We start from the raw sequence: 99,470 nt of genomic DNA, 5'->3' as shown, positions 1-99,470 counted from the left end.
CGCAGGGCAGTAAACGCGCTTTTTGGTTACTTTTTGTCGCTCGGACAAAAAGTGACCCGCCCAGCAGGGCGGAACCAGGCGGTTCAAAAGCCGACAGCATGTCACCAACACCACCCCTCCCAAAAAACCCTAACACTCGTCTGCGACACCGCCAAATCAGCCTCGCCCACCAATCCCAACAAACCATCAACACACCTTCGCACCCTGCGGCAACCCCTCCCCCACCGCCTCCATCGCAGCCAATGTCCCCACCACATGCCTGACCACCTGGTCACAAAAAATCTGCCTCGCCTCCGTCAGAAACAACGCATGATCCATACACCCATGCCGATGCACAGTGATATGCGTGAACGCCGCCAGCGCTTCCAGATCTCTGCCAAAACGGAGCTGAGCCTCATCGAGCCCCACGTCCTCCGCCCCATACAGCATGTCCGTCCGCACCCCACGCTCATTCAGGCTGCGCATCGCCGCCCGCGCGTAAGCCGTGGCTGACGCCAAATCTTCGCCACCGCGCAGCCGCGTCAAGCGGAACGCGACGCGCTCGGTGGCGTGCCGGTACGCATGGCGCGCCATGGCCGCGGCAAGCGCGCCGATCCGCACCTGCCCCTGCAACACCCGTTGCCAGTTGCCGCCACGGCGCGCGGCCGAGAGCCAGCCTTGCCACGATCTCGCCCCCTTGCCCGCGCTGCGGGCATCAGCGCGGTCCCAGCGGAATTTCACCAGGTTGGCCAGCACCAGGCCGTCCACGCCGGGGTTGGCCAATGCGGCGTGCAGGCTCAGGAAAGCGCCGGAGCACACGCCGGCCAGCACGATGCCGCGGAAACCGCGCGCGCGCATCCAGTCGACCGCGGCGCTCACGTCCGCGCGCGGCGCGGGGGAGTAGATTTCGGGAATGCTCATGCTGCGTGGCGCGCGCGGGCTGTCGCCCAGCGCCGCCACGTCCAGCCGCAGCGCGGCCACGCCCAGCCTTGCCAGCCGGCGCGACAGCGTGACGAACATGCGGCCATCGCCGACATGGTGATTGCCGCCGGTATTCGGGAAGATCACCGCGACCGGCGCTGGTGCCGCATCGCTCGGCATGCACAGGACGCCGAACTGGCGCCGTGCGTCGAGCCAGACCGACTCTTCGACCACGCCGTCGACGGCCACGCGCAGGGACGCCGCACGCGACGCGCCAGGCATGGTCCAACGTGCCGCCGGTAGCGCGGCCGGCATCCGCGCCAGCCACTGCACCAGTTGCCGCCAGGCCTGTGCCGGCACCCCGGCAAACTCGGCCGATTGCATCATCTCGGCGTATTCGGGGAATGCGGCCGCCTCGACCTGCACGCCGCCTTCCGTGTAGCGCTGCGCCAGCGCGCCGGTCGCGGAAGGGGTACCGGGCCACGGGTCAAGCAGCAGCACGCGCGGCGCGGGACAGGAGGTGCCGCGGTCCAGGCGCAGCGCCTCGAGTTCGCGCACGGTGTCGGCAGTGAAGCGGTAGGCCAGCACATCGAGCGCGCCGGCCGGCGCCGGTTGCGGGGTTTCGGTCGGCCCGACGCTGTTGAGCCAGTTCAGATGCAGCGCACGCAGTTCGCGCAGGTAGGCGCGGCCATTGACCACCGGCGCGATCAGCACCAGCCCGGCCACGCCACCCTCCCATGCCGGGTGTGAGCGCATCGCCTCGGCGGCCTGCACCGCGAGGCTTGCGCCGGCGCGCAGCCCGCACAGTACGATGCGCTCCACCCCGGTCAGGGCGCGCAGCTGCGCGGCCGCGGCGACAATGCTCGAGGCGGCGCGCCCGAGGAAGTGTGCCGCCTCGCAGGCACCGGCCGAGTCGCCGGTGCACGGATAGTCGAAACGCAGCACCGGCATGCCGGCCGCGGCGAGATCGTCGGCCAGATGCCGCCATGCCCGGTGCGACCACATCGCCTCGTGGCCCAGCGGCGCGCACAGGACCACCCCCGTTGTGCCTGGTGCCTCGTGCAGCCAGCCGGCACAGCCTTCGAACATCAGGCGCCTCATGTCGCCTCCTGGCAAGTGGATGGTCTGCCGCCGAGCCGGTGGAACAGACCCACCCATCCACGCAGAAACGGGTACGCTCCCCGCTTCTGCGCCTCTTATTCTTTCTTCTCTTCGCGGTGCAGCGCCTGCCCGATCCGGCGCGAGATCGGCGCGGTCGCCGGCATGCCGAGGTAAGGGTTGACGCTGTCGAACTCGGCGCGGTTGCTGCGCTTGGCGATCACACAGTTGAGAATGCCGCCCAGCAGGCGCGCATCGGCCCGCTGCAGGCGCTTGAGTGTTTCATCGACCTGGCCGGGCAGGGTAGCGTCCGCACGCAGCACCACCAGGGTCGAACCCGCCAGGTTCGCGACCAGGCTGGCATCGGCCACCGCCAGCACCGGCGGGGTGTCGATCAGCACCAGGTCGAAGCGGGCAGCGCACTGCCGCAGCGCTTCGGCCATGCCCGGGCGCATCAGCAGTTCCGATGGGTTCGGCGGCGGCAAGCCCGCCGGCAGGATCGACAGCCCGTTCACGACCGTGGGCCGCACCGCGGCGGACAGCGGCACCTGCCCGCTCAGCAGCTCGGCCAGGCCGGATTCGGCGGGCTGGTCGAACCAGCTGGCCACCCGGCCGCGGCGCAGGTCGGCGTCGATCAGCAGCACGCGCTGCCCGGCTTCGGCGAACAGCACGGCCAGGTTCACCGACGCAAAGGTCTTGCCCGCCCCGGGCGCGGGGCTGGTGACGGCGATGACATGGTCTGGCGCGCTGCGCAGGGCAAAATGCACCGCGGCGCGGATATTGCGCAGCCCTTCGACCGCCAGCGAATGCGGCGCGTTGCGCGCCAGCAGGAACTGGTCGTGCAAGCCCAGCCGCAGCAACCGGTCGGCACTGTCATGCTCCAGCGCCGACACATCGATCACCGCGCTCGACGGCTGCGGCCGTTCCAGGCGCGCCGACGGCGGCACGGCATAGCCCGCGGCCACGCCCAGCAGGGCCTTGGCCGACACCATGCGCTCGAGCGTGGCCTGCTCGCGGCTGAAGGCAATGTCGCCCAGCATGGTGATGCCAAGCTTGTCCTCGGCGTCATTGGCGCTGGCCACGGTGGGCCGCACGCGCTGGCGCAGCGTCAGTGCCCCGGCTGCCAGCAACATGCCCAGCATGCCGCCGCCCGCGGCCGGCGTCCACGGCCCCATGCCGACCGGCACGGTGGGCGTGAGCGCGTTGTCGACGATGCGCACCTGTCCGGTGCGGTCGAGCTGCGCCAGCGACAGCTGCTCGACCTTGTTGCGCAGGGTCATGTACATGTCTTCGGCCACCTTGACGTCGCGCGTCAGTGCCACCGACTCGCGTTCGGACGCCGACAGGTTCTGCATGCGCGCGTCCATCTCCTGGCGCTCGCGCGTGAGCTGCTGGATCTGGCTGTCGACCGTGCGGACCTCGTTGGCTTCGGTGGTAAAGCGCTGCAGCAGCTTGGTCCGCTCCAGGCGCAGCAGTGCGATCTGGCGCTGGTATTCCATGCTGCCGTTCAGGTAGGACTGCACGTCCTGGCTCGGCGCCAGCGAGCCCGAGCGCGAGCGGTAGCGCGTCAGCGCGCTCTCGGCGCGCTCCAGCTCGGCCTTCACGCGCGGCAGTTCGCCGGACAGGAAAGCCAGCGTCGCGGCGGTGTCGTCCTGGCGCTGCTCGGCCTGGCCCTTGATATAGGAATCGGCAATGCCGTTGACCAGCGCGGCCGCGGTGGCGGGGTCGCGGTTCTGCCAGCTGATGCGCAGCGTGGTGGCGTCGCTCGATTCGCCCTCCACGCGCAACTCGCGCGTGACGGCATCGACGGTCAGCGTCAGGTCGCGCCGCGTCACAAGGAAGCGCGTACCCGGCCGGGCCTCGATCCGCCCCACCAGCATCGAGATGCCACCGGCCTCGGCCAGCTGGCCCGCGCGGCCCTCGACCTGCGCCTGCGGTCCGCTCAGCCGGAAGCCGTTGTCGGGCAGGATCTCCAGCGTCAACGGCACGTTGAGCAGGCGCGCCGGCACGTTGAGGCGCTCCACCGCCACCCGCTCGCCGCCCCACGCATAGCCTAGCTCGGCCGGCCACGGGCCGCGCAGCTTGCCGGGCTCGGCGAAGTGGTTGGCCAGGCTGCCCAGCAGCGGCGCGCGCAGCGGCTGGACTTCGATATCCAGGTGCAGGCGCTCGACCACCGGCCCGACCACGGCGCGGCTCTTCAGCATGCCCAGGTCCAGCTGCGGCGTGGCCGCGCGGCCGGCCCCGTCGCGCGTCTGCAGCTGCACCAGCGACTTGGCGCGATACAGGTCAGGCGTGGATAGCCACCCCAGCCAGGCAATGGCGGCGCCGGTCAGCCCGGCGGCAAGGATCCAGCCGGCGTGGTCCAGCAACAAGCGCGCGTTCGCGCCGCTGCGCGGCGACACCTGGTCGGGTACCGGTACGGCTCCGGCAAATGACATTCTGCTCACGACATCTCTCCCGCCAAACGCTGCCTCTCGCTGATCACGCGGCAACCGGTGCGTGCCCGCCGCGCCTGCCGGCGCGCACGGCGCAACACACTGGCCGCCGACCCCTTATTTGCGCCCGTAGTTGTCTTCGAACCTCACGATGTCGTCTTCGCCCAGGTAAGCGCCCGACTGCACCTCGATGATCTCCAGCGGCGTCTTGCCCGGGTTCTCCAGCCGGTGCAGGGTGCCGATGGGGATATAGGTCGACTGGTTTTCCGAAAGAATGCTGATGTTGTCGCCGCAGGTCACGCGCGCGGTACCGCGCACCACCACCCAGTGCTCGGCGCGGTGGTAGTGCATCTGCAGCGACAGGCTGGCGCCGGGCTCGACCACGATGCGCTTGACCTGGAAGCGGTCGCCGCGATCGATCGAGTCATAGCAGCCCCAGGGCCGGCGCACCTTGCGATGGTTCACCACTTCATTGCCATGCTCGGAGCGGATCCGCTGCACGATGTTCTTCACGTCCTGCACGTGGGCCTTGTCCACCACCAGCACCGCATCGGCGGTTTCCACCACCACGACGTCCTGCACCCCGACGCACGCGATCAGGCGGCCTTCGGAATGCGCCAGGCACGAGCTGGCACCGTCGAACAGCACCCGTCCGCGCCCGGCGTTGCCGCTGGCGTCCTTCGGCGCGATATCCCAGATCGCCGCCCATGAGCCCACGTCGGACCAGCCCGCATCCAGCGGCACCAGCATGCCGGCGATATCCGGCAAGGTCTCGAGCTTCTCCATCACCGCGTAGTCGATCGAGTCGGACGGGCAGGCGTGGAACGCCTCCTTGCCCAGGCACAGCACTTCGCCGGCGCAGGCGGCTGGTTCGCTGGCCGCATAGGCGGCGCGGCATTGCCGAGCCATCTCGGGCTGCAACTCGGCCACCGCGCGCAGCCACACCGAGGCCCGCACCACGAAGATGCCGCTGTTCCACCAGAACTCGCCGGACTCGACATAGTGCTTGGCCAGCTCCAGATGCGGCTTCTCGACGAAGCGGTCCAGCATGAAGGCGCCATGGTCCGCACCGCCCGCCGCGCGGATGTAGCCGAAGCCAGTTTCCGGCGCCACCGGCTTCACGCCCAGCGTGACGATGGCACCGAGGTCCGCATGCTGGATCGCCGTGGCGATGGCCTCCCGGAAGGACGCGACATCGGCCACGCTGTGGTCGGCCGGCGTCACCACCAGCACCGCATCGCCGCCCTCGCCCGCAGCGGCCAGCGCATGCAGCGCGGCCACCGTCAGCGCCGGCGCGGTATTGCGCCCGCACGGCTCGGACAGCACGCGCGCCGGCTTGCCGGCGCGCTTCATCATGTCGGTGATCATGAAGCGGTGCTCTTCACCGCAGACCACGATCTGCGCCGCCTCCATGCCGTCCGGCCGGCCCGCCAGCGCGGCCACGCCGGCGAGGCGGTTGGCCGTGGCTTCCAGCAGCGTGTCTTCGGCAATCAGGTTCAGCAGCTGCTTGGGGAACTGCTCGCGCGACAGCGGCCACAGGCGCGTACCGGCGCCGCCGGCAAGGATCACGGGTTGCACCACCGGCACCGCGGCGCAATGCGCCGCCCGGTCGCCCAGGCCCTGCAGGGCAGCATGGATTTCGCCGTTGACCGGCGGCGGCGTCTGGTTCTCTTCCCGGGTCCGAATTCGCATCATGCCTCCTGGCGTGTCGGCTGTTCAAAGCGTCCCGCGCGTTGCGCCCGGCCCTGCGCAGCCACTGCGGCAGCATCGCAGAAACGGGTACGCCCGGCAGCGGTCCCTGACCGCCATGACGGGGATGCCAGCCAGTCTAGGCAGGCGCCCTGGCGCAATCTGTTCGATTCCGCACACGCCACTTGGGCCGCCGGGGCAGGTCGCGAACATGCGCGCCGCGGCGGCGTGCGATCGCGCGCGCTCTGTTGGAGAACGCACCGATAGCGGCGGCCGCCGGCGTTGCAATACAGTGGGCCGTGCAGGGGCGCCGCTTGCCATCGCGGCCCGGCGGCATGCGCGTACGGCGGAGAAACGACATGGAGCAGGCGGTGGCAACTACGGCAGCAACCACGGCAACCACGGCCCCCGACCGCGGCGGCTACCACTACACGCGCCAGTCGCCGTGCCGCGTGGCCCGGCCGGTGCAGCGCTGGCTGCACGATGAAGCCTCGATCTGGCAGGAGACCAACTGCTACATGGACCTGTGGATCGAGCTGCTGTATGGCTGGGAGCTCGACCCGCGCGCGGCGCTGGCCTTCACCGTGGCGCAGGACTACGAGGGCGACCATTTCACCTTCTTCAAGTATCCGCAGGCGGACATCGAGCTGCTGTACGGCACGGTGGTGCAGGAGATGGCGGTCTACGACACGCTGCAGGCCCACCTGGTCGAACAGGTCGGGCGCGGCCATACCGTGCTGGTCGAGATGGATAGCTACTACCTGCCCGACACTCGCACCACCGCCTACCGCCAGGCGCATGTGAAGACCACCGTCGCAATCGACCGGATCGACCCCGCTGCGCAGCGGCTGTCCTACTATCACAGCCTGGGCTACCACACCGCCGAGGGCGAGGACTACCGCGGCCTGCTGCGCCTGACGCCCGAGCTGCGCGACGGCAACATCCTGTTTCCGTACGCCGAATGCGCCAAGCGCGTGCGTGCGCCGCTGCACGGCGCGGCTGCGGCCGATGCCGCCGCGGCGCTGATGCGCCACCACCTGGGCCGCCGCCCCGCGCTGAACCCGGTCACGCGCTGGCGCGCCGACTTCGACGAACACGTCGCGGTGATCCTGGCGCGCGGCGATGCCTACTTCCATCACTACGGCTTCAACCTGCCGCGCCAGCTGGGGGCGAACTTCGAGATGCTGCATCACTGCCTCGCTTGGTTCGGCGAGCATGGTTACGATGTGCCCGCGCACGTCGCGCAGGCGGCCAACCGCATGGCCTCGGAAAGCAAGGTGCTGCAGTTCCGCCTGGCCCGGGCCATGGCGCGCGGCCGTCCGGACCGCTGCGCCGAGTGCCTGGACACAATGGAGTGCGCTTATGAAACCGTCGTCGCCGGCCTGCTGTCGGCGTTTGGCGCGGCCGAGCCTGCGTAGCGGGCAGACGCCTGACGCCAACGGCAAGCGCCGCCAGCTCCGCGGGCGCACGGTCCCTGCCGTGCCGCGCGCCCGTGGCGCTTCAGGCGTGGGCCAGTGCGGGCAACAGGCGGTCGTACTCGCGCTTGACCAGCTTGTAGCATTCGCAGGAGTGCTTCTCGAGCCCGCAATGATCGAGGATGGTGATATGGCCGCGGCTGTGGTGGATCAGCCCGAGGTTTTCCAGCTTGCCGGCCGCTTCGGTAACGCCTTCGCGGCGCACGCCCAGCATGTTGGCGATGACCTGCTGGGTGATCACCAGTTCGTTGGAGTTCATGCGGTCGCGCGCCAGCAGCAGCCAGCGGCACAGTTGCTTGTTCAGCGAATGGTGGCGGTTGCATGCCGCGGTCTGCGCGATCTGCGTCAGCACCGCCTGCACATACAGCAGCGTGACCCGCTGCAGGGTCGGCAGGTAGGACAGCTCGGCACGCAGGGCGCGCGCGGGAATGCGATAGGCGAAGCCCGGGCTGCGCACTTCGACGCGGCTGGGCATGGTATCGCCACCCGTCACGACCGGAATGCCGACCAGGCCTTCATTGCCGACCGCGGCAAACTCGACCGTGGCGCCGTCTTCGAGCAGCGACAGCAGCGACACCACCGAGGTGGTCGGGAAGTACACATGCACGATGCGCTGGCTGGTGTCGGTCAGCAGTTCGCCGGCACGTAGCCGGACCAGTTCAAAGTGGCGCGACAGCGTCTCCCATTCCTGCCGCGGCAAGGCATTGAGCAGATGATTGACATGCAGGTCCGACCGTTGCGTGATCATGCTGATTCTCCCCGTTGACCCGGGACCGGCACTGGGCCGCCGCTCGCGCACTGGCTGCGTGGTGCAAAGCCCGGCTGTACCGCTCCACCCGTGACTGATGCTTACCGACTTGTTGACACCGCACATGACTGACTGATGACGGGCCGCAAGCCGCTTTCCGTCCCGACGCGCAAGCCCTGCGGTGTGCGATGTGCCTGCCTCGTCTGTTGACTGTATTAAGTGCCATGGCGCACAGAAGCGACAGTAGGCAGACGGCTGGTACTCGTTCATCCTTTGGTTGGTTGGTAGCAGGCCGGCGCGGCGTCCAGGCGTGGCGGCGAATGCAAGTAACCGGCCGGCAGCGGGCCGGTGGCGAGCGCGCATGACGCGCTGCCAGGCCAGGCATGGCAAGGAGGAGCCCGGCTGCCGGCGTCGGACTGGCGCGTCCTGCAGGCCTGGTATGCCCTATAGGCCCTGCGCGTCGTAGCTGGCAGGCCGGGCGGCGTTGATGGCGTAGATCTCCCCCGAAGGGATGGCGCCGGACGCCGCACCAGGTCCGCCCTCATGCATCAGGCGGATGCGCCGCGTTTCCCCTGGTCCCAGGTGGAACCAGTCGTGGTCCGGCACGAACACGTGATCTTCGATATGCACCCAGCGCGCAAAGCGGCGCGTGCCCACGTGCAGCCACCACTGGCCCTCCACGCATTCGACGCTGCCATGCAGCTCGGGCGGCGCCAGCGCCCCGGCGCTGCGGTCAGGCAGATAGACCGCCTGGCTCAGCGGCGCACCGCCACTGTCGTCATCAGCATGCAGCGTGGCCAGCACCACGTCGTGGGCGGGCGGCCCGAAGCGGTAGGCGTAGGTGAAGTCGAAGAAGTGGTCGAGCATCGCCGCCGCGGCGATCCGGCAGCACTCGCGCGGCCGCAGCGCCAGCACCTGCCGCGCCTGCGCCGCCACCACCTCGCCGTCGCGCAGGCAGCGCAGCGTCAGCTGCACCGTGCGCGCCTGCGCGGTTTCATTGATGACATGCACATGCAGGCCATTCAGGCCCTCGTCGGTCAGCAGCACCTGCAGCGGCTGCCACACCGCGCGCAGCGCATGCCACGGCGACTTGGGGCGCCCGCACGCATCGACGATGCCCCAGCCGGCGCCGGGCAACAGGTCCTGCAACTGCCACACCAGCCCGCCCGCGCAGGTGGAACCCACGCGGCGCCATTCGCTGAAGACCTCGGTCATGATCTCGGCCACCACCGCGCGCGACAGCGCCAGGTAGCGCGCCGGGCGTTCGTAGCGCAGCTGCGGCGGATCGACCTGGTACAGCTTGCGCAAGTAGAAGTCGCGGATATCCTCGAAGTCCCACGTCGCGCCGGCATCGCGCGGCACCCGCGCCTTCCAGCGCGGATCGTGCAGCGGCTGGGTCAGGCCATGCTGGTTCAGCGTGCGCGCGCAGGGCACGTTGGCAAAGGCCAGGCACTCGGAAGTAAAGCGCACGTTGGCCAGCCGCGCGTCCGTCAGCGGACGCTGGTAGGCGCCCACGCCGTAGTAATGGGTGATGCCGGTATCGGGCTGGAACGGCCACGCGCCTTCGCTGGGCGAGTTGCGCACATAGACCACGTCGGCACGGTGCCTGGCCACCAGGCCGGGGATCAGCGCGTCGAACAGCGGCTGGCGCCAGTCGCCACGCGGCGCGCCCAGCATGGCCGCCTGCTGCTCGGCTTCGCTGCCGCCGCACAGCACGGCGATGGCCGGATGCGCGCCCGTGGACAGCAGCCACTGCCCGACTTCGCGCGCGGCATCGTCCATCAGGCCACACGCGGCTTGCGGGTCTGCGCCATAGTCAAAATTGGCGAACATGAAGTCCTGCCACACCATCAGGCCCAATGCGTCGCAGCAGCGATAGAAGGCCTCGCCGGGGTAGCAGGTGACGCCGCTGACCCGCACCATGTTCATGCCTGCGTCGCGCGCCAGCTGCAGCCAGCGGGCCACGGCCTCGTCGCTGTCGGCCAGCCCGGGCAGGTCATGGCTGGACACGCAGGCACCGCGGCAGAAGATGCGCTCGCCGTTGATGCGCAGCGCAAAGGCGCCGGGCTCCCCCTCGCGGTCTTCTTCCACGGTGCGAAAGCCCACCCGCGCGCAATGCAGCGCCTGCGCGCCGAGGCGGGCCTCGACGCGGTACAGCACGGGGTCGCCATGCGTATGCGGCCACCAGCGGCGCGCTTGCGGCACGCGCAGCGTACCGGCCAGCACCTGCGCGGAAACGCGCGCCAGCTGGCCCCAGATTTCGCTGTCGCCATCCGCTGCCAGCCAGCGCGCCTGCGCCGGCGCCGGTCCGGGGAAGTGCAGGGTCAGCGCGATGATGCCGTCGGTGCCGTCCAGCTGCGTGCTGACCTCGGCGCGCACGCCGTGCAGCGGATCGGCGCTGGCCGGATCGAGCAACTCGATGCTGCGCCAGGGCCCGACCGCATGGACCGGCGGACACCAGCCCGGCATGTGGCCCAGCAGCGTGGTGCGGACCGCGCGCAGCGTGGGCGGCACGATCATGCGCGGCTTCCAGCGGACCGGGCCGCGCTGCCTGCGCAACCACGGATGCAATGCGCGGAAGCACAGGTGCAGCGTGTTGTCGCCCGCCAGCTGCACCGCGACCTGGTGGGCGGCAAACATATGGCGCGTGGTCAGCACCAGCACGCCGTTGAGCCACACCTCGGCCAGCGTCGCCAGGCCATTGCAGCGCAGCGTGCGCGCCCCGCTGCCGACAAAGCGCACGCGGTACCAGTGGTCATGCCGGTGCAGCGGCGGCGGCGCGCTGTCGTCCCAGCGGCCCGCCGCGCGCATGGCCGCCGCCACCGTGCCGGGCACGGGCGCGGGCAGCCACGCCGCATCGGGCGCAAGATCAGCCGGCGCCTGCGCCGCGTCCGGCAGCGTTTCCAGCCAGCGCCATTCGCCGGCTAGCGCGCCGGGGCCGACCGCCACGCCGGGCGCGATCGCCAGCGCAGTGGGGTCCGACGTGACAGGGGTCGTGGCCGTGGTCATGGCGGAGGTCGTGGGCGCGCCCTGGCCTTGCGCCAGTGGCGCCACGTCGCGCGCCCTCATGCGACGCTCGCGCCCAGGTGCGTGGCCAGGGCGGGTACCGTGCCCTGGTAGGCCTGCTCGAGCTGGTCCAGGCAGTCGTGGCATGGATCGGACTTGCGGCTGATCACCGCGCGCATCAACCGGAACTGCATCACCATGGCTTCGGAGGCCATGGTGTAGCAGGCCTCGCCGATGCAATCGGGCATCGCGTGCCCGTGCAGCACCAGCCAGCGCAGATAGCGTCCGAGCAGTTCGAAGTTGACACCCAGCTGGCGCAGCACGCTGGCCGCATAGACCTGGAAGTTGGGCTCGCCACGCACCATCAGTTGCTCGAGATGGCCCGGGAACGCCATGCGGAACACGCTGATCGGGTTGTGCTGCGGACGGCGCGACAGGTGATGACGCAGCAGCTCCAGCGACGTCCGCATCAGCGCGGCATCGGTCTGCGCGGCAAAGCGCCGCCGCGCCACCGACGCATGCGGAAACGCCGCCACCTCGCCGTAACCCACGGTTGCTGGGCGGAAGATGGCGGCATAGTCGTCACCGCTGGCGGTGTGGTAGCCGTCGCCGTGGAAGTAGCCCACGGCGGCCGCCTCGGGCACCAGCACGTCAATGCCGATGCACGAGCGCATATGCTGGCGGCGATACGTGCCGGCCGGCTGCGGCAGTTGATAGCTGTCGACTTCCAGCAGCACCACGTTGCCGCGCGCGGTTTGGGTGGCAACATGCGCCTCGAGCCGGTCGTACATCGACAGCTCGTGCGTGACGATGCCATACAGGCGTTCAAGGTCGTTGGCCGGGAACGCCGAGAGCGTGAACTGGTCGCCCTCGAAGTCCTGCGCCACGGTGAACGGCAGTGCGGCGATGGGCTCGAGATCCCACCCTTGCAGCAGCTCGACCCACAGGTCGATCTGCTGGTTCGCATGGGACCAGACCGGATTGCCGCCATGCCAGGTGGAGCGACCTGCGCGAACCCTGGCTCTGCCGTCGCCGTACATTTACCCCCCCCACAGCGTGTCGCGCACGGTTTGGGGCCAGCGTGCCGGATCCAGTCCGTGGTGGCGCAGCAGCGCCAGCGCCATGCGCTCGACGCCGATGCCGACGCAGCCCGTGTGCGCGACGGCGCCGTCCGCGCCGCGCAGCTGCCACATGTTGCCGAAGTGGTCCATGTGGTAGTTGAAGCTCATGCACGCCGTGGGCGGCGCGCCGTCGTTGATCGGAATCAGCAGCTCGAACTTGAGCCTGAGCTCGCGCTGGCTTTCGGCCACGAGCTTGCCGCCGCGCCCGAAGAACGGATCGTTGGCGACGTCGATTTCCACCGGCAGCTGCAGCGCCTCGCCCAGGTCCGGCACGCGCGCAAGCCACTGCTCGCGGAACGCCGCGATGCGCTGCTGGGTTCCCAGGCAGACATACTCGCGCTGGCGAAACAGCTGCAGGCGGGTCGGCTCCAGCGAAGACTCGTGGCGGAAGCAGTACGACAGCACGTCGACCACCTTGCCGCCCTCGGGCAGCGGGCCGCGCCGCGCGATCACGGGGTAGACCGGATAGCACGCGGCCGGAGTCAGCACCACGCCGGTCGGCTGCTGCTGGTCAGTCCAGTCTTCCTTGTCCTGCAGGCGTGCCAGCAGGCGGCGATGGCCTTTGTCGTCGCCGCAGAAGCTGTGGATGGTGCCGGCCAGTTGCGGAAAACTCTTCAGGTAGCCGCTGGTCTCGAAGTCGGCCTGCCCCATGGCCGGCGGGAAATGCAGCGTTTCGGCGCCCAGGTCGTGCCCCAGTCGCGTCATGAAGGCGTTCATGCCTTCGCAGATCGATTCGAAGGTGGTATTGCGGCCATAGAGGCCGGGCACGCCGGTCGGAATCATCAGGCCCTCGGCCACCAGCTGCTCGAGGAACGTGGGGCCGGATGCGCCCGGCGCCGGCTTGCCGCGCAGCGCTGCGGCGTCGGTCTCGGCCGGGGCGCCGCCCAGGGCGCCGGCGTCGGTCAGGGGATGGACGTCCATGCGATCTCCCTCAGGAACGGTCGGCCAGCAACAGATTGGCCGTGTTGGTCAGGATGCGATCGTTGTTGATCATCAGCGGCGCCGACCACAGATCGCGCAAGTGGCGGCCCAGGCTGAACGGCGTGCCGTGCTTGTAGCCCGCCATGCCGCACACCAGCATGGCCTGTTGCACCGCCTCAAGCGCCAGCGAGGACACCGCGGTCTTGAGCCCGTTCATGCCCGCGGCCAATGCGAATGCGGTGGACACCGAGGGCTCGGCATGGCGCTGGCGCTGCTGTTCCAGCGCCAGTTCCAGCCGCCCTTCGATCAGTTGCAGCAGGCTGACCGCTTCGGCCACGCGCGCCGCCGACGGCGGCAGCGAGCCGGGACGCGCCCGTGCCTGGCCCTGGAAGAAAGTCTTGGCGCGCGCCACCGCATCGCTGCAGATGCCGAGCCACAGGGCACTCCACAGGATGTGCGATACCGGCGTCATGGTGGCGTCGGCAATTTCGCCGAACGACACCGGCAGCACCTGCGCCAGCTCGCCCGCGGCTTCGAGGCGGAAGCCATTGCTGCAGGTGCCGCGCATGCCCAGCGTGTCCCACGTGTTCAGGCTTTGCAGCGTGTAGTCCGGCTTCAGCGCGCACACCAGGACCTGGTCCGATGGCGCGGCGTCGGCATGGCGGCGCGCCGTGATCAGGATGCCGTCAGCATGCGCGCCGTAGGAAATGGTCGGCGCCATCTTGAGCAGGTGAAAGCGCTCGCCCTCGACGTTGAGCGCACAGCCGCTGCTGCGCAGCGCGCCGCCAATGGCCTCCTCTGAGGTAGCCGAAGCCAGCAGCAGCTGCTCGGCGGCAATGCGTGCCAGCAGGTCCTGGTGCCAGGGGCTGCCGGTGCCGTGTTCGATTACGCAGGCCACCTGGATCTGGTGCATGGCGTAGATCATGCCGGTTGACGCGCACGCCGCGCCGAGCACCCGACAGATTGCCGCCACCGTGGCCAGCGAGGCGCCGGCGCCGCCCTGCGCGGCGGGCACCATGGCGCCGATCAGGCCATGCTGGCGCAGGCTGTCGCAGGCTTCCTGCGGGAAGCGCGCGTCGCGGTCGACCGCGTCGGCGTGCGCCTGCGCGACCGCGGCAGCGGCCTGGGCGGCGGCGAGCAGCGCTTCGCCGCTCGCCCGCACGACGTCCGGTTCCGCGCTGGAATGGGCCAGTGCCACCCTGGCTACGGGGGTCATGCTGCCTCCTGTTGCTGCCGGATCTGCTCGACCGCGGCGGCCAGGGAATCGACGCTGCGGAACAGCTGGCGCGTCAGCATCTGGTCCGGGATCTCGATATCGAAAGCGTTCTCGAGCGCGAGCATCACGTGCACGGTGGCCAGCGACGACAAGCCGGCGGCATACAGGTCATCGCTGTCTGCCAGGTCGGCGAGCGGTACATCGAGCCGGGCCACTTCGCTCAGGATGCCGCGGATGGTTGCTTTCATGGAACACCTCCCGTTTTTATGTGTGCGGCCTATTGCACGCTTAACAAGCTGCGGCTTCGGTACGTTTGCGCACTAACCCATGCGCTCCCCGGGCCCGCCGCGGCCGGCTCAATACGCACTGGCGCCGGTCCAGCCGTGCAGCGCGGTGCGCAGGATGATCTGCAGGTCGAGCTGGAACGACCAGTGCTGGATGTAGTAGATGTCGAACTCGATACGCCGGCGCATTTTTTCGACGGTGTCGGTTTGGCCGCGCAGGCCATTGATCTGGGCCCAGCCGGTGATGCCCGGCTTGACCCGGTGCCGCAGCATGTAGCGGTCGATCAGCTCCTTGTAGAGCTCGTTGTGCTCCATCGCATGGGGGCGCGGGCCCACCACCGACATCTCGCCGCGCAGCACGTTGAAGAACTGGGGCAACTCGTCCAGGCTGGTGCGGCGCAGGAAGGCGCCGACCCGGGTCACGCGCGCATCGCCGCGTACCGCCTGTGTCACGCCCACATCGGCATGCAGGCGCATGGTGCGGAACTTGAAGACCTCGAACGGGTGCCCGTCCATGCCCAGCCGGCGCTGGCGGAACAGCACCGGCCCCGGCGACGACAGCTTCACCAGTGCCGCCACCACCAGCAGCAGTGGAGCCATCCCGATCAGCGCCGCCAGCGCGAAGGCGCGGTCGAAGCTGGCCTTGAGCAACCCGGTGATGCCCGACACCGGCGGGCTGTTCAGGTCGATCACGGGCAGGCCCAGGAACTCGCTGAAGCGGTGGCCCAGCAGTTCCACCGACATCACGTCGGGGATCCAGCGAATGTCGATCAGCTCATTGCGGAACTGCCGCACCACGTCGTACAGGTCGCGGCAAGCCACCATCGGCAGGGTCAGCCAGATTTCCCTGACGGCCTGGCTGCGCACGAACAGGTTGACCTCGTCCATGGTGCGCAGCGAGACCACGCCATGCGGCACCGCGATCGGCTCCTCATGGTAGATGCCGACCACGCGGTAGCCCGCGGCGCGGATCTGGTCCACGCGCAGGTACATCTCGCGGCCCAGCGGCCCGTAGCCAAAGATCACCACGCGCTTGGCGTTGATGCCCTGTTCGCGCACGTTGCCCAGCATGCGGAACATGACGGCGCGCACACCCCCCAGCGCAAGCAGGCTGGAACCGAACCAGGCCAGCGACCAGACCCGCGACACCGCGGCAATCTGGTGCATCAGGAACGCCGTCATCAGCCCGACGATAAACACCGTGGCCCACGCCGCGAGCAGGCGCAGCACCAGCGCCGCGCGGCTGCGGCCGCGCCACGATTCGTAGATGCCGAAAGCGGGAAACACCGCCAGCACGCCCACCGAACACAGCGCGGCAAGGAAGCCGTGGACCGGCGCGGCGCCGCGGATGCCCTCCGGAAAGTACAGCGCACCGATCATCACCGCGCAGGTGCCGACCAGCACCGCGTCGGCCAGCCGGTACAACAGGTGCAGCGCCGTGTGGCGCTCTGCCGCAAAGGTCGAACTGGATGCCATGGCTGCCCACCGCGAGTGCAATGCTCGATGGAGCGATGGTTGCCGAGGCGCCCGCCAGTGTCTGTTGGCGGGCGCACACAGCCCGTGGCGGGAAAATCAGTCCGGCGCGCCCGCGCTCAGCATGACCCGGGGCGCACGAAGGCGTGGAGGTTGGCGTGCCCCGCCGCGCGCCCGCGCATGGCCCATTCGCCGCGCTGGAAGGTGCGGTCGCGGCCGGACAGCAGCATGGCAAGCTGCTGGATCAGCTCGTGCGAGGCGCCCACGGTGCCGGTCATCGGCATCACCAGGGCCGTGGCCAGCACCAGGCTGGCCAGCACCATCGCCAGCGGCCCGTGCGGCGTGGTACGCCGCAGGATGAACGGCAGGCTCACGCACAGCCCTACCGCCAGGCCGCCCCCCACTTCCGACACCGAGTGCGCGTGCAGCGCCAGCCGCGACACCCCCACCAGCAATGCCAGGCCTACGCCCGCGCTCGCCGCGATCCAGCCCACGCGCCGCCACGCCGCCGGCACCGCCAGGTAAAGCAGCACCGGCAGCACTGACGCCGCCATCATCGCGTGGCCGGAGAAGCCGGTGAAGTTCAGCGCCGCGCTGCCAATGCCCCAGCCCAGGAACGCGAGCTTGGACGCCAGCACCAGCAGCGCTGCCGCGGCGAACGCCAGCACCCAGTGGCGCGCGCTGCCAGGCGCGCCGCGCCAGTACAGCCACAGTGACAGGAACACGGCGCAAGGCAGCAGGTACGCGGATTCGCCGAACAGGGAAATGAGATGCCAGTGGCTCATGGGCGTGCGCAAGGGGTAGGCGTCAGGGTCTGGTGGCGCAGCGTACCACCACGCCGCGCGCGGCGGCATCGCCCGCTTGGGCGGATCGTCCGGCGCGGCACGCGCGCGCATCGCGGGCCCTACCCGCGCCGGTCAGGGTGCAGACAGGTTGAGAGTGCATGACGGCATTGGCCTTCTGGTGGATAGAGAGTCTTTGCGCAATTCGATATGTTCAATCGGGATCGCTGCCCATGCATCACCGGGCAGCGTTTTCAAAGCCCGCATGGTCCCCCGGTCGGCGGGCTTCTTTTTTTGCCGGCGCGCATGCGGCGCCGAAACGGCGGCCAGGGGGTGCCACCATGCGACCCGCGCGGTACGGCCTGCACGGCATCGCCCACGCGGTGCGGTCCACACAAACGCACAGCGGCACCGGGCGCTCGCGCCGGGTGCCGCTGCTGCACAACCGCTGCGCGTGCCTGCAGGTTCAGGTCACCAGTGAGGGCGGCACACGGTGCCGATGCTGCGCGATGATCAGCGCCTTGATGCTCTCCACGCGCAGCAAGGCTTCGCGCTCGCCGGCGGCCTGCGCGGCATCGGCGGCGGCCAGCTCGCAATCGAACTGGCGCCCATGCAGTTCTCCCCGGTACAGCAGCGGCTCATCGCTGCCGGTGGCGCCACCCGCGCCGCAACCTTCCTCACGATGGGCGGCGAGCCTGATCTCGAAGCAGCACGCCCACTTTCCCCGGCCCTCGCGCACCGCAAAGCCGCGCACGACGAGGAACTCCAGTCCTGCCTCCATACGACCCCCTTCTCCCCGGGACGGCCAGCCTGCGAATGAGGGCCAGCTTCTGCCTCCGGGCGAATCAAGCATAGGCCACCAGCAACGTTGCGCCCTCATCCGGTGGTTGTAGGACGGGTCGCACAAAGGAGGGAGGGAGGAGACGCCCGAGCCCCGCCCAAGGACAGCGCCATGCGCGGAAAACACTGGCCGCCGGCCCACACCAGCGCGGTGGCCGCGCACACCAGGTCCACCGCCGCGGGCAACGCCAGGCAACCGCTCGCGCCGAGCAAGGCGGCATGCAAGACCAGCGCGGGATCGAGACGATCCGACAACACCAGCCAGCGCCGCGGCGCCAGGCACGCGTGCAGTTGGTCCAGCCATGCGCGGGGGTCGCCGTCCAGGCCGCTGCAATCGATCACGGCAAGATCCGCGGGATCCGGCGCCTGCGGCGCGCCGGCGTGCGCAGCCGTCTGGCCCGGGGCGCGCTGAGGGTCCTGGGTAGCGGTCCGCGCCGGCGCAGCGCTTGCCGGGGCATGCGCTGATGCCTGCAGCCATTGCAGCGTGCGGCAGGTGATCGGCTTCGGCAAGTCCAGCGCGTGCAGGCGCCGTGCGAGGACACGGCACATCATTTCATTGCTGGCGATCAGGTAGGTCGGCATTGACTCGGTCCGGCGGCAACCCGGGCGGCCATGGCGGTGGCCGTGCGGTCGGGTCCGGGCTGCGGTGCGGCCCGGCGGGGAAGGCATCGCGCCAGCGCCGACCCGCCGGCGTCGGTCTGTGCAGGTGCCTTCCCTGAGAAGGTAGCAAGCCGCTGCCACCCTTGCCTCATGCTTTTGGCGGAGCGCCGGGCGGCAGAAGGATGAGGCGCCGCCCGCCATGGTGCCGGCGCCCGTCCGGTTGCCAAGGCAGCCAGCTCAGGCCGCCTGGCCCACCGGCGCGGGCGCTCGCGTCGACGGCGCAGCCGGATCCGGTCCCGCCCAGTTGAGCGTGGCGCCCTTTTGCAGGGCCACGTAGACCGCTTCGCCCTTGTTGCGCACATGCAGGCGCTGATACAGCGTACAGGCATGCGTCTTGGCCGTGGCGATCGAGATGTTCAGCATGCGGCTGACGGTCTTGATCGGATAGCCCCGCGCCAGCAATGCCAGCACTTCATACTGGCGCTCGGTGATGTTCAGCAGGTGCGCGCCGGCCGATGGCGTTTCGTACGCCGTGGCGTGCGCGGCGAACTGGCGTTGCGCCACCGGCGTCGCGCGGTCGTGTCCGGCATCGTCCACCGCAGGGCGCAGCGCCACCACCCGGGCATCGCCCGGGACCGCCGCCGGACGCGGCGCGTCGGCGTCCGTGCCGGCGTGCCGGCCTGGCATCGGCTGGCTCCACGCCGGGAAGCACTCGCCGCCGGCCAGCACCAGCCGCACCGCCGCATCCAGCGCGTCCGCGCTGCAGTGTTTCGGCACGCAGCCGCGCACCGGCTCGGGCAATCCGCCCTCGGGGAGCGCCGGCATCGCCTGCTCGCTGAGGACCAGTACCCGTTGCGGTCGTAGCTGCTGACACACCTGCTTGAGCATGGACCAGCCGCTGGCCTGGTCGGCCGGCAGTCCGTAGACCATCAGGTCGGCATTATTGAGCCAAAGGTCGGAATCGATGGGCGCCAGCGGATCGATGTCCAGCAGGTCGCCTTCGAGGTGTGCTTGGGCCAGCAGATGGCGCAGACCCAGGCGCAGGAGGGGGTGAGGCTCGATCAAGAGGATGGTGGCCATGGCCGCTCTCTTATTATTGCGGCAAGCACGGACCCCGCGACAATCCGTACTTGCTTGTCGGACGTGCCCCGCTATCCTGCGGTTGCACCTCCATACGATCCGCCAGTGCTCCGGGGGCGCCGTGCAGCCTTCCCGTCTGGCTGCAGGTCGTCCTCATCCTGGAGATACCGGATCGCCCCGGTTTGCGTGTGAAACGCTTGTGTTGCAAGAGCCTTAGATTCGGCTGAAGTCTGATCTAAGTATTTATAACTCCTGAGCTGCAGCATATGAAACACGCCCGGCGAATGCAAGGTCATGGTGCGCTGCAGCGGGTAATCCCCAACCGGCGCGCTGCGGCGCCGCTCGCCCGGTCTTATGCCGATTGGTTCGAGCATATGGCTGGAATCACGGCTGAGGGACTGTGCATGCCGCGCCATGTCGCATAAAATTATCGGCATTGCATTTTGCTATGCATTTCGGGTCGGATGATTTCTGCCTTGGGCTGGGTGCCTTATAAATCAATAAGTTAGCGATACTGCGCAATGATTCCTGCCATCCCCGCAGTCAGCCTTACCCGCAGCGAGTTCGCCGCCGTACGCGCCTATGTCCAAGGCATGCCTGCCACCATGGTGGTCCCCCGCTATCTGGCGGATGACGCCGATGACGACGACGCAGGGGCGGAGTCGGCGCTGCGGATCCTGCTGGGCTTGCGTGATCGCATGGTTCAACTGGCGCATCTGCACGGGCGCGCCGACCTGGCCGACCTGCTGCTGGCCGGCCCCGGGCGCTCGAACCGGGGGATGGATCGCCGGGTGGATGCGCTCGGTGAACTGGAACGGCTTGGCACGGCGGCTCCCCAGGCCCAGCACAGCGTGGAACTGTGGTTTGCCCCCGCACTGGCGCGGCGCCTGCGCAATGCCGGAATTGTGAGTCTTGAGGCTCTTTTAGGCCTGGCCAACCTGCGTGGTACGGCGTGGTGGCGAGCGGTGCCGCGCATTGGTGCCCTCGCCGGCGCCGCCATCAACCGCTGGCTCGGCGAGCATCGCGCGGTCTTCAAGGGCGTGGATGGCGCACCGCTGCTGCACGCGCACGTCGGCAACCGTGCGCCGCTGCAACCGATGGCGCTGAGTCCGGCGCTGCGCCAGCCATTGCCGCTCGAGTGGCTGAGAGAGGCGCCGGCCACCAGTGCAGGCGACGCCTGCCCGTACAGCCAGGGCGTGACGGTGGTCAAGGCATGGTTGCGCGACGCTGCAGGCCATGCCAGCACTTTTGCCGCGTATCGCAAGGAGGCCGAGCGGTTGTTGCTGTGGGCCGCGCTTGAGCGCGGCAAGGGGCTGTTGCAACTGGGCCTGGACGATCACCAGGCCTACCTGGCTTTCCTGGCCAGCCCCGAACCCGCCAGCCGCTGGTGCGGGCCGCGCGCGCCGCGGCACCAGGCCGCGTGGCGGCCACTGACCGGCCCGCTGAGCCCGGCCAGCCAGCGTCACAGCCAGCGCGTGCTGGCTGCCTTGTTCCGGTGGCTGCACGATAACGGCTATGTTTGTGCGGCACGCTGGCCCGCGCAGACCGGGACGGAACTGGCAGCGAACCCCGAAGCGGTGGCGGCTGCGCTGCCCGCCCGCGCTCCGCTGCCGGACGACAGTGTTGTCGCCTTGCTGTCATGGCTGGCGGCGCGGGCCGAAGCCAGCCATGGACAGCGCTACCGCGCCGCGCACGCCGCCATCCTGCTGTTGCGCGAGCAACGGCTCAGCCTGGATCAGCTGGCATCGGCGACGTTGCGATCGCTGTCCCCAGTTGGGCCCGCAGACGCCAAGGCTGTCGAACCCGGCAACGTGGGCCATGATGTAGACGCGTCCCGCCCATCAAGAAGACTTGCGCCAGCGACACGGGTTGCGCTGGCGCGCCACTGGCAGGACCGCCAGCTGCAATGGGATGGGCCCGGCATGGAGGACGCCTGCCTGATCGGTCCGGCGGCGGCGCCGCCCACAGGGCGCGCCTGCCGCAAGCGCGCGGCACAGCCTTTGGGGGGCTATTCGGTGCGCGGCCTGCACGCCTTGCTTGCCAGTACGCTGGCGCGCTACCGCAAGTGCTGTGATCCGGCATTCCCGGCGCGTTCGCCGCGCGATCTGATGGCCTGAAAACAAGGAGGGCAGTGTCGCCACTGCCCCCGCATAGTCGCGCGCCCCGCCTGTCAGTTCGGCGTCCGCGTCACCGCGGAGCCAGGCGGGCGCCCGTTTCAGAGCAAGGTCTTGTCGAGTCCAAAGCGCGACTTCAGCGCTTCAACCAGCGCCTCGCGCGCGCTGCGGTCGGTCAGTTGCACGTCCAGCATCACGCGTCCGGAATCCCATTCCTTGATGGTGCCCAGCAACTGGCCGCTGTCGGTCCGGATCTTGTATTGCCGGCTGATCTCCTTGACCTTGCGCGCCTTGCCTTCCTGCGCCTGCTTGCGAATCGCCTCGACTTCGCGGCTGGACAGCCCGTCGTGGATGATCCGCGCCGCCAGTTCGCGGGTCCGCTCTTCGCCCACCAGCTTGAAGTACAGCGTCAGTTCGTAGCCGGCGGCAATCCCGATCGCGCTCGGGCGTTCGAGCATCACGCCCAGCACCGACTCCGGCAGGCGCAGCAACGCCAGGGTCTTGTTCACCGTGCCGGCGGAGATGCCGGTCAGTTCGCAGATTTCCTCTTCCTTCTGGACCTTGCCTTCGTCAAGCAGCTGGCGCCAGGCAATGGCATTGTCGAGGGCGGACTGGTCCGAGCGCTGCTCGTTCAGCATGAACGACAAGCGGTAGAAATCCAGGTCGCTCAGGTCGTCCTCGACAAAACATTCCATTTCAAGCTTGCCGGCGGATGCCAGGGCTCGCTTGCGGTAATGGCCGTCGATCAGGATGTAATGGCCCGGGCGCGCCGGGTCAGCCGCGGCCAGGCCAGGCGTCTTCTGGCCGTGCGTGGCGATCGAAGCGGCGCGTTCCTGCACCACCGCGGGGTCGTAGATGCGGCGTGCATTCAGCGGGTTGTCATGTAGCTGCGCCAGCGGAATCCGGATCAGTTGCCGGCCCGCGGCAACGTCGTCGAGACTTTCAGCGCTGAAACCGGGGGACGATTCGACCGCCCCCCTGCCCTGCAGCAGGCCGTTCGGATGCTGGGAAATGGCGGCTTCCGCCCGCGCGAAGCGGTCCATCGTATCGTTGCGGCTCTTCTCGGCCGCCATGCCGGCGAGCATGCCAGCCTTCAGGCTTTTCAATTTGGTAGCCATGCCTATTGCTCAATCAAAGACAACACTTCATCGACCATCATGTCGACTTCCTGCACCGCCTCGCGCGCGCCGGCCACGCCATGCACGGTGCAGCCAATCGCCTGGCATTCGCGGAACGCCGAACGCGACCCGATCATTGAATTCAACAGCGGGACCTCGCCATCGTCGCCAAGGATCTCAATCGCCTGGCGCGCAATCGACACGCGACGCTGGACCATATTGGCCATGACCCGGATCAGCAGCGATTCGTTCTGGACCTGGGCGTGCTGGGCAAGCGTTTTGGCGGCCACTGCCGCCCACAGGTCCGGGGGCGAAGGCACCACGGGAATGATGGCGAGGTCGGAGATCAGCAACGCACTGGATGGCGCCGCCGAATGAACTGCCGGCGGGCAATCCACCACGATGTAGTCATAATCCTGGACAAATTTGCGGACCTCGCGATGCATGGCGCCGCCGGATGGGGCGAGGCCGATCACCGAGGCTGGGAACGGCCGCTCATCGCTGGCCTGGGCCGCCCAACGGGTAGCGGTGCCTTGTTCGTCCATGTCGACCAGCATCGATCGCGCACCCCGCAGGCCCAGCGTGCCGGCAAGGTGCATGCTCACCGTGGTCTTGCCGCAACCCCCTTTCTGGTTAAAGACCGTAATGATTTTGGCTGCCACACGACCTCTCTTTCAGCGCTGAAAGCGCAGTTTGATTCTTAAGGCGCAACTGTAGCCAAAACCAGGTGACGCATCAACCGTTTTCCAATTTAACAAAATTTGTGTTTCAACCGCCAGGAGGCCGAACTGGTGGTTCGACGCCCGAAAACACACAAGAAGGAAAAATTGCTTGAAAAGGAGGCCGGAATGTGCCTAAAGTATCTGTAGTGCGCATTACGCCGCACATGACACCGTAATCCAAAGTGGTTATGATGCGCGCTACAGTCGAGTCAAGTCGTGTCACCTCGTCGGCTTCCGTTCGGTATCTACGAGAACTCAACGTGCTTGAACGGTTGTTTGCGTTGTGTACAAGAACTTGCTTCGAAAAGGAAATTCCTATGGCAACCGGTACGGTCAAGTGGTTCAACGAGACCAAGGGCTTTGGCTTTATTACCCCGGACGACGGTGGTGCAGACCTGTTCGCGCACTTCTCGGAAATCCAGGGCTCGGGCTTCAAGACCCTGAAGGACGGGCAGCGCGTGACGTTTGAAGTCAAGCAAGGCCCGAAGGGCCTGCAGGCTTCGGCCATCAAGCCCGCCTGATCCAGCCTCGGCTGACCCCTCGCCCGCCGCGATGCATGCGCGACGGGCAACAAAAAAGGCAAGCGTTTCACGCTTGCCTTTTTTGCATCCAGGCCTGTCCGCCCGCGGCGCGGTTCAGCCCAGCTTGCGCACGCTGGTGCGCGACGGCTGCAGGATCAGCGCCTTGGACGAATCCGCGTCCACCTTGGCGCCGGGGTAGACCACCAGCACGTCCTTCAGGGCCTTGCGGAACAGCGCGCGGAACTTGCGCTCACTTTCGGTTTCCGTGCCGAACTGCATCTGCAGCGCTTCCCAGGGGATCTCGGTACGGCGCTGAATCGTGAAGAACCGGTAAGTCAACCACGAGTACACGTCAAGCGCGAACGGCGACTGCTTCAAGGCCTTCAGCGCGCGCATGTCCACCGGCACCGGCCGATTGACCAGCTCGTTGAAGAAAGGCTCGGACAGTACCACGAAGCTCTCGAACATCGAGCCCTGGCCCGGCTGCATCGGATCCCACCACGTCGACAGCTGATCGGCCAGCAGGTAGCCCACGCGATCGATCGACAGCGGCTCGTGGTTCGGATTCTGGTTCTGGCTTGGCGTCGACTTGTTCTGCACGATCGCGATGGTCGCCGAGAACAGGCGGATCATCTGCTGGCGTACCAGCGTCATGGTGCCGCGCTTGCCCCCGGTGGCCATCGGGATGCCGAGGTTGTACATGAACTCGGACAGCGAGTTGCCGAGCGAGATACGTCGGTCTTCCACCGTGCCGGTGAACTCGCCGCGCTTTTTCTTCGCCATGATCTCCTTGCCGATCCAGGCCAGCATCAGGCGCGGATAGGAGCCGTACGGGTACCCCAGCGACACCGTCTCCGAAACCAGCTTCTGGCGGCCGTTGGTGGCGCGTTCGGAGCGTTGCTGCGTGAAATAGCCAGGCTGGATCATCAGCGAAATATTGCCGCTGGTGCGGGTCCAGACGGGCGGAGCGCCCTTGGGCGCGCGATATGGCAGCGTGACCTGGACGCTGGCGCGGCTGAGGAAGCCGACCTCGCCGCTTTGCCAGGCGTCTTCGCGCTCCATGGCCTGCGCTTCGTCGAACAGGCGCTGGAATTTCTCGGACGGGACCAGGTTGTTCTCGTTGCCGGGAACAATGATGCGGGAGGGTTCGGCGTCCAGGTCGAGGACGCTTCCCCCCGTGGTGGCCGGGGAGCGTTTGATGGGCATAGTGGCTGGCTTCGGATTACCCGCCTTTGTACTCGAAGCCGCAAAGCTTGTCACGCAGAAACAGGTACATATGCGACGGCATTGCTCGCGGGGTTCTTGCTAGCCGGGAGGATCCAATGGCTGGTCGCATGGTGGCGGACGGTGGGCAACCCGGCAGGGTTGTCCACGGTTCGCCAGCCATCAGCTACCAGTAAACGATACCGATACGGGTTAACTACTTGTAAACCGTATACGTGAAGTCGAGCCCGTTGATTCATAAGGGAAAATGAGCGCCCGGCGAACCCGATTCTGCGGCGATCCGTACCCGATTCAGCGAAGGGGCGAACCCGTATCTGCGACCAACCGAACCTGTATCTGCGGCCGCTGCGAACCGGATTCTGCGGGGATAAGTCGCGTGGCCCACAGGCTTCTCCACAGGCGGGAGCCCGCAAAGCGTACCCGATTCTGCGAGATAGTCGCCTGCCTGGCGGATTGAGCCGCCACTGTCGCCCAAAACCGGTGGATAACTGCGCCGCCGCGGGCTTATCCACGCAGAAACAAGTTCGCGCTCCAGTGCCCGGCTGGTCCCCTAAGGCGCGCTGCGTACCCGTTTCTGCGAAAACGCCCGCCGAAGCGTACCCGATTCTGCGTTGGCCTCAGATCTGCCGCGCCTGGCCGCTTTCGCGTACCTGTTTCTGCGGCGTACCCATTTCTGCGAACGAGCCATGCCAGCGTGGATCGCCCGAGCCGTACCCATTTCTGCGGGCTCGGCCGGCGATGCTGCGACGCCGCCCGTACCCGTTTCTGCGTCAGGAATTTCCTAAACCACTACGGTACTTTGACCAAGTTTCCATTATACAGGCGCTTTACAAAAAAAGCTAGTACTTACACCCAACGTATACGTGAGCGAATAAGGCGATGGGCGGCCCGTACCCATTTCTGCGACGCCTTACGGTGAGACTTGGCTCCCCTAGCTAGCCGTATGGCGAGACTTCACCGATGCGTACCCGATTCTGCGAACGCGCCTGTCCGGCAACTGGAGCAAACGCCGTACCCGAATCTGCGAGGCACAGCACGGCGCGGCCCCGCAGCCCGGTTCTGCGCCGCAGCATGCGGCGTACCCGTTTCTGCGTTAGCCGGCCAGGGTCGGGGATGTGGATAAGTCCGGGCCTCGGCGACGTTCCGGAGGGTCAACGGGGACACTAAAAGAATTCGCTGCGTACCCGTTTCTGCGTGCCTGGCGGAGGCACTGGGCGCGATCGGAGGCCAACGCGTACCCGTTTCTGCGTCGCGATACGCTGTAAGCAGGAAGCTCACGGTGTCGGGGCGTACCCGTTTCTGCGGGGAGGGACGAAGGCCCGCCGCTCCCGCGGTGCAACATGGCGTACCCGTTTCTGCGAGGTAGGTAGAAGGGGGCGCGGCGCCGACGAGCGCTTGCCAATCAGGCCGAGGGAGGGGAAGGGCCGAGAAACGGAGGCGGAGACAGCGCAGCAGGCGAGGCCGCGCCGTGATGCTGCGCCAGAAAACAAAAAACCCCGCCTTGGGGCGGGGTTTTACGCTGCGCGGCGCACACCAGGTGCGCCAGGGCGGTCAACGCTTACAGCGGGGTGATGTTCGCGGCCTGCAGGCCCTTCGGGCCATTCTTGACTTCGAACTGCACGCGCTGGTTTTCCTGCAGCGACTTGAAGCCGTCAGCACGGATTTCCGAGAAATGGGCGAAGAGGTCGTCACCACCCGCGTCCGGCTTGATGAAGCCGAAGCCCTTGGCGTCGTTGAACCACTTGACGATACCGGTTTGCATGATTTGCTTTCCAGAAAAAGGACAGAAAAGATCGCATGACGAAAACGTCATCCGACACGGGGAACTCAAGGAAAGGACACCATGGACAACCGAAGTACCAGACGGTGGCTAACGAATGAACTGTTGCCTCGTCGCTTGAATCTAGGCGGGTTTATACGGGGGATTGCGGCCACCGTCAAGATGGGGGCAGCCCCATGCCGCGTGGCGCCCGGGGCTCGCCGGCCGCGTGCGCGCCATGGGATCATCACGCCTTTTGCATGTTGCTGATTCGTGCCCGCCGTGACGGCGCCGGGGCCGGCCGGTACAGAGTACGCTTGCCGATCGGGGCATGCGCCGCGGGCGGACCGGAGCGCGTGGCACCTGTACTGATCGACGGGCCCTGGCCCCGGTCGCGGCGGACACGATAAGACACCAGGAGATCATTCATGTCGATGCCGGATCCCGTTTCCAAGCCGGACACATCCACTCCCGCCGCGCCCCAGGCCGCGCCGTCACTGATCGAGCGGGTATTCAGGCTGCGCGAGCACCATACCGATGTCCGTACCGAGATCCTGGCCGGCATCACCACGTTCCTGACGATGGCGTACATCATCTTCGTCAACCCCTCCATCCTCGGCGATGCGGGCATGCCCAAGGACGCTGTGTTCGTCGCCACCTGCGTGGCCGCGGCGATCGGCACGCTGATCATGGGCTTCTACGCCAACTATCCGATCGCAATGGCGCCTGGCATGGGCCTGAATGCGTATTTCGCGTACACCGTGGTCAAGGGCATGGGCTTCCCGTGGGAAGCGGCGCTGGGCGCGGTCTTCATCTCCGGCTGCCTGTTCCTGCTGGTGACGCTGTTCCGCGTGCGCGAGATGATCGTCAAGGGCATCCCGCATTCGATTCGCGTGGCGATCACCGCGGGCATCGGCTTGTTCCTGGCCATCGTTGCGCTGAAAAACGCTGGCGTCGTCACCGCGAGCCCGGCCACGCTCGTGACCATCGGTGACCTGCACCAGCCTTCGGCGGTGCTGGCGATCATCGGTTTCTTCGTGATCGTGGCGCTGGACCACCTGCGCGTGAAGGGCGCCATTCTGATCGGCATCCTGCTGACCACGCTGCTGAGTTTCGCCTTTGCCGGCAACACCTTCCACGGTGTCTTTTCGGCGCCGCCGTCGCTCAGCCCGACGTTGTTCAAGCTCGATATCTCCGCGGCACTGTCGATCGGCATCATCAACGTGGTGCTGGTGTTCTTCCTGGTGGAGCTGTTCGACGCGACCGGCACGCTGATGGGCGTGGCCAACCGCGCGGGCCTGCTCAAAGCCGGCAAGATGGACCGGCTCAACAAGGCCCTGATGGCCGACAGCACTGCGATCATGGCGGGCTCGTTCCTGGGCACGTCGTCCACCACCGCGTACATCGAAAGCGCCTCGGGCGTGCAGGCGGGCGGACGCACCGGCCTGACCGCGGTGACGGTGGCGGTGCTGTTTCTCGCGGCGCTGTTTATCGCGCCGCTGGCGGGAACGGTGCCAGCCTATGCGACCGCGCCGGCGCTGCTGTATGTGTCGTGCCTGATGTTGCGCGAACTGCTGGAAATCGACTGGAACGACGTGACCGAGGTGGTGCCCGCGGTGATGACGGCGCTCGGCATGCCCTTTACCTATTCCGTCGCCAACGGCGTGGCGTTCGGCTTTATCAGCTATGCGGCGCTCAAGCTGCTGACCGGGCGCGCACGCAGCGTGCCGGTGATGGTGTGGGTCATTGCCGCCGTGTTCATCTTCAAGTTCTATTACCTACCAGGGCACTGACCGCCGCGCTGGATCACGGCAAGTCTCGCTAGCAGGGCGGCCCAGGGGCCGCCCTTTTTATTGCCGTGACGACAGGCAGCGCCGTCCGCGCAACGCTGCCGCGTACCCGTTTCTGCGCGCGGTTGATCCGGCGCGGCCAGGGGGGCGTACCCGATTCTGCGTGCAGGCCGAGGCAGCAGATCCAGGCTTGCTGCGCGCTGATGTCCCTGCCGCGGTGGGGTGTCGGAGCGTACCCGTTTCTGCGTAGTATGGTTGCGCCGCATTGACGTCATGGGCCTGCTGCGGGGTGTCGCTGCCAGCGCTCGAGGGTGTGTGCGCGAGGGCTCATACCAAAGGATGAGATTGGCTGTAAGTCACCCACTCGGGGCTGGACAAACCGCCGCAAATGCACTGAACTATAGGCGTGGCAAAGAGGGGCGCGGCAAGCGCCCCTTCTTGACTCCGGTGTATGCGGCAGAGTGCCGGAGCCACGCCGAAAGCGCGTCGGCGCAATGCGCCAGGGCGGCAGCGCTTGCGGGACAGAGACCGTCAATAGCAATGACGGCGCCGTCCACAATCCGGGAGCGTGCGGACAACATGCGCGCCACGCAGACAAGAAAATTCCAAGCCTGAAAAAGTGGTAAACGTAGACGTGCAGTGCCGGGGGATGTTGTTCAACGGGGATAATCATGACCGCAGGAGAGATCCGGCGACCCGCCATCGGGCCTGTCAGGGAGTCCAGTAACCGATCCATCCGATCAATGCGTCCGGCCTGGGCTGCCGTGGGGGAGGCCGCAGGCGAAGCGCCCGCCAAACGGGTCGTGCGCGACGCGGTCAGCGCGGAGGTCGACGCCCTGCTTGCCGAAGACAGCGAACTCAGTGACAGCGCCCGTGCGACAGTGTCCAACCTGCTGCGTCGCCATCGGCTGCTCGAGGGGGAACTGGCGCGCCAGCGTACGCTGCTGCAGGAATGGATCCTCAGCCAGCTGACCTACAAGACACTCTACTATCAATACTCCGGCCAGTCGCCGCAGGCACCTCGCCTGGAGTTGATGCGCGAGAAGGAGGCCATGCGGCGGCGCATCCGCGAGCAGCTCCAGCCGGGCGCGGATTACCTTGCCGCCCCTGATGAGTGCACCCGCAGTCTGTCCAGCTCGTGACACCGACGTCGACCGCGGGCCCTTGCCCGCAGCCAGTTCAGCCCCACCGTCCGCCACGGGCGCGCGCCGCTGCGGCGGCCACGGGTGCCGGCACCAAGAACAAGCCTAACGTCCGGGAGATCGTGATGGACCGACTGTGCAAGGCGTCACGCACTGCACAGCTCGTGGTCGTGTCGCGTCATGAAGATTTTGGTTTTGATCCGTCCGCGATCGGCACGGAATGGGAAGTCCGCCGCGTGGCCCAGGTTCGCGACGCCGAGCGTGCGGTGCGCGCCTGCGCGCCCACGGCCGGTGTGATCGACCTGCAGTCTGACTACAGCGAGGCCGAGTTCGCGCAGTTGGAGCAGGCGCTGCAGTACCTGCATATCACCTGGGTCGCGATTACCTCCGATGCGATGCTGGCCAACGAGCGCGTACGGCGGATGATCCGCGACTATTGTGTCGACTATGTGCGCCTGCCGTTCTCGATGCCGGAATTGCTGTACACGTTGCGGCATGCGCGGGGCATGGCGTCGTTGCACGGCACGCGCCCGCAGGAAAGCGCGTCGCGCGGCACCATGATCGGCGAATGCGCCGCCATGCGGGCGATGTTGCGCTCGCTCGCCAAGGTCGCGCACAACGAAGCGCCGGTGTTCATCTCGGGCGAGTCCGGCACCGGCAAGGAGCTGGCCGCGCAGGCGATCCACGATGCCTCGAGCCGGCGCAAGGGCCCGTTCATTGCCATCAACTGCGGCGCCATTCCCTCGCACCTGGTGCAGTCAGAGCTGTTCGGCTATGAAAAGGGTGCATTTACCGGTGCCAACCAGCGCAAGATCGGATGGATCGAGCAGGCGCAGGGCGGCACGCTGTTTCTCGATGAAATCGGCGACCTGCCGCTGGAAAGCCAGGTAGCGCTGCTGCGCTTCCTGCAGCAGGGCACGATCACGCGGCTCGGCGGCCACCAGTCGATCCCGCTGAACCTGCGCATCATCTCGGCCACGCACGTGGACCTGGTTGCGGCGCAGGCCGACGGGCGCTTCCGTTCAGACCTGTTCCACCGCCTGTGCGTGCTGACGCTGACCATCCCGGCGCTGCGCGAGCGCGGCGAGGACATCCTGCTGCTGGCCAATGCCGTGCTGGCCGAGCACGGCCATGAGGCGCACCGGCGTATCCGCGGGTTCTCCGCCTGCGCGACGCAGGCGATGATGCAGTACGCCTGGCCGGGCAACGTGCGCGAGCTGATCAACCGCGTGCGTCGCGCCATCGTGATGACCGACAACCGCAAGATCACCGCCGAGGACCTGCAACTGCACGGCGGCGCCGAACTGCCGCGCAAGACCCTCGATGCGATCCGCGAAGAGGCCGAGCGCGAGGCGATCCGCACCGTGATGGCCAGCCACGGCTTTCACGTGGTGCCGGCCGCGCGCGAGCTCAATGTGTCGCGCGTGACCCTGTACCGGCTCATGCACAAGCACAACATTCGTGTGGAGAGCCACGCCTCGGCGGGGGAATAGGGAACAGGGGGAATCAGGCGCGCGGCCCGCTTGCCGCATGGCCGGGCCCGGCGCCAGCGGGAAAGGGGAACCGGCGACGTCCGCTCGCCGGTTCCGCCTTTCCCCGTGCCGGCCGGCACGTCAGCGCACCACCCGCGGGGGCCCCGGGGCCCCCGTCCCGCCCGCGAACCCACCGCCGGCCGCCTGCGCGGGCGCGGTGGCGAGGTTCATGCTGATCTTGCCGCGGGTCCGCCGCGGCGGCTCACGCGCGTCCTGCCGATGCCACGGCTCCACGTCCCGGCGGCGCTGGCTGTCGCCTGCGTGCCGCACGGGCGGCGCCAGCGCTTCGCTGTCCGCCGCGGCCGGCTCCAGCCGCAGTTCGCTCCAGGCCCAGCCGAAGCCGCGCACATAGACATCATGGCTGACCGCGGCGTGGCTGTTCGCGTCGGCCGCGTCGGAGCGGTCGAACCACGCGTAGCTGGCCGCCGCTGCGCTGCCCGAGCAGGCCACTAGCGCCGTGGCAAGCACTACCGCTTTCATGGTGGGCATCTCCCTGTAAAAAAAGTGCCCGCCGGGGGACGGAACACGAATCCGCGCGGTCCCGCTGGCTCGCGTGCCCGCTTGTTGTGTCGGCCCGTCAGGCGCGCCGCTTGCCCACATGGCGGCGGCACGCCGGACTGGCCTGCGCCGGTCTGCGGGTGGCCACGCAAGCCATGCCGTGCGCGCTAGGCGCGACTTGTATCCGCGCGCGCGGATAGGGCAGCAGCGGCGCCGACACCAGATCCACCTCTGACGGCGGCGGGCCGGCCAGCCGGTATGCGCGCCGGCGCGCCGTCATGCGGGAAGGCGGGTGACGCATATGGTGTTCTCCAGCGCGCGACGACGGGTTTGACGGAACTGGCGCAGGCATGCACGCGTGCGCCCCAGCAAAGGCAGAGCGACAAGTGTGCCAAGGGCCGCAAAGGCTTGTGCCACGCGGCTTGGCGGGACGTTTCGTGCCCTCCGGCCGCCGCCGTGCCGCGGCGCTGGACGAATCGGTTTCGCCGCTGCAACGCGGTGCGCAAACACCGCGGCGGTGCCGGCATGGCGCTGACGTCCGCTTGCGCGCACTGGGCGGCGGTTTGCCGCACCCGCGGCGCGTGGCGCAGCGGCCGCCCGGGTCGTTGCACGATTGAAACTGCCCTTATATCAGTCCTGCACGAAAGTAACGACGGTGCATCGTGCCAGCAAGACGGCGCGGTGTGGCCACGCAGAAATGGGTACGCGCGGAGCGCCGCAGCGCGGGCACGGTCAGCGGGGCTGCCCCGCGGTTCCCGAGGGACTGGCGGGGCTGGACGGCGTGGCAGCAGGCGCTGCCGAGGGCAAGACGCCCGATGCGGTGCCGGAGATAGGCTTGGGGCCGGGCTGGCTGCGCTCGCAGCCGGCGCAGCCGAGCATGGCGACGATTGCCAGCACGGCCGCCGGGCGTGCACGGAGGTTGCAGGTCACGGGTGCCTCCTTGCGCCGGCGCGCGGGCAACGGATGCGCCGGCAGGTATGCCTGGTCTTACTGTAGCAGGTCGCCCGCGGCGCGCCGCGCAAGGCCTGCCTTGGGTAAGCCGCGCGATGCGCAGTATGATGAACGCAGCGCCCGCCGCGCGGGCAGGCGCAAGCCACCGCGGTCCACGCGCCGGATCGCCCCCGCAACAGGCCGTGACTGACAAGACCGAACCCTCCTCCTCGTCCGCCGCCGACGGTGTGCCGCCGCCGCGCCGGCACCGCCCGCACTGGCTGCCCGACCGCCACACCGGCGCCCGCACGCTGCGCGTCGTGGGCGCTGCCATCACCTCGTGGTTCGCGCACCGTGCCGCCAGCAAGGGCGCGGCGCTGTCCTTCTACATGCTGTTCTCGCTGGCGCCGATTCTGGTATTGGTGATCTCGATCGCCGGCTTGTTCTTCGGCGCCGAGGCGGCCCGCGGCGAGATCTTCGCGCAGCTCGAAGGGCTGGTCGGCGACCAGGGCGCCGCCGCCATCCAGGGCATCCTCGCCGCCACGCACCGCGCCGGCGGCAGCCGCATGGCGGCGCTGATTGCGACCGGCATCCTGTTTGTCGGCGCCACCAGCGCCTTTGCCGAACTGAAAGGCAGCCTCGATGACATCTGGCACGTGCCGGTTCCCGACACCGCCGGCTGGCGCCAGTTGCTGCGCACGCGCTTGCTGTCGTTCAGCCTGGTGCTGGTGCTGGCCTTCATGTTGTTGGTGTCGCTGATCGTCAATGCGGCGCTGGCGGTGGTCGAGCGGATCTGGGGCCAGTTGTGGACACAGTCCTGGTTTGCGCCAGTGGCCGACGTCATTTCCACGCTGTTTTCGTTCGCGGTGGTGACCGCGCTGTTCGCGGTGATCTTCAAGATGCTGCCCAATGCACGCATCGCCTGGCGCGATGTCACCATGGGCGCGGTCATCACCGCGCTGCTGTTCTCGATCGGCAAGCGGCTGATCGGACTTTACCTGGGCAACAGCGCCGTGGCGTCATCCTACGGCGCCGCCGGGTCGGTGGTGGCCTTGATGCTGTGGGTATATTATTCGGCACAAATATTCTTCTTTGGCGCCGAGCTGACGCGCCAGTATGCGCTGCAGTTCGGCAGCCTGCGCGGCAAGCCGGCGGACAAGCTGGCCGAATAAGCAGCGCGGCGACAGCGAAAGGGCAGGGACAGCACAAATCCCGTGGTGGCGCCCAAACCGGTAAAATACCGCCCCATTCCCCTTTGCGTGCCTGCGGGGCCCGGCCCAGTTGCCGCCCGCGGCGCTGCCGGTCCCGCTCCGGCTACCGCCGGGCCATCCCATTATTTCCAGTCAAACTCCGCTGCCGTGAGCTCGCTCGTTCCTGAAATTGCGCGTCGACGCACCTTCGCCATCATCTCCCACCCCGATGCGGGCAAGACCACCCTGACCGAAAAGCTGCTGTGGTTCGGCGGCGCGATCCAGGTCGCGGGCGAAGTGCGCGCGCGCAAGGCCGACCGCCACGCCACCTCGGACTGGATGGAGCTGGAAAAGCAGCGCGGCATTTCGGTGACGTCGTCGGTGATGCAGTTCCCCTACCGCCGCGAGAGCGCGAATGGCAAGGCGCAGGAAAACATCGTCAATCTGCTCGATACCCCGGGCCACGAGGACTTCTCCGAAGACACCTACCGCACGTTGACCGCGGTGGACTCGGCCGTGATGGTGATCGACTCGGTCAACGGCGTGGAAGCGCAGACCATCAAGCTGCTGAACGTCTGCCGGCTGCGCGATACCCCCATCCTCACCTTTATCAACAAGCTCGACCGGGAAGGCCGCTCGCCGATCGAGCTGCTCGATGAAATCGAGGACGTGCTGCAGATCCAGTGCGCGCCGATGACGTGGCCGATCGGCATGGGCAAGGCCTTCCGCGGCGTGTATCACCTGATCGACGACAAGGTGCAGCTGTTCGACCCGCACGGCGACAAGGGCACGGCGGCGATTCTCGACGGCCTGGACAATCCGGAGCTGGACCGCATCCTGGGCAGCCAGGCCGAAGAGCTGCGCATCGAGATCGAGCTGGTGCGCGGGGCCTCGCACACCTTCGACAAGCAGGCCTTCCTCAGCGGCAAGCAGACTCCGGTGTACTTTGGCTCGGCCATCAACAACTTCGGCGTGCAGTCGCTGCTGGATGCGCTGTGCGAACTGTCGCCGCCGCCGCTGGCGCGCAACACGGATTCGCGCGTGGTCGAGCCGGAGGAGCCGAAGTTCACCGGCTTCGTGTTCAAGATCCAGGCCAACATGGATCCGCGCCACCGCGACCGCATTGCCTTCGTGCGCGTGTGCTCGGGCCGCTTCGAGCGCGGCATGAAGCTGCTGCACGTCTCGGCGGGCAAGACCGTGGCGATCAACAACGCCATCACCTTCATGGCGCAGGACCGCAACACCACCGAAGAGGCCTACGCCGGCGACATCATTGGCGTGCCCAACCACGGCACCATCCGCCTGGGCGATGTCTTCACCGAGGGCGAGCCGCTCAAGTTCACCGGCATCCCTTCGTTTGCGCCGGAATTCTTCCGCCGCGCGCGCCTGAACAACCCGCTCAAGGTCAAGCAGCTGCAGAAGGGTTTGCAGCAACTGGCGGAAGAGGGCGCCACCCAGATGTTCCGCCCGCTCGCGTCCAACGACCTGGTGCTGGGGGCGGTGGGGATCCTGCAGTTCGACGTGGTGGCGCACCGGCTCGAGCACGAGTACGGTGTCGACGCCATCTTCGAATCGCATGAATGCGCCACCGCGCGCTGGCTCAAGGGCACTCCGGCGGAGATCGAGAAGTTGATCGCCAAGGCCGGGCATAACGTGGCGCTGGACGGCGCCGGCGACCATGTCTACCTGGCGCCGAGCATGGTCAACCTGCGCCTGACGCAGGAGCGCTTCCCGGAGCTGCAGTTCCTCGAGACGCGCGAGATCGTCTGAGCGCGCGCGGCGCCGGCAAAGCAAAACGGCTCGCCTTGGCGAGCCGTTTTGCTTGCGGGGGCTGGCCGGTCAATAGGCCAGCGACGCCTGGATGTAGAACGTTCGCGGCATCCCCACGTACTTGCCGGCGTTGTTGTCGGTGGAGCGCGTGAAGTAGCGGCGGTCGAACACGTTCTTCACGCCGACCGCCAGCTTCAGGTTCTGCGCGGCCTTGCCGAAGTCATAGCCCACGCGCAGGTTCATCAGCGCATAGCCCGGGATATCGCCGAGCGCGCCATTGGCGCTTTCGGCGGTCTGGTAGGTGGTCGAAGTGCTCGGGTCGCCCGGCGAATGCTGCTTCGACTGCGCAAAGCCGTCGACATTGAGCGACCAGCGGTTGCGTGCGTAGCGCATGCCCACCGTGGCCACATGGCGCGAATAGAACGGCAGGTCGCGCCCGGCGAAGTTGCCCTGGTTGTAGGTGGCTTCGGTGTAGGTGTAGGTGGCGTAGGCCGACAGGCCCATCAGCGCCTTGTCGAGCGCGCCGAAGTCATAGCGCAGCGACGATTCCACGCCGCGGTGGGTGGTGGCGCCCAGGTTGGTCCACGCATCCGGCGCGCCGCCGGTGCCGCCACGCAGCTGCAGTTCGTCATCGAAGTCGATGTTGAACAGGGTCAGCTCGCCGCCCCAGCCATTGGCATTGAAGTGCGTGCCGACCTCGTAGGTCTTGGCCTTTTCCGGGGTCAGGCCGTTGGTGGTCTGCGCGATCTGGAAATACTGCAGCGGGCCGAACGATACGCCGGCGTTGGCAAACAGCTTCCACTGGTCGCTGACGTGGTACATCACCGCCAGCGACGGCAGCGGTTCGTCGGACGACACGTCGCGGCGCACGTTGGTAAAGCGGTCGGTCACGTTCGAGCGGATGAACTCGTAGCGCAGGCCCGGCGTGATGGTCCAGTTGCCGACGTTGATGGTGTCGTCGATATAGACCGCGTTGGCCGTGGTGCCGCCGGTGCGCCACTGGTAGACCGGCGACGCCAGCGTGGTGGCATCGACCGAGCCGGGCACGTAGTAGGCCGTGCGCGCGGCCTGCTCGTCGCTGGCTTCGCGCAGGAAGCGGTAGCCGACGCTGACCTCGTGGCTCATGCTGTCGCCGCGGAACAGCTGCGAGTAGCGCGGCTCGACCGCGAACGTATGGTAGTTGCGCGGTGCCGCGGTCAGGCGGCGGCGCCCCGCCTGCGCGCCGGTGCCTTCCTGCTCGATATTGCTGCCACGGAAGCTGTCGGTGTAGTACGTCAGCACCTCGAACTTGCGGTCGGCGTCGTTGTGGCTGTACTTCAGGCTGAAGTCGTGGCGTCGTCCGCTGAAGTTGTCGAAGGGCCGCACCGACTGGAACGGGTCGGCGGCGTACTGCGCCGGCGTCAGGCCGCCGGGCATGCCGGCGGTGCCTTCGTAGTAGTGGAACGCGGCACTCAGCGAGTCGGTCTTCGAGATCCGGTAGGCGCCCTTGAGCAGCAGGTCGTCGATATTGACGTGGTCGTTGCTGGCGCGATAGCCGTTGCCGTGGATGCCCGAGTACAGCAGCGCGCCGCCCAGCCCCTGCTCGTTGGTGCCGCCGATGAACGCCGTCGGGTTGGTCTTGACGTTGCCACCGTGGCTGTAGATATCGGTCTCGATCGAGGCATCGGCGGCGAAGGTCTGCGGGATCGGCCGCGTCACGAAGTTGATGATGCCGCCCACGTTCTGCGGGCCGTATCGTACGGAGCCCGCGCCGCGCACCACGTCGATGGTCTCGAGGTTGCCCAGCGACAGCGGCGCCATCGACAGTTGCGGCTGGCCGTAGGGCGCCACCGCCAGCGGGATGCCGTCCATCAGGATGGTCGAGCGCGGCGACAGCCGCGAGGCCAGCCCGCGCACGCCCACGTTCAGCGAGACATCGCTGCCGCCGGTGCCGTTGTTCTCCTGCACCTGCACGCCCGGAATGCGGCGCAGCACTTCGCGCACATTGTTGGCGCCGGCCTCGGCGAAGGTTTCGCGGTCGACGATGGTACGCGCGCCGGGGTGCTCCAGCACCTTGGCCTCGTTGGCGTTTTCGAGCCAGTTGCCAACCACGGTGACGGTGTTCAGCGTGGCTTCGGCATTGGCTGCGGGAGCGGCGGCAGGCGCGGCGGAAACCGGTTCCGCGGCGTGGGCCGGCATGGCGGCGAGCTGGGCAAACAGCAGGGCGGCGCCGATGGCACCCCCGGTCAGGCGGAAAGCGGGCTGCAAGGTGAGTTCCTGGAGAGCGGCGCGCCGGGTTGAGCCGGGATCCGTGGTTCCGGTCGGTCGCGCCAATGGGCGGGGATTATAAATGCGAGTGATTCTCAAAGGCGAGAGCGCGTACGTCCGGCCGCGTGCGCTTGTCGCGTCTATGCATCGTTGTCCCAACAAAGAAGCAAAATTAGAGACTCATTCTGCACATTACGATGCCGGCGTGTGCATCAGTGGCCATCTGCATGCAGTGATTAAGCGCACGCTTTAGAATCTGCCCTTTGCGCATGGCAAACCGTGTGCAAGCCTCCGCTTCCCGTTCCCGCCGCACCCATGTCTTCCCCTGCCATCGTCCCGGCCCCCGAGCCGGACAGCGTCTTTCGTGATGCCGTATTTCGCCGCTATTGGTTCGCCCGTCTGTGCACCACCATCGGCTACCAGATCTTCACCGTGGCGGTGGGCTGGCAAATGTACGACCTGACGCGCGATCCGCTGATGCTTGGCATGGTCGGGCTGGTGCAGTTCCTGCCCTCGGTGGTGCTGATCCTGATGTCGGGCCATGTGGCGGACCGCTTCGACCGGCGTCGCATCGTGCGCACCTGCCAGTCGATCGAGGCCCTGCTGGCCGCCGGCATGGCCGCGGCCAGCCTGAGCGGCTGGATCGACAGCCGCCATATTTTTATCTTCGTCGCGCTGATCGGCGCCACGCGGGCGTTCGAGAACCCCACGCTGCAGGCGTTGCTGCCCAGCGTGGTCACGCCGCGCCAGTTGCCGCGCGCGGTGGCCCTGGCCAGTTCGGCGGGGCAGACCGCCATCATCATCGGCCCGGCCATCGGCGGCTTCGCCTATGTGGCCGGACCCGGGGTGGTGTACACGCTAAGCGCAAGCCTGTTTGCCATCGCCGCGGTGCTGGTGGGCGGCATCACGCTGCGCCAGGCGGCGCAGCGGCTGACCGCGCCGGTCAGCGTGCGCACCGTCTTTGCCGGTTTTGCCTATATCCGCGGCCGCCCGGTGCTGCTCGGCGCGATTTCGCTCGACATGGTCGCGGTGCTGCTCGGCGGCGCCGCCGCGCTGCTGCCGATCTACGCGCGCGACATCCTGCATACCGGGCCATGGGGACTGGGCCTGCTGCGCTCGTCCCCGGCCATCGGCGCGCTGGCGATGGCGCTGTGGCTGGCGCGCCATCCGCTGAACCGGCGCGCCGGACGCATCATGTTCGCCGCCGTGGCGGTGTTCGGCGTGGCCACGGTGGTGTTCGGGGTGTCGACCTGGCTGCCGCTGTCGATGGCGGCGCTGGTGGTGCTGGGCGCATCGGACATGATCAGCGTGGTGGTGCGCTCCACGCTGGTCCAGCTGGATACACCCGACGACATGCGCGGGCGCGTCGGCGCCGTCAATTCGGTGTTCATCGGTGCTTCCAACCAGTTGGGCGAGTTTGAATCCGGGGTCACCGCCGCGCTGTTTGGCCCGGTGGGCGCGGTGATCCTGGGCGGGGTCGGCACATTGCTGGTGGTTGCGGTGTGGATGCGGTTATTCCCCGCCCTCGCGGCGCGCGACAAGCTGCATGAACATCCGGCCTGAAATGAACGCAGGCCTTACGCAGCGCCGGACGCGAAGCGCGCGGCCGGAACGTACCCGTTTCTGCGTGTACCTGAGGTGACGCCCGAGGCGGTGTCGTAATACTTCGCGCGCCAACTTTCGTCGCTGAAAGTGGCGCCATTCCCGCTTCGCCACCGGCCCGAATCCCGCCACGCCTGCGTCCATGATCCCGCCGGCCGATCCGCCAGGCCGCCTTCGGGCGTGCCATCTGCGCGGAGCCCTGGCGCCTCTAGCTGGTGCGTTCCGGCGCCAGCCGTTGCGGGGCAAGGACTGGCACCGATGCGTGCCCGTCCCGAAGCAAAGTCGCGGGAACCCCTTCCCGCTGCGCTTGTCCCCTTCTATGTGCCGCGTTTCAGGCTTTGTCGGTGATCGTCTGACATCGTGCATCCAATATTCATCAATTCTGCAAAGGCGATCCCGGCTCAAGGGCGCGGGCAAGGCGGTCCGAGGCCCGCTGGTGCCCGCAGAAACGGGTACGCATCGCCAGGCCAGCACCGTCCAGAACCCTGACAACAACCACAAACGGAGCCGCTCCCATGGATCTCAACTTCATCGACGCCAACCAGCTCGAGGCGGGCTGGACCTACCTGGTCCGGTTCGCCATCAACCAGGGCATGAACTGCCTGGCGGCTATCCTGATCCTGATGATCGGCTGGTGGCTGTCGGGACGCATCGGCACCGCCACGCGGGCCGCGCTGGGCCGCACCCATGTCGATGCCACCATGCGCCCGCTGCTGGCCAATGCCCTGCAGTGGATGGTGCGCGTGCTGACCATCGTGCTGGTGCTGTCGCAGTTCGGCGTGCAGACCGCCAGCATCATCGCCATGCTGGGCGCTGCCGGCCTGGCCATCGGGCTGGCGCTGCAGGGGACGCTGCAGAACATTGCCGCCGGCATCATGCTGGTGCTGCTGCGCCCGTTCCGCGTGGGCCAGTACATCGACGCGCAGGGCGTGGCCGGCACCGTGCGCGAGACCGGGCTGTTCATGACCGAGTTGACCACCTTTGACGGCGTCTGCCTGCGCGTGCCCAACGGCAAGCTGTGGGGCAGCGCCATCACCAACTACAGCGAGAACGCCACGCGGCGCGCTGACATCGAGGCCACGGTCACCTTCGACAGCGATGTGCCGCGCAGCCTGGAAGCGCTGCGCGCGATGCTGGAGCGCGAACCGCGGCTGCTGGCCGAGCCCGCGCCCGAAACCATGGTGGTCAACTACACCCAGCAGGGCATCACGCTGAACGTGCGTTACTGGACCTCGAACGACGACTACTGGAACGTGCGCTTCGCGTTCTATGAGCGCATCAAGCAGGTGCTGGAGCAGGCCGGCAGCAAGCTGGCGGTGCCGATCCAGGAACTGCACGTGCCGGGCGCGTCGTCCGTGCAGGGCGGGGTGAAGGTGGCCGAGAGCGCGCCGTCGGCCGCACCGCGGCCGGCGGGCTTGTCGGCGCAGCCGCCGCGCCAGCCGGCGCGGCAACCGGGCTAGCCCCCTGCTGGCGCGGTGGAGGCGGCGCGGCGGCTGGGCTCTGCCTCGGCCTCGCCTTCCTCCGAGAAGAGCGTGCAGGCACCGTTTTCGGCCGTGCTGACATGGCAGCGGAAGGTCGCGAAGAGGTCGCGGCCGACGCCGTGTCGATTGGCGCTCAAGTCCGGACGGGCCGGCGCGCGCGCTTGCCATTCGTCTTCGGGCACCAGCACGTCGAGGATGCCCGCGGGCGCGTCCACGCGCATCATGTCGCCGGTGCGCACGCGCGCGATCGCGCCGCCGCGCAGCGCTTCCGGGCAAACGTGGATGGCGGCCGGAACCTTGCCCGATGCACCCGACATGCGGCCATCGGTCACCAGCGCCACGTTGAAGCCGCGGTCCTGCAGCACCGTCAGCGTGGGCGTGAGCTTGTGCAGCTCCGGCATACCGCACGACGCCGGGCCCTGCCACGGCAGCACCGCGACGAAGTCGCGCTCCAGCTCGCCGCGCTTGAAGGCGTGCAGCACATCGTCCTGATGCTCGAACACAATCGCCGGCGCCTGCACCACCTGATGCTCCGGCTTTACCGCGGAGGTCTTGATCACCGCGCGGCCGATCCTGCCATCCAGCAGCTTGATGCCGCCGTCGGGGGCAAAGGGCGCGTCGGCGCCGCGCACGATGCTGTCATCGAGCGGCGCGGCCGGGCCATCGATCCAGGTCAGCTTGCCATCGCGCAGCACGGGCTCGCGCGTGTAGTCCTGCAATCCGCGGCCGACGATGGTGGTCACGTCGTCGTGCACCAGCCCGAGCGCCAGCAGCCCGCGGATCACCACCGCCAGCCCGCCGGCGGCCTGGAACTGGTTCACGTCGGCCTTGCCGTTGGGATACACGCGCGCCAGCAGCGGCACCACTGCCGAGAGCTCGTCGAAGTCGTCCCAGGTGAGCACGATGCCGGCCACGCGCGCCATCGCGATCAGGTGCAGGGTATGGTTGGTGGAGCCGCCGGTTGCCAGCAGCCCGACGATGCCGTTGACGAAGGCGCGTTCGTCCAGCACCTCGGCCACCGGCGTATAGCGCTCGCCCCCATGCACCAGCTTCAGCGCCTGGCGCGCGGCCTCGCGCGTCAGCGCTTCGCGCAGCGGCGTGTTGGGATTGACAAAGGCCGTGCCCGGCAGGTGCAGGCCCATCATTTCCATCAGCATCTGGTTGGAATTGGCGGTGCCGTAGAAGGTGCAGGTGCCCGGCCCGTGGTAGGAGCGGGTCTCGGCCTCGAGCAGCTCCTTGCGGCCGATCTTGCCTTGGGCGTAGAGCTGCCGCGTGTGCGCCTTCTCGTCGTTGCTGATGCCAGTGGTCATCGGCCCGCCGGGCACGAATATCGCGGGCAGGTGGCCGAAGGACAGCGCGCCCATCACCAGGCCCGGCACGATCTTGTCGCACACGCCCAGATACAGCGCGGCATCGAACATCTGGTGCGACAGCGCTACCGCAGCGGCCAGCGCGATCACGTCGCGCGAGAACAGCGACAGGTCCATGCCGTCCTGGCCCTGCGTGACGCCGTCGCACATCGCCGGCGTGCCGCCGGCAAACTGCGCAGTGCCGCCGGCCTCGAGCGCGGCTTCCTTGAGCCATTGCGGGAACGCCGCCAGCGGCTGGTGCGCGGACAGCATGTCGTTGTAGGCGGAGACGATCGCCAGGTTGGGCCGCTCGTCGGCCTTCAGCCGGATCTTGGCGGCGTCCGGCATGGCGGCCACTGCGTGCGCCAGGTTGGTACAGGAAAGCTGCGCGCGTTCGACCTTGTGCCCGGCCATGGCGCGGGTGCGGTCAAGATACGCCTGGCGCGAGGCGGTGCTGCGGGAGACGATGCGGGCGGTGACCCGCTCGAGCACTGGATGACGTGGCATGGGGTTCTCCTGCGGGGGAGCTTTCAGCCTAGCGCACTTTGCCGGGTGCTGCACGCCACGCGCGCCGGCACGCAGAAATGGGTACGCTTCTGGGCGCGCATTCTCGCCAACGCTGGATGAGTCACGTAAACTGGCCCCAACATGGCCATCGATGGCCCAATGCTGCCCCCCGCAGCAACAATCGACAAGGAGCCCCAGGGTGAGCATGCCTGATTTCGACATGGTGCTGTTCGGTGGCACCGGCGACCTGGCGCGGCGCAAGCTGCTGCCGTCCCTGTTCGATGCGCACCACGCGGGCCTGCTGCATCCGGCCGCCCGCATCCTCGCCACTGGCAGCCAGCCGCTGTCGACCGCGGACTACGTCGCCTCGCTGGAGCAGACGGTGCGGCCGGCGCTGGCCCATGCGCCGCCCGAGTCATGGGACAAATTCTGTGCACGCATCGTCTACGTGCAGGCCGACGCACGCGTTCCCGCGCATTTCGATGCGCTGGCGGAGCAGGTGCTGTCGCGCCAGCCCGAGGTGGTGGTGTGCTATCTCGCCACCGCGCCGCACCTGTTCGTGGCGATCTGCGAGCAGTTGGCGCGCACCGGCCTGAACACGCGCCACGCGCCCAACGTGCGCATCGTGCTGGAAAAGCCGCTGGGGCATGACCTGGAATCGAACGAGGCCATCAATTCGGCGGTGGCGAAGTTCTTCGCCGAAGAGCAGATCTACCGCATCGACCATTACCTCGGCAAGGAGTCGGTGCAGAACCTGATGGCGATCCGCTTCGGCAACGCGCTGTTCGAGCCGCTGTGGCGGCGCGAGTGGGTGCAGGACGTGCAGATCACCATCGCCGAAGAACTGGGCGTGGAGACGCGCGGTGACTTCTACGACCGCACCGGCGCGCTGCGCGACATGGTGCAGAACCACTTGCTGCAGTTGCTGTGCATGGTGGCGATGGAGCCGCCGGCCAGCCTCAGCGAAGACGCCATCCGCGACGAGAAGATCAAGATCCTGAAAGCGCTCAAGCCGATCACGCCGCAGGACGTGGCCGAAAAGACCGTGCGCGGCCAGTACCGCTCCGGCGCGATCGGCGGCAAGCCCGTGCCCAGCTACCTTGAGGAAGAGGGCATCGCGGCGGACAGCCGCACCGAGACCTTCGTAGCGATCAAGGCCGAGATCGCCAACTGGCGCTGGGAAGGCGTGCCGTTCTACCTGCGCACCGGCAAGCGCATGCAGGCGCGCGTGGCCGAAATCGTGATCCACTTCCGCGACGTGCCGCACGCGATCTTCCCGCGGCCGCTGACGCTGTCGCCGCAGAACCGGCTGGTGATCCAGTTGCAGCCCGAGGAAAGCATCCGCCTGTACTGCCTGGTCAAGCAGCCCGGCGATACGCTGGAGCTCACGCCCACTTCGCTCGACCTGGATTTCGCCAACTCGTTCAAGGTGCGCCGCGCCGGCGCCTATGAACGGCTGCTGCTCGATGTGATCCGCGGCCGGCTGGGCCTGTTCGTGCGCCGCGACGAGCAGGTGCAGGCGTGGCGCTGGGTGGAGCCCATCATCGACACCTGGGAAGCGAGCACGGTCCCGCCCAAGCCCTATACCGCCGGCACCTGGGGCCCGGCGGCGTCGTCGGCGCTGATGTCGCGCGACGGCGGCCTGTGGCACGAGGAAGCCTGAGCCGATGGGCTCGCACCCTAGCAAAGGAAGCTGCCATGCGCCTGTTTGAACATCCCACGCCGATGGACCAGGCCGAAGCCCTGGCCATTTCGATCGGCAATGCGCTGGACCTCGCCGTGCGCGTCAAGGGCTGGGCGGTGCTGGCGGTTTCGGGCGGACGCTCGCCGGTGGCGATGTTCGAGCGGCTGCGCCACCGCCACGTGCGCTGGGAAGCCGTGACCATCACGCTGGTCGACGAGCGCGTGGTGCCGCCCGACCACGCCGACAGCAACGCCGCGCTGGTGCGCGCCCACCTGCTGCGCGAGGCCGCGGCCAGCGCCGCCTTCGTGCCGCTGGTTGCCGACGCGCAGGACGCCGCCGCGCCGGCGCAGGCGGTGGCGCGCGCCAACGCCGCGTTCCGCCAGCCCGACGTGGTGGTGCTGGGCATGGGCGAGGACGGCCATACCGCCTCGCTGTTCCCGGATGCGCCCGAATTGCAGGACGTGCTGGGCGAGCCGCAGCCGGGCTATGCCATCACGCATCCGAGGGCGGCGCCGCATGCCCGCATCACGCTGAACCTGGCCGCGCTGCTGGCCGCCGAGCGCGTGTTCCTGTCCGTGTCCGGCGCGGCCAAGGCCGCGGTGCTGGAGCGCGCACTGCAGGGCCCCACGCCGTCATTGCCGGTAAGCCTGGTGCTGTCGCGGCACCGGCACGGGTTTGACGTGTTCAAGACCTGACCGCCCCAACTTCAAGCGGATCGAACCCCAACGCCATGGCCACTACCGCATCCTTCTCCGCTGACTTTCCGCGCCTGCTTGGCGATGTCGGCGGCACCAACGTGCGCTTCGCACTGGAAACCGCGCCAGGTCGGATCGGGCCGGTGACGGCCTTGAAGGTGACCGATTTCCCGTCGCTCGAGGCCGCGCTGCGCCAGTACCTCGACGGCCTGGCCGGCTCCGGCCAGCCCGCGCCGCACCATGCGGCAATCGGCCTGGCCAATCCGGTAACCGGCGACCAGGTCCGGCTGACCAACCACAACTGGACCTTCTCGATCGACGGCATGCGGCGCGCGCTGGGGCTGCAGACGCTGGTGGCCATCAACGACTTCACCGCGCTGGCGCTGGCCCTGCCGCACCTGCCCGCCAACGGCCTGGCGCAGGTGCGCGCCGGCACCGCCGTACGCACGGCGCCGCTGGCGCTGGTCGGGCCCGGCACCGGCCTGGGCGTCTCGGGGCTGGTGCCGGCGCCGGGCGGGCAGGCCGTGGCGCTGGCCGGCGAAGGCGGCCATATCGAGCTGATGCCGGAGACTGACGACGAATGGATCGCCTGGCGCGCGGCCCATCGCAACGTGGGCCGGGTCTCGGCCGAGCGGCTCCTGAGCGGCAGCGGCCTGTCGCATATCCATGCCGCGCTGGCCGCAGAAACAGGTACGCTTTTGCTCGCGCCGCTGCAGCCGGCGCAGGTCACCGCCGGCGCCTTCGAACACCACGACCCGCTGTGCCAGCGCGCCATGGCCGTGTTCTTCGGCCTGCTCGGCTCGGTGGCGGCCGATGTCGCGCTGGTCATCGGCGCGCGTGGCGGCGTCTATCTGGGCGGCGGCATCCTGCCGCGCTTCGTGCCGGCGCTGCAGGCCTCGGTGTTCGCCGAGCGCTTTGTCGCCAAGGGCCGCATGCGCGGCTGGCTCGAGGCGGTGCCGGTCCATGTCATCACCGCCAGCCATCCGGCGCTGCCCGGGCTGGCGCAAGCGCTGGCCGAGCGCCTCGGCGGCACGGGCGGGAACGGCTAGCCATGCGCGTGCTGCTGGTCGAAGACGACGCCATGATCGGCGAGAGCGTCAAGCTGGCGCTGCGCCAGGAAGGCTTTGCCGTCGATTGGGTGCGTGACGGCGATGCGGGCCTGGCCGCGGCCACCACGGTGCAGGACCACCAGGCTTGCTACGACCTGATCCTGCTCGACCTGGGGCTGCCGCGCCGCCCCGGCCTGGAGGTGCTGCGCGCGCTGCGTGCGCGCGGCGTGCCCACCCCGGTGCTGATCCTGACCGCGCGCGACGCCGTCGCCGACCGTGTCGCCGGGCTCAATGCCGGCGCCGATGATTACCTGGTCAAGCCGTTCGACCTGCAGGAACTGGCCGCGCGCATGCACGCGCTGGTACGCCGCGCCGCCGGGCGCGCCGAACCGCTGGTCAGCTACGGCGACATCGTGCTCAATCCCGCCACGCGCGAAGCGACCTGCCGCGGCGAACCGGTGCGGCTGTCGGCGCGCGAGTTTGCGCTGCTGTCCGCGCTGATGGCGCGCCCCGGCAAGGTGTGGTCGGTGGCGCAGTTGCAGGAGCGGCTGTACGGCTGGGACGACGAAGTCGGCAGCAATACGGTCGAGGTCTATATTCACGCGCTGCGCAAGAAGTTCGGCGCGGCGCTGATTCGCAATATCCGCGGCGTAGGCTATGTGGTGCCGCGCCTCGACAGCGAAACGGCCGCGGCTGGCGACGGGGAGGACGCCTGATGCGCTCGATCCAGCGAACGCTGCTGTGGTGGCTGGCGGCTGGCCTGCTGGCCGGCATCGCCATCGCCACCGGCCTCATTTACGGGCAGGCGCGGCAGGAGGCCAATGCGCTGTTCGACTACCAGATGAAGCAGATGGCCGCGGCGCTGCCGAGCCAGTTCGCCGACCCGGTGGCGCCGCCCTTCATCGGCGCGCCCGGCGATCTCGCGCATGCCGACGAGGACGTGGTCATCCATATCTGGGACGGCTCCGGGCGCAGCCTGTACTTGTCGCACTCGCACCCCGCGCTGCCCGCGCGCGCCGAGCTCGGTTTCTCCAATGTGACCACGCAGCAGGGCGAATGGCGGCTGTACAGCATGCAGCTGGGGCCCACCGTGGTGCAGATCGCGCAGCCGATGAGCGCGCGCCGCACACTGGCCGCGCGCATGGCGCTGCGCACCGTGGCGCCGCTGCTGCTGTTGCTGCCGCTGCTGGGCTGGCTGGTGTGGATGGCGGTGGGCCGCGGCCTGCGCCCGCTGCGCGAGATTGCCACCGAGGTGCGCGCGCGCGACGCCAACACGCTGGCGCCGCTGGCCGTGCGCCCGATGCCCGACGAGATCGCGCCGCTGAGCGCTGCACTGAACCAGCTGCTGGAGCGGCTCTCGCACGCCATCGACACCCAGCGCGCCTTCGTCGCCGACGCTGCGCACGCGCTGCGCACGCCGCTGACGGCACTGCAGCTGCAGGCACAGCTGGTCGAGCGCGCCGACGACGGCGCCGCGCGCGACCAAGCGATCGGCAAGCTGCGCCAGGGACTGGAGCGACTGACCCACCTGGTCACCCAGCTGCTGACGCTGGCCCGCCAGGAACCGGGCGCAGCCGTGCCGCCGCACGAACCGGTGGAACTGCATCAACTGGCCGCAAGCGTGGTTGCCGACCTGGCGCAGGCCGCGCTCGATCGCGATATCGATCTGGGGCTGGACGGCAGCGCCGTCGCCGCACCCGCCGTAGTGCGCGGCGATGCGGATGCGTTGCGCATCCTGCTGACCAACCTGCTGGATAACGCGCTCGCTTACATCCCCGCCGGCGGGCGCATCGACGTGGCGGTGCGGCGCAGCGCCGACGGGCGCGGCGTGGAGCTGGTGGTCAGCGACAACGGCCCCGGGATCCCCGCGGAAGAACGCGCGCGCGTGTTCGACCGGTTCTATCGCGTGGCCGATGCCCCGACCGGGGGCAGCGGGCTGGGCCTCGCCATCGTCGCCGAGATCGCGCAGTCGCATGGCGCGCGGGTGCTGCTCGAGGATGCGGCGCCGGGGCTGCGGGTCAGGGTGGTGTTTCCGGGTTAACCGAAGCCTGCGAACATTGCGGCGTGCTCTTGCCGCGGCTGACCGAGGGCGGAGCGCCAATGGAGCTCGTCTCCCGCCTTGCGCAATGCCGGCGCCGCCATGAATGAAAGCAGCCGCTGATGCAAGCTGCAGATTTGGCGCGGCCCAGACTTGCCGAAGGCGACAGCGTACGCCGTGGCAGCGCGTGCAGTGGGCACGCAGAAACGGGTACGCTTTGCCTGCGCCAGCCGATGGCGCGGTGAGCCCGCCGGCGCGTGATGTGCCATGAAATAGGGCGTTATCGCGTTTCCTTAAGGCCCCGCCGCGTGGTTCCGCAGCTTCCGCCGAAGCACGCAGAAACGGGTACGCTTTGCCGCCGCGCCCGCTCGCCGCCATGCCGGCACAGCGCCATTGCGTATCATGGGTGTTCTCATCCTCACTCCCGACACAACGGCATGCGCGCAATCGGCAACTTCCTCTGGTTCATCCTGGGTGGCGTGGTGATGGGCCTGGCCTGGTGGCTGGCAGGGCTGCTGGCCTTTATCTCGATTATCGGGATTCCCTGGGGCAAGGCCTGCTTCGTGATCGGCAGCTTCACCTTCTTCCCGTTCGGCAAGCAGGCCATCAGCCGGCGCGAACTGACGGGGCGCGACGATGTCGGCACCGGTGCGCTGGGGCTGGTGGGCAATGTGCTGTGGTTTGTCTTTGCTGGCGTATGGCTGGCCATCGGCCACGTGATGGCGGCGATCGCCAACTTCGTGACCATCATCGGCATCCCGTTTGCGATCCAGCACCTGAAGCTGGCCGGCATCGCCCTGGCGCCGATCGGCCAGGCCGTGGTCAGCAACGAGATGGCCCACGCCGCGCGCCGCGATGGCGCCCGCGCGCAGGTGGACAACCTGCGCAGCTGAGGAACTCAGTCGTCCGTGTCGTCGGCGCCGTCGCCGTCCTGCTGGCTGGCGTGCGCAACCAGCCGGTCAAGCAGGCTGCCTAACAACGCCTGTTCGGCTTCGCTCAGGCAGCCAAAGATCTCGTCATTGCGCCTGGCGATCATGGCGATCGCCTGCCGGTACAGCGGCTTGCCCGGCGCGGTCAGCGACAGCACCACGCCGCGGCCATCGGCCGCGCTGGCTTCCTTGCTGACCAGCCCGCGTGCCACCAGCGCCTGCGCCGAGCGGCTGGCCTGACCCTTGGTCAGGTTGGCCCGCTGCGCCAGGGCGTTGACCGACAGCGGCTCGAACGCGCCGATCGCCGCCAGGCAGCGGCCCTCGCTAAGCGGCAGCCCGCACCGCTCCAGGTAGGCGGCGGCGCTGTCCTTGTCGCTGAGCTTGTTGACCTGGTGCAGGCGGTAGGTCAGGAACTGTTCGAGGCGTGGCAGTGGCTTCATGGCGTGTCCGTATCAGGCGTCGGCATTGTAGAGCCCCCGGGGTTGTCCTATTGGCGGCTACGGGCCTCGGCCTCGTCGATCAGCGTCAGCACTGGCGCCAGCGTCTGCTGCCGGCTTATCAGCCCGAGGCATACCATCGCCAGCAGCAGCGGCGAGCGGGACTCGCCGGTGCGTCCCATGGCTTGGCACAGGTGGGTGTAGGCGAGGTCGAGGTCTTCAGCTTGCATGGGGGGCTCCGGTTTGCAGCAGGGGGGCGAGGGCGGCGCGGACGGCGTCCCAGGATGGTTCGCGCCAGCGTGCCATGACATAGCCATCGGGCCGGATGAGGTAGAGCGTGCCGGGCCGCGCGCCATAGCGCTCGAGGGCCTGGCCGTCGACGTCGGCCAGCGCGCTGGCGCCGGCCGCGCCGCCGGTGACCACCGCGTGCACCTGCAGGGCGTGCGGCTGCGCGTGCGCGAGCGCTGCGAGCGGCTCGGGCAGTGCGGGTCCATCGGCGGCCCGGAACCACAACAGTGTGAACCGTTGCCCGAAGCACTGCGTCAGGTGGCCGATGCCATCCGGTCCGGCCACGCGCATCTCCGGCGCGGGCGCGCCCGGGGCCGCGCCTGGGCAATCCGCGCCGAAGTCGCTGGGACCATTCAGTGCCGAACCGGCATAGGCGATCGGAGCCGACTGCCGGGGGTTGATCAGCGAGCGCACCGCCGGCTCCGTCAGCGCCAGCCGCAGCGTGGCCTCGCGCATCAGCCGGAAGGCGAAGTCGGGCGGGGCCATGAACTCGGTGCTCTTGGCGCCGTAGGCCAGGTTCTGGCGCGTGGCGTGCAGGCGCTCGGCCGAGTAGGAATCGAGCAGGCTGTCGGCGGCCTCGCCGCGCAGCACCCAGGCCAGCTTCCAGGCCAGGTTGCCGGCATCGTCCAGCCCCGAATTGAGGCCGCGCACGCCAAAGATCGGCACCAGGTGCGCGGCATCGCCGGCGAACAGCACGCGGCCATGGCGGTACTCCTGCAAGGTCAGGCACTTGGCGTTGTACATCGAGATCCACAGCGGCCGCCACGGTTCGGTCTCGCCGATCATGTCGAGATGGCTCTGCACGCGCGGCAGCACGTGCTCGGGCCGCACTGCCTCGTCGGGGTCTTCGTCGTCGCGGATCTGGTAATCGATGCGCCAGACATTGTCGGGCTGGCGGTGCATCAGGATGGTAGACCCCGGGTTGGACGGCGGGTCGAACCAGGCCAGCCGCTCCACGTCGCGCCGCGTTTTCTGCACGATATCCACGATCACATAGCGGCCTTCGTACTGCGTACCCTCCATGCGCAGGCCAAGCTGCTCGCGCACGGTGCTGCGCCCGCCGTCGCAGGCGACCAGCCATTGCGCATCGACCTCCACCACGCGGTCGCCGGCCTGGATCTCGGCCACGACGCCGCCGGCATGCTGGCGCAAGGCCTGCAGCCGCGCGCCGAAACGCACATCGGCAGGCGCCGCGCCGCGCAGCGCGGCGTCGTGGGCGAAGGCCTCCAGGTAGTACTGCTGGATATTGACCATCGGCGCGAATCGTTCGCCCGGCTCGCTCGGCATGCGAAAGTGCAGCACCTGCGCATCGCGGTAGTAGCTACGCCCCCCGACCCATGGCAGGCCGGTTTCTACCGTGGGCCGGTCCGCGCCCACCCAGCCAAGAACCTCCAGCGAGCGCCGTGCCATGCAGATCGCGCGGCTGCCGGCGCAGTAGCCGTCGTCAGCTTCCACGACCAGCGCGGCAAGGCCCTGCCGCGCCAGCAGCGCGGCCAGGGTCAGGCCGACCGGGCCGCCGCCAGCGATCAGCACCGGTACGCGCTGTGGCCACGGGCGGGGTGAAGCGGGGGGCGGCGCCGGCGGCACGGCCGGATGGGGTGCGTTGAGGTCTGGCATGGCGAGCCTATGGGCCTGTGAAATTGTAGTTGTGGGCGCAACTATATCGTCGAGATGGTTGCGCACGAAACTAGCGTAAACCCGCCCAGGCAAAGACAGGACGACAGCCGTTGCAGACAAGTCTCACGCCTCCCCGGGGGGCCCTGGCCTATGCTTCGCAGCAGGCACACTGATCCGTCCGCTCCGTCTCGCCATGCCGATGGTACCCACCGAAGCCGCGCCCCGCACCGCCTGGCTGCCGCCTCCGGGCAGCTGGCAATACCACGTTTTGCTGGGCGCGGCCGGCATGCTGGTGCTCGGGCCGCTGGGCGGCGTTGCCGCGGCGTACATGAATTTTTCCCTGGGCTTTTTTGTCGGTGGCCAGGTGCTGGCAGGCATCCTCGGCTCGGTGGTGACCGCCGGCTACGGCGCGTCAGGCCGCCATGGCGCCAATTACATCCAGACCGCGGCGGCGTCGGTGGCGGGCATGGGCGGCATGGCCGTGGTGCTGCAGGCGATGGCGTGGCTGGGCATGGCGCAGCCGCCGCTGTGGCAACTGCTGCTGTACCTGCTGTGTATCGGCATGTTCGGGGTGGGCGTGGGCATGCTGTACACGCCATTGCTGGTAGACCGCATGCAGCTGACCTTTCCGTCGGGACTGGCGGTGGCCAACATCCTGCGCGCGCTGACCGATGCGGCGCTGCTGCGCCGATCGGTGGCGCGGCTCGGCGGCGGCATGGCGCTGGGCCTGGCCAGCGGGCTGGGCGCGCCGCGCTTGCCCTGGCTGGCGGCATTGGACCTGTCGGCGGCGACCTTCGGCGCGGGCATGATCGTCGGCGCGCGCGTGGGCGTTGCGGCGCTGGTGGGCGGGCTGGCCGGCTGGGCCATGACGCCATGGTTTGTCGCCGCCGGCTGGCTGGCGCCGGGCGAGCCGTACCGCAAGGCCACGTTCCTGGTGGCGCTGGGCATGATCATGGGGGCGGCCGCGGTCGATCTGGCGCAATTGCTGGCGCAGGCTTGCCGGCAGTGGCGAGCAGGACGCGAACAGCGGGGCCCGGCGCCGCGGCGCGGGCCCGCCATGGGGTGGGTGGCGGCCTGGGCGCTGCTATGGGGCGCGGCCACGGTCGCGGCGGGCGTGGCGTGGTTCGGTCAGCCGCTCGGCTACCAGCTGATGGCGGTGCTGCTGGCGCTGGTGTTTGCGCTGGTCAACGGCATCTCGGTCGGCATGGTTGACCAGAACCCGATTTCGTCGGCGTTCGTGCTGTCGGTGATCCTGATGGCGGCCGCCGGCCTGCGCGCGCCGCAGGTCGGCCTGATCGCCGCCACGGTGCTGCTGGTGGCCACGGCCGAGGCCAGCGACATGCAGCAGGACCGCTCCACCGGCTGGCGCCTGGGCAGCGACCGCATGGTGCAGTTCGGCTACCAGGTGGCGGGTATCGTGGTGGGCGCGCTGGTCGCCGTGGCGATGGCCAGGCTGTTCCTGCAGGCCTACCCGGTGCTGGGGCTGGACCAGACCAGCTTGCCGGCCGAGCAGCAGCCGGCGCGCTGGACCTCGGCCATGACCTACAAGATCGTGGGCGTGCTGCATGGCCTGTCGCAAAACCGTGCCGATCAGCACATGGCGGTGGCGGTGGGGCTCGCGATCGGGCTGGTCACGGCGGTGTTGCGTCGCGTCGTCCTCGGCCGGCCCGCGTGGCAACGCTTTGCGCGATCCAGCCGGGGCGGGCAGGCCGCTGACTTCGTGCTCGATGCGGTGGTCCTGCCCTCGCCCTACGCGTCGTCGTTTGGCGGGTTCGTCAACCTGGCGGCGGCCGGATGGATGGCCGCGGGTGGCGTGGTGGCCAGCGTGGGCGCCGCCGTCGGGGGAGCGGGCGGGCACCGGCCGGGTTTGCCGCAGGACATGAGCACCGCGTCGCTGCTGGGCGGAGGCCTGATCGCTGGCGATGCACTGGCGGCACTAGCCATCGGCGTGACGGGCCTGTTGGCCATCACATAGAGGCGGCACGGCTTGTATTGTCAAGTTTTATTGACGCTTCTGTCCAAGATCCAGTGGATTGTCAAATCGTGCGACCGGCGTACCATAGGCGGCCAGACTGACGTACTGGCTTGACCCGGAGAATCCCCATGGCCCTAGACCAAGAATCCTTTGCCCTGCTGCGCGCCTCGGTGCAGCGCTTCATCGACGAACGCTTGAAGCCCGCCGAAGACACGCTGGAGGAAACCGACGACGTGCCTGCAGACATCGTCGCCGACATGAAGGAGATGGGGCTGTTCGGCATTTCCATCCCCGAGAACTACGGCGGCATCGGCCTGTCGATGTCGCAGGAATGCGATGTGGTCTACGACCTGGGCCATACCGCGTTTGCGTTCCGTTCGGTATTCGGCACCAACGTCGGCATCGGCTCGCAGGGCATCCTGATGGATGGCACCGAGGAACAGAAACAGCAGTACCTGCCGCGCATCGCCAGCGGCGAGATGATCATCTCGTTCGCGCTGACCGAGCCGAACGCCGGTTCCGATGCAGCATCGCTGCAGACCAAAGCCGAGCTGGACGGCGACCACTACGTCATCAACGGCACCAAGCGCTTCATCACCAACGCGCCGCGCGCGGGCGCCTTTACGCTGATGGCGCGCACCGGCGGCCCGGGCGCCTCGGGCATCTCGTCGTTCATCGTGCCGGCCGACACCCCCGGCATCTCGCTGGGCAAGCCTGACAAGAAGATGGGCCAGCGCGGCACCAAGACCTGCGACGTGGTGCTGGAGAACGTGCGCGTGCCGGCGGCCAATATCATTGGCGGCGTGCCGGGCGTGGGCTTCAAGACCGCCATGAAGGTGCTCGACCGCGGCCGCCTGCACCTGTCGGCGCTGGCGTGCGGCATGGCGCACCGGCTGATCACCGACGCCGTGGCCTATGCGAAGGAACGCAAGCAGTTCGGACGCCCGATCGGCGACTTCCAGCTGATCCAGGCAATGCTGGCCGACAGCCAGGCCGAACTCTACGCGGGCCTGTCGATGGTGCGCGACTGCGCCCAGCGCTACGACGCCAAGCCCGCTGGCAAGAGCGATCCGGAAGTCAGCATGCTGGCGTCGTGCACCAAGATGTTCTGTACCGAGATGGTGGGCCGCGTCGCCGACCGCGCGGTGCAGATCCACGGCGGCGCCGGCTATATCGCCGAGTACAAGGCCGAACGCTTCTACCGCGATGTGCGCCTGCTGCGCCTGTACGAAGGCACCACGCAGATCCAGCAGATGATCATCGCCAAGCAGCTGCTGCGCGACTGAGCCCAACCGCCCGGCGAGGCAGGAGTCGAGATGGACACGATGCAGTTCCGCGCGCCCGACGGTGCGCCGCACGCAGGACATGATGACCGCGCGCCGCACCGGCTGCGCGCGGTGGTGGCGACTTATCGCCCCGCGCTGCAGGCGTACACGCTGGCGGTGTCGCCTGCCGAGCTGATGGTGCTCAGTGCGCTGCCCGGGCAGGTGGCGGCCAGCGTCGCCGCGGCCCCGGACCCCCGCGTGCAGGCGCACCTGGCGCGCCTGCGGGCCGAGGTGCAGGGCAGCGGCATCGCGTTGCCCGGCGCCATCGTGGTGGCGGTCAGCGGTGGCCGCATGCAGTGCGAGTGCGACCACCTGTTTACGCTCAGCCTGCAGCCGCGCCATGGCGACCGGCTGATCGTGATCGACGGCTACGACCGCCTGCTGGCGCTGGCGCATGGCGAGCGACGCCAATGCAAGACGCTGGTGTCGGCGGTGTTGTGGCGCACCGCGCTGGAGGCCGCCTCGGCGGAGCCGGCTGATGCCGGCAACGAGATCATCGACGCGGCGGTGGCGCAGTCATGCGCGGCGCGCTGGCCCCACGCGAGCCGGGTCTGGCATTGATCGCCACGCGGGCAAGCGCTGCATGGGTGCAGCGATCCGTGTGAGCGTGGACCGGCGCAACGTGACGGAAGCCGCCTGCAGGGCGGCTTTTTCTTTTTCGAGTAACGCAGGCGTGCGCAGGCCGCTTATTGCGGCCACACCCCGTCGACGTCGCGCAGCAGGTGGCCGGCGAGAATATAGTCGCCGAGCCGCGTGGCCTTGGCTTCGAGGTCGAGCAGTTCATGGTCCGCCAGCGTGCCGAGATCGAACTGGCAATAAAGATTGCGTTGACGGAAGGTCGCCTTGGGTTTGGCCAGCCCTTCGATCAGGGCTTCGCGGGAACGGACGGCGATGCTCTCTTGTCCGCGATACTGCACCTTGATACCGCGCTTTTCTCCGAGCCTGCCGAGTTCGACGGCGTCCTGCCATCCGGTCTCGTAGTCCAGCTCAAGCGCCAGCACGCCTTCCGAGGCCAGAAGCCTGAGCGCTTCTGCCTTGCTGCCAGCTCGCACGATTGACATCCACACCTCTTATATCGACTTATACTGTACGAATATACAGTCAACCCGGGGTCGGGGCAAGGCCCTTGCGCCGCGCAACGCCAGACGCGGCGTTGTCCGCGCTTGCGGCTGGCGCCACCGCCGGGAAGTATGGTCGCCGGGGTATGACAGGGACATGTCAGGGGCGCGCGGGTGGCGCGTCGCTGGCTTCGTTGCCGCCGCCCGTGGAACCGGTCGCAGTGCTGGCGGGAGCGCCTGCCTGGCCAGTTGTACCGCCCTGCGCCGCGGCGCCGGCGAAGTCGCCGGCATAGGCGCGCGACAGTGTGCCGGGCTGCATATAGCGGCGGATGGCCGCGTTGACGGTTTCAGGGGTGGCGTCGCGCAGGCGTTGTTCCAGTTCCGCGGTAAAGGCCATGGTGCGGCCGAGGTAGAGCTGGCTGGCCAGCGCGCCGGCCAGCGCCGCGTCGTTGCTGCGGCTGACCATGCCCTGCTGCAGCAGGCCGCTGACGGCCTCGGCAAGTTCTTGTGCGGTAATGCCGTCGCGCACCAGCCGCTCCAGTTCTTCGTTGACGGCACGCTGCACGCGCGGCAGGCTCTGCGGCGCATACTGCGCGCGCACGCCGAAGCGGCCGGCGCGGTCCAGCGCGCCGACCTGCACCCAGCTGCCCGCGCCGTAGCTCACGCCTTCCCGCTGGCGCAACCGGTCCGCCAGCCGGCTACGCAGGCTGGCGCCCCCCAGCACCCGGTTGGCAATCATCATCAGCGCATAGTCGGGCGCATCATTGGTCAGGTTGATCGGGGCGGTGGCCAGGTACACGGCGTTAGCCTTGCCCGGCGTGGGCAGCGTGAACTCGGCGGCCGGGATCGGCACGAATGGCCGGTCGACGCGCGCATACGGCTGCGGCGCGGTCCAGTCGCCAAACAACTCAGCCGCCTGCGCGGCGGCAGCCGCGCTATCGAAATCTCCGACGAGGCTCAGCTGCGCATGGCCGGTGCCGTAGAAACGGGCATGGAAGTCACGCACCTGCGCCAGCGTGGCCGCACGCAGGTCGGTGACATTCTCGGCGATGGTGCGCGCATGGCGCGGGTCACCGGCGGGGTAGGGGTCGCCGTGCCGGCTGAGCGCATTGGAGGCCAGCACGCCGGGTTCGCGCTGCACGCTTTCGAGTTCGGCGATGCTGGTCTGGCGCAGGGTCTCGAATTCTGCTTCAGGAAATGTCGGCGCGCGCAGCAGGCCGCGCAACAGCGCCAGTACCTCCGGCAGATGCGCGCGGCGCGTCTCGAAACTGACCGTCACCTGCTCGGAGCCGCCCGCGATGCCGACGCGCGCGCGCAGGGCCTCGATGCGGTCGGCGATCTGCTGGCGGTCCATGCCGGCGCTGCCGCGGCGGAGCATCGCGGCGGTGAGCGCGCCTACCGTGCTCAGCCCCTGCAGGCTTTGCGCATCGCCCATGCGCAGCACCAGCACGCCGTGCACCACTTCACCGCGCGCGGGCTTGGGCAGCAGTGCCAGCTGCATGCCGTTGGCAAGCGTCTGGCGCGTGGTGTGGGCTTCGATATTGGCGGGGCTGGGATCGAATGCCGCCACCGTGGCCAGCGCCGGCCGGCCCTGGTAGCCGCTGACCATCGCCGCGATGTCCGGCGCCGCCGGCACTTGCGCGCGCGGCGGCTGGTCGGCCGGCAGGAATATACCCACAGTGCGGTTAGAGGCCTGGAAGTAGTTCTGCGCCACGCGCTGCACGTCGGCCAGGGTGGTGGTCTCGATGCGGTCGCGTGCCAGGAAGAACAGGCGCCAGTCGCCCTTGGCGATGGCCTCGGACAGCGCAATCCCGAGCGCACCGGGATCGTTCATGTACTGCTCGTAGGCGTTGCGCATGCGCACGCGCGCGCGCTCCAGCTCGGCCTCGGTCACGGGCGCTTCGGCAAAGCCCTCGATCTGCGTGATCAGGCCGGCGCGGGCGGCGGCGAGCGGCTGGTCTTGCGAGGCCTGCGCCATGAACAGCAGCGCCCCCGGATCCTTCATCGCGTAGAACGCGCTGCTGATCGACGCGGCCTGGCCGCGCTCCACCAGCGCCTTGTACAGCCGGCCCCCGGGGGTGTCGGCAAGGATGATGGTCAGCAGCGACAGGGCGGTGGTGTCAGGGTGCGCGCCGGGGCTGACATGGTATTGCGCGGCCACCAGGCGGGTGTCGCCCGGGCGCATGATCACCAGTTCGCGCGCGCCTTCCTGCGCGGGCTCGACCGTAGGTTCGGGCGGCAGCACGCGCTGCGGGCGCGCAATCGGTCCGAAATAGCGCTCGATGCGCGCCAGCGTGGCGGCAGGATCGAACTTGCCGGCCACCACCAGCACCGCGTTGTCGGGCTGGTAATAGCGGCGGTAGAAGGCGCGCAGGTTGTCAATGCTGACGTGCTCCACATCGCTGCGTGCGCCGATCGGGGCCTTGCCGTAGTTGTGCCAGCGATAGGCGGCGGCCATGGTCTGCTGCATCAGCATGCGCCCGGGGCTGTTCTCGCCCATCTCCATCTCGTTGCGCACCACCGTCATCTCGCTGTCGAGGTCGGCGCGCGCGATCACGCTGTTGACCATGCGGTCGGCTTCCATGCGCAGCGCCCAGTCCAGGTGGTCGTCGCTGGCGGTGAAGGTCTCGAAGTAGTTGGTGCGGTCCTGCGCGGTGGTGCCGTTAGCGCTCATGCCGCGCCGCGCGAATTCGCCCGCGATGGCCTTGCCCGGCAGCGACGGCGTGCCCTTGAACAGCAGGTGCTCGAGCAGGTGGGCCATGCCGGTCTCGCCATAGTTTTCATGGCGGCTGCCGACCAGGTAGGTGAGGTTGACGGTGGTGGTGGCCTTGGCGGCATCGGGTGCCAGCACGATGCGCAGGCCGTTGGGCAGGCGGTGTTCGGTGATGCCTTCGACGGACGCCACCTGCGTCGCCTGCACAGGCGCTGCCGAAGGCTGCGCCTGCGCCAGGGGACAGGCCAGCGCGGCAAGCAGTGACAGTTGCAGGGCAGTACGGCGCATGGATTCTCCGATGGCAAAGGACAAGGGCAAGGGCAATGGTGCGGGCGCGGGGCCAGGCCAGCGCCCGCACCATGCCGACCCTGTCCCATGTCGGCAACTGTGCCGCAAGCGAACCCCGCGCGCCAGAGGGAAAGGTCCGAAACCAGCGGATGCGCGGCGCCATCTGGCGGTAGCATGCGGTCATGAACCTGGATCCCGACACTTGCTACAAGGCCGTGGCATCGCACGACCGCCGCTTCGACGGACGCTTCTTCGTGGGCGTCTCGTCGACCGGCGTGTACTGCCGGCCGGTGTGCGCGGTACGTACCCCCAAGCGCGAAAATTGCACGTTCTATGAAAGCGCCGCCGCGGCCGAAAAGCATGGCTTCCGCCCGTGCCTGCGCTGCCGCCCGGAACTGGCGCCAGGGCACGGCCTGGCCGATATTTCCGGGCGGCTGGCGCAGGCCGCCGCCACGCTGATCGACGAAGGCTTTATGGCCGAAGGCAGCGTGGCCGCGCTGGCGGCGCGCATCGGCGTGACCGAGCGGCACCTGCGGCGGCTGTTCGATGCGCAGTTCGGCGTGTCGGTGCTGGAGTATGCGCAGACCCAGCGGCTGCTGCTGGCCAAGCGGCTGCTGGCCGATACCGCGCTGCCGGTGACGGACGTGGCGCTGGCGGCGGGCTTCGGCAGCGTGCGCCGCTTCAACGATGTGCTGAAGACCCGCTACGGCCTGACGCCGCTGGCGCTGCGCCGGCGTGCCGCCGACGGCGTGGCTGACCGGCTGGTGTTCGAGCTCGGCTACCGCCCCCCGTTTGCGTGGGAGGCGTGGCTGGGCTTCCTGGCCACGCGCGCGGTCGACGGCATCGAGGCCATCCGCGACGGCGCCTACCTGCGCACGTTGCGGGTCGAAGCCGGCGGCAGCGCCTACCTGGGCTGGGTGCGTATCGAGCATGTGCCGCGCCGGCTGGTATTGCGCGTGACGCTGTCCGCGTCGCTCGCGCGCGTGATCCCGCAAGCGCTGGGAAAGGTGCGCCGGCTGTGCGACCTGGGTTGCCGTCCCGACGTGGTGGACCGGCATCTTGGAGCGCTGGCCGAGGCGATGCCTGGCATGCGCCTGCCGGGCTGCGTCGATGGCTTCGAGATCGCGGTGCGCGCGGTGGTGGGGCAGGTGATTTCGGTGCTGCAGGCGCGGCGCATCCTGGCCGCGCTGGCGCAGCGCGCGGGGCAGGCGCTGGACGGCGCGCCGCCGGACGGCCTGCGCTACACATTTCCCAGTGCGGCCGCACTGGCTGCGCTGCCGGAGCCATCGCTGCGCGAGGCCGGGGTGTCGCCGGGCAAGGCTCGCACACTGCAGGCCCTGTCCCGCCGTGTGGCCGACGGCACGCTGGTGCTCGACACGCATGCGGCCCCGGAGCAGGCCGTGGCCGCGCTGCGCGACATCGACGGCATCGGCGACTGGACCGCGCAGTATGTCGCCATGCGCGCGCTGGGTTGGCCCGATGCCTTCCCGGGCACCGACTACGCCTTGCGCAAGGTGCTGGGCGTCAGCACCGTGCGCGCGATGCACGAACGCACGGCGCAATGGGCGCCGTGGCGGGCCTACGCCGCGATCCACCTGTGGCACCGCTACGAAGCGATGAAGGACACGCCGCCGGCAGCGGCGCAACCGGAGACCATCCCATGACCAGCTATCGCCATCTCGACAGCCCGCTGGGCACCGTGCTGCTGCGCGCGTGCGACGGGCACCTGACCGGCCTCTTCTTCGCGGGGCAGAAGTATCATCCCGTCGGCATTGCCGACAGCCGCGACGCGCCCCCTGCCGATGCCGCGGTGCTGGACCGCGCCGCCGCCGAGCTCGCGGAGTATTTCGCCGGCCGCCGCGACAGCTTTACCGTGCCGGTGCGCTTTGCCGGCAGCCCGTTCCAGCAGCGCGTGTGGCAAGCGCTGCTGGAAATCCCGTGCGGCGCCACCGCATCCTACGGCGAACTGGCGCGCACGCTGGGCCTGCCGCCCACGCATGCGCGCGCGGTGGGCGGCGCGGTCGGCCGCAACCCGCTGTCGGTGATCGTGCCTTGCCATCGCGTGCTCGGCAGCGCCGGCGCGCTCACCGGCTATGCCGGCGGCATCGAGCGCAAGCGTGCCCTGCTGCGCCGCGAGGGCATCGCCGCCACGGCGGACTGAGGCCGGCCGCGCTGGCATGGCACGCCTGTTCATCGCGGTGGAAGTGCCGCCCGCACAGGCGGCGGGACTGCTGTCCACGCTTCCTGCCGCGCACGGCGTGCGGGCCGCGACGCCCGCGCAGGTGCACCTGACCCTGCATTTCCTCGGCGATGGCCTGGGCGAGGCCGCGCTCGACCAGCTTGACACCGCGCTTGAGGCATTGCGCACGCCGGCGTTCTTGCTGCAGGCATATGGCACCGGGCGCTTCCGCAGCGGCCCGGGGTCGGTGCTGTGGGCGGGCCTGGCGCCCGGTCCGGGCCTTGACACGCTGCGCGCCTTGCACGCCGAGGTGGGACAGGCACTGGCGGACGCGGCCGGCTTCCTGCCGGAGCGGCGCCGCTTCCATCCTCACGTGACCCTGGCTCGCTGCAAGCCGACCGTGCCCGAGAGCGCGCTGCGCGCCTGGCTCGATGCGCACCGCACGCTGGCCAGCGCGCCGTGGCGCGTGGCGCGGCTGGTGCTGTTCGAAAGCCAGCTGGGTCCGCAGGGCCCGCAACACCTGCTGCGCCTGGCCTGGCCGCTGGCGGCGCCGGACCCGGACCCGGATCCGGACCCTAAGACAGGTTGCTGAACCCCAGCGCCACGCCCAGTGCGCACAAGGCCGAGCCGATGGCGCGGTCCAGCAGCCGCTGGCGCCGCAGCATGGCCGCGCGCAGCGCCGGCGCAGTGAACACCCAGGCCACCACGCTGAACCACGCCAGGTGTGCCACCGACATGAACCCGCCATAGGCCCACTGCACCGGTACCGGCGTGCGGGCATCCACCACCTGGGTGTAAGTGCTGATGACGAACAGCGTGGTCTTCGGGTTCAACGCATTGGTCAGGAAGCCCATGCGCAGCGCCGCCAGCGGGCCCAGAGCGCGTTCGCCGTGCAGGTCCACCGTCAGCGCGTCACGGTTGCGCAGCGTCTGCAGGCCAATCCACACGAGGTAGGCGGCGCCCAGCGCCTTCACCACCGTCAGCACGCCATGCGCGTGGGCCATCAGCAGTGACACCCCGAACATCGTATAGAGCACATGCACCTGCACCCCCAGTGCGATGCCCAGCGCACTGAGCAGGCCGGCGCGACGGCCATGCAGATAGCTGTTGCGGGTGACCATGGCGAAGTCCGGGCCGGGACTGACCACGGCCAGCACGGTCACTGCGGCAACTGCCAGGGATTCGGCGAGAAGGAGCATATTGCGTCAGGTTATGTTGTGTTTCGGGGCTGATCGCGCGGTCTGGCGATCCAAGCGTACCCAATTCTGCGTGGCGGAAGGACCCGCCACAACCGATATATACTGGCCCGTTTCCGTGAAAAAAACTGACCCATGCACTGGCTGGGATGGATCCGATTCTTCGAGGCCGCGGCGCGCCACGAAAGCTTTGCCCGCGCGGCGGAGGAACTGCACCTGACCCATGGCGCGGTCAGCCGGCAGATCCGGCAGCTCGAGGACACGCTCGGCGTGGCGCTGTTCGAGCGGCGCAACCGCGGCGTCTTCCTGACCGAGGCGGGGCGGGCGCTGTTTGCGGCGGCGACGCAATCGATGGAGGGGCTGGCCGCCGCAGCCGCGCGCATCCGCACCCAGCCGCCGGGTCGGGCCCTGGTGCTGTCGTGCGAACCGACCATCGCCATGCGCTGGCTGATCCCGCGGCTGCCGCGCTTTGCCGCGCGCCATCCCGACATTCCGCTGCACCTGATGGCGGCGGGCGGGTCAATCGACTTTGCGCGCAGCGGTGCGGACCTGGCGCTGCGGCGCAACGACTTCGCCTTCGATGCGCGCTGGCATGCGCGCGAGGTGGTGCAGGAGCAGGTGGGTCCGGTGTGCCGGCCCCAGCCGGCGCAGGGCGTCGCGGTGGCGCCGGTGCGGTTGCATACGCATACGCGGCCCGAGGCCTGGCAGCGCTGGCAGGCGGTGTGCGCCGATGCCGCGGCACGCTTGCGCTTTGACGGCGACGCCTGGTATGAGCATTTCTATCTGAGCCTGCAGGCCGCGGCGGCGGGACTGGGCTGGGCCATGGCGTCGCAGCTGATGGCTGCCGATGAGATCGCCGACGGCCGGCTGGCCGCGCCGTTCGGTTTTGCCGCCGACGGGTCGGCCTACCACCTGCTGTCGCCCGCGCCGTTCGAACACGATCCGCGCCGGCAAGCCTTGCTCGCATGGCTGCGCGAATGCGCGCAGGCCACGCTGGCGCCGGCGCAGGCCTGAAAAAGCCACGTAAGCGCTACCCCCCGTAAGTCTGCTCTCAAGTTCTGCGACAGATTTGCCGAAGTGAGATCATCGGTCTTGCCGGCCAATGGTGCAGGCGCTTAACATGCGGCGCGCCGGCAGGCGGTGCCGCCGATGGCCCCGGCTGGTGCGTGCCTGCCCCTGCGGCTGCCCCGTAGCCGGCGCTCCCCGCCTCTCCAGATGTTGCGTGAATCTATGAACCAGCACGACGCCCCCGGGCCAGCCGATACCGGCGCCGAATCCGAACCCGAAGCCAAGCCGACGGACGACCGCTATCGGCTGACCCACAACTCGCAGATCGGCACGGTGCTGCGCGACCTGGCGTGGCAGAAGTGCATGCTGAGCGTGCGCACCCGCACCGCGCACCAGTTGGTCACCTCGATCCTGCATGTCGATCCGGTCAACCGCACCTTCGTGTTCGACTGGTGCAACGCCGAGCCCGAGCGGATGTCGCTGCTGACTTCCACAGAGAATGCGTTCTCCGGGCTCTTGCGCGGCGTGCCGGTCAATTTCATGGTGGGCCAGCCGGCGGCCACGCGTTATGACGATGGCCCAGCCTTTGTGGTCGAGTTTCCGGAAAAGCTCTATCACTTCCAGCGGCGCCGCCATTTCCGCGCGCGCACGCTGGTGACCAAGGGCTACCGCTGCGAGATGCCGCGGCCGGACAAGATCGTGCTGGGGCTCGATATCGCCGACCTGTCGCTGTCCGGCGTGGGACTGCGCTCAAAAACCGTGACCGCGGATCACCTGCCGATCGGCACCACGATGGCCAAGTGCCGGCTTGACTTCCGCGAGCTGGGCAAGCTGGAGGTGGACTTGCAGGTGGTGGGGCACTGGCTGGTGGGCCACGACGACAGCGCGATCCACCACTTCGGCTGCGCGTTCGTCAATCCGGACGGGCGCATGGAAAACTTCCTGCAGCGGCTGGTATTCGCGCTGGAACTGGCGCACCGCGGCTGAGACGACGCGTCGATGCCGGCGCGGTTCCCGCTGCGGCTGATACCTACCGTGCAGGCAGGCTCAGGATCCGACCATCCGGCCGATCGCGGCGGCGGCTTCGCGCATCGGCGCCAGCAGCCGCGTGATCATGTCCGCCTCGGAGACGCGCGCGGCGCGCACGCTCACGCTCAGCCCCGCCAGCACGATGCCGGAGGCCGAGCGCACCGGCACGGCCATGGCGCGCAGGCCAGGCTCCAGCTCTTCATCGACGATGACATAATCCACTTCGCGGGCGCGCTCGAAGCACGCTTCCAGTTCCTGCCGCGAGACCTTGGTCTGCAGCGTGCGCGGGCGCAGTTCGGCATGCTCGAAGAAGCCGTCCAGCACCGTGGCGGGCTGGTGCGCCAGCAGCAGCCGGCCGTTGGAGGTGCAGTAGGCCGGCAGGCGGCTGCCCATGCCCAGCGAGTAGTTCAGCACGCGCTGCACCTCGGAGCGCACCAGGTAGAGGATGTCGGTGCCGTCCAGGATCGCCAGGGTGCAGGTCTCGTGGATGCGCGCGCTCAGGTTGTCCAGGATCGGCTGCGCCAACGACACCAGCGAGGTCGACGAGAAATACGCGTGACCCAGGTGCAGCACACGCGGGCGCAGCGCGAATTGCCCGTCCTGCTGGCTGACATAGCCCAGTTGTTCGAGCGTATACAGGCACCGCCGCACCGAGGCGCGCGACAGCTGGGTACGCTGCGCCACTTGCGAAATCGTCAGAGGCCGCTTGCGTTCGGAAAAGGCTTCCAGCACGGTCAGCCCGCGCGCCAGCGAGAGCATGAAATTGGGGTCGCCGGCGAAACTGGCCAGCAGGTCGGCCTGGGGCCGGGCAACGCGGACGGTGTCAGCCTGGGCATGGCCAAGACCGATGGGGCGGAGAACATCCATGGGGGGCGGGGTGGGTCTCGGTTGTTCGATAATCGCGCAATGTTAAACCGGTCGGCCGCCGGGGGCCAGCACTGGTTGCATGCTGCAGTGCATCAACGCCGCCGCGCGGTCAGTGCTTCGGCCACTTCGAACAGCGCCATGCCAGCCAGCATCGCCGCAACGAAGCCCCAGGCCTTGGCGTAACCGGCGCCCAGCGCGACCAGCGCGGGACCCGGGCAAAAGCCAGCCAGGCCCCAGCCCACCCCGAACGCGGCACTACCCAGCACCAGCCGCGGCGTGACGGCGGCCAGCGCCGGCCATTGCATCGGCAGCCCCAGCCAGGAGCGCTGGCGTCGCCGCGCCAGCGCGAAGGCGGCCACGCCGACCAGGATCGCGCCGGCCATGACAAAGGCAAGCGATGGGTCCCACGCGCCCGCGAGGTCAAGAAAGCCCAGCACCTTGGCCGGATTGGCCATGCCGGAGAGAATCAGCCCGATGCCGAACACCAGTCCGGCCAGCAATGCCAGCAGCGTGCCCATGGTTCAGCCCCCCAGTCCGTGGCGCTGCACCAGCACCGTCAGGAAGCCGGCCGCCATGAAGGTTACGGTGGCCGCGAGCGAACGCACCGAGCCGCGCGAAAGCCCGCATACGCCGTGGCCGCTGGTGCAGCCGCCGGCGTAGCGCGTGCCGACGCCGACCAGCAGCCCGGCCATCAGCACCTCGGTCCAGGCCGCGTCGATACGAGCTGCAGGCATGACGTCGAACGCGTTGGCCAGCCACGGCGACAGCAACAGCCCGACGACAAAGGCCACGCGCCATGCGATGTCGCCCTGCGGCAGCCGCAGCAGGCCGCCGACGATGCCGGAGATGCCGGCGATACGGCCAAGCCCGAGCATCATCAGTGCCGCCGCGAGTCCGATAACAAGCCCCCCGGCCAGCGACAGCCACGGCGTGAAATGGAGGAAGTCGATCTGCATGAAGGGTGCGCGCAAACACCGGCGCCAAGGCGGCCGCAAGTGCAGCCCGAGGCAGGAATTATAGGCGCGCCGTCGCCCTTGCACGCGCCCATAAAAAAGTCGCCGCTGGGGAAGCGGCGACCGGGGAAGGTGTCATTCAAGAGGGGGTCTTGGTGACAGCAAAAGTATAGACATTTGAATTAAGACATTACATACAACTTTGGTGGGGTACGGCAGGCGCACATGGAGCCTGCATCAGAACGGTTTGCCCAGGTACAGATAGAAGCTGAAGACCCCGGCCGCCGCGCGGCCATACGCCAGGTACAGCGGCCCGAGCGGGCTGTCGAGCGCCAGGAACACCGACCCGGACTTGAGCAGCCCGGTGGGGCTGCCCGGCACCAGCGGGTCGCCCACGCGGCCAGCTTCCAGCGAAAAGCCGGCGTAGACGCCTTGGAGCAGGGTCTGCCGCGCCAGCTTGTTGTAGTACACCAGCCGCGCAAACTGCAGGTTGCCGCCCATCAGCTGGCCGGTGGCGTAGCCGGATTGCTGCAGGAAACCGCCCCACTGGAACAGGTCGTAGTGCGGCAGGGGATTGCCGCCGGGATTGCCGCCAACCTTGAAGCCGAACGACAGGGTGTGGTCGCCGAACGAGTGGACATAGGTGCCGTCGGCCTGTGCCTTGACATACTCGCGGTCCGCCCCGAGCCCCGGTTGCGAGGCATAGATCCGCACGCCGCCGGCATAGCCGAAGCGCGGGAAGTCGACGCTGTCGAGCTGGTCGAAGAAGAGCCGGCCCGTGATGGCCCCGCGCCGGATATTGCCTGGCCCCGGTTCCAGCGAGGCCGGACCGGTGCTCAGGGTGGCATGCTCCGAGCCGGTCTGCACCCCGACGCGCAACTCGCCGTACTTGGTGAACTGGCTGCCGACGTCGAGCGCGAGGTCGAAGCGGCGCACGTCGTAGGTGGCGATGCGCGTGCTGCCCCGGAACACATTGACCGGGCGCCGCTCAAGCTCGATGCGCGGCGCGATGAAGAAGAACTGGCGCGTATCCAGCGGCTGGTAGAACTCGCTGCTCAGCGCCGAGGTCTGGCCCACCTGCGCGTCGGTGCGCCATTCCGCCCCCAACGCGTTGAGCCAGGTGCGCCGGTAGCTGCCGACCAGGTTGAAGTACGCATCGCCGCGGAAGTCCGAGCTCAGTCCCAGCCCGAAGCGCAGGTAGTCGGGGCCGTACGATTTCTCGACCGCATTGACTGTCAGCACGCGCCTGCCGGGCTCTTCCAGGAAGCTGTAGTTGACGTGCTCGAAGTCGCCAGTGCCGAACAGGCGGCGCATGTCCTGGTCCAGCGCAGCCTGGTCGATCGGCTCGCCCGGCCGGGTCTGCATCACCGCGGTCGCATAGTCCGGATTGACGCGATGCAGCGGGGCCAGCCGGATCTCGTCGACGGGGCGGGTGTCGGGCGGCTGCACCGCCTGCTGGGCCGCGCGCAACGCGGCATACTGCGCCGGCGGCAGCGCCAGCGGCGCGAGGCGGTCGGCAACCTGGCGCGCCGCCGCCTCGCCGATCGGGATGGTGGTGGGCAGGTGGTCGAAATCGGTCGCGGAGAAGTCGCCCAGTGCGGGTTCGATCAGCACGTCGGTGGGCCGCAGCGAGGCCAGCGACGCGCGCACGTTCTGCTCGGTCAGGATATTGAGCATCTGGCCGGTGACGCCGATCACCGAGGTCAACTCCTCGCGCTTCATCAGCGGCGTGCCCAGGTTCACCGCGATGACGATATCGGCGCCCATGGCGCGCGCCACGCCGACCGGCAGGTTGTCGGTGAGCCCGCCGTCGACCAGCAGCCGACCCTCGTATTCCGCCGGCGCCACCGCGCCCGGCACCGACATGCTGGCGCGCATCACGTTGGCCAGTTCGCCCTGGCTGAATACTACCGGCGTGCCCGCCACCAGGTCCGTCGCCACGGCGCGGTAGGGGATCGGCAAGTGGTCGAAGTCGCGGAAGCCCGGCGTCCGGGCCAGCTGGCGCAGCACCGTCTCCAGCTGCACGCCGGAAACCGCGCCCTTGGGCAGCAGCAGGCCGCTTGCCTGCACGCCGATCTCGGGCGTGATCAGGTTGGTGTAGTCGTCCTGCTTGCGGCGGATGGTCAGGTCCTGGCGCGGCGGCCGTTCCTTGAAGAGCTTGTCGGTGCTCAGTCCGGCGACCAGCCGTTCCATCTCCGCAGGCGCCATTCCGGTGGCGTAGGCGCCGCCGACCAGCGACCCCATGCTGGTGCCGGCGATGCAGTCGACCGGGATGCGCATTGCCTCCAGCACCTTGAGCACGCCGATATGGGCGGCGCCGCGCGCGCCGCCGCCCGACAGCACCAGGCAAATGCGCGGACGCCCCGGCGCGGCAGCGTGCGCCTCAGCGGGGGCAGCAGGGCTCGCGGCAGCGCCGGCGTCATGAATTGGCGCCGGACGGTCTGCGGCCGTCGCGGCGCCGGCAGTCAGCGCGATGGCGGCAAGCAGGCTCATCGTGCCGGCGTGGCGCAGGCGATGGTGTGGGGCTGCCTTCATGGCTCGATCGGGGTCGCAATCCGCTGCGCGGCCGGTTGCCGTGGGGGGAGTCCGGCTATCTTCCGGCAAAACGTGGCGTGCAGGCCCTGTGCCGCGCCGCCTGCCAAAACAATTCAACACGCGCCTCGGAAGCGTGCAGATCGGCTTTCGGCGCTGCCCCAGGGCCCCGGCGCACCGGCGGGCGCGCCGGAATATACTGGGGGCTGGTCTGCCATGGCGCCGTGCGCGCAATCCGCAAGTGTCTCAAGTGTCCCCCGTCGTCCCTGTCGCCGGTTCCACGATTTCCCCTGACGATCCCCGCCCCCAGCCCCCGGAGCGACCCGCCGACGGCGAGTGCTGCGGCTCCGGCTGCGATCCCTGCATCTTCGATTACTACTACCAGGAACTCGACCACTACCGCGAGGCGCTGCGGGCATGGGAGGCGCGCCAGGCCGCGCGCCATGCCGAGGATCCGGCCCGTTGAGCGCGCTGATGACGGAGCCCTCGCAAGCCGCGACGGAAGCCGTGGCGGCGCTGTTCGATTTCGTGCAGCGCCACCCGCGCCTGTTCGTGCTGAGCGGTGCCGGCATCAGCACCGATTCCGGCATTCCCGGCTACCGTGACGCGCGCGGCCAGTGGCAGCGCTCGCCGCCGATCACCCTGCAGGCCTTTCTCGGCTCGCACGCCGGTCGCCAGCGTTATTGGGCGCGCAGCATGCTCGGCTGGCCGCTGGCGTGGCAGGCGCGGCCCAACGCTGCCCATCACGCGCTGGCACGGCTCGGTATGCAGGGCCGGCTCACGGCGCTGGTGACGCAGAATGTCGACGGCCTGCACCAGCGAGCCGGCAGCCAGGGCGTGATCGAACTGCACGGCAGCCTGGCCAGCGCCATCTGCCTGGACTGCGGCGCCAGCCACGACCGCGCCGGCCTGCAGGACTGGCTGCTCGCCCGCAACGCCGCGCTGCGCGACGTGATTGCCGCACCGGCCGCCGATGGCGACGTGCATTTCGAATCGCCGCTGTTCGCCCAGTTCCAGGTTCCCAGCTGCGGCCATTGCGGCGGCATCCTCAAGCCTGACGTGGTGTTCTTCGGCGAATCCGTGCCGCGCGCGCGCGTTGACGCGGCGCGCGCCGCGCTGGCCGACGCGGATGCGATGCTGGTGGTGGGATCGTCGCTGATGGTGTATTCCGGCTACCGCTTCTGCGTCCGGGCCGGCCAGATGGGCAAGCCGGTGGCCGCGCTCAACCTTGGCACCACGCGTGCCGATGCCATGCTGGCACTGAAGATCGAGGCAGGGTGCGCGCCGGCGCTGCAGGCACTGGTGTCGCGTCTGGAGCAGGAAGACGCCCGATCCCGTTGACGCCAGCGCCGGCCAGGCATAGCATCGCCCCACCGATTGATCGAAGCCGATTCGATATCTTTTCGAGATTCCCTGTTTCCACCATGACCGCAGACCGCCAACGCACCGTCAATGCCGCGCCCCTGGGCCGCGCGCTGCCGTGCTCGCGTCGCCGGCCTGCGTTCACATCTGTCGCGCCGCCGCCCTTCTCTGGCGGTGCACATCCGCCGCCGCCGCGCGGCTGACGGGCACGCGCCCCAGCCCTTCTCGTCTCCGGTAGTCCCGCATACGTGTGCCTGCGCGCACGGCAGCCGCACGCCCGTGCGCGCTGCCGCCGCGCCGTGGCCACATGCCGATGCGCGTTGCCGGAGCCTGCCAAGCTGACGACAGATGACATGCCATGACGACCGACAAAGACTGCACGGCGCAATTCGACGCCGCGCGCGACACGCGTACCCTTTCCTCCGCCCTCTGGGCCACACCGCTGTTCGTGCTGCTATGGAGCAGCGGCGCCATCGCCGCCCGGCTGGCGCTCGACCACGCCACCCCGTTCGCCCTGCTGACGTTGCGCTTTGCGCTGGTCTGCGCCGTGCTGGGCGCGCTCGGCCTGACGCGCAAGCGCCTGCTGCCGCCGCGCGGCGAGCGGCTGCACACGGCCTGCGCGGGCCTGCTGCTGATCGGCGGCTACGCCGTCTTTTATTTTCTGGCCCTGGACCACGGCATGACGCCCGGCGTGCTGGCCACGGTGCTCGGCGCGCAGCCGATGCTGACGCTGTTGCTGACCGAGCGGCGCGCCAGTGCCGCGCGCCTTGGCGGCCTGGCGCTGGCGTTCGCGGGGTTGGCCATGGTGGTGGCGGACAGCCTGCTGCTGGCCAGGCTGTCGCCGGCGGGGGTGCTGTGCGCGCTGGCCTCGCTGGCCAGCATGACCGTCGGCGCCATCCTGCAGAAGCGCAGCACGCGCGCACCCGTCGAAGTGCTGCCCCTGCAGTACGGCGCCAGCCTGGCGGCCTGCCTGCTGTGCCTGCCGTTCCAGCCCTTCGCCTTCGAGGCGTCGCTGGCGTTTGCCGCGCCGCTGCTGTGGCTCGCGCTGGGGATATCGATCGGCGCGACGCTGCTGTTCTACCGCCTGATCCACGCCGGCAACCTGGTCAACGTCACCAGCCTGTTCTACCTGGTGCCGGCGGGCACGGCGCTGCTTGACTACCTGCTGCTGGGCAACCGCATGGCGCCGCTGGCGCTGGCGGGAATGGGGGCGGTGCTGGGGGGGTTGGGGCTGGTGTTTCGGGGCAGCAAGGGCTGATGCACCGGCGGGCTGGACCAGGACGTGGAGGGCGGGTGCAGCCCGAAGGTGCGCCTATCGCTGCTTCACCTCTACCCTTACCTCATCCTTGCCCACCGTGATCGCCCCCGGTTCCACGTCCTTGCCACCGACGCGCAGTTCCTCCGGCTTGAAGGTATAGACCGGATAGTCCTTCAGCAGCTGCTGCGCAACCACGGCACCAATGGCGTTGAGCTGTTCGCGGTAGATCGCCATGCCGGTGACTTCGACCTGCTGCACGGTGGGATTGTCGAGCAGCACCGCGCGTTTGGCCGGGTCATAGCGCACGCCGCTGTTGAGCGCCAGCTTGCCGTCGACGGGTGGCGCAGGCAGCAGGGCGTTGGTCAGGCGTGCGTCGACATGGGTGGTGATGCGGTTGCTGGCTTCATCCAGCACCAGCCGCGGGTGGCTGAGCTGCACGCTGACGACGTCGGCGTAACGCAGCGTGGCGGGAAAGCGCTTGTCGAGTTCGGTCTGCAGTTCCTGGCGGCTCAGGGAATATTCGCCGGTCCAGAGGTTGTAGCCGGCAAGGGCCGGGGCCGAGCCCGCGATGCAGGTTGCCGCGAGCAGCAGGAACGGTTTCAGGCGCATGTGGCGGATCGGGCGCGCCATGGGACAGCGCGGCAAATGGAATCAGCCTGTCAGACCGCAGCGGCAGGCATGGCGTTCCGTCATATCGGCAATGGCATGCCCACGGCCGGGCCGTTCACCTTAGTAATGCGGCGGGATTTCCTGCTGGGGGTCGGCCTCGGCCGCGGTGGTGGCGGCGCTGCGCACCTGCTGGTACAGCGCGCGCATCTGCTCCTGCAGCAGGTCGATCTGCTGCTGCTGGCGCGCCACGGTGCTGTTCAGGGTATCGAGCAGGTCTTCCTGGAAGGCGAGCTTGATTTCGAGTTCGTTGATGCGATCATCCATGGCGAGGTTTCTCCGGCGGGCGGCGCGCATTGTAAACCCTGACCGGGGCCATCGCCCCGGAGCGCGCACTGCCGGCCGGGAAACCCCGCGCCACTGGCTTACTTGGGTGCGGTCAGCAGCATCCACATGATGCCGAAACGATCGGCCACCATGCCGAACTGCTCGGCAAAGAAGGTCTTGTCCAGCGGCATCAGGACCTGTCCACCTTCCTTCAGCCCGTTGAAGGCCTTCTCGACGCCGGCCTTGTCGGGGAACGTGATTGCCAGGCCAAAACCCTGGAAGGCGGGCTGGTTCGAGCACTGCCCGTCGGAGGCCAGGATGATGCTGTCGCCGACCTGGAACTCCAGGTGCATGACCTTGTCCTGCGCGGCGGCGCCGGGCTGGCAGCCTTCGCCACCGGCCTTGCCGGCGTCGGGGTTGTCTCCGAATGTCATCCGGTTGTTGACCTTGGCGCCAAGGGTCTTCTTGTAGAACTCGACCGCTTCATCGCAACGGCCTTCGAAAAACAGGTAGGGCTTGACTTGCATGGCAACTCCTGTGAAGGGCGCCCCGTGGGGCAACCGGATATCGGCATGGCGTGCCGCGATCAAAGCGCGGAGAGGCACCGCGGACCGGCACGCCGGCAATGGCGCGCAAGCTTTTGTGTACGCCGTCCACATACCTTAGCAAAGAAAATGGACGACGTCCACATCATTCGCTGGCACCGCGGCCAGCGCGGCACTGCAGGCCGGAGGGCCACCGTGCTGCACTAGAATGGCCGCGAGATCGCCGCGGCCCATTGCCAACCGGTTCGACCGCCGCGGCCAGACCGGAGTTGCCTTGCGTTACGAACTGACCGACCTGCGCCTGTTCCAGGCCATTGCCGATGCGCAAAGCCTGTCGGGCGGCGCATTGGCCACCCATATCACCGCCTCGGCGGCGAGCTACCGGTTGAAGAACCTCGAGCACGCCATGGGCACGCCACTATTCGTGCGCAGCGCGCGCGGCATGGAACTGACGCCGGCCGGCGAAACCCTGCTGGTCCATGTGCGCGAACTGCTGTTGGGCGTCGAGCGCATGCATGGCGAGGTCGGGCGCTTTTCCGCCGGGCTGAAGGGCAATATCCGGCTGCTGGCCAACAGCAGCTCGCTCAACGGCTTCATCATCCCCAGCGTCAGCCGCTTCCTGCTGGCCAATCCCGATGTGAACATCGACCTGGAGGAGCGTGCCAGCCAGTCGATCCTGGCCGCGGTGGCGGCGCACGAGGCCGATGTCGGCATCCTGGCCGGAGATTTCCACACCGGCGGCGATGCGGCCGGGGTGCGCTCGGTGCGCTACGCGCGCGACGAGCTGATCCTGGTGATGGCGGCGGACCATCCGCTGGCGCGCGAGCCCGAGGTGCGTTTCGGCGCGGCGCTGGCGTTCGACTTTATCTGCATGAGCCGCACCAGCAGCAACTTCCTGTTCCTGCGCGAGATGGCGCAGCGCGCCGGCAAGGGGCCCAATGTGCGGCTGCATGCGCACAGCTTCGATGCGGTGCTGTCGCTGGCTGAGGCGGGCGTGGGGGTGGCGCTGGTGCCGCGCAGCGTGGCGGCGCAGGCGCTGCGCGAGGCGCGCGTGGCCGGTGTGCGGCTGGCCGAGCCGTGGGCGCTGCGCGAGCTGAACCTGATGGTGCGCGCCGACGGCAAGCTGCCGGCGTTTGCCGAGGCCTTCGCGCAGTTCCTGCTCAACGATCCGCGCGTGGTGGCCACGCGCGCAGGCGGCGCCGTGGCGGCAACGGCGTCGTAGGGACTGGCAGCGCTTCAGCGCTTGCGGTTCAGGAAGGTGGCCATGTGCTGTTGCGGCTCGCCGGTGTCGAAGGCGCTGCCGAATTCGGTCACGCTGTTGTTGATCGAGACTTCCAGCGGCGCGTCTTCCCACTCGCGCAGCAGGCGCTTCTGCTGGCGTACCGCGGCCGGGCCAAAGCCGGCCAGCAGCGCGGCAACGCGTTCGACTTCCAGGTCCAGCTCAGCCAGCGGTACCACGCGACTGACCAGGCCCCACTGCAGCGCTTCGGCGGCGTCGGCGATCTCGCCCGTCAGCAGCAACCATGCGGTGCGCGCATTGCCGATCAGGCGCGGCATCAGCGCGGCGTGGATCACGGACGGAATGCCGACCTTCACCTCGGGCATGCCGAGCTGGGCGTTGTCGGCGGCGATGCGGATGTCGCAGGCCAGCGCCAGTTCCAGGCCACCGCCCAGGCACCAGCCCGGCATGCGCGCGATCACCGGCACCGGCAGGTGGCGCACGGCGTCGCACAGGCGCCGCAGGCCGCTGATGAAGGCCTCGGCGCTGGCGCGGTCCAGCGCGGCCATTTCCTTGATGTCGGCACCGCCGACAAAGCCTTTTTCGCCGGCGCCGCGCAGCACCAGTACGCGCACGGCGTCATTGGCGGCCAGCGCTTCGATCGCGCGCGTGAGCGAGGCGATCACCGGTGTGCTCAGGATATTGAGCGAGCCTGCCTCGCGGATGGTGACGGTGGCAATGCCGCGTGCGTCGATCTCGACGCCCGCGTGCGGTTCCTGCTGAAGTGCGCTCATGTCGGTCCTCGTGGCTTACTGGAGCTTGGTGAAGTGAATGTCCTCGACGACCTGCTTCCAGTGCGCGTTCTGCCCACGGATCAGCTCGCCAAATGCCTTGCGCGAGGTGGGGGCCGGGATGGCGCCCTGCTTCTCGATGGCGGCGACCACCTCCGGTTCGGCCAGCACCCGGCGCACGGCGTCGTTGAGCTGGTCGAGGATGGCGGCGGGCGTGCCGGCCGGCGCGCCCAGGCCGAACCACGACGGGTTGTTCATTGCCGGCAGCCCGGCTTCGGCATAGGTCGGCACATTGGGCAGCACCTTCAGGCGCTGCTTCGCGGCCACGGCCAGCGGCTTCAGGCGCCCGCCCTGGATCAGCGCGGACGACGACGGGATATTGTCGAACACCACCTGGATCTGGCCCGCCACCGCATCGTTGAGCGCCGGGCCCAGGCCCTTGTACGGCACGTGCAGCATGCGCGTGCCGGTGGCGTTCATGAACAGCTCGCCGTTCATGTGGCTCAGGCCGCCGTTGCCGGACGAGCCGAACGAGTACTTGCCCGGATTGGCCTTGAGCAGCTTGATGAACGACGGCAGGTCCGCGGCCGGGAAGGCCGGATTGACCACCAGCACGTTGGGCACGTCGGCGAGGTTGCTGACCGGGGCGAAATCCTTGACCGGGTCGTACGCGGTCTTCAGGTAGACGTTGGGGTTGACCGCGTGCGAGCTTTCCACCTCCATCACCAGCGTGTAGCCGTCGGCCGGCTGCTTGGCGGCGTAGGCGCTGCCGACCGCGCCGCCGGCGCCGGGGCGGTTCTCGACCACCACCGGCTGGCCCAGCACGGGGCCCAGGCGCGTGCCGACGATGCGGGCAATGATGTCGGTGGTGCCGCCGGCGGCGTAGGGCACGATCAGCTTGATCGGCCGCTCGGGATAGGCGGCGTGCGCGGCGCTGGCCATGCCGAGCAGGGCCATGGCGACGAGGGTTGGCTTCATCGGGTGTCTCCGGGTCAGGGTTATCGGTATTGGCTGCGGTCTCAGCGCGGCGGGCTGTGTTCGCCCAGCAGCGGCGGCGGCGCCAGCGGGCCATCGTGCCCGGCCAGCATCGGGTTGCGCACCATCGGCACGCGGCCCATCACCGGGTGCTCGGCCACCTGCATCAGCCCGCGGTGCTGCACCTGCGGATGGGCGAAGACTTCGTCCATGGTGTGGATCGGCCCCCATGGCACGCCGGCGGCATCGAAGGCCTCGGTCCAGGCGGCACGGGTGCGGGTGGGGAACAGCTCGGCCAGCCGTGCGCGCAGTGCCTCCAGGTGTTCGATGCGGGCGGAATTGGTAGCGTAGCGCGCGTCCTGAGCGAGCTCGGGCATGCCGGCCACGGCGCAGAAGCGCGCGAACTGGCCGTCGTTGCCGATCGCCAGGATCAGGTGGCCGTCGGCGCAGCGGAACACTTCATAGGGTGCGCAGTTGGGATGGGCGTTGCCGCTGCGCTGCGGATTCTGGCCCGATACCAGGTAGTTGGCGGCCTGGTTGGCGTTCATCGCCACCGCGACATCGAGCAGCGCGATATCGAGGTGCGCGCCCACGCCGGTCGCGTGGCGCTGGTACAGCGCGGCCAGCACCGCCGAGGTGGCATACATGCCGGTGCTCAGGTCGACCACGGCCACCCCGGTGCGCAGCGGACCGGCGCCGGGCGTGCCGTCGGGCTGGCCGGTGTAGCTCATCAGCCCGCCCATGCCCTGGAACACATAGTCGTAGCCGGGTTTGTCGGCCATCGGCCCGCTCTGGCCGAAGCCGGTGATCGACAGGTAGACCAGGCGCGGGTTGATGGCCTTGAGCGTGTCGTAGTCGAGCCCGTAGCGGCGCAGTGTGCCGACCTTGTAGTTCTCGACCAGCACGTCGGCATCGCGCACCAGTTGGCGCACCTGCGCCGCGCCTGCGGGCGTGCCATAGTCGATTGCAACCGAGCGCTTGCCGCGGTTGCAGCAGATGAAGTAGCCGGACAGGCGCGTGTCCGCAGGGGCCGCGGGCGCTTCGAGATACGGCGGGCCCCAGCCGCGGGTATCGTCGCCGCGCTCGGGGTGCTCGACCTTGGTTACCTCGGCGCCCAGGTCGGCCAGGTTCTGGGTACACCAGGGACCGGCCAGGATGCGCGACAAATCCAGGACCCGGACACCTTCCAGGGCGCGATGCAGCATGACGACTCCGCTTTCCGACAACAGTGCGGCGCAGTATAGGGAGGGGTATGAAGGCGAACCAGTCGAGAGTTTTGAAAGGCGCGTTCGCCGGATTTGAACGGTCTGGTGGCAGCGCGGAAGGCAGGCGCACAGGTGGCGGGTGCGCCCCCGGCGGCCCCGGGGTTTGGCGCGTGGGCGCCGCCGTGTCACAATTCGCGTTTGGCACTGACTCGGCACGTGACTCGGCCGGCCGCGTCGCCGTGCTTCCCGCCGCCCCCGGCCGCTTGCGGCCGACGCAGTGGAAGCCCGCCCAAGAGCCGACAAATTCACATTGATTTCTGGCGATGACTACCATCCTGCAGCACATTCCTACCGGCCAGCGCGTCGGTATCGCCTTCTCCGGCGGCCTTGACACCAGCGCGGCTCTCCTCTGGATGCGCCAGAAGGGCGCCATTCCCTACGCCTACACCGCCAACCTGGGCCAGCCCGACGAGCCCGACTATGACGACATCCCGCGCCGCGCCAAGGCCTATGGCGCCGAGGAAGCCCGCCTGGTCGACTGCCGCGCGCAACTGGTCGCCGAGGGAATCGCCGCGCTGCAGTGCGGTGCGTTCCATATCTCCACCGCCGGCATCACCTACTTCAACACCACCCCGATCGGCCGCGCCGTCACCGGCACCATGCTGGTCGCCGCGATGAAGGAAGACGGCGTCAACATCTGGGGCGACGGCAGCACCTTCAAGGGCAACGACATCGAGCGCTTCTACCGCTACGGCCTGCTGACCAACCCGGGCCTGCAGATCTACAAGCCGTGGCTGGACCAACAGTTCATCGACGAGCTGGGCGGCCGCGCCGAGATGTCCGAGTTCATGCGCCAGAACGGCTTCGACTACAAGATGTCGGCCGAGAAGGCGTATTCCACCGACTCGAACATGCTGGGCGCGACCCACGAAGCCAAGGACCTCGAGCACCTGGATTCGGGCATCCGCATCGTGCAGCCGATCATGGGCGTGCAGTTCTGGCGCGACGACGTCGAGGTCAAGCGCGAGGAAGTCACCGTGCGCTTCGAGGAAGGCCAGCCGGTGGCGCTGAACGGCCAGACCTTCGCCAATGCCGTCGACCTGTTCATGGAAGCCAACCGCATCGGCGGCCGCCATGGCCTGGGCATGAGCGACCAGATCGAGAATCGCATCATCGAAGCCAAGAGCCGCGGTATCTATGAAGCCCCTGGCCTGGCGCTGCTGTTCATCGCCTATGAGCGCCTGATCACCGGCATCCACAACGAAGACACCATCGAGCAGTACCGCGACAACGGCCGCCGCCTGGGCCGCCTGCTGTACCAGGGCCGCTGGTTCGACCCGCAGGCCATCATGCTGCGCGAAACCGCGCAGCGCTGGGTGGCGGGCGCCATCACCGGCGAAGTCACCATCGAACTGCGCCGCGGCAACGACTACTCGATCCTGAACACCACCTCGGCCAACCTGACCTACAAGCCGGAGCGGCTGACCATGGAGAAGGGCGAGTCGATGTTCACGCCGCTGGACCGGATCGGGCAGCTGACCATGCGCACGCTGGATATCGTCGACACGCGCGAGAAGCTGCAGACGTACGCCAAGACCGGCCTGCTGTCGTCCAAGGTCAGCGCCTCGCTGCCGAAGCTGGAAGACTGAAGCGCGCTTGCCCTTGCCTGAGGGCGGGACAGCCAGAAACCGGCACCTTCGGGTGCCGGTTTTTTTGTCTCGGCGTTTTCCCCAGCTGTCACCGAATGTCAAATGTACGTCCCGGAATATCAAACCGCGAGGATCCGATCGCCAGATACTGGCCGGGTTCGCCGCCGCTTCGGCGGCGGGCAGTGAACGCACGGCGGCGCGAAGACCGCCGGCCGGCTTTCGGAGACGCCCATGTCCAGATCCCGCCTTGCCCTTGCCGCACCATCCGCCATGCCGGCCACGCCGGCTGCTGCCGGACCGCGCTATGCGTGGCTGGTCTTTGCATTGACCTTTGCCCTGCTGCTGTCGGACTACATGTCGCGCCAAGTGCTCAATGCCGTGTTTCCGCTGCTGAAGGCCGAATGGCAGCTCGGTGATACCGAGCTGGGGGCACTTGGCGGCGTGGTGGCGCTGATGGTGGGCGTGCTCGCCATCCCGCTGTCGCTGCTGGCCGACCGCTGGGGACGCGTGCGCAGCCTGGTGCTGATGGCGGCGCTGTGGAGCCTGGCCACGCTGGGCTGCGCGGTGGCGGGCAGCTTTGGGCAGATGTTCGTGGCGCGGCTGTGCGTGGGCATCGGCGAGGCCGCGTATGGCAGCGTCGGCATCGCGGTGGTGGTGTCGGTGTTCCCGCGCCACCTGCGCGCCAGCCTGAGCGCCGCATTTATCGCCGGCGGAGCCTTCGGCTCGGTGCTGGGCATGGGGCTGGGCGGCATCCTGTCCGACCACTTTGGCTGGCGCGTCGCCTTTGCCGGCATCGCCGGCTTTGGCCTGGTGCTGGTAGGCTGCTACGCCCTGACGATCAGCGAGCCACGCCTGCGTGGCCTGCAGCAACGCGTGGGCGCCGCCAACGGCGATGCGGCCCCTGCGCGGCAACTGGAACCGGGCCGGATCGTGCGCGAGTTGCTGACGGTGCCTTCGCTGCTCTGCGCCTGCGCCGGCAGTGCGCTGCAGCTGCTGGTGATGGCCGCGCTGCTGGCGTGGCTGCCCAGCTTCCTGTCGCGCGACTACGGCATGGCAACGGGGCGCGCCGGCGTGGCCGCGGCCCTGCTGGTGCTGATGGCTGGCGCGGGCATGGTGGCCTGCGGTGCCATCACCGACCGCGTGGCGCGGCGCGCGCCCGGCCGCAAATGGCGCATGGCCATCGCCTACAGCGTGGTCTGTTGCGCCTTGCTGATGACAGCGTTCCGGCTGCCCGCGGGCACCGCGCAGCTGGTGCTGATCGGCGCGGGCATGCTGGTGGTGGGCGGCACCGCCGGCCCCGCCAGCGCGATGGTCGCCAACCTCACGCGGCCCGCCATCCATGCGACCGCGTTTGCCACGCTGACTTTGGTCAACAACCTGCTGGGGCTGGCGCCGGGGCCATTCCTCACCGGCGTGCTGGCCGACCGCATCGGCCTGACCGGCGCGCTGCAATGGATTCCGCTGGCCGGCGTCGCCGCAACGGTGCTGTTCTGCATCGGCCAGCGCTACTACGCCACGGATCTGCGACGGCTGGATGGCGCCGTGGCGCACGCAGTGGCTGCCTGACCTTTTCCTACCATGACCATGACTTCCACTCCCACCATCCTGATGGTGCCGGGCCTGCGCGACCACGTCGCCGGGCACTGGCAAACGTTGCTGCAGACCGAACTGGAGGCACAAGGGCATGACGCCCGCTGCGTGCCGCCGCTGGAGCACGACAAGCTCAGCTGCGCCGCCCGCGTCGCCGCGCTCGATGCGGCGCTGGCGGCCATCGACGCGCCGGCGCTGCTGGTCGCGCACAGCGCCGGCGTGATGATCACCGTGCACTGGGCGGCGCGGCACCGTCGCCGCATCCTGGGCGCGCTGCTGGTGACGCCGCCGGATTTCGAGCAGCCGCTGCCGGCCGGCTATCCGGCGCAGGAGGCGCTGGCGCAGGCCGGCTGGCTGCCGACGCCGCTGGCGCCGTTGCCGTTCCCCAGCCTGGTCGCCGCCAGCGGCAATGATCCGCTGGCCGGCCATGCGCGCGTCGCCGGGATGGCCGCCGCATGGGGCAGCCGGCTGGTGGACTTGGGCAACGTCGGCCACCTCAACCCGGCTGCCGGCTACGGCCCGTGGCCGCGTGCCCATGACTTGCTGGCGGAGCTGGGCACCATGGTGGCGCGGGGGGCGCGACCTGGCCGCTGAGCGGCACAACAAGACACAACAGAAAAATCCGGCCGCAAAGGCCGGCAACAAAGGAGGAGACAGATGCATAGCAGAAGCACCATCGTGGCCCTGATGCTGGGCTGCCCGCTGGCCGCCGCCGCGCAATCGACCGTCACGCTGTACGGCGTGGCCGACGTCAACGTCGAATACGTGAACCGCGTCGGCGCCGTGCCGGTGGCCGCCAATGGCTTCAACCCGGGGCCGGGCGACAAGGTGTTTCGGATGGCCTCGGGCGGGCTGTCCGGCTCGCGCTGGGGGCTGCGCGGCGCGGAAGACCTCGGCGGCGGGTGGCAGGCATCGTTCGTGCTGGAGAGCGGCTTCAGCCTTGACAGCGGCACCCTGCAGCAGGCCGGGCGCCTGTTCGGCCGCCAGGCCTTTATCGCCCTGCAGCGCGCCGGCATCGGGCAGCTCAGCCTGGGCCGCCAGTACACGTCGATTTTCGAGGCGCTGGCCAATTTCTCGCCCACCGCCTACGCCACGCAATACGAACCGGTGGTGCTGCAGTCGGGCGCCAATTTCCGCGAGGACAATACCGTCAAGTACACCGGCCAGTTCGGCCCGCTGACGGCACGCGCCCACTGGTCGTTCGGTGCCGGGCTGGCGCTGCCGCAAACCGTTGGCATCGCCACGCCGATCGGCGGCAATGGCGAAGTGCCCGGGCAGTTCCGCCGCGACACCGCCTACGGGACCTCGCTCGCGTACGCCGCCGGACCGTTCGGCGCCACCGTTGGCTATGACCAGTGGAATCCGACCATCGGCACCGGCAGCGGCACCGTGCGCAAGGCCGTGGTGGGGGCCAGCTACACGTTTGGCCCGGCCAAGATCATGGGCGGCTATCGCTGGGGCCAGAACAAGAACGCCGCCGATGTGGTGATCCAGCGCGACGATTATTACCGGATCGGCGCGACCTACCAGGCCAGTCCGGCCGTGGGCCTGACGCTGGAGTACAACTACGACAATGTCAGGAGCCTGTTCGGCAATACGGAGGTGGCCAACCCGTGGCAGCTTGCCTTTGTCGCCAACTATGCGTTCTCGCGGCGCACCGATGTGTACCTGTCCACCGCCTACGCGCGCAACGCCGGGCTGATGCTGGAATCGCTGGCCACGGTTTATGCCAACAGCCTGTCGCTGGGGAACAGCTATGCCGCGGCCAATGGGCAACGCAGCATGGTTGGGGTGGCGTTGGGGGTGCGGCATAAGTTTTGAGTGGCTGCAGTTGAATGCAGTTGGCTTGTCGCTACGCGGTGGTCTTTGCGCTTGGCATGACCCCCACCGCGTAGCGACAGCCCAATCAACCACCCCCAAGCCGCAAATCCGCAACCAACCCTCTATCCCCCCGCCTGCTCCCGCCACGCCGACACGCTGCGACCGAAACGCCCGCTGAACCAGCGCGAGAACGCGCTCAGCGACGAGAACCCCAGCAGCGCGGCCACCTCCGACAGCGGGCGCTCGCGGTTTTCCAGGTAGCGGATCACCAGGTCGGCACGGGCCTCGGCGAGGATCTCGGAGTAAGTCGTGTGTTCCTGCCCGAGCCGCCGATGCACGGTGCGCCGGTCCACGCTCAGGTGCTGGGCCACGCGTTCGACCGAGCACAGGCCGGTGGGCAGCAGCGCGTAGACCAGCTTGCGCACCATGTCAGCCATGGTCGCCGCGGTCGACTGCGCGAGCAGCGTGCCGAGGTAGTGCTTCACTTGCTGCGCCATCACCGGGTCATACGACGGCAGCGGCGCTTCCAGGTCCGAAGCCAGGCAGACGATGCCGTCAAAGTCCTGGTTGAAGGCGCCAGGCATGCCGAACACGCGCGTGCATGTAGCCGTGCTGGCGGGCGCCGGGTGGGTGAAGCAGATGCTGCGCGGCCGCCACGACGGGCCCAGGAACAGCTTCAGCATGCGGAACATCACGCCGACCGCGAGGTCGGTGGCCTGGCGCAGCGTGCCCGGCGCTTCGCTGAGCACTTGCAGCCGGATCGTCACCAGCTCATCGCTGTCCTCGATGCGCATGGTCAGCGATTCATTCTGCAGCCCCATGTAGCGGACCATCGACTCCAGCGCGCGGCGCAGCGTGGGTGCTTCGCGCACTACGAAGGCGAGCGGGCCGAGATTGGAGAACTCGCGCAGCTCGGCCATGCGCAGGCCGAAATCGTCGGCCGCGGCGGCGCGCGCCGAGGCGTCCAGCAAGCGGCCTACCGCGGCCGCCGGGATGCGCAGATCGGGGTCCAGCAGCACCGAGCGGTTGATCTTCGCGGCCCTGAGCTGCTGGTACGGGTCGAGGCCCAGCGCGCGCGCGACTTCGACGTAGTTGGTCAGGCTGGCGCTGCGCAGATAGTAGGACATGGGGCGGATTCCGTGCTTTCCCTGAGTGTCCCGAAATGTAAATCGGTTGTCCCGGATCGTCAAATCGCGGCCGGTCGTTGATCGATACTGCAGACACTGACCAACCGGAGCGAACCATGCAATTCCTTGACGATTCCCTGCACCCCGAAAACATGGACAAGGTGGTGATCACCGTGGCCCCGTATGGCCCCGAATGGATGCCGCAGGATTTTCCCGAGGACATCCCGGTGACCATGGAAGAGCAGGTGCAGAAGGCAATCGACTGCTACAACGCCGGCGCCACCGTGCTGCACCTGCACGTGCGCGAACTCGACGGCAAGGGCTCCAAGCGCCTGTCCAAGTTCAACGAGCTGATTGCCGGCGTGCGCGCCGCGGTGCCGGACATGATCATCCAGGTGGGCGGCTCCATCTCCTTCGCGCCGGAAGACGACGGCCAGGCGGCCAAGTGGCTGTCCGACGATACCCGCCACATGCTGGCTGAACTGGACCCGAAGCCGGACCAGGTGACCGTGGCGATCAACACCACGCAGATGAACATCATGGAGTTGCTGTACCCCGAATACCTGAAGGGTACCTCGCTGGAGCATCCCGCCTACCAGGCTGCCTACCGCGAAATGACGGTGCCGGCCGGCCCGGGCTGGGTGGAAGAGCACCTGCGCCGCCTGAGCAACGCAGGCATCCAGCCGCACTTCCAGCTCACCGGCATCCACGCCATGGAAACGCTGGAGCGCATGGTGCGCGCAGGCCACTACAAGGGCCCGCTGAACCTGACCTGGATCGGCATCGGCGGCGGCTTTGACGGTCCCAACCCGTTCAATTTCTTCAACTTCGTGCACCGCGCGCCGGACGGTTGCACGCTGACCGCCGAGTCGCTGCTGAAGAACGTGCTGCCGTTCAACATGATGGCGATGGCGATGGGCCTGCATCCGCGTTGCGGCATCGAGGACACCATCATCGACCAGCATGGCCACCGCATGACGTCGGTCCAGCAGATCGAGCAGTGCGTGCGCGTGGCCAGGGAACTCGGCCGCGAGATCGCCTCGGGCAAGGAAGCCCGCGAGATCTACCGCATCGGCACCTGGTACGACAGCGCCGACGAAACCCTGGCCGCGCACGGCATGGCGCCGAACCGCAAGGCCGGCCAGAAGAACCTGCCGCTGCGCGCGGCGGCCTGACGGCTGGCGCTGGCACGCCAGCGCAGGTACTACCGGAGTCCGCGATGCATCACCCCGACGCCCTCGCCAATCCCTGCATCAACATTTGCCGCATGGATTGGGCCAACCGCTCTTGCCAGGGTTGCGGCAGGACCCGGCTGGAGATCGGGTGCGGGGCGCGACTGAGCGAGGCGGAACGCGCGCAGGTGCTGGCGGCAGTGCCGGCACGCCGGGCGACCAAGGTCCATACTACATAACGGAGACAACATGACCACCCACCCCGCGTTCCTGCTGCGCATTGCCGCCGCGGCGGCCAGCCTCGCGCTGGCCGCTCCGGCCGCCATGGCCTGGACCAGCAAGCCGGTCCGGATGCTGGTGCCGGCTCCGGCCGGCGGCACCATGGACGTACTCGCCCGCCTGCTGGCGGACCAGCTGTCGGCGGACCTAGGCCACCCCGTGGTGGTCGACAACAAGCCCGGCGCCGGCGGCGGCATCGCCATCACCACCATGCTGGCGGCACCCGCAGATGGCCAGACCATCATGGTCACCGCCAGCAATGTGCTGACCGAGGTGCCGCATGTGCTAAAGCCCGCGTTCGACCCGCTCAAGGACATCCGCCCCATCGCCGCCGTGGCGCGTTCGCGCATGGTGATGATCGGCGCGCCCGGCCTGCCGGCCAGGGACCTGAAGAGCCTGGTGAGCTACGTGCGCGCCAACCCCGGCAAGCTCAGCTTTGCCTCGTATAGCGCCGGCACCGCCTCGCACTACGCCGGCATGATCATGAACCAGAAGGCGGGATTGGACTTGCAGCATGTGCCCTTCGCGGGCTCGGCGCCGGCGCTGGCGCAGGTGATGGGCAACCAGATCGCCGTGATGTACGACGGCATGGTGACCTCGCTGCCGATGATCCGCGCCGGCAAGGTGCAGGTTTATGCGGTGGCGTCGAAGAGCCGCTCGGCGCTGCTGCCGCAGGTGCCCACCTTCGCGGAAATGGGCTATCCCGACATGGAGTTCAGCAACTGGGTCGGCGTGATCGCGTCGTCCAAGCTGTCGCCCGAACTGGCCGATAAGATCCACGCGGCGGCCTACAAGGCGGCTGCGGCCGCCAAAGTGCGCGACAGGATGGAGGCCCTTGGCTATGAGCCGCTGCCGGCGCAGCCGTTGCCACAGTTGAGCGAGTCCGTGCGCGCGGAGTTCGAGCGCAATGCCGGCATCGTCAAGGCGTTCAATATCCAGCCCTGAGTCCATGCCGGGTAACAAAAAAGGGCAGCCTCGGAATAGGCTGCCTTTTTGTCTTTCCGCCGTCAGAACGGCACGTCGCCGATGATGCCCGCGCGCTCCATCTTGCGCACCGTCGGGGCATAGTCCTGCACCGCGTAATGCTGGGTGCAGCGGTTTTCCCAGATCGCCACGCTGTGCTGCTTCCAGCGCCAGCGCACCTGGTACTCCGGGATCTCGGCCTGCGCGCACAGGTAGTGCAGCAGGTCGCCCGCGCCGGGCATGAAATCCTTGCCGAAGCGGACCACGTCGCCGCGATGGTAGTTGGCAAAGTGCGAGGTGAAGGCGTTGACGAACAGGACCTTCTCGCCCGTCTCGGGGTGGGTGCGCACCACGGGATGCTCGACCATCGGGAACTGCGCCGCCAGGGCCGCGCGTTTCTCCGGCGGCATGTTGGCGCCGAAGGTGTGTTCGATGCTGTGCTTGGCGCGCAGGCCTTCGATACGGGCCTTCACGTCCTGCGGCAGGCGCCGGTACGCCTCGCCCATGTTGACCCAGATGGTGTCGCCGCCCACCGCCGGCGTTTCCACGCAACGCAGCACGCAGCCCATCGGCGGCGCCTGCCGCCAGGTGGCATCGCAATGGAAGGAATTCTCGTAGTGCTCGACCTTGCTGTCGGGCGACTTGTAGATCTGCACCAGGCCCGGATGCTCCGGGTCGCTGCCGACCACCGGGTGGTCCTCCAGCTCGCCGAACTGGCGGGCAAAGGCAACATGTTCGGCGCGGGTGATGTCCTGGTCGCGCAGGAACAGCACCTTGTACTGCAGCAGCAGCGCCTTGATTTCCGCGAACAGGCCGGCGTCGCGCGAGGCGTCGGCCAGGCTCACGCCGGTCAGCTCGGCGCCTATGGTGCAGGTCAGTGGTTCTGCTTGCATGGCGTTGTCTCCTTGGTTGTTGTTCTCAGATGACGAAGATCGATGACCCGGTGGTGCGGCGCGCTTCCAGGTCCTGGTGCGCCTGGACCGCGTCTTCCAGCGCATAGCGCTGGTTGATGCCGATGCGGAGGCGGCCCGCGCCGACGTGGCCGAACAGCTCGTCGGCCAGCGCCTGTTTCTCCGCGGGGTCGGCGATGTAGTCGGCCAGCGCGGGCCGGGTCAGGAACAGCGAGCCCTTCATCGCCAGCAGCACCGGGTCGAACGGCGCAATCGGGCCCGATGCGGTGCCCACGCAGACCATGGTGCCGCGCCGCTTGAGCGAATCGAGCGAAGCCATGAAAGTGGTCTTGCCGACGCTGTCGAACACCACCGAGACGCCCACGCCGTCGGTCAGCTCGCGCACGCGTCTGGCCACGTCCTCGCGGGTGTAGTAGATGATGTGGTCGCAGCCATGGGCGCGGGCCACCTCGGCCTTGGCTTCGGTGGATACCGTGCCGATCACGGTCAGGCCCAGCAGCTTGGCCCATTGCGACACGATCAGCCCGACCCCGCCCGCGGCGGCATGCAGCAGGATGGTGTCGCCCGCCTGGAACGGATGGATGCGGCGCATCAGGTAGGCCGAGGTCAGCCCGCGCATGGTCATGGCCGCGGCGGTTTCGAAGGCAATGCTGTCGGGCAGGCGGATCAGCGGCGCGGCCGGCACCAGGCGTTCGGAGCTGTAGGCGCCAAGCGTGTTGATAAAGCCGGTATAGGTCACGCGTTCGCCGGCGACCACGTTGGTCACACCGGGGCCCACCGCCACCACCACGCCGGCGGCTTCCACGCCCATGCCGCTGGGTAGCGGCACCGGATAGGTGCCATTGCGGAAATAGGTGTCGGCGTAGTTCAGTCCCACCGCCACGTGACGGATGCGGACTTCCCCCGGGCCCGGCTCGCCCACTTCCATGTGTTCGTAGCGCAGCACTTCGGGGCCGCCGGTTTCGTATATGCGCACTACAGTTGCCATCGTCTTGTCTCCTGGATCGCCATTGGTGCAAGGCTGCACTTCAAAGCAACTGTAGGGATTGGCGTCCCGCCGCGCTTTGCATTGGCTACCGCCGACTTTGCATTTGATGCCACGCGGTCCTATCATCGCTGCTGCCGCGGGCACGCGCCCGCGCTCGATGCAGCGACGCTGCGCAACCCGTCTACCACTTCGCAAGGGCAATGCCGGCTTGGAAACCCTGATTCGTGCTGCCGCACTGACCAACTTCCTCGAGGTTGCGCGCGATCTCGGCCTCGATCCGCTGCCGTTGCTGCGCCAGGCCCGGCTGCGGCGAGCCTGGCTGGACGACCCCGACCAGCGCATTCCGCTGAGCGCCTGCGTGGCGCTACTGGAAGCCGCCGCGCAGGCGTCGGCGTGCCCGAGCTTCGGGCTGCGCATGGCGGAGTCGCGCCAGCTTTCGGACTTCGGCGTGATGAGCCTGCTGATCAGCCAGCAGCCCACGCTGCGCGCGGCGCTGGCCACCACCATCCGCTACCGGCACCTGGTCAACGACTCGGTGGCGCTGTTGCTGGAAGAGGCGGGCGGCGCGGTGGTGATCCGGCAGGAAGTGCTCAGCGACGCGCCCTCGCGGCAGGCCACCGAGCTGGCCATCGGCGTCGTCTTCCGCATGTGCGCGCTGCTGCTGGGGCCGCGCTGGCAACCGATCGGCGTGAGCTTCACGCATGCGGCGCCGGCCGACCTGCGCATCCATCGCCGCCTGTTCGGCTGCCCGCTGGAATTCAATGCGGACTTCAATGGCATCGTCTGCCGCGCAGCCGACCTCGACGCGCCGAACCCGACGGCGGACCCCGCCATGGCGCGTTATGCGCAGCAGTTCATCGACACGCTGCCGCGCGCCAACCCGCAGTCCATCGGCCAGGAAGTGCGCGCCGCCATCTACCTGATGCTGCCGATGGGCCGCGCCACCTGCGAAGCCGTGGCCGAGGGGCTGGGCCTGAGCCTGCGCACCATGCAGCGCCAGCTCGACGACGCGGGCGAGAACTTTACCGAGATCCTCAACGACGTGCGGCGCGAACTGGCGCGGCGGTATGTGGAAAACCCGCGCTATTCGCTGTTGCGCGTGTCGCAGTTGCTGGGCTATGGCTCGGCCAGTTCGTTTACGCGGTGGTTTTCGGCGCAGTTCGGCATGGCGCCGGCCAACTGGCGCAGGGATCGCGCCGGGCGCTAGGCGGAGCGGTGGTCATGCCGGCGCCGCCGCCGCGCTGGCTGCGCGCAGCGCCAGTTCCGCATCCTTGATATCGGCCAGCGGCGCAAGCACGGCCGCGTCGAATGGCCGTAGCGGCTGTCCCGCGCGCACCCGCAACGGCCAGTCCGGATTCGCCAGCGCCCCGCGCCCGAGCGCGACAAGTGCCGCGCCATCGCTCAGCATGCCGGCTGCCCGCGATGGCGCATGCAGGCCGCCGTTGGCGATGATCGCCAGCCCCGGCGCGGCGCGGCGAGCGTGTTGCACCAGCGTCGCGCCGCCGTTGGCGAAGGCGGGCTGCCAGGCCTCGTGTTCCGTCACGTGCAGGTAGTCGACGGCGCTGGCCGCCAGCGCGGCAAAGACCGCGTTCGCGCCTTCCGCGCCTTCCGGCCATTTATGGGTGAAATCGTTCACCTTGCCTTGAGAGAGGCGCGCGCCGACGACGAAGCCGGCTCCCACCGCCGCGCGCAACGCGCTGATGGTCTCCAGCAGCAGGCGCATGCGCTGCGCGATGCCGCCGCCCCAGCCGTCCTGGCGCTGGTTGGTATGGCTGGTGAGGAACTGGTCCAGCAGATAGCCATTGGCACCGTGGATTTCCACCCCGTCGAACCCCGCTTCGCGGGCCAGCCGCGCGGCCTGCGCAAAGCCGTCGATCGCCTGCAGGATCTCTGCCTCGCCCATCGCGCGCGGCATCCGGTATGGGCCCTTGCCGCCATAAACAGGCATCTGCTGGCCGCGCGGCTGCACGGCCGATGGCCCCACGGTGTCCTCGCGGAAGCGGTTGGCTTGCGACAGCGCGCCGGCATGCATCAGCTGCGCGACGATGCGCCCGCCGGCCTGGTGGACCGCCGCCACGACCTGCTGCCAGGCTTGCGCCTGCTGCGCGTCGGTCAGGCCGGGCTGGCCGGCGTAGCCCTGCGCGTAGGCGCGGTCGGTATAGATGCCCTCCGTGACGATCAGGCCAAAGCCGCCGCGGGCGAAGCCTGCGTAATAGCGGCGCATGGCTTCGGTGGCAACGCCCGCGTCCGAGGCGCTGATGCGCGTCATCGGCGCCACCACCAGGCGGTTGCGCAGCGGCACGCCGTTCAGCGCCAGCGCATCGAACAGCGAAGGGGCGGCGAGCGCGGTCATTGCGCGGCCTCCGTGGCTACGGCGATGGCCTCGATCTCGATCATCGCGTCCGGCGAATAGAGCGCCGCGACCTCGACGATGGTGTCGGCGGGGTAGGGGGCGGAGAACCACTTGCGGCGCAGCGCGACGATCTTCGGGAAGTGTTCCATCGACGTCAGGAAGATCGTCACCTTGGCGACGCGGTCCAGGCCCGAGCCACCCGCCCGCAGCGCGCGTTCGAGGTTGCGGAAAGCCTGCTCGGCCTGCGCGTCGAAGTCGCCGTGGCCGACGATGGCGCCATCGTCGCCAACCCCGGCCTGGCCGGAAACGAACAGCAGGCCGCCCGTCCGGATGGCTTGCGAAAGCAGGTAAGGGGCATAGGGATCGGGATGAGTGTGGACTTGTTGCAGGGGCATCGCTGGCTCCGGTCAATGATTAAGTAGAATTCATCTTGTCGCCAAGCTCGCCATTGGCTTCCCGGCCGACGTGCCAAGTATCGGATTCGATATCGACCCAGACAAATGGTCGCTTCTCAGTCGATGCATGAGCAGAACTTATCCATGGAGACATCTTGCGCAAACTGCCGCCCCTGGGCGCCCTGCGCGCCTTCGAAGCTGCCGCCCGGCGCGCCAGCTTCAAGCACGCGGCGGACGAACTGCACGTCACGCCGACGGCGGTCAGCCACCAGATCCGCTTGCTGGAAGACAGCCTCGGCGTGAAGCTGTTCGAGCGCCAGACCCGCAAGGTGCGCCTGACGGCGGCCGGGCATCAGCTGTTCCCCGCGGTGCGGGACGGTCTCGACGGCATGGAGCGCGCCGTGCTGGCGGTGCAGCGCAGCGGCCGCAGCCAGGTGGCGACGCTCACATCGACGGTAGCGTTCATGGCCCGGCGGCTCGCGCCGCTTGCTGGCCAGTTCCGGGCCGCGCATCCCGACTGGACCTTGCGCCTGGATGCGTCGGACCAGGTCGTCGACCTGGACCACGATGCGGACGCGGCGATCCGCTATGGCAGCGGCAGCTATCCGGGCCTGGTGGTCGAGCCGTTGTTCCGTGACCGCTTTGCGCCGGTCTGCAGTCCCGGACTGAGACTGGCCAGCTTGCAGGACCTGAAGCAAGCCACGCTGGTTCACTTCGAATGGGGCCCGGCCGCGCGCGATGACGTGCGCGCGCCGGTATGGCAGCAATGGCTGGCGCAGGCCGGCGTCGAGGTGGCCGATGCGCAGGCGGGCCTGCGCTTCACCGACGAGATCCATGCGGTGCAGGCCACCATTGCGGGACAGGGCATCGGGTTGCTCAGCCTGACGCTGGTGGCCGAGGAACTGGCCTCGGGCATGCTGGTGCAGCCGTTTGCGCTGGCACTGGAGAGCTTTCAGTATGACCTGGTCTACAGCGAGCGCGCGGCGCAGCGTCCCGCTACGCGGTTGCTGCGGGATTGGGTGAGAGAGATGTTTGCGGGGTAGCCAGGGGGCATCCAGGGCGATGAAGCTCCGGCGTACACTGTGGCTCCTTATCCCCTTGAGCCCCGCACCCATGCCCGCCCTGCGCACCCTCTATCCCGAAATCGAGCCCTATGAAACCGGCACGCTGGAGGTCGGCGACGGGCATGTCATCTACTACGAACGCGTCGGCACGCCCGGTGCCAAGCCCGCGGTGTTCCTGCATGGCGGGCCCGGCGGCGGCATTTCCGCGGAGCATCGGCGGCTGTTCGATCCGGCGCGCTATGACGTGCTGCTGTTCGACCAGCGCGGCTGCGGGCGCTCGACGCCGCATGCGGGGCTCGAGGCCAATACCACCTGGCACCTGGTCGACGATATCGAGCGGCTGCGCGGGCTGGCGGGGGTCGAGCGCTGGCTGGTGTTCGGCGGCTCGTGGGGCTCGACGCTGGCGCTGGCCTATGCGCAGAAGCACCCGCGGCGCGTGAGCGAACTGGTGCTGCGCGGCATCTACACGGTGTCGCAGGCGGAGCTGGACTGGTACTACCAGTACGGCGTGTCCGAGATGTTCCCCGACAAGTGGGCGCGCTTCCAGGCGCCGGTGCCCGCGGCCGAACGCGGCAACATGATGGCGGCATACCGCAAGCTGCTGACCGGCGACGACCAGGACAAGCAAGTAGAAGCGGCGCGCGCCTGGAGCGTATGGGAAGGCGAGACCATCACGCTGCTGCCGGACGCGGGCAATAGCGCCAGGCATGACGACGGGCATTTCGCGCTGGCCTTCGCGCGGCTGGAGAACCACTACTTCACGCACCGCTGCTGGCTGGAAGATGGACAGCTGCTGCGCGACGCGCACAAGCTGGCCGACATCCCCGGCGTGATCGTGCATGGCCGCTATGACATGCCATGCCCGGCGCGCTATGCCTATGCGCTCCACCAGGCGTGGCCGCAGGCGGATTTCCACCTGATCGAAGGCGCCGGCCATGCATGGACCGAGCCGGGCATCCTGGACCAGCTGATCGCCGCAACCGATCGCTTCGCGGCGCAGCGGTAGCCGCGCGCAAAACCCCTGCCACCCACGTTCACCACCGGAGATCACGATGGAGCTGTACGCGCACCCGTTTTCATCGTATTGCCAGAAGGTCCTCGTCGCGTTGTACGAGAACGCGATTCCTTTCGAATTTCGCATGCTGTCGCCGGATCACGCCCACAACATGGACGAACTGGGCCGGCAGTGGCCGCTGCGGCGCATGCCGCTGCTGGTCGATGATGGCCGCCCGGTGTTCGAGTCCAGCATCATCGTCGAGTACCTGGACCAGCATCACCGCGGCCCGGTGCGCTGGCTGCCCGAAGCGCCCGACGCCGCGCTGCGGGTGCGCCTGCTTGACCGCTTCTTCGACCAGTACGTGATGACGCCGATGCAGCGCATCGTGGCCGACTACCTGCGCCCCGCGGCGAGCCGCGATGCCTATGGCGTGGCCGAGCACCGCAAGCTGCTCGACACCGCCTATGCCTGGCTGGAGACCGAGCTGGCGTCACGGCAATGGGCCGCGGGCGATGCCTTCACGCTGGCGGACTGCGCCGCCGCGCCGTCGCTGTTCTATGCGGACTGGGTGCAGCCGATCCCGCAGGCATGCGGCAACGTGCGCGCCTATCGCAACCGACTGCTGGCGCGGCCGTCGTTTGCCCGCGCGGTGGACGAGGCGCGGCCCTATCGCCCGCTGTTTCCGCCCGGCGCGCCGGCGCGGGACTGAGCGGCAACGCTTCGCCACACCGCCTCCGCCTGCGCCGCCATGGCGCGATAGCCCGCATCGCCGGGATGCAGGTGGTCGCCGCTGTCGAATGCCGGCAGCAGTGCCTGCGGGCGCGCGGGATCGCGCACCGCGGCGTCAAAGTCCGCCACCGCGTCGAACGCGCCGCCGTGGCGGATCCAGTCGTTGACGGCCAGCCGCACGGCTTCCTTGCCCGGACCGTCATAGCCGCGGATCGGCGTATCGCGCAACGCCCCGGCAAACGGCGTGATGGTGGCGCCGATCACGCGCACGCCGCGTGCATGCGCACGGGCGATCAGGCGCCGATAGCCGTCGATCAGTTCGCCGGCCTGCGGCACGGCATCGTGCGGTGCGAAGGTCGAACCCGCCCACGCGATGTCGTTGATGCCGATGGCTGCGATCACGGTGCGCACGTGCGGCTGCGCCAGCACGTCGCGATCGAGCCGCGCCAGCGCGGACACGCCCATGCCGTCGCGCAGCAGCCGGCCGCCGGAAATGCCGGCATTGAGCACGGCCACACCATCGGCGGCCAGCCGCTGCGCCAGCACATCGGGCCAGCGCCGGTTGGCGTCGGGGGTCGAGCCGTTGCCTTCCGTGATCGAATCGCCGAGCGCGACTACGGCGCCCGCGCCCGCCGGCGCGTCGACCTGCACCTCGCTCAGCAGCAGGCGCGCGCTGAACGCCCTCGGGGCCGGCAAGCTGGCTTGCATGGTGGCATTGCCGGCGGCAAGCCACGCCGTCTGCCGGCCATCCCAGTGGAACGATTCGATCGCCGTGCGCTGCGGCAGGTACACGCTTAGCGCCAGTTCACGCAATGCCGGCGTGGCGAAGGCAACTGGGTCGCTGGCCACGGACTGGCCGGCGGGAATCGTCACCGTGGCGCTGCCGCCGAACGTCACTGCTCGGCTGCCGGCAGTATCGATGCGACCGCCGCCGGCGTGCGGGGCAAGCTGCGCCGCGCCGATCACGACCGGTTGCCGGCCATAGGAGTTTGACAGCACCACGCGCAGCCGTCCGCCACCCACGCTCAGCCGCACCACCTGGCGCACCGTCTGGTCCGCCAGCACTGCCGGCACGCCGGTTGGCAGCGGCAGGGCCCCGGGCTGCCACACCGGCTGCTGGCTGGCCATCCAGCTGGTCAGCCAGGCCCGGTCCTGCAGCGGGGTGGCGATGGCAGCGCTGCTGGTCATGGCAGCGACAAAGGTCAGCGCCGCCACGCGGCGCTGCAGACGGAGAGCGGAAAACATGGTCTTGTCCTGGTGGATGGACCGGCTACGGCGCCGGCATGGGACCAAAGTTAGGCCATTCCACCTATGCCAGGTAGCAGGCAAAATGGCATATTGCACATTCCAATCAGGAATGACGAAGGACAAGGAGCGGCATGGACACCATCCGGGCAATGCAGGTCTTTGTGCGCGCGGTGGAGCTGGGCAGCCTGTCGGCGGTGGCGCGCGAGCAGCAGTCGACGCAGCCGACCATCAGCAAGATCGTGGCCGCGCTGGAGCGTGACATGGGCGTGCGGCTGCTGGCGCGCAGCACTACCAGCCTGGCGCCGACCGAGGCCGGGCGGCGCTTCTACGAGCGCGCGCGGCGCGTGCTGGACGAATACGGCGAGGCCGTCGGCGAGGCGCGCGGCGTTTCCGGCCAGCCGGCGGGCCGCGTGCGCGTGAGCGCGCCGGCCAGTTTCGGCGTGCTGCGCCTTAACGCGCTGGTGCTGGCGTTCCAGCAGCGCTATCCCGAGGTGGAGGTGGAACTGCTGTTCGACGACCGCTTTGTCGACCTGGTCGAAGCCGGCGTCGATGTGGCGGTGCGGCTGGGCGCCACGCTGCCGCCGCATGTGGTGGCGCGCCGGATCGCGGTGTCGCAGCGCTTGCTGGTGGCCGCGCCGGACTACCTGGCGCGGCATCCGCGCATCCGGCAGCCGGCCGACCTGGCGCGCCACCAGATCCTGCGCTTTACCTGGCTCGCCGCGGGCGAAGAGATCGTGCTCGACGGCCCCGGCGGCCAGGCGCGGGTCAGCGCGCCGTGCCGCTACCGCGTCAACAATTCGCTGGCGATGCGCGAGAGCTTTCTTGCCGGCGCCGGCTTCGGCATGACGCCGGCGTGGCTGGTGCAGGACCTGCTCGACAGCGGCGCGCTGCGGCGGGTGCTGCCGCGCTGGCGCGGCCCGGCGCAGGAAGCCTTCCTGGTCTGTCCGTCGCGGCGCTACCAGCCGGCGCGGGTGCGGGTGTTACTGGACTTCCTGGCGGGCGAGATTGCCGCGCTGCCCGGATTCGAAGCGGCCTGAGCGAGAGCCGGGGCAGGCAGCCGATAACGACGCCTGTCAGCCGAACATGCCGCCGTTGACCGAGATCACCTGACGCGTGATATAGCCCGCATCCGGCGACAGCAGGAAGGCCACGGTGGCGGCCACTTCCTCGGGCGTGCCCATGCGCCGCGCCGGGATCATGCGCAGCGCTTCGTCGCGCACGTGCGGCTCGACCATGTCGGTGTCGATCAGGCCGGGCGCGACGCAATTGACGGTGATCGCGCGCTTGGCCAGTTCGATCGCCAGCGCCTTGGTGGCGCCGATGATGCCGGCCTTGGCCGCGCTGTAGTTGGCCTGGCCGCGGTTGCCCACCAGTCCCGATACCGACGACAGCGTGACGATGCGGCCCGGCTGGCGGCGCTGCACCATCGGCATCACTACCGGGTTGAGCACGTTGTAGAAGGCATCGAGGTTGGTGTGCACCACCTCGTCCCATTCGGCGCCGGTCATGGCCGGGAAGGCGGCATCGCGCGCCAGGCCGGCGTTGCACACCACGCCGTAGTAGCAGCCATGCGCGGCGATATCGGTCAGCAGCGTGCTGGCGGCATCCTCGCGGCGGGCGACGTCGAAGCACAGCACGCGCGACTTGCGTCCGCACGCGCGCACCGCGTCGGCGACCGAGTCGGCCTCGTCGCGGCGCGCGCGGCAGTGCACCACCACGTCATAGCCGTCGCGGGCCAGCCGCAGGGCAATGGCGCGGCCGATGCCGCGGGACGAACCCGTGACCAGCACGGTCGGATGGTTCATGGCTGTGGTCCTTGCAGAACGGCCGGCGCATCGGCGGGCCGGAGTACGGTAAGCGTGGCGCGAGGCCTGCGCGCGTACGAGGCGGCGCGGCGCATCAGACGTTGCAGAATGCTTCCAGCACCGCCAGCCTCCGTCGCGGCTCGGTGACGAAGGGGTTGTTCCGGTCCCAAGCATAGCCGGCCAGGATCGACGAGATCATGTCGCGGATTTCCGAGGTGGCATTGGGGTGGAAGATCAGCTTCTGGAAACGGCCCTCATACCAGGCTTCGACAAACACGCGGAAGCAATCGACGCCGGCCTTGAGCGGCTGCGCAAAGTCGTGCTCCCAGTCCACGGTGTCGCCGCGCAGCTGGCGCACCAGGCACTGGGCGGCCAGGCTGGCCGACTTGAAAGCGATGGTCACGCCCGACGAGAACACCGGGTCGAGGAACTCGCCGGCGTTGCCGAGCAGCGCGTAGCCGTTGCCCCACAGCGATTTCACATTCGCCGAGTAACCCGCGATCTGGCGCGCCGGCGTGTCCCATTGCGCATCGGCCAGCAGCCTGGCCAGGCCCGGCTCTTCGGCCACCAGGGCTTGCAGCCGTTCGGTGTCGCTGCCGGTGTAGCGGTCCAGGAAGGCTTTCTCCGCGACCACGCCTTGCGAGCAGCGTCCGTCCGAGAACGGGATGGTCCAGTACCAGACGTCCTGGTGCCGCGGATGCACGCTGATCAGGATCTTGTTGCGGTCGAAGGAGCCAGTCGGGATATGGTCTGCCACATGGGTGAAGATCGCGCTGCGCACCGGGAAGCCCGACGGCGTTTCCAGCTGCAGCAGGCGCGGCAGGATGCGGCCAAAGCCCGAGGCATCGAGCAGGAACTTCGCGCGTACGGCGTACTGGCTGCCGTCCGGCGCCCGCACCGTGACCTGCGGCTGCGCGCCGCTGACATCGACTTCCTCGACCCGATGCGAGAAGCGCACCTCGGCCCCCTGGCGCTCGGCCTCGCGGATCAGCACGTGGTCGAACTGCGCGCGCTGCACCTGGTAGGTGGTGCCCCAGCCGGGCGAGAATTTCTCGCGGAAGTCGAACGCGGTCTGCTGCGTGCCGCGCGCGAACGCGGCGCCATTCTTGTACTGGAAGCCGGCTTCGACCACCGCGCGCAGCATGCCTGCTTCCTCGATATAGGCCATGCTCTGCGGCAGCAGGCTTTCGCCGATCGAAAAGCGCGGGAAGGTTTCTTTCTCGATCACCAGCACCGGAATCCCGTGCTTGCGCAGCAAGCCGGCAGCGACCGAGCCCGCAGGCCCTGCGCCGATGATGACGACGTCCGTGGTTTCCGTTTTCATAGGCTTCGGTTCCGGATCACATCCGGAACAGGAGGATTGGGGCGGCCGTCATTGTACTCAGATCGCTTTCGGTCGCAGCACAACATCGCGGCGCTGGCCCGCCCGGCCGGCGCGATTGCCGCAACCGAAACATGTCGCGACGGCGCGCACCGGCGCATGGGGCCGGCCGCTGCCGTTGCCTCAGCTTGATACCCATGCGGCCGCGGTACGCCGGTCAGACATGGGTGCCCAGGGCCCGGTTGATGCGCAGCGCCAGCAGCGTGCAGGCGGCGCCGGACAGCAGGTAGCCGCTGACGGCGACCAGGCCGAATTCGGCCGACAGCCCCAGCGCCACCAGTGGTGCAAAGCCGGCGCCGAACAGCCACGCCATGTCGGTGGTCAGCGCCGCGCCGGTGTAGCGGAAGCGCCGCTCGAAGTTCGAGGTCACGGCGCCGGCGGCCTGGCCGTAGGACAAGCCCAGCAGGCCAAAGCCGAGCAGGATGAACAGGTCCTGCGCCACCGGGCCGCCGCCCATCAGCCAGGGGGCGAACAGGCTGAAGATGCCGATCAGGATGGCCATCAGCGCCAGCGTGGTGCGGCGCCCGATCCGGTCCGCGATCACGCCCGACGCGATGGTGCCGAGGATGCCGATGAAGGCGCCGGCAATCTGCACGGCCAGCACGTCCGTGACCGGCTGCGAGCCGTTGAGCGCCACCCACGACAACGGAAACACCGTCACCAGGTGGAACAGCGCAAAGCTTGCCAGCGCGGCGAACGCGCCCAGCAGCAGGTTGAAGCCCTGCTTGCGCACGATCTCGGCGGTGCTGATGGGCTCGAGTTCGTCCTCGTCCAGCAGTTGCGTGTATTCGTGCGTCACCACCAGGCGCAGACGCGCGAACAGCGCCACCACGTTGATCGCGAAGGCGACATAGAACGGATAACGCCAGCCCCAGGCCAGGAACTCGTGCGGCTCGAGGCTCAGGTTAAGGAACAGAAACAGCGAACCGGCGACGATAAAGCCCGTGGGTGCGCCGAGCTGCCCCAGCATCGCGTACCAGCCGCGCCGTTGCGGTGGTGCATTCAGCGCCAGCAGCGAAGGCAGCCCGTCCCATGAGCCGCCGAACGCCACGCCCTGCAGCGTGCGGAACACCGCCAGCAGGATGATGGAAGCCGGGCCGAGCGAAGCATAGCCGGGCAGGAAAGCGATGCCGACGGTGGCTGTGCCGAGCAGGAACAGCGACGCGGTCAGCTTGATGCCACGGCCCCAGCGGCGCTGAATGCGCATGAACAGCGTCGTGCCGAAGGGCCGGCCGATAAAGGCCAGCGCAAAGACGGCGAAGGCGTAGAGCAGCGCATCGAGCCGGTCGGCGAACGGGAAGTAGACCGCCGGGAACACCAGCACCGAGGCAATGCCGTAGACGAAGAAATCGAAGTACTCCGAGGCGCGGCCGATGACCACGCCGGTGGCGATTTCCGCGGGCGCGACATGCGCGGCGCCGGGTGCTGGAGGTGCCGCAGGAGACGCCCGGTGCTGGTGGGTCGCGGTGGTCATCGGCATACCTCCCTGTCTGTGAGCGAGGGCGCTGCAAATTGCACCATGAAGAATGGCACTTGAGCGCCTACACTGCCATAGTTGCTCAGACCAGTCTAAGTCACTTGCGCCGCGGCGTACAAATGGCGCGGGCCCGAAAGTTATGCGATCTTCCGGTCAGACAATGTCCATGCACCGCCCTAGCCGCTGGTTGCTGCTGCCAGTGTTGCTGT

General features: G+C 68.6%; 89 protein-coding genes (1 of these 89 cut by a window edge). 41 read left to right on the top strand and 48 right to left on the bottom strand.

From position 1 onward, the window contains the following. Nucleotides 1–186: 186 nt before the first annotated feature. The 3 genes from E5S69_RS16110 to E5S69_RS16100 all read right to left on the bottom strand — a co-directional run bounded on the left by E5S69_RS16110 (nt 187) and on the right by E5S69_RS16100 (nt 6,125). The gene (locus E5S69_RS16110) at nt 187–2,001 is read right to left on the bottom strand and encodes a serine aminopeptidase domain-containing protein (RefSeq protein ID WP_171515636.1); all 1,815 of its coding nucleotides are present in this window, start codon (nt 1,999–2,001) and stop codon (nt 187–189) included. A gap of 95 nt (nt 2,002–2,096) precedes the next feature. Beyond that, complete coding sequence (locus tag E5S69_RS16105) at nt 2,097–4,436, bottom strand: polysaccharide biosynthesis tyrosine autokinase (RefSeq protein WP_171515665.1); 2,340 nt, start codon at nt 4,434–4,436, stop codon at nt 2,097–2,099. A gap of 114 nt (nt 4,437–4,550) precedes the next feature. After that, nucleotides 4,551–6,125, bottom strand: a complete 1,575-nt coding sequence (locus E5S69_RS16100; protein ID WP_423766642.1) for a mannose-1-phosphate guanylyltransferase/mannose-6-phosphate isomerase — start codon at nt 6,123–6,125, stop codon at nt 4,551–4,553. Between the two features lie 356 nt (nt 6,126–6,481). Here E5S69_RS16100 and E5S69_RS16095 point away from each other — a divergent pair, with 356 nt between their 5' ends. After that, the gene (locus E5S69_RS16095; protein WP_171515635.1) at nt 6,482–7,540 is read left to right on the top strand and encodes a DUF1839 family protein; all 1,059 of its coding nucleotides are present in this window, start codon (nt 6,482–6,484) and stop codon (nt 7,538–7,540) included. An 82-nt stretch (nt 7,541–7,622) separates the two neighbouring features. On the opposite strand, the gene E5S69_RS16090 is transcribed toward E5S69_RS16095, so the two are convergent. From E5S69_RS16090 to E5S69_RS16040, 11 genes are all read right to left on the bottom strand, one after another. Continuing rightward, a complete protein-coding gene (locus E5S69_RS16090; RefSeq protein WP_012354880.1) occupies nt 7,623–8,345 on the bottom strand; it encodes a Crp/Fnr family transcriptional regulator in 723 nt (240 codons plus the stop codon). A 444-nt stretch (nt 8,346–8,789) separates the two neighbouring features. Further along, complete coding sequence (locus E5S69_RS16085; RefSeq protein ID WP_171515663.1) at nt 8,790–11,354, bottom strand: glycoside hydrolase family 2 protein; 2,565 nt, start codon at nt 11,352–11,354, stop codon at nt 8,790–8,792. A 56-nt stretch (nt 11,355–11,410) separates the two neighbouring features. Further along, nucleotides 11,411–12,391, bottom strand: coding sequence for a DUF1839 family protein (locus E5S69_RS16080; RefSeq protein ID WP_171515634.1), 981 nt, complete (start codon nt 12,389–12,391; stop codon nt 11,411–11,413). Further along, nucleotides 12,392–13,393: an amino acid--[acyl-carrier-protein] ligase gene (locus E5S69_RS16075; RefSeq protein ID WP_171515633.1), complete on the bottom strand. Its 1,002-nt coding sequence runs from the start codon at nt 13,391–13,393 to the stop codon at nt 12,392–12,394. It abuts the gene before it with no gap. A 10-nt stretch (nt 13,394–13,403) separates the two neighbouring features. Next, entirely contained in the window at nt 13,404–14,609 is a 1,206-nt protein-coding gene (locus E5S69_RS16070; RefSeq protein WP_171515632.1) for an acyl-CoA dehydrogenase family protein, read from the bottom strand. Continuing rightward, nucleotides 14,606–14,857 carry an acyl carrier protein gene (locus tag E5S69_RS16065; RefSeq protein WP_171515631.1) on the bottom strand — a complete coding sequence of 84 codons (252 nt, stop codon included), beginning with the start codon at nt 14,855–14,857 and terminating at the stop codon, nt 14,606–14,608. Before E5S69_RS16065 ends, E5S69_RS16070 begins: the two co-directional genes overlap by 4 nt. Nucleotides 14,858–14,965: 108 nt before the next feature. Continuing rightward, on the bottom strand, nt 14,966–16,369 hold the full coding sequence (locus E5S69_RS16060) for an undecaprenyl-phosphate glucose phosphotransferase (protein WP_171515630.1): 1,404 nt from the start codon (nt 16,367–16,369) through the stop codon (nt 14,966–14,968). 116 nt (nt 16,370–16,485) lie between these two features. Then, the gene (locus E5S69_RS16055; RefSeq protein ID WP_236901357.1) at nt 16,486–17,262 is read right to left on the bottom strand and encodes a phosphatase PAP2 family protein; all 777 of its coding nucleotides are present in this window, start codon (nt 17,260–17,262) and stop codon (nt 16,486–16,488) included. Between the two features lie 352 nt (nt 17,263–17,614). Next, nucleotides 17,615–17,929 (bottom strand): hypothetical protein, encoded by a 315-nt coding sequence (locus tag E5S69_RS16050; RefSeq protein ID WP_171515629.1) that lies wholly within the window; start codon nt 17,927–17,929, stop codon nt 17,615–17,617. Nucleotides 17,930–18,024: 95 nt separating this feature from the next. Continuing rightward, nucleotides 18,025–18,570: a response regulator transcription factor gene (locus E5S69_RS16045; protein ID WP_171515628.1), complete on the bottom strand. Its 546-nt coding sequence runs from the start codon at nt 18,568–18,570 to the stop codon at nt 18,025–18,027. A 255-nt stretch (nt 18,571–18,825) separates the two neighbouring features. Continuing rightward, the gene (locus E5S69_RS16040) at nt 18,826–19,668 is read right to left on the bottom strand and encodes a response regulator transcription factor (RefSeq protein WP_171515627.1); all 843 of its coding nucleotides are present in this window, start codon (nt 19,666–19,668) and stop codon (nt 18,826–18,828) included. 521 nt (nt 19,669–20,189) lie between these two features. Between E5S69_RS16040 and E5S69_RS16035 the strand changes: the two genes are divergently transcribed. Then, nucleotides 20,190–21,785 (top strand): phage integrase family protein, encoded by a 1,596-nt coding sequence (locus tag E5S69_RS16035; RefSeq protein ID WP_171515626.1) that lies wholly within the window; start codon nt 20,190–20,192, stop codon nt 21,783–21,785. Between the two features lie 98 nt (nt 21,786–21,883). Here the strand turns inward: E5S69_RS16035 and E5S69_RS16030 are convergent, their stop codons facing one another. Both E5S69_RS16030 and E5S69_RS16025 read right to left on the bottom strand, forming a co-directional pair. Next, entirely contained in the window at nt 21,884–22,900 is a 1,017-nt protein-coding gene (locus tag E5S69_RS16030) for a ParB/RepB/Spo0J family partition protein (RefSeq protein ID WP_171515625.1), read from the bottom strand. A gap of 2 nt (nt 22,901–22,902) precedes the next feature. After that, on the bottom strand, nt 22,903–23,562 hold the full coding sequence (locus E5S69_RS16025) for an AAA family ATPase (protein ID WP_171515624.1): 660 nt from the start codon (nt 23,560–23,562) through the stop codon (nt 22,903–22,905). A gap of 377 nt (nt 23,563–23,939) precedes the next feature. Here E5S69_RS16025 and E5S69_RS16020 point away from each other — a divergent pair, with 377 nt between their 5' ends. Beyond that, nucleotides 23,940–24,143 carry a cold-shock protein gene (locus E5S69_RS16020; protein ID WP_006159056.1) on the top strand — a complete coding sequence of 68 codons (204 nt, stop codon included), beginning with the start codon at nt 23,940–23,942 and terminating at the stop codon, nt 24,141–24,143. Between the two features lie 114 nt (nt 24,144–24,257). Here the strand turns inward: E5S69_RS16020 and E5S69_RS16015 are convergent, their stop codons facing one another. Together E5S69_RS16015 and E5S69_RS16010 are read right to left on the bottom strand one after the other, a co-directional pair. Further along, nucleotides 24,258–25,349 (bottom strand): replication protein RepA, encoded by a 1,092-nt coding sequence (locus tag E5S69_RS16015; protein ID WP_171515623.1) that lies wholly within the window; start codon nt 25,347–25,349, stop codon nt 24,258–24,260. 1,576 nt (nt 25,350–26,925) lie between these two features. After that, on the bottom strand, nt 26,926–27,129 hold the full coding sequence (locus E5S69_RS16010) for a cold-shock protein (protein WP_010811149.1): 204 nt from the start codon (nt 27,127–27,129) through the stop codon (nt 26,926–26,928). A 425-nt stretch (nt 27,130–27,554) separates the two neighbouring features. Between E5S69_RS16010 and E5S69_RS16005 the strand changes: the two genes are divergently transcribed. From E5S69_RS16005 to E5S69_RS15995, 3 genes are all read left to right on the top strand, one after another. Then, the gene (locus E5S69_RS16005) at nt 27,555–28,919 is read left to right on the top strand and encodes an NCS2 family permease (protein ID WP_171515622.1); all 1,365 of its coding nucleotides are present in this window, start codon (nt 27,555–27,557) and stop codon (nt 28,917–28,919) included. Nucleotides 28,920–29,587: 668 nt separating this feature from the next. Continuing rightward, nucleotides 29,588–30,058, top strand: coding sequence for a hypothetical protein (locus E5S69_RS16000; protein WP_171515621.1), 471 nt, complete (start codon nt 29,588–29,590; stop codon nt 30,056–30,058). 125 nt (nt 30,059–30,183) lie between these two features. Continuing rightward, the gene (locus tag E5S69_RS15995) at nt 30,184–31,551 is read left to right on the top strand and encodes a sigma-54 dependent transcriptional regulator (RefSeq protein ID WP_171515620.1); all 1,368 of its coding nucleotides are present in this window, start codon (nt 30,184–30,186) and stop codon (nt 31,549–31,551) included. 120 nt (nt 31,552–31,671) lie between these two features. On the opposite strand, the gene E5S69_RS15990 is transcribed toward E5S69_RS15995, so the two are convergent. The 3 genes from E5S69_RS15990 to E5S69_RS15980 all read right to left on the bottom strand — a co-directional run bounded on the left by E5S69_RS15990 (nt 31,672) and on the right by E5S69_RS15980 (nt 33,018). Continuing rightward, nucleotides 31,672–32,070: a hypothetical protein gene (locus tag E5S69_RS15990; RefSeq protein ID WP_236901356.1), complete on the bottom strand. Its 399-nt coding sequence runs from the start codon at nt 32,068–32,070 to the stop codon at nt 31,672–31,674. Nucleotides 32,071–32,167: 97 nt separating this feature from the next. Further along, entirely contained in the window at nt 32,168–32,389 is a 222-nt protein-coding gene (locus E5S69_RS15985) for a hypothetical protein (protein ID WP_236901355.1), read from the bottom strand. Nucleotides 32,390–32,820: 431 nt separating this feature from the next. Next, nucleotides 32,821–33,018 carry a hypothetical protein gene (locus tag E5S69_RS15980; protein WP_336510597.1) on the bottom strand — a complete coding sequence of 66 codons (198 nt, stop codon included), beginning with the start codon at nt 33,016–33,018 and terminating at the stop codon, nt 32,821–32,823. Nucleotides 33,019–33,134: 116 nt separating this feature from the next. Between E5S69_RS15980 and E5S69_RS15975 the strand changes: the two genes are divergently transcribed. Next, a complete protein-coding gene (locus tag E5S69_RS15975; protein WP_171515617.1) occupies nt 33,135–34,190 on the top strand; it encodes a YihY/virulence factor BrkB family protein in 1,056 nt (351 codons plus the stop codon). Between the two features lie 186 nt (nt 34,191–34,376). After that, nucleotides 34,377–35,978, top strand: coding sequence for a peptide chain release factor 3 (locus E5S69_RS15970; RefSeq protein ID WP_171515616.1), 1,602 nt, complete (start codon nt 34,377–34,379; stop codon nt 35,976–35,978). A gap of 69 nt (nt 35,979–36,047) precedes the next feature. Here the strand turns inward: E5S69_RS15970 and E5S69_RS15965 are convergent, their stop codons facing one another. After that, nucleotides 36,048–38,225 (bottom strand): TonB-dependent receptor family protein, encoded by a 2,178-nt coding sequence (locus E5S69_RS15965; protein WP_171515615.1) that lies wholly within the window; start codon nt 38,223–38,225, stop codon nt 36,048–36,050. A 315-nt stretch (nt 38,226–38,540) separates the two neighbouring features. Between E5S69_RS15965 and E5S69_RS15960 the strand changes: the two genes are divergently transcribed. Beyond that, a complete protein-coding gene (locus E5S69_RS15960; RefSeq protein WP_171515614.1) occupies nt 38,541–39,788 on the top strand; it encodes an MFS transporter in 1,248 nt (415 codons plus the stop codon). A 554-nt stretch (nt 39,789–40,342) separates the two neighbouring features. Beyond that, nucleotides 40,343–41,287, top strand: a complete 945-nt coding sequence (locus tag E5S69_RS15955; protein ID WP_171515613.1) for a mechanosensitive ion channel family protein — start codon at nt 40,343–40,345, stop codon at nt 41,285–41,287. On the opposite strand, the gene edd is transcribed toward E5S69_RS15955, so the two are convergent. Continuing rightward, complete coding sequence (gene edd, locus E5S69_RS15950) at nt 41,284–43,164, bottom strand: phosphogluconate dehydratase (protein WP_171515612.1); 1,881 nt, start codon at nt 43,162–43,164, stop codon at nt 41,284–41,286. The two genes, E5S69_RS15955 and edd, sit on opposite strands and share 4 nt — an antisense overlap. Nucleotides 43,165–43,369: 205 nt before the next feature. Between edd and zwf the strand changes: the two genes are divergently transcribed. The 6 genes from zwf to E5S69_RS15920 all read left to right on the top strand — a co-directional run bounded on the left by zwf (nt 43,370) and on the right by E5S69_RS15920 (nt 49,523). Continuing rightward, the gene (zwf, locus tag E5S69_RS15945) at nt 43,370–44,827 is read left to right on the top strand and encodes a glucose-6-phosphate dehydrogenase (RefSeq protein WP_171515611.1); all 1,458 of its coding nucleotides are present in this window, start codon (nt 43,370–43,372) and stop codon (nt 44,825–44,827) included. Between the two features lie 35 nt (nt 44,828–44,862). Next, a complete protein-coding gene (gene pgl, locus E5S69_RS15940; RefSeq protein ID WP_171515610.1) occupies nt 44,863–45,543 on the top strand; it encodes a 6-phosphogluconolactonase in 681 nt (226 codons plus the stop codon). A gap of 35 nt (nt 45,544–45,578) precedes the next feature. After that, the gene (gene glk, locus E5S69_RS15935; protein WP_171515609.1) at nt 45,579–46,592 is read left to right on the top strand and encodes a glucokinase; all 1,014 of its coding nucleotides are present in this window, start codon (nt 45,579–45,581) and stop codon (nt 46,590–46,592) included. A 2-nt stretch (nt 46,593–46,594) separates the two neighbouring features. Beyond that, nucleotides 46,595–47,308, top strand: coding sequence for a response regulator (locus E5S69_RS15930; protein ID WP_171515608.1), 714 nt, complete (start codon nt 46,595–46,597; stop codon nt 47,306–47,308). Then, nucleotides 47,308–48,633: a sensor histidine kinase gene (locus tag E5S69_RS15925; RefSeq protein ID WP_171515607.1), complete on the top strand. Its 1,326-nt coding sequence runs from the start codon at nt 47,308–47,310 to the stop codon at nt 48,631–48,633. Before E5S69_RS15930 ends, E5S69_RS15925 begins: the two co-directional genes overlap by 1 nt. A gap of 434 nt (nt 48,634–49,067) precedes the next feature. After that, nucleotides 49,068–49,523: a YccF domain-containing protein gene (locus E5S69_RS15920; protein WP_171515606.1), complete on the top strand. Its 456-nt coding sequence runs from the start codon at nt 49,068–49,070 to the stop codon at nt 49,521–49,523. 5 nt (nt 49,524–49,528) lie between these two features. Here the strand turns inward: E5S69_RS15920 and E5S69_RS15915 are convergent, their stop codons facing one another. The 3 genes from E5S69_RS15915 to E5S69_RS15905 are packed head-to-tail and all read right to left on the bottom strand — an operon-like array spanning nt 49,529 to nt 51,901. Beyond that, nucleotides 49,529–49,999: a MarR family winged helix-turn-helix transcriptional regulator gene (locus E5S69_RS15915; RefSeq protein ID WP_171515605.1), complete on the bottom strand. Its 471-nt coding sequence runs from the start codon at nt 49,997–49,999 to the stop codon at nt 49,529–49,531. Nucleotides 50,000–50,046: 47 nt separating this feature from the next. After that, nucleotides 50,047–50,226: a hypothetical protein gene (locus E5S69_RS15910; RefSeq protein WP_171515604.1), complete on the bottom strand. Its 180-nt coding sequence runs from the start codon at nt 50,224–50,226 to the stop codon at nt 50,047–50,049. Further along, nucleotides 50,216–51,901, bottom strand: a complete 1,686-nt coding sequence (locus E5S69_RS15905; RefSeq protein WP_171515603.1) for an FAD-dependent oxidoreductase — start codon at nt 51,899–51,901, stop codon at nt 50,216–50,218. The genes E5S69_RS15910 and E5S69_RS15905 overlap by 11 nt, the downstream gene beginning before the upstream one ends. A gap of 193 nt (nt 51,902–52,094) precedes the next feature. Between E5S69_RS15905 and E5S69_RS15900 the strand changes: the two genes are divergently transcribed. From E5S69_RS15900 to E5S69_RS15890, 3 genes are all read left to right on the top strand, one after another. Further along, on the top strand, nt 52,095–53,876 hold the full coding sequence (locus E5S69_RS15900; RefSeq protein ID WP_171515602.1) for an OPT/YSL family transporter: 1,782 nt from the start codon (nt 52,095–52,097) through the stop codon (nt 53,874–53,876). 128 nt (nt 53,877–54,004) lie between these two features. After that, the gene (locus tag E5S69_RS15895; RefSeq protein WP_171515601.1) at nt 54,005–55,162 is read left to right on the top strand and encodes an acyl-CoA dehydrogenase family protein; all 1,158 of its coding nucleotides are present in this window, start codon (nt 54,005–54,007) and stop codon (nt 55,160–55,162) included. A gap of 30 nt (nt 55,163–55,192) precedes the next feature. Next, on the top strand, nt 55,193–55,762 hold the full coding sequence (locus tag E5S69_RS15890; protein WP_171515600.1) for a hypothetical protein: 570 nt from the start codon (nt 55,193–55,195) through the stop codon (nt 55,760–55,762). Nucleotides 55,763–55,887: 125 nt separating this feature from the next. Here the strand turns inward: E5S69_RS15890 and E5S69_RS15885 are convergent, their stop codons facing one another. Both E5S69_RS15885 and E5S69_RS15880 read right to left on the bottom strand, forming a co-directional pair. Continuing rightward, nucleotides 55,888–56,262 (bottom strand): hypothetical protein, encoded by a 375-nt coding sequence (locus tag E5S69_RS15885; RefSeq protein WP_010811174.1) that lies wholly within the window; start codon nt 56,260–56,262, stop codon nt 55,888–55,890. 157 nt (nt 56,263–56,419) lie between these two features. Further along, the gene (locus E5S69_RS15880; RefSeq protein WP_171515599.1) at nt 56,420–59,260 is read right to left on the bottom strand and encodes a M16 family metallopeptidase; all 2,841 of its coding nucleotides are present in this window, start codon (nt 59,258–59,260) and stop codon (nt 56,420–56,422) included. Nucleotides 59,261–59,442: 182 nt separating this feature from the next. Between E5S69_RS15880 and E5S69_RS15875 the strand changes: the two genes are divergently transcribed. Genes E5S69_RS15875 through thpR form a run of 3 tightly spaced genes read left to right on the top strand, consistent with a single transcriptional unit; the run spans nt 59,443 to nt 62,031 of the window. Beyond that, the gene (locus E5S69_RS15875) at nt 59,443–60,924 is read left to right on the top strand and encodes an AlkA N-terminal domain-containing protein (protein ID WP_171515598.1); all 1,482 of its coding nucleotides are present in this window, start codon (nt 59,443–59,445) and stop codon (nt 60,922–60,924) included. Next, complete coding sequence (locus E5S69_RS15870) at nt 60,921–61,421, top strand: methylated-DNA--[protein]-cysteine S-methyltransferase (RefSeq protein WP_171515597.1); 501 nt, start codon at nt 60,921–60,923, stop codon at nt 61,419–61,421. Before E5S69_RS15875 ends, E5S69_RS15870 begins: the two co-directional genes overlap by 4 nt. Before the next feature lie 16 nt (nt 61,422–61,437). After that, entirely contained in the window at nt 61,438–62,031 is a 594-nt protein-coding gene (gene thpR, locus E5S69_RS15865) for an RNA 2',3'-cyclic phosphodiesterase (protein WP_171515596.1), read from the top strand. Here the strand turns inward: thpR and E5S69_RS15860 are convergent. Next, nucleotides 62,015–62,638, bottom strand: coding sequence for a LysE family transporter (locus E5S69_RS15860; protein WP_171515595.1), 624 nt, complete (start codon nt 62,636–62,638; stop codon nt 62,015–62,017). The genes thpR and E5S69_RS15860 overlap by 17 nt on opposite strands. A gap of 132 nt (nt 62,639–62,770) precedes the next feature. Here E5S69_RS15860 and E5S69_RS15855 point away from each other — a divergent pair, with 132 nt between their 5' ends. After that, nucleotides 62,771–63,649: a LysR substrate-binding domain-containing protein gene (locus E5S69_RS15855; protein WP_171515594.1), complete on the top strand. Its 879-nt coding sequence runs from the start codon at nt 62,771–62,773 to the stop codon at nt 63,647–63,649. Between the two features lie 201 nt (nt 63,650–63,850). Continuing rightward, complete coding sequence (locus E5S69_RS15850; RefSeq protein WP_171515593.1) at nt 63,851–64,630, top strand: flagellar brake protein; 780 nt, start codon at nt 63,851–63,853, stop codon at nt 64,628–64,630. A 60-nt stretch (nt 64,631–64,690) separates the two neighbouring features. On the opposite strand, the gene E5S69_RS15845 is transcribed toward E5S69_RS15850, so the two are convergent. The 4 genes from E5S69_RS15845 to E5S69_RS15830 form a co-directional block, all read right to left on the bottom strand. Next, nucleotides 64,691–65,539, bottom strand: coding sequence for an IclR family transcriptional regulator domain-containing protein (locus E5S69_RS15845; protein ID WP_092314986.1), 849 nt, complete (start codon nt 65,537–65,539; stop codon nt 64,691–64,693). A gap of 92 nt (nt 65,540–65,631) precedes the next feature. Then, entirely contained in the window at nt 65,632–66,057 is a 426-nt protein-coding gene (locus E5S69_RS15840) for a DUF6691 family protein (protein WP_171515592.1), read from the bottom strand. A 3-nt stretch (nt 66,058–66,060) separates the two neighbouring features. After that, nucleotides 66,061–66,495 carry a YeeE/YedE family protein gene (locus E5S69_RS15835; RefSeq protein ID WP_171515591.1) on the bottom strand — a complete coding sequence of 145 codons (435 nt, stop codon included), beginning with the start codon at nt 66,493–66,495 and terminating at the stop codon, nt 66,061–66,063. A 234-nt stretch (nt 66,496–66,729) separates the two neighbouring features. Beyond that, nucleotides 66,730–69,027, bottom strand: a complete 2,298-nt coding sequence (locus E5S69_RS15830) for a patatin-like phospholipase family protein (protein WP_171515590.1) — start codon at nt 69,025–69,027, stop codon at nt 66,730–66,732. Between the two features lie 247 nt (nt 69,028–69,274). On the opposite strand from E5S69_RS15830, the gene E5S69_RS15825 reads away from it, so the two are divergent. The 3 genes from E5S69_RS15825 to E5S69_RS15815 all read left to right on the top strand — a co-directional run bounded on the left by E5S69_RS15825 (nt 69,275) and on the right by E5S69_RS15815 (nt 71,644). Further along, nucleotides 69,275–69,490 carry an oxidoreductase-like domain-containing protein gene (locus tag E5S69_RS15825; RefSeq protein ID WP_171515589.1) on the top strand — a complete coding sequence of 72 codons (216 nt, stop codon included), beginning with the start codon at nt 69,275–69,277 and terminating at the stop codon, nt 69,488–69,490. A gap of 8 nt (nt 69,491–69,498) precedes the next feature. Continuing rightward, complete coding sequence (locus E5S69_RS15820) at nt 69,499–70,365, top strand: NAD-dependent protein deacetylase (RefSeq protein WP_171515588.1); 867 nt, start codon at nt 69,499–69,501, stop codon at nt 70,363–70,365. Between the two features lie 379 nt (nt 70,366–70,744). After that, nucleotides 70,745–71,644 (top strand): DMT family transporter, encoded by a 900-nt coding sequence (locus E5S69_RS15815; RefSeq protein WP_171515587.1) that lies wholly within the window; start codon nt 70,745–70,747, stop codon nt 71,642–71,644. 54 nt (nt 71,645–71,698) lie between these two features. On the opposite strand, the gene E5S69_RS15810 is transcribed toward E5S69_RS15815, so the two are convergent. The 3 genes from E5S69_RS15810 to E5S69_RS15800 form a co-directional block, all read right to left on the bottom strand. Continuing rightward, nucleotides 71,699–72,274, bottom strand: a complete 576-nt coding sequence (locus E5S69_RS15810) for a DUF1439 domain-containing protein (RefSeq protein ID WP_423766641.1) — start codon at nt 72,272–72,274, stop codon at nt 71,699–71,701. A gap of 99 nt (nt 72,275–72,373) precedes the next feature. Further along, nucleotides 72,374–72,577 carry a SlyX family protein gene (locus E5S69_RS15805; RefSeq protein WP_171515586.1) on the bottom strand — a complete coding sequence of 68 codons (204 nt, stop codon included), beginning with the start codon at nt 72,575–72,577 and terminating at the stop codon, nt 72,374–72,376. Nucleotides 72,578–72,675: 98 nt separating this feature from the next. Continuing rightward, nucleotides 72,676–73,104, bottom strand: coding sequence for a VOC family protein (locus E5S69_RS15800; RefSeq protein ID WP_171515585.1), 429 nt, complete (start codon nt 73,102–73,104; stop codon nt 72,676–72,678). A 292-nt stretch (nt 73,105–73,396) separates the two neighbouring features. Here E5S69_RS15800 and E5S69_RS15795 point away from each other — a divergent pair, with 292 nt between their 5' ends. After that, nucleotides 73,397–74,344, top strand: coding sequence for a LysR family transcriptional regulator (locus E5S69_RS15795; RefSeq protein ID WP_171515584.1), 948 nt, complete (start codon nt 73,397–73,399; stop codon nt 74,342–74,344). 14 nt (nt 74,345–74,358) lie between these two features. Here E5S69_RS15795 and E5S69_RS15790 read toward each other — a convergent pair whose 3' ends face one another. The 3 genes from E5S69_RS15790 to E5S69_RS15780 are packed head-to-tail and all read right to left on the bottom strand — an operon-like array spanning nt 74,359 to nt 77,312. Beyond that, a complete protein-coding gene (locus E5S69_RS15790; protein ID WP_171515583.1) occupies nt 74,359–75,135 on the bottom strand; it encodes an enoyl-CoA hydratase in 777 nt (258 codons plus the stop codon). Nucleotides 75,136–75,150: 15 nt separating this feature from the next. Continuing rightward, entirely contained in the window at nt 75,151–76,110 is a 960-nt protein-coding gene (locus E5S69_RS15785; protein ID WP_171515582.1) for a Bug family tripartite tricarboxylate transporter substrate binding protein, read from the bottom strand. 41 nt (nt 76,111–76,151) lie between these two features. Continuing rightward, nucleotides 76,152–77,312 (bottom strand): CaiB/BaiF CoA transferase family protein, encoded by a 1,161-nt coding sequence (locus E5S69_RS15780; protein ID WP_171515581.1) that lies wholly within the window; start codon nt 77,310–77,312, stop codon nt 76,152–76,154. A gap of 323 nt (nt 77,313–77,635) precedes the next feature. Between E5S69_RS15780 and argG the strand changes: the two genes are divergently transcribed. From argG to E5S69_RS15760, 4 genes are all read left to right on the top strand, one after another. Beyond that, entirely contained in the window at nt 77,636–78,961 is a 1,326-nt protein-coding gene (gene argG / locus E5S69_RS15775; protein WP_171515580.1) for an argininosuccinate synthase, read from the top strand. 231 nt (nt 78,962–79,192) lie between these two features. Continuing rightward, nucleotides 79,193–80,527: an MFS transporter gene (locus E5S69_RS15770; protein ID WP_171515579.1), complete on the top strand. Its 1,335-nt coding sequence runs from the start codon at nt 79,193–79,195 to the stop codon at nt 80,525–80,527. 12 nt (nt 80,528–80,539) lie between these two features. Beyond that, on the top strand, nt 80,540–81,145 hold the full coding sequence (locus E5S69_RS15765; RefSeq protein ID WP_171515578.1) for an RBBP9/YdeN family alpha/beta hydrolase: 606 nt from the start codon (nt 80,540–80,542) through the stop codon (nt 81,143–81,145). 63 nt (nt 81,146–81,208) lie between these two features. Continuing rightward, complete coding sequence (locus E5S69_RS15760) at nt 81,209–82,372, top strand: porin (RefSeq protein ID WP_171515577.1); 1,164 nt, start codon at nt 81,209–81,211, stop codon at nt 82,370–82,372. Between the two features lie 122 nt (nt 82,373–82,494). Here E5S69_RS15760 and E5S69_RS15755 read toward each other — a convergent pair whose 3' ends face one another. Then, nucleotides 82,495–83,499 carry an AraC family transcriptional regulator gene (locus tag E5S69_RS15755; RefSeq protein ID WP_171515576.1) on the bottom strand — a complete coding sequence of 335 codons (1,005 nt, stop codon included), beginning with the start codon at nt 83,497–83,499 and terminating at the stop codon, nt 82,495–82,497. A gap of 116 nt (nt 83,500–83,615) precedes the next feature. Between E5S69_RS15755 and E5S69_RS15750 the strand changes: the two genes are divergently transcribed. The 3 genes from E5S69_RS15750 to E5S69_RS15740 are packed head-to-tail and all read left to right on the top strand — an operon-like array spanning nt 83,616 to nt 85,895. Then, a complete protein-coding gene (locus E5S69_RS15750) occupies nt 83,616–84,674 on the top strand; it encodes a 3-keto-5-aminohexanoate cleavage protein (protein ID WP_171515575.1) in 1,059 nt (352 codons plus the stop codon). Between the two features lie 44 nt (nt 84,675–84,718). After that, nucleotides 84,719–84,910: a DUF1289 domain-containing protein gene (locus E5S69_RS15745; protein ID WP_171515574.1), complete on the top strand. Its 192-nt coding sequence runs from the start codon at nt 84,719–84,721 to the stop codon at nt 84,908–84,910. A gap of 10 nt (nt 84,911–84,920) precedes the next feature. Further along, entirely contained in the window at nt 84,921–85,895 is a 975-nt protein-coding gene (locus E5S69_RS15740) for a tripartite tricarboxylate transporter substrate binding protein (RefSeq protein WP_171515573.1), read from the top strand. Nucleotides 85,896–85,957: 62 nt separating this feature from the next. Here the strand turns inward: E5S69_RS15740 and E5S69_RS15735 are convergent, their stop codons facing one another. Together E5S69_RS15735 and E5S69_RS15730 are read right to left on the bottom strand one after the other, a co-directional pair. After that, nucleotides 85,958–86,806 (bottom strand): TauD/TfdA dioxygenase family protein, encoded by an 849-nt coding sequence (locus E5S69_RS15735; RefSeq protein WP_171515572.1) that lies wholly within the window; start codon nt 86,804–86,806, stop codon nt 85,958–85,960. 25 nt (nt 86,807–86,831) lie between these two features. Then, complete coding sequence (locus E5S69_RS15730; RefSeq protein WP_171515571.1) at nt 86,832–87,812, bottom strand: quinone oxidoreductase family protein; 981 nt, start codon at nt 87,810–87,812, stop codon at nt 86,832–86,834. 208 nt (nt 87,813–88,020) lie between these two features. Between E5S69_RS15730 and E5S69_RS15725 the strand changes: the two genes are divergently transcribed. Continuing rightward, entirely contained in the window at nt 88,021–89,019 is a 999-nt protein-coding gene (locus E5S69_RS15725) for an AraC family transcriptional regulator (protein WP_171515570.1), read from the top strand. Nucleotides 89,020–89,031: 12 nt separating this feature from the next. On the opposite strand, the gene E5S69_RS15720 is transcribed toward E5S69_RS15725, so the two are convergent. Both E5S69_RS15720 and E5S69_RS15715 read right to left on the bottom strand, forming a co-directional pair. Beyond that, the gene (locus tag E5S69_RS15720) at nt 89,032–90,165 is read right to left on the bottom strand and encodes an NADH:flavin oxidoreductase (RefSeq protein WP_171515569.1); all 1,134 of its coding nucleotides are present in this window, start codon (nt 90,163–90,165) and stop codon (nt 89,032–89,034) included. Further along, nucleotides 90,162–90,560: a RidA family protein gene (locus E5S69_RS15715; RefSeq protein WP_171515568.1), complete on the bottom strand. Its 399-nt coding sequence runs from the start codon at nt 90,558–90,560 to the stop codon at nt 90,162–90,164. The genes E5S69_RS15720 and E5S69_RS15715 overlap by 4 nt, the downstream gene beginning before the upstream one ends. Before the next feature lie 155 nt (nt 90,561–90,715). Between E5S69_RS15715 and E5S69_RS15710 the strand changes: the two genes are divergently transcribed. The 3 genes from E5S69_RS15710 to E5S69_RS15700 all read left to right on the top strand — a co-directional run bounded on the left by E5S69_RS15710 (nt 90,716) and on the right by E5S69_RS15700 (nt 93,330). Continuing rightward, nucleotides 90,716–91,603 (top strand): LysR substrate-binding domain-containing protein, encoded by an 888-nt coding sequence (locus E5S69_RS15710; protein WP_216621348.1) that lies wholly within the window; start codon nt 90,716–90,718, stop codon nt 91,601–91,603. 70 nt (nt 91,604–91,673) lie between these two features. Then, nucleotides 91,674–92,630, top strand: a complete 957-nt coding sequence (gene pip, locus E5S69_RS15705) for a prolyl aminopeptidase (protein ID WP_171515567.1) — start codon at nt 91,674–91,676, stop codon at nt 92,628–92,630. A gap of 46 nt (nt 92,631–92,676) precedes the next feature. Continuing rightward, nucleotides 92,677–93,330, top strand: a complete 654-nt coding sequence (locus E5S69_RS15700) for a glutathione S-transferase family protein (RefSeq protein WP_171515566.1) — start codon at nt 92,677–92,679, stop codon at nt 93,328–93,330. Here the strand turns inward: E5S69_RS15700 and E5S69_RS15695 are convergent. Beyond that, a complete protein-coding gene (locus E5S69_RS15695; RefSeq protein ID WP_171515565.1) occupies nt 93,288–94,595 on the bottom strand; it encodes an SGNH/GDSL hydrolase family protein in 1,308 nt (435 codons plus the stop codon). The two genes, E5S69_RS15700 and E5S69_RS15695, sit on opposite strands and share 43 nt — an antisense overlap. A gap of 134 nt (nt 94,596–94,729) precedes the next feature. Between E5S69_RS15695 and E5S69_RS15690 the strand changes: the two genes are divergently transcribed. Continuing rightward, the gene (locus tag E5S69_RS15690; protein ID WP_171515564.1) at nt 94,730–95,635 is read left to right on the top strand and encodes a LysR family transcriptional regulator; all 906 of its coding nucleotides are present in this window, start codon (nt 94,730–94,732) and stop codon (nt 95,633–95,635) included. Between the two features lie 36 nt (nt 95,636–95,671). Here E5S69_RS15690 and fabG read toward each other — a convergent pair whose 3' ends face one another. From fabG to E5S69_RS15675, 3 genes are all read right to left on the bottom strand, one after another. Next, a complete protein-coding gene (fabG, locus tag E5S69_RS15685; protein WP_171515563.1) occupies nt 95,672–96,403 on the bottom strand; it encodes a 3-oxoacyl-ACP reductase FabG in 732 nt (243 codons plus the stop codon). A 94-nt stretch (nt 96,404–96,497) separates the two neighbouring features. Then, nucleotides 96,498–97,727 carry an NAD(P)/FAD-dependent oxidoreductase gene (locus E5S69_RS15680; protein ID WP_171515562.1) on the bottom strand — a complete coding sequence of 410 codons (1,230 nt, stop codon included), beginning with the start codon at nt 97,725–97,727 and terminating at the stop codon, nt 96,498–96,500. Nucleotides 97,728–97,941: 214 nt separating this feature from the next. After that, nucleotides 97,942–99,258 carry an MFS transporter gene (locus tag E5S69_RS15675; RefSeq protein ID WP_171515561.1) on the bottom strand — a complete coding sequence of 439 codons (1,317 nt, stop codon included), beginning with the start codon at nt 99,256–99,258 and terminating at the stop codon, nt 97,942–97,944. Nucleotides 99,259–99,421: 163 nt separating this feature from the next. Between E5S69_RS15675 and cyoA the strand changes: the two genes are divergently transcribed. Then, nucleotides 99,422–99,470: the beginning of a ubiquinol oxidase subunit II gene (gene cyoA, locus E5S69_RS15670; protein WP_236901354.1), read on the top strand. 968 nt of this gene lie beyond the right edge of the window; 49 of the gene's 1,017 nt are visible here — the first part of the coding sequence; the start codon lies at nt 99,422–99,424; the stop codon falls past the right edge of the window.

The sequence above is a fragment of the Cupriavidus necator genome, from assembly GCF_013141915.1.
Taxonomy (GTDB): domain Bacteria; phylum Pseudomonadota; class Gammaproteobacteria; order Burkholderiales; family Burkholderiaceae; genus Cupriavidus; species Cupriavidus necator_B.
The sequence above is the reverse complement of the archived record's forward strand: the minus strand, read 5'-3'. Positions and strand labels throughout refer to the sequence as shown.

Excerpts from the sequence above, each read along its gene's own strand:
- E5S69_RS15820 (WP_171515588.1), top strand. The coding sequence starts at position 69,499 with ATGACGGAGCCCTCGCAAGCCGCGACGGAAGCCGTGGCGGCGCTGTTC.
- thpR (WP_171515596.1), top strand. The coding sequence starts at position 61,438 with ATGGCACGCCTGTTCATCGCGGTGGAAGTGCCGCCCGCACAGGCGGCG.
- E5S69_RS15920 (WP_171515606.1), top strand. The coding sequence starts at position 49,068 with ATGCGCGCAATCGGCAACTTCCTCTGGTTCATCCTGGGTGGCGTGGTG.
- argG (WP_171515580.1), top strand. The coding sequence starts at position 77,636 with ATGACTACCATCCTGCAGCACATTCCTACCGGCCAGCGCGTCGGTATC.
- E5S69_RS15880 (WP_171515599.1), bottom strand. The coding sequence starts at position 59,260 with ATGCGCCGTACTGCCCTGCAACTGTCACTGCTTGCCGCGCTGGCCTGT.
- E5S69_RS15750 (WP_171515575.1), top strand. The coding sequence starts at position 83,616 with ATGCAATTCCTTGACGATTCCCTGCACCCCGAAAACATGGACAAGGTG.
- edd (WP_171515612.1), bottom strand. The coding sequence starts at position 43,164 with ATGCCACGTCATCCAGTGCTCGAGCGGGTCACCGCCCGCATCGTCTCC.
- E5S69_RS16035 (WP_171515626.1), top strand. The coding sequence starts at position 20,190 with ATGATTCCTGCCATCCCCGCAGTCAGCCTTACCCGCAGCGAGTTCGCC.
- E5S69_RS15760 (WP_171515577.1), top strand. The coding sequence starts at position 81,209 with ATGCATAGCAGAAGCACCATCGTGGCCCTGATGCTGGGCTGCCCGCTG.
- E5S69_RS15890 (WP_171515600.1), top strand. The coding sequence starts at position 55,193 with ATGGACACGATGCAGTTCCGCGCGCCCGACGGTGCGCCGCACGCAGGA.
- E5S69_RS15790 (WP_171515583.1), bottom strand. The coding sequence starts at position 75,135 with ATGAGCGCACTTCAGCAGGAACCGCACGCGGGCGTCGAGATCGACGCA.
- E5S69_RS16060 (WP_171515630.1), bottom strand. The coding sequence starts at position 16,369 with ATGGCATCCAGTTCGACCTTTGCGGCAGAGCGCCACACGGCGCTGCAC.
- E5S69_RS15875 (WP_171515598.1), top strand. The coding sequence starts at position 59,443 with ATGAACCTGGATCCCGACACTTGCTACAAGGCCGTGGCATCGCACGAC.
- E5S69_RS16065 (WP_171515631.1), bottom strand. The coding sequence starts at position 14,857 with ATGAAAGCAACCATCCGCGGCATCCTGAGCGAAGTGGCCCGGCTCGAT.
- E5S69_RS15860 (WP_171515595.1), bottom strand. The coding sequence starts at position 62,638 with ATGCTCCTTCTCGCCGAATCCCTGGCAGTTGCCGCAGTGACCGTGCTG.
- E5S69_RS15930 (WP_171515608.1), top strand. The coding sequence starts at position 46,595 with ATGCGCGTGCTGCTGGTCGAAGACGACGCCATGATCGGCGAGAGCGTC.
- E5S69_RS15765 (WP_171515578.1), top strand. The coding sequence starts at position 80,540 with ATGACCATGACTTCCACTCCCACCATCCTGATGGTGCCGGGCCTGCGC.
- E5S69_RS15955 (WP_171515613.1), top strand. The coding sequence starts at position 40,343 with ATGGATCTCAACTTCATCGACGCCAACCAGCTCGAGGCGGGCTGGACC.
- E5S69_RS16100 (WP_423766642.1), bottom strand. The coding sequence starts at position 6,125 with ATGCGAATTCGGACCCGGGAAGAGAACCAGACGCCGCCGCCGGTCAAC.
- E5S69_RS16045 (WP_171515628.1), bottom strand. The coding sequence starts at position 18,570 with ATGCCGACCTACCTGATCGCCAGCAATGAAATGATGTGCCGTGTCCTC.
- E5S69_RS15810 (WP_423766641.1), bottom strand. The coding sequence starts at position 72,274 with ATGGCGCGCCCGATCCGCCACATGCGCCTGAAACCGTTCCTGCTGCTC.
- E5S69_RS16105 (WP_171515665.1), bottom strand. The coding sequence starts at position 4,436 with ATGTCATTTGCCGGAGCCGTACCGGTACCCGACCAGGTGTCGCCGCGC.
- E5S69_RS15805 (WP_171515586.1), bottom strand. The coding sequence starts at position 72,577 with ATGGATGATCGCATCAACGAACTCGAAATCAAGCTCGCCTTCCAGGAA.
- E5S69_RS16005 (WP_171515622.1), top strand. The coding sequence starts at position 27,555 with ATGTCGATGCCGGATCCCGTTTCCAAGCCGGACACATCCACTCCCGCC.
- E5S69_RS16085 (WP_171515663.1), bottom strand. The coding sequence starts at position 11,354 with ATGACCACGGCCACGACCCCTGTCACGTCGGACCCCACTGCGCTGGCG.
- E5S69_RS15925 (WP_171515607.1), top strand. The coding sequence starts at position 47,308 with ATGCGCTCGATCCAGCGAACGCTGCTGTGGTGGCTGGCGGCTGGCCTG.
- E5S69_RS15830 (WP_171515590.1), bottom strand. The coding sequence starts at position 69,027 with ATGAAGGCAGCCCCACACCATCGCCTGCGCCACGCCGGCACGATGAGC.
- E5S69_RS15895 (WP_171515601.1), top strand. The coding sequence starts at position 54,005 with ATGGCCCTAGACCAAGAATCCTTTGCCCTGCTGCGCGCCTCGGTGCAG.
- E5S69_RS16110 (WP_171515636.1), bottom strand. The coding sequence starts at position 2,001 with ATGAGGCGCCTGATGTTCGAAGGCTGTGCCGGCTGGCTGCACGAGGCA.
- E5S69_RS16095 (WP_171515635.1), top strand. The coding sequence starts at position 6,482 with ATGGAGCAGGCGGTGGCAACTACGGCAGCAACCACGGCAACCACGGCC.
- E5S69_RS15960 (WP_171515614.1), top strand. The coding sequence starts at position 38,541 with ATGTCTTCCCCTGCCATCGTCCCGGCCCCCGAGCCGGACAGCGTCTTT.
- E5S69_RS16050 (WP_171515629.1), bottom strand. The coding sequence starts at position 17,929 with ATGGAGGCAGGACTGGAGTTCCTCGTCGTGCGCGGCTTTGCGGTGCGC.
- E5S69_RS15695 (WP_171515565.1), bottom strand. The coding sequence starts at position 94,595 with ATGTTTTCCGCTCTCCGTCTGCAGCGCCGCGTGGCGGCGCTGACCTTT.
- E5S69_RS15835 (WP_171515591.1), bottom strand. The coding sequence starts at position 66,495 with ATGCAGATCGACTTCCTCCATTTCACGCCGTGGCTGTCGCTGGCCGGG.
- E5S69_RS15715 (WP_171515568.1), bottom strand. The coding sequence starts at position 90,560 with ATGCCCCTGCAACAAGTCCACACTCATCCCGATCCCTATGCCCCTTAC.
- E5S69_RS16040 (WP_171515627.1), bottom strand. The coding sequence starts at position 19,668 with ATGGCCACCATCCTCTTGATCGAGCCTCACCCCCTCCTGCGCCTGGGT.
- E5S69_RS15690 (WP_171515564.1), top strand. The coding sequence starts at position 94,730 with ATGGACACCATCCGGGCAATGCAGGTCTTTGTGCGCGCGGTGGAGCTG.
- E5S69_RS15900 (WP_171515602.1), top strand. The coding sequence starts at position 52,095 with ATGCCGATGGTACCCACCGAAGCCGCGCCCCGCACCGCCTGGCTGCCG.
- E5S69_RS16080 (WP_171515634.1), bottom strand. The coding sequence starts at position 12,391 with ATGTACGGCGACGGCAGAGCCAGGGTTCGCGCAGGTCGCTCCACCTGG.
- E5S69_RS15885 (WP_010811174.1), bottom strand. The coding sequence starts at position 56,262 with ATGTCAATCGTGCGAGCTGGCAGCAAGGCAGAAGCGCTCAGGCTTCTG.
- E5S69_RS16070 (WP_171515632.1), bottom strand. The coding sequence starts at position 14,609 with ATGACCCCCGTAGCCAGGGTGGCACTGGCCCATTCCAGCGCGGAACCG.
- E5S69_RS15800 (WP_171515585.1), bottom strand. The coding sequence starts at position 73,104 with ATGCAAGTCAAGCCCTACCTGTTTTTCGAAGGCCGTTGCGATGAAGCG.
- pgl (WP_171515610.1), top strand. The coding sequence starts at position 44,863 with ATGCGCCTGTTTGAACATCCCACGCCGATGGACCAGGCCGAAGCCCTG.
- E5S69_RS15680 (WP_171515562.1), bottom strand. The coding sequence starts at position 97,727 with ATGAAAACGGAAACCACGGACGTCGTCATCATCGGCGCAGGGCCTGCG.
- E5S69_RS15720 (WP_171515569.1), bottom strand. The coding sequence starts at position 90,165 with ATGACCGCGCTCGCCGCCCCTTCGCTGTTCGATGCGCTGGCGCTGAAC.
- E5S69_RS16030 (WP_171515625.1), bottom strand. The coding sequence starts at position 22,900 with ATGGCTACCAAATTGAAAAGCCTGAAGGCTGGCATGCTCGCCGGCATG.
- E5S69_RS15975 (WP_171515617.1), top strand. The coding sequence starts at position 33,135 with ATGCGCAGTATGATGAACGCAGCGCCCGCCGCGCGGGCAGGCGCAAGC.
- E5S69_RS16075 (WP_171515633.1), bottom strand. The coding sequence starts at position 13,393 with ATGGACGTCCATCCCCTGACCGACGCCGGCGCCCTGGGCGGCGCCCCG.
- E5S69_RS16055 (WP_236901357.1), bottom strand. The coding sequence starts at position 17,262 with ATGCGCGCGCGTGCCGCGCCGGACGATCCGCCCAAGCGGGCGATGCCG.
- E5S69_RS15910 (WP_171515604.1), bottom strand. The coding sequence starts at position 50,226 with ATGCAAGCTGAAGACCTCGACCTCGCCTACACCCACCTGTGCCAAGCC.
- E5S69_RS15985 (WP_236901355.1), bottom strand. The coding sequence starts at position 32,389 with ATGCGTCACCCGCCTTCCCGCATGACGGCGCGCCGGCGCGCATACCGG.
- E5S69_RS16000 (WP_171515621.1), top strand. The coding sequence starts at position 29,588 with ATGACCGCAGGAGAGATCCGGCGACCCGCCATCGGGCCTGTCAGGGAG.
- E5S69_RS15735 (WP_171515572.1), bottom strand. The coding sequence starts at position 86,806 with ATGCAAGCAGAACCACTGACCTGCACCATAGGCGCCGAGCTGACCGGC.
- E5S69_RS15855 (WP_171515594.1), top strand. The coding sequence starts at position 62,771 with ATGCACTGGCTGGGATGGATCCGATTCTTCGAGGCCGCGGCGCGCCAC.
- E5S69_RS15780 (WP_171515581.1), bottom strand. The coding sequence starts at position 77,312 with ATGCTGCATCGCGCCCTGGAAGGTGTCCGGGTCCTGGATTTGTCGCGC.
- E5S69_RS15730 (WP_171515571.1), bottom strand. The coding sequence starts at position 87,812 with ATGGCAACTGTAGTGCGCATATACGAAACCGGCGGCCCCGAAGTGCTG.
- E5S69_RS15740 (WP_171515573.1), top strand. The coding sequence starts at position 84,921 with ATGACCACCCACCCCGCGTTCCTGCTGCGCATTGCCGCCGCGGCGGCC.
- E5S69_RS15785 (WP_171515582.1), bottom strand. The coding sequence starts at position 76,110 with ATGAAGCCAACCCTCGTCGCCATGGCCCTGCTCGGCATGGCCAGCGCC.
- glk (WP_171515609.1), top strand. The coding sequence starts at position 45,579 with ATGGCCACTACCGCATCCTTCTCCGCTGACTTTCCGCGCCTGCTTGGC.
- E5S69_RS16015 (WP_171515623.1), bottom strand. The coding sequence starts at position 25,349 with ATGCCCATCAAACGCTCCCCGGCCACCACGGGGGGAAGCGTCCTCGAC.
- E5S69_RS15990 (WP_236901356.1), bottom strand. The coding sequence starts at position 32,070 with ATGAAAGCGGTAGTGCTTGCCACGGCGCTAGTGGCCTGCTCGGGCAGC.
- E5S69_RS15915 (WP_171515605.1), bottom strand. The coding sequence starts at position 49,999 with ATGAAGCCACTGCCACGCCTCGAACAGTTCCTGACCTACCGCCTGCAC.
- E5S69_RS15755 (WP_171515576.1), bottom strand. The coding sequence starts at position 83,499 with ATGTCCTACTATCTGCGCAGCGCCAGCCTGACCAACTACGTCGAAGTC.
- pip (WP_171515567.1), top strand. The coding sequence starts at position 91,674 with ATGCCCGCCCTGCGCACCCTCTATCCCGAAATCGAGCCCTATGAAACC.
- E5S69_RS16090 (WP_012354880.1), bottom strand. The coding sequence starts at position 8,345 with ATGATCACGCAACGGTCGGACCTGCATGTCAATCATCTGCTCAATGCC.
- E5S69_RS15770 (WP_171515579.1), top strand. The coding sequence starts at position 79,193 with ATGTCCAGATCCCGCCTTGCCCTTGCCGCACCATCCGCCATGCCGGCC.
- E5S69_RS15700 (WP_171515566.1), top strand. The coding sequence starts at position 92,677 with ATGGAGCTGTACGCGCACCCGTTTTCATCGTATTGCCAGAAGGTCCTC.
- E5S69_RS15840 (WP_171515592.1), bottom strand. The coding sequence starts at position 66,057 with ATGGGCACGCTGCTGGCATTGCTGGCCGGACTGGTGTTCGGCATCGGG.
- E5S69_RS16020 (WP_006159056.1), top strand. The coding sequence starts at position 23,940 with ATGGCAACCGGTACGGTCAAGTGGTTCAACGAGACCAAGGGCTTTGGC.
- E5S69_RS15850 (WP_171515593.1), top strand. The coding sequence starts at position 63,851 with ATGTTGCGTGAATCTATGAACCAGCACGACGCCCCCGGGCCAGCCGAT.
- zwf (WP_171515611.1), top strand. The coding sequence starts at position 43,370 with ATGCCTGATTTCGACATGGTGCTGTTCGGTGGCACCGGCGACCTGGCG.
- E5S69_RS15845 (WP_092314986.1), bottom strand. The coding sequence starts at position 65,539 with ATGGATGTTCTCCGCCCCATCGGTCTTGGCCATGCCCAGGCTGACACC.
- E5S69_RS15745 (WP_171515574.1), top strand. The coding sequence starts at position 84,719 with ATGCATCACCCCGACGCCCTCGCCAATCCCTGCATCAACATTTGCCGC.
- E5S69_RS15905 (WP_171515603.1), bottom strand. The coding sequence starts at position 51,901 with ATGCCAGACCTCAACGCACCCCATCCGGCCGTGCCGCCGGCGCCGCCC.
- E5S69_RS15675 (WP_171515561.1), bottom strand. The coding sequence starts at position 99,258 with ATGACCACCGCGACCCACCAGCACCGGGCGTCTCCTGCGGCACCTCCA.
- E5S69_RS15870 (WP_171515597.1), top strand. The coding sequence starts at position 60,921 with ATGACCAGCTATCGCCATCTCGACAGCCCGCTGGGCACCGTGCTGCTG.
- E5S69_RS15815 (WP_171515587.1), top strand. The coding sequence starts at position 70,745 with ATGACGACCGACAAAGACTGCACGGCGCAATTCGACGCCGCGCGCGAC.
- E5S69_RS16010 (WP_010811149.1), bottom strand. The coding sequence starts at position 27,129 with ATGCAAACCGGTATCGTCAAGTGGTTCAACGACGCCAAGGGCTTCGGC.
- E5S69_RS15995 (WP_171515620.1), top strand. The coding sequence starts at position 30,184 with ATGGACCGACTGTGCAAGGCGTCACGCACTGCACAGCTCGTGGTCGTG.
- fabG (WP_171515563.1), bottom strand. The coding sequence starts at position 96,403 with ATGAACCATCCGACCGTGCTGGTCACGGGTTCGTCCCGCGGCATCGGC.